The sequence below is a fragment of the Shouchella shacheensis genome, from assembly GCF_001484965.1.
Lineage (GTDB): Bacteria > Bacillota > Bacilli > Bacillales > Bacillaceae_D > Shouchella > Shouchella shacheensis.
Genome location: NZ_LLYY01000009.1, coordinates 1 through 115,343, shown reverse-complemented (window position 1 = coordinate 115,343; position 115,343 = coordinate 1). Strand labels below are relative to the sequence as shown.

115 protein-coding genes and 1 other annotated feature are annotated in these 115,343 nt (G+C 48.0%); of the genes, 109 read left to right on the top strand and 6 right to left on the bottom strand.

All coding sequences use genetic code 11. The annotated features are described in order from the left end of the window. The first annotated feature begins 37 nt into the window (after positions 1 to 37). The 22 genes from sigG to AVZ68_RS11365 all read left to right on the top strand — a co-directional run bounded on the left by sigG (position 38) and on the right by AVZ68_RS11365 (position 23,027). Positions 38 to 823 carry an RNA polymerase sporulation sigma factor SigG gene (gene sigG / locus AVZ68_RS11470; RefSeq protein ID WP_059104754.1) on the top strand — a complete coding sequence of 262 codons (786 nt, stop codon included), beginning with the start codon at positions 38 to 40 and terminating at the stop codon, positions 821 to 823. Between the two features lie 281 nt (positions 824 to 1,104). Next, entirely contained in the window at positions 1,105 to 1,386 is a 282-nt protein-coding gene (locus AVZ68_RS11465; RefSeq protein ID WP_059104693.1) for a YlmC/YmxH family sporulation protein, read from the top strand. Positions 1,387 to 1,465: 79 nt separating this feature from the next. Beyond that, on the top strand, positions 1,466 to 2,305 hold the full coding sequence (gene pgeF, locus AVZ68_RS11460; protein ID WP_059104692.1) for a peptidoglycan editing factor PgeF: 840 nt from the start codon (positions 1,466 to 1,468) through the stop codon (positions 2,303 to 2,305). After that, on the top strand, positions 2,302 to 2,982 hold the full coding sequence (locus AVZ68_RS11455) for a YggS family pyridoxal phosphate-dependent enzyme (RefSeq protein ID WP_059104691.1): 681 nt from the start codon (positions 2,302 to 2,304) through the stop codon (positions 2,980 to 2,982). The genes pgeF and AVZ68_RS11455 overlap by 4 nt, the downstream gene beginning before the upstream one ends. 21 nt (positions 2,983 to 3,003) lie before the next feature. Next, on the top strand, positions 3,004 to 3,477 hold the full coding sequence (locus AVZ68_RS11450; RefSeq protein WP_059104690.1) for a cell division protein SepF: 474 nt from the start codon (positions 3,004 to 3,006) through the stop codon (positions 3,475 to 3,477). A gap of 17 nt (positions 3,478 to 3,494) precedes the next feature. Next, positions 3,495 to 3,797, top strand: coding sequence for a YggT family protein (locus tag AVZ68_RS11445; RefSeq protein WP_059104689.1), 303 nt, complete (start codon positions 3,495 to 3,497; stop codon positions 3,795 to 3,797). Beyond that, positions 3,797 to 4,573 carry a YlmH family RNA-binding protein gene (locus AVZ68_RS11440; protein WP_059104688.1) on the top strand — a complete coding sequence of 259 codons (777 nt, stop codon included), beginning with the start codon at positions 3,797 to 3,799 and terminating at the stop codon, positions 4,571 to 4,573. Before AVZ68_RS11445 ends, AVZ68_RS11440 begins: the two co-directional genes overlap by 1 nt. A gap of 113 nt (positions 4,574 to 4,686) precedes the next feature. Next, on the top strand, positions 4,687 to 5,196 hold the full coding sequence (locus tag AVZ68_RS11435) for a DivIVA domain-containing protein (RefSeq protein ID WP_059104753.1): 510 nt from the start codon (positions 4,687 to 4,689) through the stop codon (positions 5,194 to 5,196). Positions 5,197 to 5,244: 48 nt separating this feature from the next. Further along, positions 5,245 to 5,473 (top strand) — a binding site (T-box leader). Positions 5,474 to 5,544: 71 nt separating this feature from the next. Next, positions 5,545 to 8,319, top strand: a complete 2,775-nt coding sequence (ileS, locus tag AVZ68_RS11430) for an isoleucine--tRNA ligase (RefSeq protein ID WP_059104752.1) — start codon at positions 5,545 to 5,547, stop codon at positions 8,317 to 8,319. A 178-nt stretch (positions 8,320 to 8,497) separates the two neighbouring features. Beyond that, positions 8,498 to 8,953, top strand: a complete 456-nt coding sequence (gene lspA / locus AVZ68_RS11425; RefSeq protein ID WP_059104687.1) for a signal peptidase II — start codon at positions 8,498 to 8,500, stop codon at positions 8,951 to 8,953. A gap of 1 nt (position 8,954) precedes the next feature. Continuing rightward, positions 8,955 to 9,869: an RluA family pseudouridine synthase gene (locus AVZ68_RS11420; RefSeq protein ID WP_059104686.1), complete on the top strand. Its 915-nt coding sequence runs from the start codon at positions 8,955 to 8,957 to the stop codon at positions 9,867 to 9,869. Between the two features lie 211 nt (positions 9,870 to 10,080). After that, positions 10,081 to 10,614: a bifunctional pyr operon transcriptional regulator/uracil phosphoribosyltransferase PyrR gene (pyrR, locus tag AVZ68_RS11415; protein ID WP_059104685.1), complete on the top strand. Its 534-nt coding sequence runs from the start codon at positions 10,081 to 10,083 to the stop codon at positions 10,612 to 10,614. Between the two features lie 165 nt (positions 10,615 to 10,779). Continuing rightward, complete coding sequence (locus AVZ68_RS11410) at positions 10,780 to 12,075, top strand: solute carrier family 23 protein (protein ID WP_059104684.1); 1,296 nt, start codon at positions 10,780 to 10,782, stop codon at positions 12,073 to 12,075. Between the two features lie 186 nt (positions 12,076 to 12,261). Further along, positions 12,262 to 13,170, top strand: coding sequence for an aspartate carbamoyltransferase catalytic subunit (locus tag AVZ68_RS11405; protein ID WP_082676529.1), 909 nt, complete (start codon positions 12,262 to 12,264; stop codon positions 13,168 to 13,170). A 19-nt stretch (positions 13,171 to 13,189) separates the two neighbouring features. Next, complete coding sequence (gene pyrC, locus AVZ68_RS11400; protein WP_059104683.1) at positions 13,190 to 14,470, top strand: dihydroorotase; 1,281 nt, start codon at positions 13,190 to 13,192, stop codon at positions 14,468 to 14,470. Further along, positions 14,467 to 15,558: a glutamine-hydrolyzing carbamoyl-phosphate synthase small subunit gene (gene carA / locus AVZ68_RS11395; RefSeq protein ID WP_059104682.1), complete on the top strand. Its 1,092-nt coding sequence runs from the start codon at positions 14,467 to 14,469 to the stop codon at positions 15,556 to 15,558. Before pyrC ends, carA begins: the two co-directional genes overlap by 4 nt. 21 nt (positions 15,559 to 15,579) lie before the next feature. After that, positions 15,580 to 18,762 carry a carbamoyl-phosphate synthase large subunit gene (carB, locus tag AVZ68_RS11390; protein WP_059104681.1) on the top strand — a complete coding sequence of 1,061 codons (3,183 nt, stop codon included), beginning with the start codon at positions 15,580 to 15,582 and terminating at the stop codon, positions 18,760 to 18,762. A 401-nt stretch (positions 18,763 to 19,163) separates the two neighbouring features. Continuing rightward, positions 19,164 to 19,943: a dihydroorotate dehydrogenase electron transfer subunit gene (locus AVZ68_RS11385; RefSeq protein WP_059104680.1), complete on the top strand. Its 780-nt coding sequence runs from the start codon at positions 19,164 to 19,166 to the stop codon at positions 19,941 to 19,943. Next, positions 19,940 to 20,881 carry a dihydroorotate dehydrogenase gene (locus AVZ68_RS11380; RefSeq protein WP_059104679.1) on the top strand — a complete coding sequence of 314 codons (942 nt, stop codon included), beginning with the start codon at positions 19,940 to 19,942 and terminating at the stop codon, positions 20,879 to 20,881. Before AVZ68_RS11385 ends, AVZ68_RS11380 begins: the two co-directional genes overlap by 4 nt. Next, a complete protein-coding gene (gene pyrF, locus AVZ68_RS11375) occupies positions 20,854 to 21,573 on the top strand; it encodes an orotidine-5'-phosphate decarboxylase (RefSeq protein ID WP_059104678.1) in 720 nt (239 codons plus the stop codon). Before AVZ68_RS11380 ends, pyrF begins: the two co-directional genes overlap by 28 nt. Then, a complete protein-coding gene (gene pyrE, locus AVZ68_RS11370) occupies positions 21,570 to 22,202 on the top strand; it encodes an orotate phosphoribosyltransferase (protein WP_059104677.1) in 633 nt (210 codons plus the stop codon). Before pyrF ends, pyrE begins: the two co-directional genes overlap by 4 nt. Before the next feature lie 162 nt (positions 22,203 to 22,364). Then, positions 22,365 to 23,027 carry a class I SAM-dependent methyltransferase gene (locus AVZ68_RS11365; RefSeq protein WP_245628118.1) on the top strand — a complete coding sequence of 221 codons (663 nt, stop codon included), beginning with the start codon at positions 22,365 to 22,367 and terminating at the stop codon, positions 23,025 to 23,027. 372 nt (positions 23,028 to 23,399) lie between these two features. Here the strand turns inward: AVZ68_RS11365 and AVZ68_RS11355 are convergent, their stop codons facing one another. Beyond that, complete coding sequence (locus AVZ68_RS11355; protein WP_180316700.1) at positions 23,400 to 25,112, bottom strand: Rqc2 family fibronectin-binding protein; 1,713 nt, start codon at positions 25,110 to 25,112, stop codon at positions 23,400 to 23,402. Between the two features lie 142 nt (positions 25,113 to 25,254). Here AVZ68_RS11355 and AVZ68_RS11350 point away from each other — a divergent pair, with 142 nt between their 5' ends. The 14 genes from AVZ68_RS11350 to spoVM all read left to right on the top strand — a co-directional run bounded on the left by AVZ68_RS11350 (position 25,255) and on the right by spoVM (position 41,879). Next, on the top strand, positions 25,255 to 27,975 hold the full coding sequence (locus AVZ68_RS11350) for a calcium-translocating P-type ATPase, SERCA-type (RefSeq protein WP_059104673.1): 2,721 nt from the start codon (positions 25,255 to 25,257) through the stop codon (positions 27,973 to 27,975). A gap of 297 nt (positions 27,976 to 28,272) precedes the next feature. After that, positions 28,273 to 28,536, top strand: coding sequence for an extracellular matrix/biofilm regulator RemA (gene remA, locus AVZ68_RS11345; RefSeq protein ID WP_059104672.1), 264 nt, complete (start codon positions 28,273 to 28,275; stop codon positions 28,534 to 28,536). A 34-nt stretch (positions 28,537 to 28,570) separates the two neighbouring features. Beyond that, positions 28,571 to 29,194, top strand: a complete 624-nt coding sequence (gene gmk / locus AVZ68_RS11340; protein ID WP_059104671.1) for a guanylate kinase — start codon at positions 28,571 to 28,573, stop codon at positions 29,192 to 29,194. Then, the gene (gene rpoZ / locus AVZ68_RS11335; protein ID WP_059104670.1) at positions 29,188 to 29,403 is read left to right on the top strand and encodes a DNA-directed RNA polymerase subunit omega; all 216 of its coding nucleotides are present in this window, start codon (positions 29,188 to 29,190) and stop codon (positions 29,401 to 29,403) included. The genes gmk and rpoZ overlap by 7 nt, the downstream gene beginning before the upstream one ends. Before the next feature lie 134 nt (positions 29,404 to 29,537). Next, on the top strand, positions 29,538 to 30,746 hold the full coding sequence (gene coaBC / locus AVZ68_RS11330; protein WP_059104750.1) for a bifunctional phosphopantothenoylcysteine decarboxylase/phosphopantothenate--cysteine ligase CoaBC: 1,209 nt from the start codon (positions 29,538 to 29,540) through the stop codon (positions 30,744 to 30,746). Beyond that, positions 30,743 to 33,148 carry a primosomal protein N' gene (priA, locus tag AVZ68_RS11325; RefSeq protein WP_059104669.1) on the top strand — a complete coding sequence of 802 codons (2,406 nt, stop codon included), beginning with the start codon at positions 30,743 to 30,745 and terminating at the stop codon, positions 33,146 to 33,148. The genes coaBC and priA overlap by 4 nt, the downstream gene beginning before the upstream one ends. Before the next feature lie 13 nt (positions 33,149 to 33,161). Next, positions 33,162 to 34,106 carry a methionyl-tRNA formyltransferase gene (gene fmt / locus AVZ68_RS11320; protein WP_281176618.1) on the top strand — a complete coding sequence of 315 codons (945 nt, stop codon included), beginning with the start codon at positions 33,162 to 33,164 and terminating at the stop codon, positions 34,104 to 34,106. Further along, the gene (gene rsmB, locus AVZ68_RS11315) at positions 34,099 to 35,517 is read left to right on the top strand and encodes a 16S rRNA (cytosine(967)-C(5))-methyltransferase RsmB (protein WP_082676527.1); all 1,419 of its coding nucleotides are present in this window, start codon (positions 34,099 to 34,101) and stop codon (positions 35,515 to 35,517) included. Before fmt ends, rsmB begins: the two co-directional genes overlap by 8 nt. A gap of 256 nt (positions 35,518 to 35,773) precedes the next feature. After that, the gene (gene rlmN, locus AVZ68_RS11310) at positions 35,774 to 36,865 is read left to right on the top strand and encodes a dual-specificity RNA methyltransferase RlmN (protein WP_059104667.1); all 1,092 of its coding nucleotides are present in this window, start codon (positions 35,774 to 35,776) and stop codon (positions 36,863 to 36,865) included. A 16-nt stretch (positions 36,866 to 36,881) separates the two neighbouring features. Then, positions 36,882 to 37,646, top strand: a complete 765-nt coding sequence (locus tag AVZ68_RS11305; RefSeq protein ID WP_059104666.1) for a Stp1/IreP family PP2C-type Ser/Thr phosphatase — start codon at positions 36,882 to 36,884, stop codon at positions 37,644 to 37,646. Continuing rightward, positions 37,643 to 39,709 (top strand): Stk1 family PASTA domain-containing Ser/Thr kinase, encoded by a 2,067-nt coding sequence (gene pknB, locus AVZ68_RS11300; protein ID WP_059104665.1) that lies wholly within the window; start codon positions 37,643 to 37,645, stop codon positions 39,707 to 39,709. The genes AVZ68_RS11305 and pknB overlap by 4 nt, the downstream gene beginning before the upstream one ends. A gap of 329 nt (positions 39,710 to 40,038) precedes the next feature. Beyond that, complete coding sequence (rsgA, locus tag AVZ68_RS11295; RefSeq protein ID WP_059104664.1) at positions 40,039 to 40,920, top strand: ribosome small subunit-dependent GTPase A; 882 nt, start codon at positions 40,039 to 40,041, stop codon at positions 40,918 to 40,920. Between the two features lies 1 nt (position 40,921). Further along, positions 40,922 to 41,566 carry a ribulose-phosphate 3-epimerase gene (rpe, locus tag AVZ68_RS11290; RefSeq protein WP_059104663.1) on the top strand — a complete coding sequence of 215 codons (645 nt, stop codon included), beginning with the start codon at positions 40,922 to 40,924 and terminating at the stop codon, positions 41,564 to 41,566. A gap of 232 nt (positions 41,567 to 41,798) precedes the next feature. Further along, positions 41,799 to 41,879 (top strand): stage V sporulation protein SpoVM, encoded by an 81-nt coding sequence (gene spoVM / locus AVZ68_RS11285; protein WP_059104662.1) that lies wholly within the window; start codon positions 41,799 to 41,801, stop codon positions 41,877 to 41,879. Between the two features lie 270 nt (positions 41,880 to 42,149). Here spoVM and rpmB read toward each other — a convergent pair whose 3' ends face one another. Next, complete coding sequence (gene rpmB / locus AVZ68_RS11280) at positions 42,150 to 42,338, bottom strand: 50S ribosomal protein L28 (RefSeq protein ID WP_059104661.1); 189 nt, start codon at positions 42,336 to 42,338, stop codon at positions 42,150 to 42,152. Positions 42,339 to 42,543: 205 nt separating this feature from the next. Here rpmB and AVZ68_RS11275 point away from each other — a divergent pair, with 205 nt between their 5' ends. The 12 genes from AVZ68_RS11275 to rnc all read left to right on the top strand — a co-directional run bounded on the left by AVZ68_RS11275 (position 42,544) and on the right by rnc (position 54,194). Continuing rightward, entirely contained in the window at positions 42,544 to 42,906 is a 363-nt protein-coding gene (locus AVZ68_RS11275; RefSeq protein ID WP_059104660.1) for an Asp23/Gls24 family envelope stress response protein, read from the top strand. Between the two features lie 3 nt (positions 42,907 to 42,909). After that, on the top strand, positions 42,910 to 44,598 hold the full coding sequence (locus tag AVZ68_RS11270; protein WP_059104749.1) for a DAK2 domain-containing protein: 1,689 nt from the start codon (positions 42,910 to 42,912) through the stop codon (positions 44,596 to 44,598). A 29-nt stretch (positions 44,599 to 44,627) separates the two neighbouring features. Continuing rightward, the gene (locus tag AVZ68_RS11265; RefSeq protein ID WP_059104659.1) at positions 44,628 to 45,485 is read left to right on the top strand and encodes a DegV family protein; all 858 of its coding nucleotides are present in this window, start codon (positions 44,628 to 44,630) and stop codon (positions 45,483 to 45,485) included. A 199-nt stretch (positions 45,486 to 45,684) separates the two neighbouring features. Further along, positions 45,685 to 46,347, top strand: coding sequence for an L-serine ammonia-lyase, iron-sulfur-dependent subunit beta (sdaAB, locus tag AVZ68_RS11260; RefSeq protein WP_059104658.1), 663 nt, complete (start codon positions 45,685 to 45,687; stop codon positions 46,345 to 46,347). Between the two features lie 68 nt (positions 46,348 to 46,415). Beyond that, positions 46,416 to 47,306, top strand: a complete 891-nt coding sequence (gene sdaAA / locus AVZ68_RS11255) for an L-serine ammonia-lyase, iron-sulfur-dependent, subunit alpha (RefSeq protein ID WP_059104657.1) — start codon at positions 46,416 to 46,418, stop codon at positions 47,304 to 47,306. Continuing rightward, positions 47,303 to 49,348: an ATP-dependent DNA helicase RecG gene (gene recG, locus AVZ68_RS11250; protein WP_059104656.1), complete on the top strand. Its 2,046-nt coding sequence runs from the start codon at positions 47,303 to 47,305 to the stop codon at positions 49,346 to 49,348. Before sdaAA ends, recG begins: the two co-directional genes overlap by 4 nt. 79 nt (positions 49,349 to 49,427) lie before the next feature. Then, positions 49,428 to 50,012, top strand: coding sequence for a transcription factor FapR (gene fapR, locus AVZ68_RS11245; RefSeq protein WP_059104655.1), 585 nt, complete (start codon positions 49,428 to 49,430; stop codon positions 50,010 to 50,012). Next, a complete protein-coding gene (gene plsX / locus AVZ68_RS11240) occupies positions 50,009 to 50,995 on the top strand; it encodes a phosphate acyltransferase PlsX (protein WP_059104654.1) in 987 nt (328 codons plus the stop codon). The genes fapR and plsX overlap by 4 nt, the downstream gene beginning before the upstream one ends. Positions 50,996 to 51,034: 39 nt before the next feature. Further along, positions 51,035 to 51,979 carry an ACP S-malonyltransferase gene (fabD, locus tag AVZ68_RS11235; protein ID WP_059104653.1) on the top strand — a complete coding sequence of 315 codons (945 nt, stop codon included), beginning with the start codon at positions 51,035 to 51,037 and terminating at the stop codon, positions 51,977 to 51,979. Position 51,980: 1 nt separating this feature from the next. Beyond that, positions 51,981 to 52,724, top strand: a complete 744-nt coding sequence (fabG, locus tag AVZ68_RS11230) for a 3-oxoacyl-[acyl-carrier-protein] reductase (RefSeq protein WP_059104652.1) — start codon at positions 51,981 to 51,983, stop codon at positions 52,722 to 52,724. Between the two features lie 260 nt (positions 52,725 to 52,984). Then, a complete protein-coding gene (acpP, locus tag AVZ68_RS11225) occupies positions 52,985 to 53,218 on the top strand; it encodes an acyl carrier protein (RefSeq protein WP_059104651.1) in 234 nt (77 codons plus the stop codon). A gap of 190 nt (positions 53,219 to 53,408) precedes the next feature. Continuing rightward, positions 53,409 to 54,194 (top strand): ribonuclease III, encoded by a 786-nt coding sequence (gene rnc / locus AVZ68_RS11220; protein WP_059104650.1) that lies wholly within the window; start codon positions 53,409 to 53,411, stop codon positions 54,192 to 54,194. Positions 54,195 to 54,237: 43 nt separating this feature from the next. Here the strand turns inward: rnc and AVZ68_RS11215 are convergent, their stop codons facing one another. Next, entirely contained in the window at positions 54,238 to 54,459 is a 222-nt protein-coding gene (locus tag AVZ68_RS11215; protein ID WP_059104649.1) for a DUF1128 domain-containing protein, read from the bottom strand. A gap of 335 nt (positions 54,460 to 54,794) precedes the next feature. On the opposite strand from AVZ68_RS11215, the gene smc reads away from it, so the two are divergent. From smc to uxaC, 14 genes are all read left to right on the top strand, one after another. Then, positions 54,795 to 58,391, top strand: coding sequence for a chromosome segregation protein SMC (gene smc / locus AVZ68_RS11210; RefSeq protein ID WP_059104648.1), 3,597 nt, complete (start codon positions 54,795 to 54,797; stop codon positions 58,389 to 58,391). Next, the gene (gene ftsY / locus AVZ68_RS11205; protein ID WP_059104647.1) at positions 58,378 to 59,373 is read left to right on the top strand and encodes a signal recognition particle-docking protein FtsY; all 996 of its coding nucleotides are present in this window, start codon (positions 58,378 to 58,380) and stop codon (positions 59,371 to 59,373) included. Before smc ends, ftsY begins: the two co-directional genes overlap by 14 nt. 116 nt (positions 59,374 to 59,489) lie before the next feature. Next, on the top strand, positions 59,490 to 59,819 hold the full coding sequence (locus AVZ68_RS11200) for a putative DNA-binding protein (protein WP_059104646.1): 330 nt from the start codon (positions 59,490 to 59,492) through the stop codon (positions 59,817 to 59,819). Positions 59,820 to 59,830: 11 nt separating this feature from the next. Continuing rightward, positions 59,831 to 61,186 carry a signal recognition particle protein gene (ffh, locus tag AVZ68_RS11195; protein ID WP_059104645.1) on the top strand — a complete coding sequence of 452 codons (1,356 nt, stop codon included), beginning with the start codon at positions 59,831 to 59,833 and terminating at the stop codon, positions 61,184 to 61,186. A 93-nt stretch (positions 61,187 to 61,279) separates the two neighbouring features. Beyond that, positions 61,280 to 61,552, top strand: a complete 273-nt coding sequence (gene rpsP / locus AVZ68_RS11190; protein WP_059104644.1) for a 30S ribosomal protein S16 — start codon at positions 61,280 to 61,282, stop codon at positions 61,550 to 61,552. 21 nt (positions 61,553 to 61,573) lie between these two features. Continuing rightward, on the top strand, positions 61,574 to 61,804 hold the full coding sequence (locus AVZ68_RS11185; RefSeq protein WP_059104643.1) for a KH domain-containing protein: 231 nt from the start codon (positions 61,574 to 61,576) through the stop codon (positions 61,802 to 61,804). A gap of 64 nt (positions 61,805 to 61,868) precedes the next feature. Then, positions 61,869 to 62,291, top strand: coding sequence for a YlqD family protein (locus AVZ68_RS11180; RefSeq protein WP_059104642.1), 423 nt, complete (start codon positions 61,869 to 61,871; stop codon positions 62,289 to 62,291). Beyond that, complete coding sequence (gene rimM, locus AVZ68_RS11175; RefSeq protein ID WP_059104641.1) at positions 62,275 to 62,793, top strand: ribosome maturation factor RimM; 519 nt, start codon at positions 62,275 to 62,277, stop codon at positions 62,791 to 62,793. The genes AVZ68_RS11180 and rimM overlap by 17 nt, the downstream gene beginning before the upstream one ends. Further along, positions 62,790 to 63,530, top strand: a complete 741-nt coding sequence (gene trmD / locus AVZ68_RS11170) for a tRNA (guanosine(37)-N1)-methyltransferase TrmD (RefSeq protein ID WP_059104640.1) — start codon at positions 62,790 to 62,792, stop codon at positions 63,528 to 63,530. Before rimM ends, trmD begins: the two co-directional genes overlap by 4 nt. 139 nt (positions 63,531 to 63,669) lie before the next feature. Continuing rightward, the gene (locus AVZ68_RS11165) at positions 63,670 to 65,520 is read left to right on the top strand and encodes an arginine--tRNA ligase (RefSeq protein ID WP_059104639.1); all 1,851 of its coding nucleotides are present in this window, start codon (positions 63,670 to 63,672) and stop codon (positions 65,518 to 65,520) included. A gap of 131 nt (positions 65,521 to 65,651) precedes the next feature. Next, positions 65,652 to 65,999, top strand: a complete 348-nt coding sequence (gene rplS / locus AVZ68_RS11160) for a 50S ribosomal protein L19 (RefSeq protein ID WP_059104638.1) — start codon at positions 65,652 to 65,654, stop codon at positions 65,997 to 65,999. Positions 66,000 to 66,107: 108 nt separating this feature from the next. Continuing rightward, the gene (lepB, locus tag AVZ68_RS11155; protein ID WP_245628113.1) at positions 66,108 to 66,665 is read left to right on the top strand and encodes a signal peptidase I; all 558 of its coding nucleotides are present in this window, start codon (positions 66,108 to 66,110) and stop codon (positions 66,663 to 66,665) included. A gap of 10 nt (positions 66,666 to 66,675) precedes the next feature. Beyond that, positions 66,676 to 67,539: a ribosome biogenesis GTPase YlqF gene (ylqF, locus tag AVZ68_RS11150; protein ID WP_082676525.1), complete on the top strand. Its 864-nt coding sequence runs from the start codon at positions 66,676 to 66,678 to the stop codon at positions 67,537 to 67,539. 302 nt (positions 67,540 to 67,841) lie between these two features. After that, entirely contained in the window at positions 67,842 to 69,239 is a 1,398-nt protein-coding gene (gene uxaC / locus AVZ68_RS11145; protein ID WP_059104637.1) for a glucuronate isomerase, read from the top strand. Between the two features lie 117 nt (positions 69,240 to 69,356). Here the strand turns inward: uxaC and AVZ68_RS11140 are convergent, their stop codons facing one another. Next, positions 69,357 to 70,535, bottom strand: a complete 1,179-nt coding sequence (locus AVZ68_RS11140; protein WP_059104636.1) for an ROK family transcriptional regulator — start codon at positions 70,533 to 70,535, stop codon at positions 69,357 to 69,359. 572 nt (positions 70,536 to 71,107) lie between these two features. Here AVZ68_RS11140 and AVZ68_RS11135 point away from each other — a divergent pair. From AVZ68_RS11135 to AVZ68_RS11110, 6 genes are all read left to right on the top strand, one after another. Then, the gene (locus AVZ68_RS11135) at positions 71,108 to 72,124 is read left to right on the top strand and encodes a TRAP transporter substrate-binding protein (RefSeq protein ID WP_059104635.1); all 1,017 of its coding nucleotides are present in this window, start codon (positions 71,108 to 71,110) and stop codon (positions 72,122 to 72,124) included. A gap of 65 nt (positions 72,125 to 72,189) precedes the next feature. Then, the gene (locus AVZ68_RS11130; RefSeq protein ID WP_059104634.1) at positions 72,190 to 72,687 is read left to right on the top strand and encodes a TRAP transporter small permease; all 498 of its coding nucleotides are present in this window, start codon (positions 72,190 to 72,192) and stop codon (positions 72,685 to 72,687) included. Positions 72,688 to 72,691: 4 nt separating this feature from the next. Beyond that, on the top strand, positions 72,692 to 73,972 hold the full coding sequence (locus AVZ68_RS11125) for a TRAP transporter large permease (protein WP_059104633.1): 1,281 nt from the start codon (positions 72,692 to 72,694) through the stop codon (positions 73,970 to 73,972). A gap of 589 nt (positions 73,973 to 74,561) precedes the next feature. After that, positions 74,562 to 75,512 carry an ABC transporter substrate-binding protein gene (locus AVZ68_RS11120; RefSeq protein WP_059104632.1) on the top strand — a complete coding sequence of 317 codons (951 nt, stop codon included), beginning with the start codon at positions 74,562 to 74,564 and terminating at the stop codon, positions 75,510 to 75,512. Between the two features lie 181 nt (positions 75,513 to 75,693). Then, positions 75,694 to 76,734: a FecCD family ABC transporter permease gene (locus tag AVZ68_RS11115; RefSeq protein ID WP_059104631.1), complete on the top strand. Its 1,041-nt coding sequence runs from the start codon at positions 75,694 to 75,696 to the stop codon at positions 76,732 to 76,734. 1 nt (position 76,735) lies between these two features. Further along, on the top strand, positions 76,736 to 77,731 hold the full coding sequence (locus tag AVZ68_RS11110) for a FecCD family ABC transporter permease (protein WP_059104630.1): 996 nt from the start codon (positions 76,736 to 76,738) through the stop codon (positions 77,729 to 77,731). Positions 77,732 to 78,058: 327 nt separating this feature from the next. Here AVZ68_RS11110 and AVZ68_RS20510 read toward each other — a convergent pair whose 3' ends face one another. After that, the gene (locus AVZ68_RS20510) at positions 78,059 to 78,208 is read right to left on the bottom strand and encodes a hypothetical protein (protein WP_180316699.1); all 150 of its coding nucleotides are present in this window, start codon (positions 78,206 to 78,208) and stop codon (positions 78,059 to 78,061) included. Positions 78,209 to 78,282: 74 nt separating this feature from the next. Then, on the bottom strand, positions 78,283 to 79,035 hold the full coding sequence (locus tag AVZ68_RS11105; RefSeq protein WP_059104629.1) for a sulfite exporter TauE/SafE family protein: 753 nt from the start codon (positions 79,033 to 79,035) through the stop codon (positions 78,283 to 78,285). A gap of 70 nt (positions 79,036 to 79,105) precedes the next feature. Between AVZ68_RS11105 and rnhB the strand changes: the two genes are divergently transcribed. The 41 genes from rnhB (at position 79,106) to AVZ68_RS10900 (ending at position 115,212) form a co-directional block, all read left to right on the top strand. Next, on the top strand, positions 79,106 to 79,888 hold the full coding sequence (gene rnhB / locus AVZ68_RS11100) for a ribonuclease HII (protein ID WP_059104628.1): 783 nt from the start codon (positions 79,106 to 79,108) through the stop codon (positions 79,886 to 79,888). A 128-nt stretch (positions 79,889 to 80,016) separates the two neighbouring features. After that, positions 80,017 to 80,196 (top strand): hypothetical protein, encoded by a 180-nt coding sequence (locus AVZ68_RS11095; protein WP_059104627.1) that lies wholly within the window; start codon positions 80,017 to 80,019, stop codon positions 80,194 to 80,196. Positions 80,197 to 80,332: 136 nt separating this feature from the next. Next, the gene (sucC, locus tag AVZ68_RS11090) at positions 80,333 to 81,493 is read left to right on the top strand and encodes an ADP-forming succinate--CoA ligase subunit beta (protein ID WP_059104626.1); all 1,161 of its coding nucleotides are present in this window, start codon (positions 80,333 to 80,335) and stop codon (positions 81,491 to 81,493) included. A 21-nt stretch (positions 81,494 to 81,514) separates the two neighbouring features. Continuing rightward, a complete protein-coding gene (sucD, locus tag AVZ68_RS11085; RefSeq protein WP_059104625.1) occupies positions 81,515 to 82,429 on the top strand; it encodes a succinate--CoA ligase subunit alpha in 915 nt (304 codons plus the stop codon). A 93-nt stretch (positions 82,430 to 82,522) separates the two neighbouring features. After that, positions 82,523 to 83,398, top strand: coding sequence for a DNA-processing protein DprA (gene dprA / locus AVZ68_RS11080; RefSeq protein ID WP_059104624.1), 876 nt, complete (start codon positions 82,523 to 82,525; stop codon positions 83,396 to 83,398). A gap of 118 nt (positions 83,399 to 83,516) precedes the next feature. Continuing rightward, positions 83,517 to 85,589 (top strand): type I DNA topoisomerase, encoded by a 2,073-nt coding sequence (topA, locus tag AVZ68_RS11075; RefSeq protein ID WP_059104623.1) that lies wholly within the window; start codon positions 83,517 to 83,519, stop codon positions 85,587 to 85,589. Between the two features lie 157 nt (positions 85,590 to 85,746). Continuing rightward, positions 85,747 to 87,057 (top strand): FADH(2)-oxidizing methylenetetrahydrofolate--tRNA-(uracil(54)-C(5))-methyltransferase TrmFO, encoded by a 1,311-nt coding sequence (gene trmFO, locus AVZ68_RS11070; RefSeq protein ID WP_059104622.1) that lies wholly within the window; start codon positions 85,747 to 85,749, stop codon positions 87,055 to 87,057. Between the two features lie 59 nt (positions 87,058 to 87,116). After that, the gene (gene xerC / locus AVZ68_RS11065; protein WP_059104621.1) at positions 87,117 to 88,028 is read left to right on the top strand and encodes a tyrosine recombinase XerC; all 912 of its coding nucleotides are present in this window, start codon (positions 87,117 to 87,119) and stop codon (positions 88,026 to 88,028) included. 29 nt (positions 88,029 to 88,057) lie between these two features. Continuing rightward, positions 88,058 to 88,597 carry an ATP-dependent protease subunit HslV gene (gene hslV, locus AVZ68_RS11060; protein ID WP_059104620.1) on the top strand — a complete coding sequence of 180 codons (540 nt, stop codon included), beginning with the start codon at positions 88,058 to 88,060 and terminating at the stop codon, positions 88,595 to 88,597. 39 nt (positions 88,598 to 88,636) lie between these two features. After that, entirely contained in the window at positions 88,637 to 90,037 is a 1,401-nt protein-coding gene (gene hslU / locus AVZ68_RS11055; protein WP_059104619.1) for an ATP-dependent protease ATPase subunit HslU, read from the top strand. A 20-nt stretch (positions 90,038 to 90,057) separates the two neighbouring features. Continuing rightward, positions 90,058 to 90,837: a GTP-sensing pleiotropic transcriptional regulator CodY gene (gene codY / locus AVZ68_RS11050; protein ID WP_059104618.1), complete on the top strand. Its 780-nt coding sequence runs from the start codon at positions 90,058 to 90,060 to the stop codon at positions 90,835 to 90,837. A 634-nt stretch (positions 90,838 to 91,471) separates the two neighbouring features. Beyond that, positions 91,472 to 91,867, top strand: coding sequence for a flagellar basal body rod protein FlgB (flgB, locus tag AVZ68_RS11045; RefSeq protein WP_059104617.1), 396 nt, complete (start codon positions 91,472 to 91,474; stop codon positions 91,865 to 91,867). 18 nt (positions 91,868 to 91,885) lie between these two features. Then, the gene (gene flgC, locus AVZ68_RS11040) at positions 91,886 to 92,332 is read left to right on the top strand and encodes a flagellar basal body rod protein FlgC (RefSeq protein ID WP_059104616.1); all 447 of its coding nucleotides are present in this window, start codon (positions 91,886 to 91,888) and stop codon (positions 92,330 to 92,332) included. A 12-nt stretch (positions 92,333 to 92,344) separates the two neighbouring features. Then, entirely contained in the window at positions 92,345 to 92,647 is a 303-nt protein-coding gene (fliE, locus tag AVZ68_RS11035) for a flagellar hook-basal body complex protein FliE (protein ID WP_059104615.1), read from the top strand. Positions 92,648 to 92,685: 38 nt separating this feature from the next. Next, positions 92,686 to 94,257 carry a flagellar basal-body MS-ring/collar protein FliF gene (gene fliF, locus AVZ68_RS11030; RefSeq protein WP_059104614.1) on the top strand — a complete coding sequence of 524 codons (1,572 nt, stop codon included), beginning with the start codon at positions 92,686 to 92,688 and terminating at the stop codon, positions 94,255 to 94,257. Between the two features lie 40 nt (positions 94,258 to 94,297). Continuing rightward, the gene (fliG, locus tag AVZ68_RS11025; RefSeq protein WP_157404637.1) at positions 94,298 to 95,305 is read left to right on the top strand and encodes a flagellar motor switch protein FliG; all 1,008 of its coding nucleotides are present in this window, start codon (positions 94,298 to 94,300) and stop codon (positions 95,303 to 95,305) included. Continuing rightward, positions 95,298 to 96,083, top strand: coding sequence for a flagellar assembly protein FliH (gene fliH / locus AVZ68_RS11020; RefSeq protein ID WP_059104613.1), 786 nt, complete (start codon positions 95,298 to 95,300; stop codon positions 96,081 to 96,083). The genes fliG and fliH overlap by 8 nt, the downstream gene beginning before the upstream one ends. Then, positions 96,070 to 97,374 carry a flagellar protein export ATPase FliI gene (gene fliI / locus AVZ68_RS11015; RefSeq protein ID WP_059104612.1) on the top strand — a complete coding sequence of 435 codons (1,305 nt, stop codon included), beginning with the start codon at positions 96,070 to 96,072 and terminating at the stop codon, positions 97,372 to 97,374. Before fliH ends, fliI begins: the two co-directional genes overlap by 14 nt. An 8-nt stretch (positions 97,375 to 97,382) precedes the next feature. Further along, positions 97,383 to 97,832: a flagellar export protein FliJ gene (gene fliJ, locus AVZ68_RS11010; protein ID WP_180316698.1), complete on the top strand. Its 450-nt coding sequence runs from the start codon at positions 97,383 to 97,385 to the stop codon at positions 97,830 to 97,832. Beyond that, positions 97,829 to 98,383 (top strand): MotE family protein, encoded by a 555-nt coding sequence (locus AVZ68_RS11005; RefSeq protein WP_059104610.1) that lies wholly within the window; start codon positions 97,829 to 97,831, stop codon positions 98,381 to 98,383. Before fliJ ends, AVZ68_RS11005 begins: the two co-directional genes overlap by 4 nt. Before the next feature lie 14 nt (positions 98,384 to 98,397). Beyond that, positions 98,398 to 100,167, top strand: coding sequence for a flagellar hook-length control protein FliK (locus AVZ68_RS11000; protein WP_059104609.1), 1,770 nt, complete (start codon positions 98,398 to 98,400; stop codon positions 100,165 to 100,167). A gap of 10 nt (positions 100,168 to 100,177) precedes the next feature. Continuing rightward, complete coding sequence (gene flgD, locus AVZ68_RS10995) at positions 100,178 to 100,642, top strand: flagellar hook assembly protein FlgD (protein ID WP_059104608.1); 465 nt, start codon at positions 100,178 to 100,180, stop codon at positions 100,640 to 100,642. Further along, positions 100,639 to 101,451, top strand: coding sequence for a flagellar basal body rod protein FlgG (flgG, locus tag AVZ68_RS10990; RefSeq protein WP_059104607.1), 813 nt, complete (start codon positions 100,639 to 100,641; stop codon positions 101,449 to 101,451). Before flgD ends, flgG begins: the two co-directional genes overlap by 4 nt. A gap of 28 nt (positions 101,452 to 101,479) precedes the next feature. Further along, entirely contained in the window at positions 101,480 to 101,701 is a 222-nt protein-coding gene (locus AVZ68_RS10985) for a flagellar FlbD family protein (protein WP_059104606.1), read from the top strand. Beyond that, complete coding sequence (gene fliL / locus AVZ68_RS10980) at positions 101,698 to 102,129, top strand: flagellar basal body-associated protein FliL (protein ID WP_059104605.1); 432 nt, start codon at positions 101,698 to 101,700, stop codon at positions 102,127 to 102,129. The genes AVZ68_RS10985 and fliL overlap by 4 nt, the downstream gene beginning before the upstream one ends. Before the next feature lie 23 nt (positions 102,130 to 102,152). Beyond that, entirely contained in the window at positions 102,153 to 103,145 is a 993-nt protein-coding gene (fliM, locus tag AVZ68_RS10975; protein WP_059104604.1) for a flagellar motor switch protein FliM, read from the top strand. Further along, entirely contained in the window at positions 103,135 to 104,307 is a 1,173-nt protein-coding gene (gene fliY, locus AVZ68_RS10970) for a flagellar motor switch phosphatase FliY (protein WP_059104603.1), read from the top strand. Before fliM ends, fliY begins: the two co-directional genes overlap by 11 nt. Positions 104,308 to 104,347: 40 nt before the next feature. After that, a complete protein-coding gene (locus tag AVZ68_RS10965; RefSeq protein WP_059104602.1) occupies positions 104,348 to 104,710 on the top strand; it encodes a response regulator in 363 nt (120 codons plus the stop codon). Further along, complete coding sequence (locus tag AVZ68_RS10960) at positions 104,685 to 105,314, top strand: flagellar biosynthetic protein FliO (protein WP_082676517.1); 630 nt, start codon at positions 104,685 to 104,687, stop codon at positions 105,312 to 105,314. The genes AVZ68_RS10965 and AVZ68_RS10960 overlap by 26 nt, the downstream gene beginning before the upstream one ends. After that, on the top strand, positions 105,311 to 106,015 hold the full coding sequence (gene fliP, locus AVZ68_RS10955; RefSeq protein WP_059104600.1) for a flagellar type III secretion system pore protein FliP: 705 nt from the start codon (positions 105,311 to 105,313) through the stop codon (positions 106,013 to 106,015). The genes AVZ68_RS10960 and fliP overlap by 4 nt, the downstream gene beginning before the upstream one ends. A 16-nt stretch (positions 106,016 to 106,031) precedes the next feature. Further along, entirely contained in the window at positions 106,032 to 106,301 is a 270-nt protein-coding gene (gene fliQ / locus AVZ68_RS10950; protein ID WP_059104599.1) for a flagellar biosynthesis protein FliQ, read from the top strand. Next, the gene (gene fliR, locus AVZ68_RS10945) at positions 106,301 to 107,083 is read left to right on the top strand and encodes a flagellar biosynthetic protein FliR (RefSeq protein WP_059104598.1); all 783 of its coding nucleotides are present in this window, start codon (positions 106,301 to 106,303) and stop codon (positions 107,081 to 107,083) included. Before fliQ ends, fliR begins: the two co-directional genes overlap by 1 nt. After that, the gene (flhB, locus tag AVZ68_RS10940) at positions 107,080 to 108,180 is read left to right on the top strand and encodes a flagellar biosynthesis protein FlhB (protein ID WP_059104597.1); all 1,101 of its coding nucleotides are present in this window, start codon (positions 107,080 to 107,082) and stop codon (positions 108,178 to 108,180) included. Before fliR ends, flhB begins: the two co-directional genes overlap by 4 nt. A gap of 60 nt (positions 108,181 to 108,240) precedes the next feature. After that, positions 108,241 to 110,274: a flagellar biosynthesis protein FlhA gene (gene flhA, locus AVZ68_RS10935; protein WP_059104596.1), complete on the top strand. Its 2,034-nt coding sequence runs from the start codon at positions 108,241 to 108,243 to the stop codon at positions 110,272 to 110,274. Next, positions 110,271 to 111,272, top strand: a complete 1,002-nt coding sequence (locus AVZ68_RS10930) for a flagellar biosynthesis protein FlhF (RefSeq protein ID WP_059104595.1) — start codon at positions 110,271 to 110,273, stop codon at positions 111,270 to 111,272. The genes flhA and AVZ68_RS10930 overlap by 4 nt, the downstream gene beginning before the upstream one ends. Then, the gene (locus AVZ68_RS10925) at positions 111,259 to 111,837 is read left to right on the top strand and encodes a hypothetical protein (protein WP_059104594.1); all 579 of its coding nucleotides are present in this window, start codon (positions 111,259 to 111,261) and stop codon (positions 111,835 to 111,837) included. Before AVZ68_RS10930 ends, AVZ68_RS10925 begins: the two co-directional genes overlap by 14 nt. Continuing rightward, positions 111,834 to 112,874, top strand: coding sequence for a protein-glutamate methylesterase/protein-glutamine glutaminase (locus tag AVZ68_RS10920; RefSeq protein WP_059104593.1), 1,041 nt, complete (start codon positions 111,834 to 111,836; stop codon positions 112,872 to 112,874). Before AVZ68_RS10925 ends, AVZ68_RS10920 begins: the two co-directional genes overlap by 4 nt. Then, on the top strand, positions 112,864 to 113,490 hold the full coding sequence (locus AVZ68_RS10915) for a chemotaxis protein CheC (protein WP_059104592.1): 627 nt from the start codon (positions 112,864 to 112,866) through the stop codon (positions 113,488 to 113,490). Before AVZ68_RS10920 ends, AVZ68_RS10915 begins: the two co-directional genes overlap by 11 nt. Then, complete coding sequence (locus AVZ68_RS10910) at positions 113,483 to 113,971, top strand: chemotaxis protein CheD (RefSeq protein WP_059104591.1); 489 nt, start codon at positions 113,483 to 113,485, stop codon at positions 113,969 to 113,971. Before AVZ68_RS10915 ends, AVZ68_RS10910 begins: the two co-directional genes overlap by 8 nt. A gap of 10 nt (positions 113,972 to 113,981) precedes the next feature. After that, positions 113,982 to 114,752 carry a FliA/WhiG family RNA polymerase sigma factor gene (locus AVZ68_RS10905; protein ID WP_059104590.1) on the top strand — a complete coding sequence of 257 codons (771 nt, stop codon included), beginning with the start codon at positions 113,982 to 113,984 and terminating at the stop codon, positions 114,750 to 114,752. Between the two features lie 13 nt (positions 114,753 to 114,765). Next, entirely contained in the window at positions 114,766 to 115,212 is a 447-nt protein-coding gene (locus tag AVZ68_RS10900; protein WP_059104589.1) for a DUF6115 domain-containing protein, read from the top strand. The last annotated feature ends 131 nt before the right edge of the window (positions 115,213 to 115,343 follow it).

The following is a 115,343-nucleotide window of genomic DNA, read 5'->3' as shown; positions in this document are numbered from 1 at the left end:
TTTTTTTGACATCATCTTCCTTGTAGGGGGTATAGAATTGACTCGAAATAAAGTTGAAATATGTGGCGTTGATACATCAAAGCTCCCTGTTCTAAAAAATGCGGAAATGCGTGAGTTGTTCGCAGAATTGCAGGGTGGTTATGAACCAGCAAGAGAAACACTTGTAAACGGCAATTTACGACTAGTTTTGAGTGTCATTCAGCGTTTTAACAACCGAGGTGAAAATGTTGACGACCTTTTTCAAGTGGGCTGTATCGGCTTGATGAAATCCATTGATAATTTTGACCTTGGACAAAATGTAAAATTCTCTACCTATGCGGTTCCGATGATCATTGGGGAAATCAGGCGCTATCTGCGTGACAATAACCCAATCCGCGTTTCTCGCTCACTCCGAGACATCGCCTATAAAGCATTGCAAGTACGTGATCAAATGATGGCTGAGAAGAAACGGGAAAAAGAACCGACTGTTCAGGAAATCGCAAATGTTTTAGAGGTCCCAAAAGAAGATGTCGTGTTTGCCCTCGATGCCATCCAAGATCCGGTCTCATTGTTCGAGCCGATCTACAACGATGGGGGCGATCCGATATTTGTTATGGATCAAATTAGCGATGAGCGCAACAAAGATGTGAACTGGGTAGAAGAAATTGCCCTTAAGGAAGCAATGGTTCGCTTAAATGACCGTGAAAAAGTCATTCTAAATATGCGATTTTTTGAAGGGAAAACACAAATGGAAGTAGCCGATGAAATTGGCATCTCCCAGGCCCAGGTGTCTCGTCTCGAAAAGGGCGCCATTCAGCAAATGAACAAGCATATTGAAACGTAAATAAAAAGCCGCTCGCTTCATTCACTTGAAGACGGGCGGCTTTTCGGATGGTCTAGCTCCGTCGGGTAGAAAGCGTCGGGATGTTTCAGCCCTGCCCGGAAATCCAAGACGAGGATTTCTCGCGCAGACCTTCCAAAGTTCCCGCTTCTGAGCAACCTGCCTCCGCTTTTGGGTAATCCAGAGCTTGCTATGTGAAGGAGCCTGTGCTTTTTCTTGCACATAAACAAGGGATGCCCGCGCATATAGTAGACTACAGAACAAAGCGAAAAGAGGTGAGGCTCATGATGAAAATTTCAGAGCTGTCGGCAAAGGATATCGTAAACATGGAAAATGGCAAGCGGCTCGGTCAACTAAATGATTTAGAAATCAATTTAGATACAGGGAAAATTGAGGCTCTTATTATTGGTCATGGTGGAAAGGTAATGAGTTTCTTTCAACAAAAAGACGGGGAAGTCGTGATTCCCTGGAAAAATATTATTAAAATAGGCTCAGATGTTATATTGGTCGAAGTTCCGGCACGTTATCAAGCAGAGGTAGCCATGCGCGAAAACACTCTTAAATAAGGAGAAAGAATCGTTTCTTGCCACACGGGAGTTGTGGTAGAATGAAACATAAGAGTATGCCTTGGAGAGGAGACGTTTGATGGGCTCAAATGAATATAGGCACGCGACGGATCGCTTTTTACAGGCAACGACTTTTTCCTCCCTTTCTCCTCATCTTCTAGCAGGGTTTACGACACGAAATGGCGGAGTGAGCAAAGGGCCTTTTCATTCGCTGAATCTCGGTTTTCATGTGGGAGATGACCCATGTAGCGTCGTTGAAAATCGCACGCGTGTCGCAGAAGATATCGGATTACCGCTGGACCGTTGGATTGGGAGTGAGCAAGTACATGGAGCACGGATCGTGTATGTGACAAGGGAGGATGCAGGCAGAGGAGCCACCTCCCTTGACACGGCCCTTTTAGGAACAGACGGGCTTTACACAAGCGACGAGGGTCTCGTTCTCACAAGTCTCTATGCGGACTGTACGCCTCTTTCTTTCTATGCCCCCACACACGGCTTCATCGGCTTGGCGCATGCTGGATGGAAAGGCACGGTAGCGAAAATTGGACCAACCATGGTTCACACGTGGAAAAAGGAGCATGACATTCCAACTGAAAACGTGTTTGTCTTAGTTGGTCCTTGCATCTCCGCTGATCACTATGAGGTGGACGAGCGTGTGATGCAAGAAGTGCGAAAGGTATGTCCGGAAGCTGACACGATGCCCTTCGAAGAAACACGCCCTGGGCATTATTCTCTTAATTTGTCCCTCTTAAACAAGCAGCTGCTCATTCGGGCAGGTGTCAAAGAAGATCATATCTATATGTCTTCATATTGTACGTTTAAAGAACATCAGTTTTTCTCACATCGAGGAGATCAGGGGCGTTCGGGCCGAATGATGAGCGTGATTGCGCTTAGGTCGAAAGGTGAGCTGGATACATGACGATAGAAGAAAAGTTCGCAACGATAAAAGCCGACATCGTGGCTAGCTGTAAAAAGGTAGGCCGTGACCCAGACCGTGTTCATTTGGTGGCTGTTACTAAATATGTCAGCATTGAAACCGCAAGAGAAGCGCTTGATTGCGGTGTCGATCATATTGGGGAAAACCGTGTCGATAGCGCCGTCGAAAAGATGGAGGCGCTCGGTGACCGGGGAAGCTGGCACTTTATCGGTTCGCTGCAATCAAGAAAGGTAAAGGGTGTGGTGGGGCGCTTTCACTATCTGCATTCCCTTGATCGAATGAGCCTGGCAAAAGAGCTTCATAAGCGAATGCCAGAAGGAGAGACGATGAATTGTTTTGTTCAAGTGAATGTCTCTGGTGAAGAAAGCAAAAGTGGACTAGCTCCTCGAGACGTTCAGGCGTTTATCAAGGAGGTACGCTCGTATCCAGCCGTTCGTGTTATTGGACTGATGACGATGGCTCCTTTTGTCAACGATCCCGAAGAAACAAGGCCGAGCTTTCGAAAGCTTCGCGAACTGCGCGATGAAATCGCTGCTCAGCAGCTTGAGCACGCCCCTTGTACCGAACTTTCTATGGGCATGTCCAATGATTATCGCATCGCTTTAGAGGAAGGCGCCACATTTATCCGCGTTGGTTCCGCTCTTGTCGGAGGTGAATAACCGTAAGAAGGAGGAAGTACGATGAGTATGAAATCGAAGTTTAAGCGCTATTTTACCCTAGATGATGATGTTGAAGAGACGCACGAATATGTAGACTACCCAGAGGAAGAGGAGAAGGGCATGCGACAAACTCGTTCCTTTAATCGAATTGAGGAGCGGGGTGAAGGGACGAACGAGTCTTCAAAAAACGTGCTCAGCTTGCAAAGTGTGCAAAAATCAGCGAAAATGATATTGCTTGAACCGCGCACGTACGAGGAAGCGCAGGAAATCGCCGATCATTTAAAAAAACGCAAGGCTGTTGTGATTAATTTGCAACGAATCGCCAAAGAACAGGCACTGCGCATCGTTGATTTTCTTAGTGGTACGGTTTATGCGATTGGCGGGGACATTCAAAAGCTTGGGCCAAGCATTTTTCTGTGTACGCCCGACAATGTAGAAATCACAGGTTCGATTTCGGACTTACTTCAAAATGAGTCAAACTACGAGCGTATGTAGTTCGACGAGGCAAGAGGATGGTGAAGAGGGAAGTGGAAAGCACAATTACGGCGATATTTAGCCTATTGGCAACGGCCATGCGAGCCTATTGGTTTTTGCTGATTATCTATATTTTTATGTCATGGTTACCAAATGCGAGGGAATCGCAATTTGGTCAAATGCTAGGAAAAATTTGCGAACCTTATCTTGAAATCTTTAGGGAGTTTATTCCCCCTATCGGTATGCTTGATTTGTCTGCGCTAGTCGGCATCATTCTTCTTAGTTTCGCTGCTTCTGCGGGGGTACCTGCTTTGCATGACATGGTTCTTTCCCTATTCTGATGTCGATTTATGAACATTTTCGCGCAGAGGAGAAACCATTTATTGACCAGGTCTTCGCCTGGCGCGAAGAAGCGGGCACGTACCATCAAGAGCGAATGACTGATTTTCTTGATCCTCGTCAGCAGGACATTCTGCGTTCGGTCATTGGTCATAGCGAAGAGGTGGTTCTCGCCTTTGATGGCGGCTCGCGAGGGAGCGAACGAAAGCGCTCATCGATTCGTCCCGCTTACTTGCAATACGAGGTGGTGGATTGGCCAATCAGCGTGTTAAAAGCGACGTTCTCAAGCAAGTTTCTAACGCTTGATCATCGAGACGTGTTAGGCGCGCTGATGAACAGTGGGATGAAGCGTGAGAAGTTTGGCGACATTATCGTGAAAGAAGACGCGTTCTTGTTTGCCTGTGCCAAAGAAATGGAAAGCTACTTGCTAGCGACCTTCACCCAAGTAGGAAAGGCGAAAATCGAACTCCAAAGCGCTGATGAAGGAGAGTTCGCGATTCCGGAAGAAACGTGGGCTGAACGCTCTACAACGATCTCCTCTATGCGGCTCGACACGGTCGTCGCAGCGGTTTCGGGTCTTTCGCGTACGAAGGCAAGCGATGCGATTGGCAAAGGTCTCGTCAAAGTCAACTGGAAACAAATCGAAGACCCCTCTTTTAAACTGGACGAAGGGGACTATCTTTCCGTTCGAGGAATTGGCCGCAGCAAGCTGCTCGCGATCGAAGGAAGAACAAAAAAAGACAAATACCGCGTAGTGCTCGGCAAAAAGCAAGGGTAGGCCGGGCAGACGTGTCTACGTACTGCGAAATTTGGCGATACATAAAATTTTAAGCAGGAACGTGAATGTATATGTCGAAATACTTATTGAGTATGTACATGGAGGTGGCTGCGTTGCCTTTAACGCCCTTAGATATTCACAATAAAGAATTCACTCGTTCATTTCGAGGATACGATGAAGACGAAGTGAACGAATTCCTAGATCAAGTCATCAAAGATTATGAAGCCGTGTTGCGGGAGAAGAAAGACTTGTTTGAACAAGTGAGTGCCTTGGATGAAAAGCTTGAGCACTTCACCAATATTGAAGAGACGCTGAACAAGTCGATTCTTGTGGCTCAGGAATCTGCGGACGAGGTCCGCCGCAATGCGCAAAAAGAATCACAGCTAATTGTCAAAGAAGCGGAGAAAAACGCAAACCGCATCGTTAACGAAGCGCTTTCCAAGTCTCGAAAAGTAATGATGGAAATGGAAGAGTTGAAGAAACAGGCGTCCGTTTATAAAATGCGCTTCAAGATGCTGATTGAGGCGCAAATGGAAATGCTGCAAACCGATGATTGGGAAGAGCTAGCCGAAGAGGGCGAAGTGGATGAACAAGCACTCTTCAGCGAACAGGGGCAGTCATAAGCAGTTGCAATCTCGCTAGGCGTGCCATATAATAAGCAAATAAATCCTACGACAACGTTGACGAGGGACAGTAGCGACCAAATTCGTGCAGCAAGCGAGCCAGGGACGGTGAAAGCCTGGCATGCATTTTGGATGTGAAGATCACCCTCTAGTTTAGCCTGCGAAAGCCGAACCGGCGAGTAGAGGGCAGCGTCTCATTCGCGTTATGAATGCCAGAGTGGAAGAGTGCTTCTCTTTCATAAGGGTGGTACCACGGGAAAACCTTCTCGTCCCTTTTTAGGGATGAGGAGGTTTTTTGTCGTTTTTACCGTTTTTTTTTCAATCATTAAACTTGAAGGAGTGAAGGAAATGGAATACAAAAAGACCCTGCTCATGCCCAAGACGGCGTTTCCGATGCGCGGAAACTTGCCGAACAATGAGCCAAAGCGTCAAGAAAAATGGGAAGAAATGAACGTGTATGCCAAAGTTCAGGAGCGGACGAAAGGCCGACCATTTTTTATCTTGCATGATGGTCCTCCGTACGCTAACGGAGACATTCACATGGGGCATGCGCTCAATAAAATCATCAAGGACTTTATCGTGCGCTATAAATCAATGAGCGGCTACCACGCCCCGTACGTGCCTGGCTGGGATACCCACGGCCTGCCGATTGAAACCGCACTGTCGAAAAAGAAAAAAGTCAATCGCAAAAAAATGACGGTGGCGGAGTTTCGTGAGCTGTGTGAAAAATACGCGCGTGAGCAAATCAATTCTCAGCGACAGCAATTCATGCGACTTGGCGTTCGCGGGGATTGGTGGAATCCGTACATTACGCTCAATAAGAGTTACGAAGCCGAACAAATCAAAGTTTTCGGCGAAATGGCGAAGAAAGGGTATATTTACAAAGGCAAAAAGCCCGTCTACTGGTCTCCATCATCGGAGTCCGCGCTGGCTGAAGCGGAAATTGAATACCATGATAAGCGCTCTGGCTCCATTTATGCAGCGTTCAAGGTGGTGGACGGCAAAGGGGTTCTTTCCAACAGTGATGAGTTGGTGATCTGGACAACAACCCCATGGACGATCCCGGCTAATTTAGCAATTGCCGTTCATCCAGAGCTTGACTATAACGTTGTAGCCGTGGGTGGGAGATCATTCGTTGTGGCAAGTGGCTTGTTGGAGACGTTGAAATCAGAGCTTGAGTGGAGCGAGGCAAAGCTCACCAAAACGGTAAAAGGTTCTGAACTCGAAAACATTGTTTGCCGGCACCCTTTTTACGATCGTAACTCCCTTGTCATTACTGGCGAGCATGTGACGCTGGATGCGGGGACAGGGTGTGTTCACACCGCTCCAGGACACGGGGAAGACGATTTTCTCGTCGCTAAGAAATACGGACTTGACGTTCTTTGTCCAGTGGATGACAAAGGGGTGATGACCGAGGAAGCGCCAGGGTTTGAGGGCGAGTTCTACGACAACATCAATAAGACCGTCAGTGAGAAGCTTGAAGCAGCGGGCTCGCTCTTGAAGCTATCGTTTATCACTCACTCTTACCCGCATGACTGGCGAACGAAAAAGCCGGTAATCTTCCGAGCAACTTCCCAGTGGTTTGCTTCGATCGCTGATTTTCGCGACGACTTGCTCAAGGCTGTCGGCGAGACGGAGTGGATTCCGGCCTGGGGGGAGACGCGAATTCACAATATGGTGCGTGATCGCGGCGACTGGTGCATTTCTCGTCAACGAGTCTGGGGAGTACCGATCCCGGTGTTTTACGGAGAAGACGGGCAAGAGATCATTACCGAAGAAACGATTCAGCATGTCTCCGATCTGTTTCGTGAACACGGTTCGAATGTATGGTTCGAGCGGGAAGCGAAGGATCTTCTTCCGGAAGGCTTTACCTCCGAGCATAGTCCGAATGGGCGCTTTACAAAGGAAACGGACATCATGGATGTTTGGTTTGACTCCGGTTCTTCGCATCAGGCGGTGCTTAAAGAGAGAGATGATCTCTCGTTCCCCGCCGATCTCTATTTCGAAGGGAGTGATCAGTACCGTGGCTGGTTCAACTCTTCTCTTTCGACATCCGTTGCCATCAACGGCGAGGCGCCTTATAAAGGCGTCCTAAGTCACGGCTTTGTGATGGATGGAGAGGGCAAAAAGATGAGCAAATCTCTTGGAAACGTCATCGTTCCGAACGATGTCATGAAGCAGCTAGGAGGGGATATCCTCCGTCTATGGGTCGCTTCTTCCGATTATCAAGGAGATACACGCGTCTCCGATGCCATTTTGAAGCAAGTGGCGGAAACGTACCGGAAGATCCGCAACACTTTCCGCTTTCTGCTCGGCAACTTGCATGACTTTAGCCCAACCCGTGATGCCGTGAATCGTGAAGAAATCACAGGGGTTCATAAGTTTATGCTCGTGAAGCTCAATGAACTCATCGACAAGGCCCATAAAGGATACAACAGCTATGATTTTTCGAGTGTCTACAATGGCGTGCGTAATTTCTGCACAGTGGAGCTGAGCGCGTTCTACATGGATCTGGCCAAAGACACGCTCTATATTGAGCACGCGGATCATCCAGAGCGCCGCATGATTCAAACTGTGATGTATGATGTCGTTGTGGCTTTAGCGAAGCTCATTTCGCCAATGCTTCCGCATACCGCTGATGAAGTATGGGAGAACATCCCCGGCGTTGAAGAAGAGAGTGTGCAGTTGACTGACATGCCTGATGCGCTTGAGCAAGGGAACGTGGATGGATTGCGCGCGCATTGGAGTGCCTTTATGGACTTGCGCGATGATGTGCTCAAGGCACTTGAAGTAGCCCGAAATGAAAAAGTCATTGGCAAGTCGTTACAGTCGGCGATCACACTTTACCCAAATGCGGAAAAACGAGCGCTTCTTGAAGCGACCGATGGCTTGAAGAAACTCTTTATCGTTTCCAAAGCAACGGTAGCGAAAGAAGGAGAAACAGCTCCTGCGAATGCCCAAGTTTTTGAAGGGCTTGCGGTCGTCGTTGAAAAAGCAGAAGGGGAAACATGCGAACGCTGTTGGCAGGTTAAGAAATCTGTTGGCGAGCACACCGAACACCCAACCCTTTGTGCGGAATGTGTGGAAACGGTAAGCAAGCATTATGCAAGCGTAGAACTGTAAGAACGTTGAAAGAGGGGCGCTTCGTCGTGGCTATAACAAACCACGATCGGGGTGCTCTTTTTTGGTTGAAGGGTTAGCGGGTGGCCTTCTTTCTCCTTTTTTTAACGAGGAGCAAACAGACAAGGGACCCTTTTTATGCTAAACTAACGGTATTGCTTAAAAGAGTGGAGGAAGACACTTGTTTTACTTACTGGCCCTTATCGTTGTTGCGATTGATCAGCTAACCAAATGGCTTGTCGTTGAAAATATGGAGCTGGGAGAGCGCATTACTGTCATTGAAAATGTCTTTTACATATTCTCACATCGCAATCAAGGCGCAGCCTTTGGTATTCTGCAAGGACAAATGTGGTTTTTTTACATTGTGACTATTTTTGTGATCGGAGTGATCATCTATTTAATGCAAACCGATGCCAAAGGAAATCGGCTCTTGCAAACAGCCTTAGCCTTGATCCTTGGGGGAGCGATTGGCAACTTCATTGACCGTGTTCGGAATGGAGAAGTCGTTGATTTTATTGATACATTCGGCACTTTTCCGATCTTTAACATCGCCGATACGGCTCTAACCATTGGCGTGGGGCTATTTATTATCGGCCTTTTCTTAGACGGGCGAAAAGAGAAAAAGGGGAACGCGTAAAATGACCATCGAATGGACAGTGAATGAAGAACAGCACATGCAACGGCTTGATAAACTGGTGGTCGTCCTGCATGAAGGAGCCTCAAGAACGAACGTGCAGCGCTGGATTGAAGAAGGTGTAATTCTTGTGAATGAGGGACGTGTGAAGCGAAATTACAAAGTCGCTACCGGGGATGTGGTTGCTCTTGATGAGCCCGAACCGGAGGAAGTGGAACTCAAACCAGAGCCTTTGCCTCTTGACGTGGTGTACGAAGACAAAGACGTGATTGTGATTAACAAGGCACGAGGCATGGTCGTGCACCCCGCACCGGGACACCGAAGCGGCACGCTCGTCAATGCGATTTTGTATCACTGCAAAAACGACCTCTCTGGGATTAACGGGGAGATCCGTCCAGGCATTGTCCACCGGATTGATAAGGACACGTCCGGGCTTCTCGTGGTTGCTAAAAATGATACAGCTCATGTCAGCCTGGCTGATCAGCTGAAGGCAAAAACAACGGAACGACATTATGAAGCCATCGTGCACGGGGTGATCGCTCACTTAAAAGGAACGGTCGACGCACCGATCGGACGTGACCCGAAGGACCGGCAGAAAATGACGGTCACGCACCACAATAGTCGGGACGCAGTGACTCACTTCACATTGGCGGAAACGTTTGAGCGCTACAGCCGCGTGACCTGTGAGCTGGAGACAGGGCGAACGCACCAAATCCGTGTGCATATGAACTATATAGACCATCCGATTGCCGGCGATCCGAAATACGGGCCGAAAAAGACATTGCCGATCGCTGGGCAGGCACTTCACGCTTCTGTGCTTGGGTTTCTGCACCCGACGACGAAGGAAAGTCTCCGCTTTCACGCACCGCTTCCAGAAGATATGCAAGCACTTTTGGAGGACTTGCGGAATTCGTATTGACAAGTCACGCGCGATTTGCGATACTAAGAGCAACTTAATCAGTCCTTTAAACACAGTCCAGAGAGGCTAGCAAGGAATCGGATCAAGCAAACTGTAATACTTTGCTTATCTCCCCCCCTGTCCTCTGTCGGACAGGGGGTTTTTCGTGTCTAAGCGAAGCAACACTGGCCTCCTTCTGTTTTGGACTAGATGAACGATTGGGGGGATCCTCGTGTCGCGAAGCATTTTGGACGGTGATGCGATTCGCAGAGCGATTACGCGCATGTCTCATGAGGTGATTGAACGCAACAAGGGAGTCAAGAACTGCGTGCTCGTCGGTATTAAAACACGCGGTATTTATCTCGCGAACCGGCTGGCGGAGCGAATCATGGAGATTGAAGGAGAAGCGATCGCTGTAGGGGAAGTGGACATCACCCTTTACCGCGATGACTTAACGCCAAAGACAACCAATCAAGAGCCTGTGCTCCAGGGAACCGATATTCCTGTGGCCATTAACGGCAAAACCGTAATTCTCGTCGATGACGTGCTTTATACCGGGCGCACGGTTCGAGCTGCTCTGGATGCCTTGATGGATTTGGGTCGTCCGGCGCAAATTCAACTGGCTGTGCTGATTGACCGGGGCCACCGAGAGTTGCCGATTCGACCAGATTATATTGGGAAAAATGTCCCAACATCAAAAATGGAACGCATTGCCGCACGACTTGTTGAAGTTGATGCGGAGGATGCGGTTACAATTGAAAGCTAAGTACCTCTTTAATACAGTCCCGTGAGACTGACAAGAGGACGTTACCGAGAATGCGACAACGTTCGTATGTTCTTCGCTAACGCCTGCCTCCTGTCTTCTTACGACTGGGAGGCGTTTTTTATGTCTAGCTCTGGTGGGTAGCTAGGCAAGAGAGGAGCAGAAGCAGTGGAAGAGAGAAGAATGAGACTTGGAATCAAGGAAATACCGAGAGCGGATCAATGGCTCCTGTTTAGTTTGCAGCACTTATGCGCCATGTTTGGGGCCACGGTGCTTGTGCCGTTTTTAGTAGATATGAATCCGGCGACAGCGCTGTTGTCAAGCGGGCTAGGGACACTGGCGTTCATTCTGATAACAAAAGGACAGGTGCCCGCCTATCTCGGCTCTTCCTTTGCGTTTATCGGCCCGATTGTCGCAGCCCAAGGGATGGGCGGTACGGAGGCAGCGATGGTCGGGGCGTTCTTCGCAGGGATCGTGTACGGAATCGTGGCACTAATCATCAAGGCCGCGGGAACGAAATGGATTTTTAAAGTGCTGCCTCCAATTGTCATTGGCCCTGTGATCATGGTGATCGGACTCAGCCTCGCGGGTACAGCGATTGGCAATGCAATGTATGTTCCCGGAGTAGAAGAGACTGTTTACAGCGCACCTCACATATTAACAGCGCTTGTAACGCTTCTCGTAGCGGTGGTTGCGACGATGTATTTTAAAGGTTTCCTGAACTTGATTCCGATCTTGCTCGGACTTGTCGTTGGCTATGTGTTTGCCTACTTTCAAGGATTGGTTGACTTTCAACCGGTCAGAGAGGCCGCCTGGTTTGCAGCGCCAGATTTAATCGTTCCGTTTGTCACGTACACGCCTTCGCTTTCCTTAGCGGTGATTGTGATTATGGCTCCTGTCGCCCTCGTGACAATCGCTGAACACACTGGGCAGCTCACGGTGCTTGGCAAACTGGCAGGGAAGAACTTTCTTGAGAAACCAGGAATGCACCGAACGCTCATGGGGGATGGTCTTGCCACCATTATTGCCTCGCTTCTTGGCGGACCACCCAATACAACATACGGAGAAAACGTAGGGGTTGTGGCAATCACACGAGTGTTCAGCGTATTCGTCGTCGGTGGGGCTGCCGTCCTCGCCGTTGTTTTCGCCTTTGTTGGAAAGGTCGCTGCGCTTATCTCATCCATTCCAGAGGCTGTCATGGGCGGTGTGTCGATTCTATTGTTTGGCATCATTGCTTCGGCTGGTATTCGAATGCTAATTGACAGCAGAGTCGATATGGGAGAGAAACGAAACATGGTCGTCGCTTCAGTGATCCTGATCCTAGGCATTGGCGGCGCGTATATTGAACTTGGTGAGAATGTCGAGATTCCATCGATGGCACTGGCGACGATGGCAGGCTTACTTCTTCACGGCATTCTCCCAAATCGGAAGGTTAGTTACGGCACATCGGATTCAACCACATAAATGATTGTATCTTTAAACGAGTACAGAGAGACTCAAAGGTATGGTACTGGAGCTTAGGCTCTCCCCCTGCCTTGAGTGTGTCTCAAGGCCATTTTTCTAGCTCCGGTGGATAGAAATTAATCGACCCGCCTACGCTTTTTCGGATTATGGTCTTAAAGACACACCATTCCAAAGGAGGCTAAAACGATGATTGTCCAAATGAAGCCAAAAATGAGAACAGGCCTGCATACAATGAACGAGCTTAGCACCACGGAAATTTATGAGCTTCTGCACACGGCTGAAGCGTTCACGCGTGGAGAAAAATGGTGTCCGCAGGAGCAAACCTTCATTGCCAACCTTTTCTTTGAACCAAGTACACGGACTCGTTTTAGCTTTGAAGTGGCAGAAAAGCGATTGGGACTTGAAGCCCTTAATTTTGACGGAGACACTTCGAGCACTCAAAAGGGAGAATCCTTATATGACACCGCTAGAACGCTTGAGTCGCTCGGAGCGGAGGCGCTCGTCATCCGCCATAAGCAGGACAGCTACTTTAATGATTTGCAAGGTCTCGGGATTCCTGTCATTAACGCAGGAGACGGCTGCGGGCACCACCCGACACAATCGCTCTTAGACCTTTTGACGATCAAGCAAGAGTTCTCTCGCTTTGAAGGCCTTCACGTTGTCATCGCTGGAGACCTACGCCATAGCCGCGTTGCTCGCTCCAATGCCGATGTTTTAACCCGGCTTGGTGCTCGTGTCTCGATTAGTGGACCCAAAGAGTGGATGAGCGGCTTTTCTCACCTCTATCCGTATCTAACGATGGATGAGGCGGCGAAGCAAGCCGATGTGCTGATGCTGCTTCGGATTCAGCATGAGCGGCACGGAGCAGAGGGGGACTTGCCCAAAGCCATGTATCACGCTCAGCACGGGCTAACGCTTGAACGCGAGGCGGAAATGAAGACTCATAGCATTGTCATGCATCCAGCACCTGTCAATCGCGGCGTCGAAATTGCTGATGAGCTCGTGGAGGGCAGGCGGTCACGCATCTTCAAGCAAAGCGCCAATGGGGTTGCGACACGCATGGCGGTCTTAAAACGAGCACTTTCAGACAACTAACGATAAGGGGATGAGAGAGATGGCAGTGAAAATCGAAGGTGGGTTCGTCTTAGATGAAAACGGGGAACACCGACAGCAGGATGTGTTTATAAAAGAAGGAAAAATTGCGTTTGATCTCACCGGGGAGGATGTGACATCAACCGTAGATGCGAACAGCAAGCTGGTTACTCCAGGGTTTGTGGATGTCCATATCCACTTGAGAGAGCCAGGCGGCGAAAAGAAGGAAACGTTTGAAACGGGGACGCTTGCGGCGGCTAAGGGTGGGTTCACCACGGTAGCAGCCATGCCAAACACTCGCCCCGTGCCGGATACGGCGGAAACGCTTAGGACTCTTACTGAAAAAATGGCAAAGAGGGGCCATGTGCGTGTGCTCCCTTATGCGTCGATTACAACCAGACAGCTTGGAAAAGAACTGACCGATTTTGCTGCCTTGAAAGCCGCGGGGGCGTTTGCCTTTACCGATGACGGCGTTGGCGTGCAATCGGCAGGAATGATGCTGGAAGCGATGAAGCAAGCGGCGGCGCTTGACATGGCGATTGTCGCTCACTGTGAAGACAACACGTTGATCAACGGCGGAGCGGTGCACGAGGGCAGATATTCTAAAGAGCAAGGGCTCAACGGCATTCCTTCCGTATGTGAAGCAGTCCATATTGCCCGTGACGTCCTGCTTGCAGAAGCCGCCGGGGCTCACTACCATGTTTGCCATGTAAGCACGAAGGAATCGGTGCGCACGATTCGCGACGCTAAAGCGGCCGGGATTCGAGTCACAGCAGAGGTCACACCGCATCATTTGCTGCTTTCAGAAGATGACATTGAAGGGCAAGACACCAACTATAAAATGAACCCGCCCCTACGCTCAAGCGCTGATAGAGAAGCGTTGATCGAAGGCCTTCTCGATGGCACGATCGATTTTATCGCTACCGATCACGCCCCGCATACGGCCGAAGAAAAACAAACGAGCATGGAGCGCGCCCCATTCGGCATTGTCGGTCTTGAAACAGCGTTCCCACTTCTCTATACCCATTTTGTGAAAAAAGGGATTTTCACGCTTGCTCAGCTCGTTGACTTTTTAACAGCCAAGCCTGCGACGACGTTTGGTATTCAAGGCGGGGAGTTAAAAGCAGGGGCAGCCGCAGACATCACGATCCTAGATCTTGAGGCAGAGGAAACGATTAAACCACAGATGTTTGCTTCCAAAGGACGCAACACACCGTTTGCCGAATGGAGGGTCAATGGCTGGCCTATCTATACATTTGTGGACGGCAAGATGGTGTTTGAGAAGGAGGCGGTCAAACAATGAACAAGCAGCTTGTACTAGAAGATGGAACTGTGCTAAAAGGGGAAGGGTTTGGCGCCGATGTCCCGATGAGCGGAGAAGTCGTATTCAATACGGGCATGACCGGCTACCAAGAAATCCTCTCTGATCCGTCGTATTGCGGACAAATTGTCATGCTTACGTATCCGTTAATTGGCAACTATGGCATCAACCGTGATGACTTTGAATCGCTCTTGCCAGCGATTGCTGGTCTGATCGTTCGCGAAGTGGAGTTTGAGCCAAGTCACTGGCGCGAGCAGGAATCTTTGCATGAGTTGCTCCTCGCGAAAAACATTCCTGGGATTGCCGGCGTCGATACACGCATGCTCACACGGAAAATTCGCGCCCACGGGACGCTACGCGGACGTATTTGTGAGGCTCCGCTCGATTCGGAAGCGATCGCGGCGGAACTACGGGCGGGTGCGCCTCTGACGGATCAGGTCAGTCGTGTGTCCGTCAAAGCTCCGTACCATGTGCCGGGCAAAGGCAAACGCGTCGCTCTCGTGGACTGTGGCATGAAGCACGGCATCTTGCAATCATTGATTGAACGAGAGTGTGACGTTGTCGTCGTTCCTTATAATACGTCAGCTGAAGAGATATTTCGCTTGGGCGTTGACGGTGTACTCGTCTCCAATGGTCCTGGAAATCCAGTGGATGTGCCAGAGACGGTGGAAACCGTGCGAGCGCTCATCGGCGAGGTTCCCCTTTTCGGCATTTGCCTCGGACACCAGCTATTAGCTCTCGCAAGCGGCGCGACAACGAGCAAGCTCAAGTTCGGTCACCGTGGCTCCAACCATCCCGTGCGTGAGCTTGATACAGGAAGGATTGACATTACCGCGCAAAACCATGGCTACACGGTCGATCGTGATTCACTTAAGAGTACTCAGCTTGAGTTGACGCATGAAGCGGTCAATGACGGAACGGTGGAAGGACTCCGTCATAAAGAGGAACAAGCCTTCAGCGTGCAGTACCATCCGGAGGCATCGCCTGGACCGCATGATGCGAGCCGCTTATTTGATCTATTCATAGAAATGATGGATGAGACAAGCAAAAAACAACGTGTCCTCGTATAGGACCATAGGGGAGTGAGGAGAATGGCAAAGCGCACAGATATAAACAAAATCCTTGTCATTGGCTCGGGACCGATTGTGATCGGCCAGGCAGCGGAGTTTGATTATGCTGGAACACAGGCCTGTCAGGCACTGAAAGAAGAGGGCTATGAAGTGATTCTGATCAACTCGAACCCTGCGACAATTATGACCGATACCACTATGGCTGACCGTGTCTATATCGAGCCACTGACACTTGAGTTCGTGAGCCGCATCATTCGCAAGGAACAACCAGACGGGCTTTTGCCAACGCTTGGTGGGCAAACAGGGCTGAACATGGCGCTTGAGCTGAAGAACGCAGGCATTCTTGAACAGTACAACATCGAACTGCTAGGTACAAAGCTTGATGCGATTGAGCAGGCAGAAGACCGCGAACAGTTTCGTGCCCTCATGAACTTGCTAGGGGAGCCTGTCCCCGAAAGTGACATCATTCACAATTTGGAAGAAGCATATCGCTTTGTTGGGCGCATCGACTATCCAGTTATTATTCGCCCGGCCTACACGCTTGGCGGCACAGGTGGCGGCATTGCTTACAATAGTGATGACCTCGCTGAAATCGTGACAAGTGGCCTGAAATACAGCCCAGTGACCCAGTGCTTAATCGAGAAGAGCATTGCCGGCTTTAAAGAGGTAGAGTATGAAGTCATGCGCGATGCTAAAGATGAAGCGATCGTCGTCTGCAACATGGAGAACTTTGATCCAGTCGGGGTGCACACAGGGGACTCGATCGTTTTTGCCCCAAGCCAAACGCTCTCAGATCGAGACTATCAAATGCTACGAAATTCGTCGCTATCCATTATTCGCGCACTAGGCATCGAAGGTGGATGTAACGTCCAATTTGCACTGGACGGAGAAAGCGACCAATACTATATTATCGAAGTCAACCCCCGCGTAAGCCGTTCTTCAGCACTTGCGTCGAAAGCGACGGGCTACCCAATTGCAAAGCTAGCAGCAAAAATTGCTGTCGGCTATAGCTTGGATGAACTGAAAAACCCAGTCACCGGCACAACGTATGCAAGCTTTGAGCCGGCGCTAGACTATGTCGTTTCCAAGATTCCACGCTGGCCTTTTGACAAATTTGAGTCGGCCAACCGCAAGCTTGGGACACAAATGAAGGCGACTGGAGAAGTAATGGCGATCGGCCGCACGCTGGAAGAATCACTTCTTAAGGCTGTGCGCTCCCTCGAAGCAGGTTATGATCACGTGGAGGATGCGAACCTTGAAGCAAAAAGCGCGGACGATTTGCTGAAGAAGATTGCCAAAGCCGACGACGAGCGTTTGTTTGCGCTCGCCGCTCTCCTGCGCAAAGGCGTCGCCGTCGATCAACTCCACGAAACGACAGCAATCGACCGTTTCTTCCTGCAAAAGCTCGAGCGCATTGTCGCTCTTGAAGCAAAAATCGTCGAAGCAAGAACGAATGAAAATATTCTCCATAAATTAAAGCGTGCAGGTTTTGCAGATTCGTATATTGGACGTAAGTGGGAAACGGATGAAAAAGCGGTATACGAGCTACGTCAAGCGGCAGGCGTTAATCCCGTATACAAAATGGTGGACACCTGCGCTGCTGAATTTGAGTCAACAACGCCGTATTACTACGGGACGTATGAACAGGAAAACGAGTCATTCAAAACAGACAAGGAAAGCATTCTTGTGCTAGGGTCCGGTCCGATTCGCATCGGTCAAGGGATTGAATTTGATTATGCAACGGTTCACACCGTATGGGCAATCAAAGAAGCTGGCTACGAAGCGATCATTATGAATAACAATCCAGAGACGGTTTCTACAGACTTTTCGACGTCCGACAAGCTCTATTTTGAGCCGCTGACGGTGGAAGATGTGATGAACGTCGTGAGCATAGAGCAGCCCAAAGGCGTCATCGTACAATTCGGCGGGCAAACGGCGATTAACTTAGCAGCAGAGCTAGCCGAGCGTGGCGTTCACATAATCGGTACCAGCCTCGAGGCCATGGATCGTGCTGAGGACCGTGATAAATTTGAACAAGCGCTAATGAAGCTGGAGATCCCGCAACCGCTTGGAAAAACAGCGACCTCTGTAGACGGGGCGGTCACCATTGCCCGGGAAATCGGCTACCCTGTGCTTGTTCGCCCTTCCTATGTCTTAGGCGGACGTGCGATGGAAATTGTTTATCATGAAGAAGAGCTGCTTCACTATATGCAAACAGCGGTAAAAGTGAATCCGAAACATCCCGTGCTGATTGATCGCTACTTAATCGGGAAAGAGCTTGAAGTCGATGCGATTTGCGACGGAGAGGATGTTTATATTCCCGGCATCATGGAGCATATCGAACGCGCGGGCGTTCACTCCGGTGATTCAATCGCTGTTTATCCACCGCAAACGGTGCCAGATGAAATCAAGGAACGCTTAATTGAGCGCACGATTAAGCTTGCAAGAGGGCTGAACATCGTCGGACTGTTGAACATCCAGTTTGTCTGGCACAAGGACGAGGTTTACGTGCTCGAAGTCAATCCGCGCTCAAGCCGGACCGTTCCGTTCCTCAGCAAAATTACGGGGGTGCCCATGGCCAATCTCGCTACGAAAGTCATGCTCGGTGAAACGTTGAAAGGGCTTGGCTACGGAAGTGGCTATCACCCAGAGAGCGAGGATGTTTCTGTTAAAGTACCGGTGTTCTCTTTTGCCAAACTGCGGCGCGTCGACATCTCCCTCGGACCAGAAATGAAGTCGACCGGGGAAGTAATGGGGCGAGACAAGACGTTAGAAAAAGCTTTGTACAAAGGGCTGGTTGCTTCCGGCATGAATATTCCAACGCATGGGACGGCGCTTTTTACCGTTGCCAACAAGGACAAGGAGGAAGCGGTCGACATTGCCCGTCGCTTCCATCAGATTGGCTACAGCATCATGGCCACATCAGGGACAGCGACCGCACTCATAAAAGCAGGCATTCCTGTCACGATCGTCAATAAAATCAACGAAGGGCAGCCGCACCTCCTCGACACGATTCGTCAGGGAGACGCGCATTTTGTCATCAATACGCTTACCCGCGGCAAGCAGCCCGCCCGCGATGGCTTCCGCATCCGTCGCGAATCTGTGGAAAACGGCGTCGTTTGCCTCACGTCGATTGATACCGCAGATGCTTTGCTACGGGTGATGGAGTCGATCACCTTTGCGGCGGACAGCATGCCAACATGAAAAGCGGAGGTGCCCTGCTTACGAGCGACAAGTTCTGGAAGAACGGTAGTATCAAGCCCGAACTTGGCTTGATCTAGCGGTCTGAAGAAACCTCGAGCGAGTGGGGACCGGAGCTAGATCGGATGAAAAGCGGAGGCGGGATGGCCAGACGCGAGGATTTTGGCCGACCAAAACGCCCGTCACGAGAGGAGCGCCAATCCCGTCCGAAGGGGGTTAACTCCCCAGGATTCTGTCCTATTAACAAGTAACTGGAGCACCCATCTAACTAGTGGGGAACGGACGGATAGCCATAGAAGTTAAAGTGGAGCTCATTCTTCAATGGAAGAATCGATTCTCCGAGATTTCAACGGTGATTTTAACTCCGAGAGTTGAGTGAACAACGAAAAAGAGGAGGCGCTTAGGTGAATAAAAAACAAGCACAGCTGATCGTTGTACACCAAAACGAGATTGCTAATGCAAGCTACGAGCTGACGCTTGCCGGGGATCTTGTCGAGCAGATGACGTCTCCCGGGCAGTTTCTCCATGTTCGTGTCGATCACAGAGAAGATTTGTTGCTAAGACGTCCAATTAGTATTGCGGATGTTAACATAGAGAAAAACGAAGTGACTATGATCTATCGCGCAGGGGGAGCAGGCACGAATCGTCTCGCACAGCGAACGGAGGGAGACCCTGTTGATGTGTTAGGCCCACTCGGTCAAGGGTTTCCGTTAGAAGAAGCGAGAGCTGGCGAGACGGCACTCCTTGTTGGGGGAGGGATTGGTGTGCCCCCGCTTTACTACGCGGCAAAGGAGCTTGCTAAGCGAGGCGTGCATGTGATTGCCGTTCTTGGGTTTGCCTCAAGCGCTGACGTTTTTTATGAGGAGAAGTTCCGGGAGTTAGGAGAGGTCTATGTTACGACGGTGGACGGGACGCGCGGCACGCACGGTTTTGTCACGAATGCGATCGATGAGCAAGTGTTGGACTTCGACGTGCTCTACTCCTGTGGGCCAACGCCGATGCTAAAAGTGATGACGGAGCGTTACCGTGGCCGCCGAGCGTTTATCTCGCTTGAGGAGCGAATGGGTTGCGGCATCGGTGCCTGTTTCGCCTGCGTCTGCCATTTGGAAGGCGGGGCGGAGCACGAATACCGGAAAATCTGCACAGATGGGCCCGTGTTTCCAGTTGGAGAGGTGGTCTTATGAGTATGTTACACGTTAGCCTTCCAGGATTAGATATGAAAAATCCGGTGATGCCCGCCTCCGGCTGTTTTGGTTTTGGAAAAGAATATGCGGGCTTTTATGACCTCGATCTTCTAGGGGCGATTGCCATCAAAGCAACAACACCTGTACCGCGTTATGGAAACTCGACGCCGCGCGTGGCGGAAACAAAGGCAGGGATGCTCAATGCGATTGGGCTGCAAAATCCCGGTTTGGCAGGTGTTATCACCAATGAACTGCCGCGCTTTGATGTCTATCAGGTGCCGATTCTCGCCAATATTGCAGGTTCAACAATGGAAGACTATATCGAAGTCGCTGACCGTTTATCAAAGGAGGAGAATGTCTCGGCGCTTGAGCTAAACATCTCTTGCCCGAATGTGAAGCAGGGCGGGATCGCCTTTGGCACGATTCCTGAAATCGCCGCCGAGCTTACACAAGAGGTAAAGGCGGTTTCAAACGTGCCTGTCTATGTCAAATTATCGCCAAATGTCGCGGACATTGTGGCCATGGCTAAGGCCGTGGAAGGTGCGGGGGCGGATGGGCTGTCGATGATCAACACGCTTCTAGGGATGCGCATTGATACGAAAACACGCCAGCCTGTGCTTTCCAATCAGTACGGAGGTCTTTCGGGGCCAGCGATTAAACCGGTGGCGCTGCGAATGATTCACCAGGTAAGCCAGCAAGTGGAGATTCCAATTATCGGCATGGGCGGTGTGCAAACGGCCGAGGACGTAATGGAGTTTGTGCTAGCTGGAGCGAGCGCAGTGGCTGTAGGTACGGCTAATTTCGTTGATCCCTACGTCTGCCCGACGATTGTCGAGGAATTGCCAGACTGCCTTGCGTACATGGAAGTAGATGCCATTTCGAAACTTATCGGAGGGAGCTGGAAGTCATCATGCGACACCCATTCTTTATTGCGTTAGATTTTGATAGCCGTAAAAAGCGCCGACTTTTTCTTGAATCATTTACAGGCGAGAAAATCGATATCAAAGTGGGCATGGAGCTTTTTTACCGGGAAGGTCTCTCGGTGATTGAAGAGTTGAAAACGGCAGGGCACGGGATTTTTCTCGACTTGAAGCTCCATGATATCCCGAACACCGTAAAGCGAACGATGCGAGCTCTTGCTGAGCTTGAAGTGGATATTATAAACGTTCATGCGGCTGGAGGGCAGGCAATGCTTGAAGCAGCTGTAGAAGGACTGAGCGCCGGCACTCGTCCAGGAATAGCTCGTCCGCATGCGATCGCTGTAACGCAGTTGACGAGTACGAGCCAGACGGTGCTAGAAGAAGAACTCTTGATCAAGCGTCCGCTGGAAGAAGTGGTGGTCGATTACGCGAGCCTTGCGAAGCGGAGCGGGTTGGACGGTGTCGTCTGCGCGGCGGGGGAGGTACCGGTGATCCACAAAGCGTGCGGCCCCGATTTTCTCACCGTAACGCCAGGAATTCGTAGAAAAGAAGACGACACCGGCGATCAGCATCGAGTCGTTACACCAGGTAGAGCAAGAGAATTAGGCAGCTGGGGGATTGTCGTAGGCCGAAGCGTGACAAACGCCGATGATCCATTTGGCGTCTATAAAGAAATGAACGACGAATGGGAAGGGGTCTTAAGCCGATGAGTGAAAACATAGCCAATCATTTGCTTGAAATTGGAGCTGTCAGCCTTTCGCCAAGTAACCCATATACATGGAGCTCGGGCATGAAGTCACCCATTTACTGTGACAATCGCCTCACCCTTTCTTACCCGCATGTACGAAAGGAAATTGCCGCAGGATTAGTAGCGCTCATTCGAGAGCATGCCCCTGAAGCAGAAGTAATTGCTGGTACGGCGACGGCAGGAATCCCGCATGCAGCTCTAGTCGCTGAGGAGCTAGAGTTGCCGATGATCTATGTGCGCGGAAGTGCAAAAGGTCACGGGAAGCAGAATTTGATAGAAGGGAAAATTGAAGAAGGCCAAAAAGTGGTCGTGATGGAGGACCTGATTTCTACAGGCGGCAGTTCAATTGCCTGTGCGAAGGCGTTGCGTGAAGCGAGAGCTGTGCCTTTGCTTGTAGCGGCGATCTTTTCTTATGAGCTCGAGAAAGGAAAGGAAAATTTCAAGAACGCTGAACTTCCGTTGCAGGTGCTAACCACCTATCAGGCGCTTGTAACTGTCGCAAAAGAACGTGGAACGATTAGCGAGAAGGAGCAAGCGAAACTCACAGCTTGGCGGGAGCACCCTGAAAGCGAAGCGTGGATGGCGGTTTAAAAAAGGGGCAGATAGATTGGTCAGAAGGCTGTCTGCGATATGGATGACTTTGGCACGTTCTCGTTTTCACGGGGAGGGTATCAGAAGAACACAAATTTAGATTCGGGGGCTCGACCTACCGCAGTTAAATGAACGGAGAGGAGGCATTGTGCATTGCGAAAAATGACTGGAGAAGAGTTTGATGACATGGTGCTTTTCTTTGATGCGATGGCGCAAACGAAATGGCTTAGTTCTATCCATGAGCAGTTGAAAAAGCTTTCCGGTAGCTGGCATGAGAAGAATGTGCTCGATGTCGGCTGTGGGACGGGGCGATTGCTTACGCGAGGGACAGCAGAAGCCGCGACGCTTACCGGGGTGGATTTATCGAGTGAGATGATTCGCTTTGCGACGAGGCTGTTTTCCGAGAGCGTCGGTGGGGCAGAGGTACATATCGAGGTCGGAGACGCCACAGCGCTGCCCTTTGCTGAGCAATCTTTTGACGTGGCGCTTTCCACCTGTGTTCTCTTTCTGTTGCCAAAGCCGGAGGAGGGCATTCGTGAGATAAGCCGTGTTCTTCGCAATGGGGGAACGCTAGCGCTCTTGAATCCAGGGGAGAGAATGGAGGCGGAACGTGCGCGTTCCTATGCAGATGCCCATGGGATGAAGGGTTTTGAACGAGAGTCGCTGCTCAAATGGGCCAATGTCTCCACTAGACGGCATCGCTACGATGTAACAGCCCTTAATTCTCTTCTCGCAGAGGAAGGTCTTACGCCCGTCTCCCACGAGACTGTTCTTGACGGACTAGGCTACATAACCATGGCAACGAAACAAGCATCGCCAGTGTAGCTGGAGGTGCTTGTTGTCTAACTGCGGCGGCTAGAAGTGTCGAGATTTTTCGCCCTGACAACGAAATCCAAGGGCGGGATTTCGGGTATAGACCTTCCAAAATCCTCGCTTCTGTTCGACGCGCCTGCGCTTTTCGGTTCAGTCCGTCGTTGAAGTTTAAAGGCGGTGTTTCACCCCGAACTTATTGACGAGGTGAGGTACGGCGCAAGAGGATAGCCATACGGCTAACAAGAACAGAAATACGACTCTCGTCGCCTGCCCTCTGATGCTCGTGGTCTCCACGCTCACAGGTCTTCTCTTTGTTCGCCCTACCTTCATTTTCGCATAGGAAAAAGCTCCGCCTTCACTAAAAAGGCGGAGCTTTTTCATCGTCTACTTCTGAGCCCGAAGTGCAAGCACAGTATCTTCTTTCGGCGTCACAAACAGCGTGGTTTGTTGATCGTAGGTGACATAGCCAGGCTTGGCGCCGTTTGGCTTCTTGACGTGACGGATTTTCGTATAGTCCACGGGCACCGACTGGGACTGACGGGCTTTGGAGAAGTAGGCGGCGACTAGGGCCGCCTCTGCAAGCGTCGTTTCATCCGGGTTTGTGTCTCGAATGACCACATGGGAGCCAGGGATGTCTTTGGTATGAAGCCAAATCTCGTCCTGGCGTGCCAGGCGATTGGTGACATATTCGTTCTGGCGATTGTTTTTGCCGACGAGGAAACTAGTGCCTGTGCTCGATGTGTAAGCCTCAAGCTGGGGCTTATCTGGTTGCTTTTTCTTTTTCTTGCCTGTTTGCTGCCGGCGACGGATGTACCCTTCTTCTACCAGTTCCTCGCGAATGCCCTCAATATCGCGGGATGAGGCGGATTCCATTTGTTGAAGGAGGGATTCTAAATACTGAAGTTCGACTTCTGTCTTTTCAAGCTGTCGCTGAACCTCAACGCGGGCGGTTTTCGCTTTTTGGTATTGTTTGAAATACGCTTGAGCGTTTTCCGCCGCGGTTTTTTGTGGGTCGAGCTTGATCGTGAGAGTTCCTCCCTCTTCCTCATAGTAATCATACACCTCAACAGATTCGTCGCCACGCCCAACCAGGTGCATGTGTGCCGTCAACAGCTCCCCAAGCTTTTGATAGGCTCCTGCTTCGTCTGCACTGGAGAGCGTCGCTTCAAGCTTTTTGCGCTTGCGCTTGTTTTTCTGGTATTCGCTTTTTAGAAGCCGTTCCAAATCAAAGGCTTGCTGTTTTACTCGATCGCGCTCGGCTTTCCCGTAGTAAAAACGATCAAGCATCGGGCTTGGTGTTTCGTATGTGTGCCTCTCGCCATCTTTATACGAGAGATGGATCACGGAAAAGAATTCTTTCTTCCCAAGAACAAGCTCGGGCGTGTACTGATGCTCGGCGACTTGGCGTGCCACTTCGAGGAAGGCTTCTGGCAAGGTATCTTTATTTGCCATTCCCGCGCGATGGACGACTTCGCTGGCTACGAGCGGAGAAAGACCTGAAAATGTTGCAACAAGCTGGCGGTCTAGTTTCCCAGCATTAAAGTCGACGGCCCTCAAGACGTCCTCTTTCGTCGCTGTGAGCAGATCACGCTTATGCTGCTCCGGCGGTCTTTTGTAAGGCTGACCGGGGCCAACTGTGCGGTAGCTGCTTTGATCGAAGCGGACATGCTTGATGCTATCGATGACAACGCCTGTCTTTGAATCCATGAGAATGATATTGCTGTGTCGCCCCATGATCTCAATAATGAGCTGCTTTTCCGTTGTATCACCGAGCTCATCTTTGTTTCGGACTCTAACAGTGATGATACGGTCCATGTCGCTCTGTTCGATGCTGTGGACAAATCCCCCTTCGAGGTGTTTCCGTAGCAGCATGCAAAACATGGGAGGCTCCGCAGGATTCTGGTATTTTTCAGAGGTCAAATGAGCTCTGGCAAAAGTAGCATTGGCGGAGAGAAGGAGGGGGTGGTTGGTTCCTTTTGCTCGAACGGTGAGCACCAGTTCGGTCTTAAAGGGCTGGTAAATTTTGTTGACGCGTCCCCCAACGAGTGTCTGAAGCTCGCGGGTGACCGCTCTTGTCATGATTCCGTCATAAGACATGTTTGTCACCTCTAACTGATTTCCTCGCGTGTACTTTCACGAGTATAGCATGTTTTTGGGACTAGCTGAATAAGATGGCTTGTATAACGAGTACGTTTCCTACTAGGAGGCCAAGCAAAGACGTGAAAAATGGGGTGGCAGGATGAACTGGTACAGTATGAAGCCAGAAGAAGTGGAATACAAAACAAACTCGAGTGTAGGGAATGGGCTCAATGACAAGAACGTCCAGAAGCGCCTGAAAACGTACGGGTCCAACAAGCTGAAGGAACCGCCTCGGGCTTCTGCGCTCCTCACTTTTCTGGGGCAGTTTAAAGACTTCATGGTTCTTGTTCTGCTTGCAGCGACACTGATTTCTGGGCTTATCGGGGAATTTCTTGACGCGATTACGATCATGTGTATCGTCGTACTGAACGGGGTGCTCGGGTTTTTCCAGGAACGGAAAGCCGAGAAGTCGCTGGATGCGTTAAAAGAACTCTCAGCCCCTCAAATGAACGTGTTAAGAAACGGAGAATGGGTGCGTGTTCCCTCTATAGACGTTGTTCCGGGCGATGTCGTGAAAATTTCTGCCGGGGACAGGGTTGGAGCGGACCTGCGACTGATGCAAGCGTCTGGGCTTCGCATTGATGAAGCATCGCTCACAGGCGAGTCGGTTCCAGTGCATAAGCATGACCAGGCCATTGCAGCGACGGACATTCAGCTCGGAGACCAAGAGAATATGGCCTTTATGGGGACGATGGTCACGCAAGGTAGTGGGATCGGACTTGTGATTGGGACGGGCATGAAAACGGAGATGGGAAAGATTGCCCATCTCCTGCAAGAAACGGAGACGCTCGTGACTCCGCTGCAACGGAGACTTGAGCAGTTAGGAAAAACGCTGATCACGGTGGCTTTGCTCCTAACCGCGCTCGTCGTCGTGATTGGGCTTTTGCAGGGCCACGATTTGCATACGATGTTTATTTCAGGGGTATCGCTCGCCGTAGCAGCCATTCCAGAAGGGCTTCCGGCTATTGTGACCGTCGCTCTTGCCTTGGGCGTTCAGCGAATGATCAAACGAAAAGGGATTGTCCGTAAGCTTCCAGCTGTAGAGACACTCGGCTGCGCTTCCGTCATTTGTTCAGATAAAACAGGGACATTGACCGAAAACAAAATGACCGTTACGACTCTCTGGACAGAAGGACAAACGTGGAATGTGAGTGGCTCGGGCTATGAGATGGAAGGGAGCTTCACCCATGAAGGCAAGGACGTGTCCCCAGCAAAACATCGTGGGATGAGCCGATTGCTAAGCTACGGAGCTCTTTGCAGCAATGCGACCTTACGAGAAGCGCCCGAGAAAAAAGGGTTGCTCAAGAAAAAAGAAACGGCGTACATCCTAGACGGCGACCCAACGGAAGGGGCGTTAGTGGTTGCGGCTACAAAAGCAGGGTTTAGCCGGGAAGGCTTGGAAGAAACCTATCGCCGCGTGGAAGAGTTCCCGTTTGATTCCACTCGGAAAATGATGAGCGTTGTTGTTTGTGACGATGCGGGGCGAAGCTATGTGATTACAAAGGGAGCGCCTGATGTCATTGTTGCCCGCTGTCAAACGGTGGCGACAGAGGGACGGCATGAAGCACTCACTCCAAAAAAACGGGAGGGGATTCATCAAGCAGTGGAGGGAATGGCAGGCAAAGCACTGCGGACGCTAGCCATTGCGTATCGACCGCTTGCAAAGGGAGAGACGTGCACGACAGCGTCGGAGGCTGAGCGCGGGCTAACGTTTGTAGGAATTCATGGCATGATCGATCCGCCAAGGGAAGAAGCGCGTACGGCCATTGCTGAATGCCGAGAGGCCGGGATTAAGACGATCATGATTACAGGAGACCACCAAGTAACAGCAGCAGCGATTGCGCGTGACCTCTCCATTTTACCAGAAGGTGGAAAGGTGATTGATGGGGGGGCACTCAGCCGGATGAGTGTGACCGACTTAGAGGAAGACGTCGACAACATCTATGTCTATGCACGTGTTTCACCGGAGCACAAGCTTAAAATTGTGCAAGCTTTGCAACGGAAGGACCATATTGTCGCTATGACTGGCGATGGGGTCAATGATGCACCAGCAATTAAGGCGGCCAATATCGGCGTTGCTATGGGAATGACGGGGACTGATGTCGCAAAAGAAGCCTCCTCGCTTGTGCTTGCGGACGACAATTTTCTCACGATTAAGGAAGCAATTAAAGAAGGGCGGAACATTTACGAGAATATCCGTAAATTCATTCGCTACATGATGGCTTCCAACGTCGGTGAAATTCTCGTAATGCTTTTCGCGATGATTCTAGGTATGCCGCTCCCGCTTGTAGCAATTCAGATCCTATGGATCAATCTCGTTACGGACGGTCTTCCTGCAGTGGCGCTTGGTATGGACCGAGCCGAGGGGGATGTGATGAAACGCAAGCCTCGTAGTCCAGATGAAGGGGTTTTTGCTAGGGGGCTTGCCTGGAAGATCATAAGTCGAGGCTTCATGATTGGTGTAGTCACCATCGTAGCTTTTGCCCTGACCTATCAAAATCATCCACCAAACTTAGCACTTGCTCAGACCGTTGCTTTTCTTACGCTAGTCATGGCTCAATTGATACACGTATTCGATTGCCGGAGCGAGTACTCCATCTACCATCGGAACTTATTTGGAAATCTTTACTTAGTTGGGGCCGTGGTCATTTCTATTCTGCTCATGCTAGCCGTAATCTACTTGCCGCAGCTGCAGCCAGTGTTCCATACAGTTCCACTCAATGTGCGTGAATGGCTTCTTGTTCTTGGTATGGCGGCAATCCCAACCGTTGTGCTTGGTGGGTTTCAGCTTTTCCGTCCTACGGCAACGAACCGTTCCTAACGACAAAGATCAATTCGGTCCTTCAGCCGGGTTGGTCTTTTTGTCTAGCTGCGGCGGGTAAGAGCTCGAGATTTTGGGCGACCCCCCTGCGCCTCTCGGATTTAGCAGAAGCGAGATCATTTTTGATTCGCTACTTGTTGCAAAAGCGAAATTCCGGTACAATTAAATACTGGATGAGTGTTTTCCTTGCCATTCTGATCATGAGTGACGCAAGTTCGTATAGAGAACGAAAGATCTGGTATAATGGGTATTACGAGAGGAACGAGGAGCGACCGACCTTAGACTGGGGGAACAATTATGAGCATTAAATTAATTAATATTGGGTTCGGAAACATCGTATCAGCCAATCGGATTATCTCGATTGTTAGTCCAGAATCTGCGCCAATTAAACGGATTATGCAAGAGGCGCGTGATCGAAACATGCTTGTTGATGCTACATATGGTAGACGAACGCGTGCAGTGATTGTCACAGACAGCGATCATGTCATCTTGAGCGCTGTTCAGCCAGAAACCGTGGCACAGCGCTTGTCAACAAAAGATGAAAATGGGGAAGAGGATTAAATAAGGTCAGCATTAAGTGGAGGTTGAAAGGTTAATGAAAAAAGAGAAAGGCTTGCTTATCGTTTTATCTGGGCCGGCTGGCGTAGGTAAGGGCACGGTTTGTGGGGCGCTCAGGAAGCAAGATACCGACATTCAGTATTCGGTTTCGGCGACGACGCGAAAACCGCGCGAAGGCGAAAAGCACGGAGTGAACTATTTTTTTAAAACGCGCGATGAATTTGAAGCCATGATTGCCACAAATGGCCTGCTAGAATGGGCGGAGTACGTGGGCAACTATTACGGAACGCCGATGGACTACGTGCAGGAGACGATGGAAGCAGGCAGGGACATCATACTTGAAATTGAAGTGCAGGGCGCGCAAAAGGTGCGCAAAGCCTTTCCAGATGGAGTTTTCATTTTCCTTGCTCCTCCAAGTTTACAAGAGTTACGCGAGAGAATCGTTGGCCGTGGAACGGAGACCGAGGACGTGATTAATGAGCGGATGACGGTCGCCAGAGAAGAAATTGAGTTGATGAAAATGTATGATTATGTGGTCGAAAACGATCAAGTGGAGCACGCCGTTGAGCGGATTAAATCCATTGTAACGGCAGAACACTGTAAGCGTGAACGGTTAATCGAAAAATATAAAGAGCTAGCGGAGGTTGAAAAGGAATGTTAAACCCTTCTATTGATAATTTGCTTGAAAAACTGGATTCCAAGTATTCGCTTGTAATGATTTCGGCAAGGCGGGCCCGTGAGATGCGCGACGAACCAACCCGTGAGCCTCTTGTTGAGAATTCAAACTCTAGCAAGTTCGTTGGCAAAGCCTTAGAAGAAATTTTAAGTGATCAGCTAACGTACGCAGGTAATAAGGACAAAGAAGAATAAGTCATGGTCGGCTGTCTCCTTAAACAGATAGCACTTGGACGAGCTTGCTCTCCTCAAGTGCGCGAGGGAAGGCAGCCTTTTTTGCGGTTTATAAAAGGAGAAGAAGGTAGAGACACATGGGAGGAGAGAAACTCATGCTTTCTAATAAAACCATCGTGGTTGGAGTGAGTGGAGGAATTGCAGCGTTTAAAGCAGCGGCTCTTGTCAGCAAACTCACGCAGGCCGGAGCAAACGTGCATGTGGTCATGACGGAAGCGGCAACGAAATTTGTTACGCCACTTACCTTTCAAGCGCTTGCCCGCAACCCTGTTTACACGGACACATTCACAGAGCCTGATCCAACGAAGATCGCTCACATCGATACAGCTGATCAAGCGGATCTCGTTTTGATTGCCCCGGCAAGTGCCAATTCGCTTGCCAAACTCGCGCATGGCATTGCTGATAATATGCTGACGACGCTTGTGCTTGCCACGCAGGCGCCAGTGATCCTTGCGCCGACAATGAATGTGAACATGTATGAACATCCTTCTGTACAGAAAAACCTTAAGACGCTCGAGGAGTATGGCTACCGTCTGGTCGAACCAGGTGCCGGATTTCTTGCCTGCGGGTGGATAGGCAAAGGACGCATGGCCGAGCCGGAGGAACTGGTGGAAGCGGCGGAGGCGACTCTTGCGGAGAAGACGAGCCTTGTCGGAAAGCGCGTGCTTGTGACGGCCGGGCCGACAAGAGAGCCAATCGACCCTGTGCGTTATTTTACAAACTATTCATCGGGAAAAATGGGCTACGCACTGGCACGGGAAGCGATGCTGCGCGGAGCGAATGTGACGCTTGTAACAGGACCGACAGCGCTAAGCGTTCCACCAGGGGTAGACGTTATCGATGTGGTCACGAGTCAGGAAATGTACGAGGCTGTGACGACTCTTTATGAGCATGTTGACGTTGTCGTTAAAGCGGCGGCTGTCGCAGACTATCGGCCCGTCAAGACCTATGAGCAAAAACGGAAAAAAAATCAGGAGAGCTGGTCCGTAGAGCTTGAGGCTACTACAGACATTTTGCAGATGCTTGGACGCACAAAGCAAAAGCAGGTTCTTGTAGGCTTTGCTGCTGAATCTGAGGATCTTAAGCGTTATGCACTGGACAAAATGGAACGCAAATCTCTTGATCTCATTGTGGCCAATGACATCACCGCAGCAGGGGCTGGATTCGATGGAGATACAAACATCGTCTCGATTTTCACCCGAGACGGCAGGCACGAGGAGCACTCAGAAAAATCGAAAACAGAGGTGGCGAGCCATGTTCTTGATGCGATTGAGGCGTATGGAAAGCGGAGTGGGCATTTGTGATCGCCCAAGTGGTCGTGGATGTTCCTTCGGCTCAGACCGACCGCCTGTTTGATTACGAAGTGCCGAGCCGATGGCAAGCATTCGCCAAGCCAGGTGTGCGTGTGATTGTTCCATTTGGTCCTCGTCACATTCAGGGCTTTGTTCTCAGCATGGCGACGAACACCGACCTAAAAAAGCTTAAGCCATTAACTGAAGTGCTCGACCCAGTGCCAGTCTTAACCGAAGAGCTTCTTCGTTTAGGAAAGTGGATGGCTGACTCAACCGTGTGCTTTCAGATTACAGCTTTTCAAGCAATGCTCCCCGCTGCTTTGAAAGCAAAGGTAACAAAGGAGCTTCATCTGCTCGTGGATAAACGCAAGCTCCCTTTGCCTTTGCAGACGCTTTTTGCAGACAAAACGTTTTGTACATGGGAGTTGGCTAAAGAACATTTAGGAAGAGATTTGCCACTTGTAGGGGAAGCGCTTGATGCCCATCTCCTTTCTGTTACACATAAAGTGAAAGAACAGGGATCAAAGAAAACAGAGAAGCGCGTGCGTCTAGCAAAGAATGACCTGGGCGATTTGTTGAGGCAGCTCCCTGCCCGAGCGGCTAAGCAAAAGGAGGTTCTGGCCTACATTGCCAAACAAGGCGAAGCTGTGCCGACAAAGCGGGTTGTTGAAGTGCTCGGTACTACGCGAGCGACTATCAAACCGCTCCTTGATAAGGGACTTGTGGTTGAAACGAAGGAAGAAGTCTACCGCGACCCTATGGCAGGGCAAACGATTGAGCGAACAGAGGAGCTGCTGTTGACAGATAAGCAGTCGGAAGTCATGACTCCGATTCTACAGGCGGTAGGCGAAAGTCGACATGAGGCCATGCTCCTTCACGGCGTGACGGGGAGCGGAAAAACAGAGATCTACTTGCAGGCGATTGCTGCCGTTCTTGCGAAGAATCAAGAAGCCATTGTTCTTGTACCCGAGATCTCCCTGACTCCGCAAATGGTCACACGGTTTAAAGCTCGCTTCGGTGCCCTTGTCGCCGTGATGCACTCCGGTCTTTCCGCCGGGGAGAAATACGACGAGTGGCGCAAAATTCATCGAAAAGAAGTTAAGGTGGTGGTCGGTGCTCGCTCAGCGGTTTTTGCTCCTTTCACAAATGTCGGCCTTATCATCATTGACGAAGAGCATGAGACGACCTATAAGCAGGAGGAAGCACCGCGCTACCACACGCGGGATGTGGCCCTTTTTCGTGGAGAGCACCATCAGGCGCCGGTCATCCTTGGAAGTGCCACTCCGTCAATTGAATCGTACGCTCGGGCCAAAAAAGGGGTCTATACCCTGCTGTCCCTGACCGAACGTGTGAATGCAAGACCCCTACCAGACGTAGAGGTTGTTGATATGCGAGAGGAATTACGTTACGGGAACCGCTCGATGTTCTCATCTTCTCTTCTCGAAAAATTAAAGGGACGCATAGAAAACGGCGAGCAAAGTGTTCTTTTCTTAAATCGCAGAGGGTATTCCACGTTTGTGATGTGTCGTGATTGTGGGTATGTTGCCAGTTGCCCGCACTGCGACATCTCCTATACGTATCATCGTGCCGGACATTCGTTGAAATGTCATTACTGCGGCGATGAACAGCCAATGCCAAACGTATGCGCAGAATGCGGGAGCGAACATATTCGCTTTTTTGGTTCAGGGACGCAGAAGGTAGAGGAAGAGCTGGCGAAGGTGCTGCCGGAAGCACGAGTGATTCGTATGGATGTGGACACAACGCGAAAAAAAGGCGCGCATCAGCGTCTGCTTGATACGTTTGGGGCCGGAGGAGCGGACATCCTCTTAGGGACGCAAATGATTGCCAAAGGGCTAGACTTCCCCAATATTACGCTTGTCGGCGTGCTTGCGGCAGACACGATGCTTCACATTCCAGATTTTCGTTCGGCAGAGCGCACCTTTCAGCTTCTGGAGCAAGTGGCTGGTCGTGCGGGACGAGATGAGCGCAGTGGGGAAGTGGTTGTGCAAACGTACACGCCCGAACATTACAGCATTCAGCTTGTGAAAGATCATAATTATGAACAATTTTTTGCAACAGAAATGCAGACAAGAAAGCAGGGGGGGTATCCTCCTTATTACTTCATGGCTCTTGTGACCATTTCTGATACAGAACTGCCAAAAGTGATTCAAGCCGCTGGCAAAATTGCCGATTTCTTTAAGACCACTTTCTCAGAAGGAACGATTGTGCTTGGTCCCGTCGTCTCGCCGATCGCTCGCATCAAAGATAGATATCGCTATCAATGCGTGATAAAATACAGGCATGAACCGAGACTTCATGAAGCCTTAACGACGATTATGCAGCATTATTTGCGAGATTCACGCAACAAACAGCTGCAAATAAGTATGGATGTACATCCGTACTTTTTTATGTAAGGAGTGGAAGTTTTTGAAGATCGTATTTATGGGAACACCTGATTTCTCTGTCCCGATTTTACAGACGTTGATCAATACGTATGAAGTGCTGGCCGTTGTGACGCAGCCGGACAAGCCCATTGGGCGAAAGAAAGTGTTAACGGCGCCGCCTGTGAAACAGGAAGCCGAAAAGCACGGTATTGACGTGCTTCAGCCAGATAAAATTCGTCATCAGTATGAAGAGATTCTTTCTTATCAGCCGGACGTGATTGTTACAGCAGCTTACGGGCAAATTTTGCCTAAGGAAATTCTGGAGACGCCCCGCTATGGCTGCCTCAACGTGCATGCTTCGCTCTTGCCAAAATACCGTGGCGGTGCACCGATTCATCAAGCCATTATGGATGGAGAGCAAGAGACGGGGATTACGATTATGTACATGGCCGAGAAGCTGGATGCAGGCGACATTTTGACACAGGAAGCGACGCCAATTGCAGAAGAGGATGACGTTGGCACGATGCATGACAAGCTCAGTGCGATTGGAGCAAAACTGATCATCGCTACGCTTGAGGGAGTAGCGAGTGGCGACATTCAGGGCAAACCTCAGGACGAACGTGAGGCGATCTTTGCCTCCAACATCACTCGTGAAAGAGAGAAGCTTGACTGGACGAAATCAGCGAAGGCCCTCTTTAATCAGGTGCGCGGCTTGAGACCTTGGCCCGTGGCCTACACAGAGCTTCATGGCAAACGCCTTAAAGTCTGGGAGGCAGTCGCTTTCAATCAACAGGCCCCCACTTCTGCAAGTCCGGGGGAAGTCATACGGGTGGACGGCAAAGGGGTGGTTGTCGCCTGTGGTGAGAACACGGCGCTCGTATTAACGCTGGTTCAACCTGCCGGGAAAAAGAAGATGCCTGTCTCTCAGTTTGTTCAAGGATCGCAAAGACTGGCCGTTGGTACGAGGTTAGGAGCTGCCAATGAGTAAACCTACCGTTCGTGAAGTCGCTCTTGATGCACTACTGAAAGTGGAGAAGAATCAGGCGTACAGTCATTTATTGCTTAATGATACCTTGAAAAAATCAGGCCTTGATCGTCGAGATGCCGGTTTGCTCACAGAGCTTGTCTATGGTACGATTGCGCGCAGACTCACGCTTGATTTTTACTTGCAACCTTTTCTAAAAAAACCTAGGAAGCTAGATGCGTGGGTGCGTGTGCTTCTTCACCTCTCCGTTTATCAAATGGTGTACTTGGACCGCGTCCCAGATCGGGCAGTTGTTCATGAGGCAGTAACGATCGCAAAAAAGAGAGGCCACCAAGGCATTAGCGGCTTTGTCAACGGTGTGCTGCGGCAAGTCCAAAGGAAAGGCTTGCCGAACATCGAGGAGATTGCCGATCCGCTGGAGGCCGCTTCTATTCAAACGAGCCATCCGCGCTGGCTGCTTGCTTCTTGGAAGGAGCAATACGGGCTTGAGACGGCGATCGCCATGGCGTCTGCCAATAACGTTCCTCCAGATGTTACTTTGCGTGTGAACACCAGCAAAGCAGATGTGAGGGAAGTCATCGAGGGGCTGGGAAATGAAGGAATAGAGGTCAGGCGCGGGTCAGTCGCAAAAGAAGCGCTTGTGGTGGAGAAAGGCAATGTTTTTAAAACGAATGCTTTTGCCGAAGGGTTGTTCACGGCTCAAGACGAAAGCTCCATGCTTGTTGCCGGAGTGCTTGCCCCCCAGCCTGGAATGCGTGTGCTTGATGCCTGTGCAGCACCAGGGGGGAAAACTACGCATCTCGCAGAATTGATGAACGGCGAGGGAAACGTACAAGCCTATGATTTGCATAAACACAAAGTGAAGCTGATTAATGAACAGGTAGAACGTCTTGGACTTGCGAATGTGACCGCACAGGCCCTAGATGCACGCAAGCTGTCCGAAGAGGAGATCTCGCCTGCTGATCGAGTGCTTGTAGACGCGCCTTGCTCAGGCTTCGGCGTTATTCGCCGTAAACCCGACATGAAGTGGACAAAATCCGAAGCCGATGTCCGGGCCATTGCCAGCATTCAGCTAGAGATCCTGAAATCTGCTAGCACAACGGTAAAAAGTGGAGGTCTTCTCGTATACAGCACATGCACAGTGGACAAGACTGAAAATGAACAGATCGTGCGCACGTTTTTAGGAAACCATCCTGAATTCCAGGTCGACCCCACGATGAAACAACGACTGCCAGAAACGGTGCAAGAAAAAGGTCGATTCAACGACTATGGCCTAACGATTCTTCCACACGATTTCGCAACAGACGGCTTCTTCATCACTTGTATGAGAAAAGCGGAGGCGGGTCGCCCAGAAGCGAGAATTTTGGAAGGCCTGCCCCAGAAATCCCGATTTTGGATTTCGGGGCAGGACTGAAAAATCTCGAGCTTTTACCCGCCGCAGCTGGATCGAGAAAAGCGGAGGCGGGTCGCCCAGAAGCGAGAATTTTGGAAGGCCTGCCCCAGAAATCCCGATTTTGGATTTCGGGGCAGGACTGAAAAATCTCGAGCTTTTACCCGCCGCAGCTGGATCGAGAAAAGCGGAGGCGGGTTAGCCAGAACTGGGTTAAGTTGAAACAATAAATGTTATGATGAAAGAATGCTATAGATGGAACTCACAAGGGGAGGAAGTAATGACACAAACCGCACGAGTCAGAAAAACGAAGACGGAGGAAAACGTCCCGACGTCAATTCAGTCGCTAGAGTTTGAAGACTTGCAAAAGTGGCTGAAGGAACAAAAAGAGCCGAGCTTCCGAGCAGGACAAATCTTTCATTGGCTCTATGAAAAGCGCGTGCAATCTTTTGAAGAAATGACGAATCTCTCAAAGGGATTGCGTGAGAAACTAGCGAATCATTTTATAATGACAACGCTCAAAACAGTGGCGAAGCAAACTTCTCAAGATGGAACGGTGAAATTTTTATTCGAGCTTCACGATGGCTATTCGATTGAGACGGTGGTTATGGCTCATGATTATGGCTACAGCGTCTGTGTGACCACCCAGGTTGGTTGTCGCTTAGGCTGCACGTTCTGTGCCTCCACGCTTGGCGGACTGAAACGTCACCTACAGGCAGGAGAAATCGTCGCCCAGGTTACAGAAGCGCAGCGCGAACTGGACCAAGAGGGAAAACGCGTCTCCTCTGTGGTCGTCATGGGGATCGGGGAACCGTTTGATAACTACGATGGACTGATGCCGTTTCTTAGAACCATTAATCACAACAAAGGACTCAACATCGGTGCTCGTCACATCACGGTTTCCACAAGCGGGATGGTGCCTAAGATCATGAAATTCGCTGATGAAAAAACGCAAATTAACTTTGCCATTTCCCTTCACGCCCCGAATAATGAAATTCGCTCTCGTCTCATGCCAATCAACCGGGCATGGCCTGTGGAGAAGCTGATCGATTCCATTAAATATTATGTGAAAAAGACGGGAAGGCGTGTGTCGTTTGAATATGGTCTCTTTGGCGGAGTAAACGACCAAGAGGAGCACGCGCTTGAGCTGGCCGAACTGATTAAAGACATTAAATGCCATGTCAATTTAATTCCCGTGAACGACGTACTTGAGCGTAACTACGTGCGTACCCCACGTGACCAGATTTTTGCCTTTGAAAAAACCTTAAAGGAAAACGGCATTAACGTGACGATTCGTCGCGAACAAGGTCATGATATTGACGCGGCCTGTGGGCAGCTTCGGGCGAAAGAACGACAAGAAGAAACAACCTAAATGAGGTGAGGAGATCTTGATAGAGAGTTCGACGTTTGTAACGGATGTTGGGCGTGTCAGGTCCCATAATGAGGATAGTGGCGGTGTGTTCCCTACGGGTATGGGCGTGCTAGCCGTTATTGCTGATGGAATGGGCGGTCATTCGGCCGGGGATGTGGCAAGCAAAATGACAACCGATGCGCTTTTTGAGTCTTGGAAAAAAGTGAGTGAGCCACTGACAGCAAGCGAGGCGGAGCAGTGGCTGAAGACCGAGTTAGAAGCCATTAATGAATCTGTATTTAGCTATGCGGCTGAACACAAAGAGTGTGAAGGGATGGGGACAACAGCACTTGCATCGATTTGTACCGATGACTATACGGTCATTGCCCATATTGGCGATAGCCGAGCCTATATTTGGGGAGAGGATGGCTTCGTACAACGAACAGAGGACCACTCCCTTGTTGGAGAGCTCGTAAGAAGCGGTCAAATTTCCGAAGAAGAGGCGGACCAACATCCTCGTAAAAACGTCGTTCTCCGAGCGCTAGGGACTGAGCAGACGGTAAAAGTGGACAGTGTTACGTTGCAGGCAGAGCCAAATCAGCTTTTGCTTCTTTGTTCGGATGGGCTTTCGAATAAGCTTACGCTAGAGGAGCTTAAAAATGAACTTGATCGCAAAGATGAACTTGAAAAAATCGCTGAAGCGCTTGTGAAACGAGCCAATGACCGTGGAGGCGAAGATAATATTTCCCTTGCCATCGTCCGCTATCAAGTGCAAGAAGATGGAGACGAGATTGTGACATGATTGGTAAACGAATAGGTGGACGATATGAAGTTCTAGAAAACATTGGCGGCGGCGGTATGGCGAATGTCTACTTAGCGCTTGATGTCATTTTAGATCGTCACGTCGCCGTGAAAGTCCTGCAACCGCAATTTTCTGAAGACGATCAGTTCATTCGCAGGTTTCGTCGCGAAGCGCAGGCGGCGACTAGCCTCACGAATCCAAATATTGTAAATATCTATGATGTGGGTGAGGAAGAGAACGTCTATTATATTGTTATGGAGTATGTGAAGGGGCGGACGCTGAAGCAGGTGATTCAAGAGGAAGGTCCGTTACCTGTAGGTACGGCTCTTAATTACTTTAACCAGATTCTTTCTGGGGTTGGGCATGCCCATGCCAATCATATTGTCCATAGGGACATGAAACCACAGAACATTCTCATCAGCGAAACAGGCGAAGCGAAAGTGACGGATTTCGGGATAGCGAGAGCGATGTCCTCAGCAACAATTACTCACACTAATTCGGTCATGGGCTCTGTTCACTATCTTTCCCCAGAGCAGGCTAGAGGGGGCCATGTGACGTATCGTTCTGATCTTTATTCTTTGGGAATTGTGCTATTTGAAATGCTTACCGGACAAATTCCATTCTCCGGGGATACAGCGGTCTCCATTGCCATCAAGCATCTTCAAAACGATCTTCCATCAGCGCGTTTACTTGTTCCGGAGATCCCTCAAAGCGTCGAGAACATTATTAACAAAGCAACAATGAAAGACCCCCTTAATCGTTTTGAATCCACGGAGGAGATGGCTCATGCTTCTGAGGTAGCCCTTTTGCCAGAGTCAGCGGATGTGGAACCTTTTAACGCTGCAAACGACGACGAGGAAGCTACAAAAGCGATTCCGATTTTAGGAAATCCGTCCGATGGAGCCAACTCGGATGCAACAACTTCTGAGGTAGAGGATGAAGATACGAAAGAAACACAGCCTGCCCCGGAGAACACGGCTCTAGAACCAAAAAAGCCAAAAAAGAAAAAGAAGTGGTTTGCTATTATTCTCATCACACTTTTTCTTTTAGTAGGAGGCGGCGTTCTCGCTTTTACAGTGCTTTTCGAGTGGTTAGCAGTTGATGATGTGGACGTCCCGGACGTGGTTGGAAGTGAGTATGCAGAAGCGGAGGAAATGCTTGCAGCGGAAGGTCTCTCTGTGGTGCGTGTTGACGAAGCGAACGAGAATGTCGAAAGTGGCCATGTTATTAGTCAGGACCCGAGTGCCAACCGCTCGGTGAAAGAGGGAACAGAGGTTACCCTGTACGTGAGCGAGGTTGAAGAGGAAATTGAAATGGACGATTACTCAGGTTTGGACATTAATCAAGCGGAAACGATCCTTGAAGAACAAGGGATGACCGTGAATCGCTCTGCTCGAGGGACGAATGAATATGAGGTCAACACGGTTATTGACCAGTACCCGGAAGCTGGCGAAAATGTGGTGCCAACGGAAACGTCAGTGACACTGACGTATGCAGAGCCGCAGCAAATCACACTGGACAACTTAGTCTCCCTTCCTGAGGAAGAGGCTAGGGAATACCTAGGAAATGAAGGTTTACGCGTACGTGTGAACCAAGAGCATAGCGACTCGGTACCAGAGGGAATGGTGATCCGTCAATCCCCTGAGCCTTATTCAAGTGTCGAAAGTGGGGCAAACGTCAACCTTGTGATATCTCTAGGCCCAGAGGAGAGCGAAGACCCTACGTCTGAACCGGAGATCCCGGGGGAGACCGTAGATGAAGAAGACCCTCCAGAGGAGAACGGTGAGGACGAGGAAGAACCTTCGAGAGTTTTTGAAGTGACCCAACCCATCCAAGTGTCGGAGCAGGACACGGAAGCGGGAAGAGAATTTGAGATTCGCATCATGCGCAGGGACGCCCAAACAGAAGGTGAGGACGAGCTTTACCTCGAAGAAACCATTACGGAATCGACGGAGTTCACGATTAACCTAACGGTGACTCCAACGTATAGTGGGTCATTTGACCTTTACGTTGACGACGAACTTATGAACGAATCTGAAGTGCTAACATATGAAGAGGAATAACAGGGAGTGCAAAATGGACACTCAGTCCTTTTGCACTTCGTTTTAGTGATAAGATGTGAGAAGAATATAAAGCGTTGGCTAGAGGAATTGGTGGATGGAGCAGAACGTGTCCTCGAAAACGTGAACCTCTTCTGACAAAATACTTTCCCTCTCTCCTCCATTCGGCAGCGACAAAGTCACAAGCAAAGATTACAAGATAGAGGGAGAAAGTAACGCACGAGCGCTGAATTCATCACGCGTTGGGAAGGATTTCTGTCGCCTACGCTTTACGATTAGATCTAGCTGAGGCGGGTCTACCCGCCTCAGCTTTACACAGAAAGAGGGGTTATATGGCAAAAGGAATGATCGTAAAAGCACTGGCCGGTTTCTATTATGTCCAGGATGGGGATGAAGTCGTGCAGTGCCGGGCTCGCGGGGTTTTTCGAAAACGTAAAATTACCCCACTGGTAGGGGATCATGTCACATATGAGGCTGAAAACTCTACGGATGGCTATATCATGGAGCTGGAGGAGCGGAAAAATCAGCTTGTGCGTCCTCCTGTGGCAAATGTTGATCAGGCCATTCTCGTCTTTTCTGCCCGAGAGCCTCTGTTTAGCGGGCTTTTACTTGATCGATTCCTTGTTCATATTGAAGCAAATGAAATAGAGCCGCTTATCATTATCAGTAAAACAGACTTGCTCACCTCTACGGAACGGGAAGCGTTAAAGCTTGAGGCCGAGACGTACGAAAAGATTGGGTATCAAGTGCTTTATACATCGACAGAGCAGATGGATGACCCGCTGGCGCTTCTTCCTAACCTTAAAAACAAAGTTTCAGTTGTAGCTGGTCAGTCGGGCGTAGGGAAGTCCTCGCTGCTCAATGCGATTGCCCCTAGCTTAACCATTGAAACGAATGAAATTTCCAATTCCCTTGGTCGTGGAAAGCATACGACGCGGCATGTAGAACTACTGCAGATCCATAACGGTCTTATTGCCGATACACCTGGGTTTAGCTCGCTTGAGTTCATGGACATGGAAGCGATCGAACTGCGAGACTGCTTCCCGGAATTTTTAAGCCGCGTGAATGAATGTAAATTCCGAGGGTGTTTGCATGTTGTAGAGCCAGGGTGCGCTGTGATAGAGGCTCTCGACGCAGGTGAAATCGCGGAGGGCCGCTATCAGCATTATAAGCAGTTTTTAAGCGAAATCCAAAGTCAGAAAAGGAGATATTAGCATGATCAAAGTAGCTCCCTCCATTTTAGCCGGAGATTTTGCCAATATGGGTGACTGTGTGGCTAGGCTCGAGAAAGCAGGGGCCGATTATATCCATGTCGATGTCATGGACGGGCATTTTGTTCCGTCAATTACGTTTGGTCCGCAAATGGTGAAAGCCATTCGCCCTTATACAAATCTCCCATTAGATGTTCATTTGATGATTGAGAAACCAGATGAACAAATCGCTGCTTTTAAAGAAGCAGGAGCAGATTTACTCAGTGTTCATGTGGAAACTTGTACCCATTTGCATCGAACGATTTCTGCCATTAAGGAGGTGGGGATGAAAGCTGGGGTTGTACTCAACCCTGCAACACCTGCTTCCTTCGTTGAACCCGTTCTTGGCGAGGTTGATCTTGTTTTGCAGATGACGGTCAATCCGGGCTTCGGCGGACAAGCGTTTATTCCATCGACGCTACAGAACATCAAGAAACTGCGTGCGATCATCTTGGCAAACCATCTCGATGTTGAGATTGAAGTAGACGGCGGGGTGAATCAAAAAAGCGCTAAGCTCTGTCGGGAAGCCGGCGCCAATGTTCTTGTTGCGGGCTCAGCTGTGCTTGGTGCAAACGACATTGCCGAAGCAATTAAAGAAATCCGGGGATGAAAAAATAGGTCTCTTTCCAAGCCTTCTTGCATAGCCTAGTTAATAAATACGGCTGGACACTTGAATGTGCGTATTGTCTTCCTGACACTCAGCTTGCAACGATTTCAGGCATAGTTTTCGAGTTCGAACGATAGGCTAGAACATGGGGGCTTTGTCACGGTGCATCTGAAATGTGAGCCATATTTCTATAAGGTATTTATTTGTAGCAAGTTTTGCTTGAGGAGGAGGAGCTATGAAATTTTACACGATCAAGCTGCCCAAGTTTTTAGGGGGGGTCGTGAGGGCCATGCTGGGTTCGTTCAAAAAGGGATAAACAAAAAATCACCGTGATTCGCACGGTGATTTTTTGTTTGAGAAGTGAGAAGCAGCAAAAAAGCCATCCGCAAACCTATGCTGAAGGCTTTTCTTTGTCCGCCTATGTTTCCTGATCCAGCTTCGGCGCCCACTCGCTCGAGGTTTCTTCAAGCTGCCAGTTCAAGTCAAATTCGGACTTGATCTGCCGTCGCTCTAGAACTAGTCGCTCGTGAGCAGGGCGCCTACGCTTTTCTTGTCTAGCTCCTGAGCAACCCGCCTACGCTTTTTACTATACGCGTTGGACTTTTCCAGATTTAAGTGCACGAGCAGAGACGTATACACGCTTTGGTTTGCCGTCAACCAAGATACGAACTTTTTGTACGTTTGCACCCCAACGACGCTTCGTTTTATTTAACGCGTGAGAGCGCTTGTTTCCAGAACGGGATTTTCTACCTGTGATATAACATTCGCGGGCCATCGTGTGCCACCTCCTTCAATAAGTCTCGAATAAACCGATGACGAAGTCACTCAAATATCTTAGCACAGGCACTCCTAGAAAGCAATAAGGAAAGACAAGTATAAGTCCTTGACGGCAAAAGCGGGAAAATCACTTTTAAAATGAAAGTCCTTATAGTAAAATGATAGTACGTATGTTCACAGTTTACGATTCGAGGAGGCAGAACATGACCATAGAAATGAAAACTCAGCTCGGTGCCGTAGATGTTTCTCAAGATGTTGTCGCAATCATTGCCGGAGGAGCAGCGATTGACTGCTACGGGATTGTCGGGATGGCCTCGCAGAAACAATTGAAAGATGGATTAAGCGAATTATTGGGTCGAGATAATTTTCAGCGAGGGGTTATCACTCGAGAAGAAGGCGAAGACCTCCACATTGATATGTACATCATCGTCAGCTACGGGACAAAAATTTCAGAAGTAGCTCACAATGTGCAAACGAAAGTCAAATACAGCTTGGAGCAAATGCTCGGTCTCGATGTAGACTCTGTGAATATTTTTGTGCAAGGGGTTCGAGTGGCGAACCCGTAGGTGATGAAGGAGGTAAGGAATGTGATTAAAAAACTAAACGGCCACAAACTCGGTGAACTGTTTATCGAAGGAGCGATGGAGCTCTCAAAGCAGGCCGAGGTGGTTGATGCCTTAAACGTGTTCCCGGTGCCTGATGGTGATACAGGGACGAATATGAACTTAACGATGACCTCAGGGGTAAAGGAAGTAAAAAAAGGCTCTAGTGAGCAAGCATCAGCTGTCGCTTCGACTTTCGCGAAGGGGCTGCTTATGGGGGCCAGGGGCAATTCAGGCGTCATTTTATCCCAGCTTTTTCGTGGGTTTTCAAAAGCTGTAGAAGGAAAAAAAGAGCTGACAACGGAGCAGTTTGCCGAGGCATTAGAGTCGGGGGTGCAGACGGCCTATAAAGCAGTGATGAAACCTGTCGAAGGAACGATTCTAACTGTCGCTAAAGACGCAGCCAAACACGCTGTTAAAGCCTCGAAGAAGGAAGAGGATTTCGCTCGTTTCATCAAAACTGTCATCAAAGAGGCGGAGAAGTCTCTTAAGCGTACGCCTGAGTTGCTGCCGGTGCTAAAGGAAGTGGGCGTTGTTGATTCGGGCGGACAAGGGCTTGTTTATATTTACGATGGCTTCCTGATGGCCCTCACTGGCGAGAAATCACAGCGTGCCGCGCAGCCGGATATGAAGGATCTAATTAATATTGAGCATCACCATAACGCGCAAAGTCATACTATGACAAGTGACATTGAGTTCGGCTATTGTACAGAAGTGATGGTGAAGTTTGATGAGAATAAACTGGCGCAGAAGACTTACGATGAGCAAGCATTTCGCGCAAAACTTAGTGAGTACGGAGACTCACTACTCGTCGTTTCAGACGAAGACTTAGTGAAAGTACATATCCACGCAGAGTATCCAGGGAATGTGCTGACAGAAGCACAAACCTACGGCAACTTACTACAAGTCAAGATTGAAAACATGAGAGAGCAGCATTCCAATTTATTGAGAGAAGAAAACGGTCCTCATCAATCAACGGCTCCTTCACAAAAAGAGAAAACGGACTTTGCGATTGTTACGGTGTCCATGGGTGAAGGTATTGAGAAGCTGTTCAAAGGTCTTGGAGCGAGCGTTGTGATCTCTGGGGGACAGACGATGAACCCAAGTACAGAGGATATTGTGGCGGCGATTGAAGAGGCACATGCAGAGAACGTCCTCGTTTTACCGAACAACGGAAACATTGTTCTGGCTGCTGAACAAGCCGCTTCCGTCGCAGACAATAAGGTTTCCGTTGTGCCGACGAAAACGGTGCCCCAAGGACTTGCCGCACTGCTCGCTTTCAATCCGACGAAGAATTTGGCGGAGAACGCTGAGCACATGAAAGAAGCGATGGGTGAAGTCAGAACGGGTGAAGTCACCTACGCGGTTCGCGATACGCAAATGGACGGGAAGACCATTGAAAAAGGAGATTTCATGGGGATTTCTGAAAAGAACATTGTTTCCACAGGACGGGAGCGCACGGCGGTGGCCAAAGAGCTACTTGCTTCAATGATTGATGAACAGAGCGAGATGGTCACGTTGATCGCTGGAGAAGATTCAGAGGAAGCGGAAACGAAAGCCATTATTGACTATGTGGAAAAAACGTTTACGGACGTCGAGATTGACACGGTAGAGGGCGGACAGCCTCTTTATTCGTACATTTTTTCTGTGGAATAGCGCTTTTTCCATTCGGGAGGGGAATTGAAATGGCCAATATAAAAATTGTAACGGACAGTACAGCAGATCTGCCAAAAGAGGTGGTTGATCGACTTGGGATCACCGTCATTCCACTGAATGTCCATTTTTCAAATAATGAACAGTACGAGGACGGGGTGACGCTCTCACCGGAAGAATTCTACACGAAGCTAAAAACGGCAAAGGAGATGCCGCGTACGTCACAGCCTTCTCCTTTGCAATTCGAAAACTTGTATAAAAAGTTAAAGCAAGAAGGGGCGGAGCAGATCCTCTCGATTCACCTTTCTTCTGCGCTCAGCGGCACGCTTCAGGCAGCTACGATTGCAAAAGAGGCAGTGGCAGAGCAGATTGACGTTCATGTTTGCGATTCAAAGCGGGCCTCCTATGCGATTGGGGTCATTGTGGCTGAAATCGCCGAAGTCGCGGCAAATGGAGCTAGCTACGCGGCGTGTGTGGAACGTCTAGAGCAAATGCTTGAAGAGACACAGGTCTATTTTTTAGTGGACACGCTTGAGTACTTGCAAAAAAATGGCCGTATCGGCAAAGCGTCCGCTCTTTTTGGTTCTCTGTTAAAAGTAAAACCGATCTTGTCGCTAAACAAGGAGGGGGAGGTTTATCCTCATGAAAGGGTGCGTGGACAAAAGAAAGCGATCGAACGCTTGATCTCTTTGCTTGAAGAAGAGTATGGCCAAGCAGCTGTGCACGTTGGTGCTTTTCATGCGGAAAACGAAAGTCTTGCCAAGGAGCTAATGGCTCAGGTGGAAGAGCGATTTAATGTATCAAGCCGTATTATAACCACAATCGGGGCAGTCATAGGTGCACATGTAGGTCCTGGAACTGTCGCACTTACGATGTCACCTGCTAAATAGTGAACGAGAAAGGTTGCCTCGGGAATAAGATACAGGCAACCTTTTGTCTAGCTCCGGCGGGTAGAAGTTCGGGATTTTCAGTGCTGACAAGCGTTAGCTAAGGTCGGATTTCTTTTGTCAAGGCCTTCCAAAGTTCGCGATTCTGTTCGACCCGCCTGCGCTTTTTAGTTTCGGGAGATAAAGAGGAGGAAGAGTTTCGATGAAGTATCGCACGGTTTTTGATATTATTGGGCCAGTGATGATTGGGCCATCGAGTTCTCACACAGCTGGAGCTGCCCGTATCGGTCAAGTGGCACGAACCTTATTTGCGGAAGAGCCTGCAAAGGCCGATGTCCATTTTTACGGTTCGTTTGCGAAAACGTACCGTGGTCACGGTACGGATGTCGCTGTCATAGGCGGGCTTCTAGGGTATGAAACGAATGACGAACGGATTCGTGATGCCTTTTCTCAAGCCAAAAACGCAGGGTTGACCGTTCAACTACATGAGGAAGAAGCGTTAACGAATCATCCAAACACTGTTCGAATTCAGCTAAGAAACCGAGGCAAGGAGTTGGAGCTTGTCGGTATTTCCATCGGCGGGGGCAAAATCGAAATTATTGAGCTTAATCGATTTGCCTTAAGGCTCTCGGGAAACAACCCCGCCATTCTTGTTGTCCATCAGGACCGTTATGGTGTGATTGCCGCTGTGAGCAATCTGCTCGCAAAACATGAGTTAAACATAGGGCACATGGAGGTTTCTCGGAAGGAGAAAGGCGAGGAGGCGCTTATGGTCATGGAAGTAGATCAAAACGTAGAGGAGTCATTGCTAAAAGAGCTCCGCTCGCTTCCTCATATTACACAAGTTTCAAAAATACACGACTAGTTCCACGAGCGGGTTGGACCAAAGTAGCTTAGAGATAGGGCACAAACTGAAAGAAAGGGAGAAAACTGATGTTTAAAAATGTTGCGGAGTTAGTTGAACGTGCCGAAATGTCAATGAAACCGATTTCTGAAGTGATGATTGAGCAAGAAATGGACGTAACTGGAAAAACGCGTGAACAAATTGTCGATCAGATGCGCCAAAACTTACAAACGATGGAGGATGCCGTCAAACGGGGCATAGAGGAAGATGTCGTTTCAGTCTCCGGTCTGACTGGCGGAGACGGCAAGAAGTTACAAGCGTATATCGCGGAAGGAAAGTCGATTGGAGGAGGCGTGACGCTCGATGCTGTTTCTAAAGCAATGGCGACCAATGAAGTCAACGCGGCGATGGGCACAATTTGTGCAACGCCGACGGCTGGCTCAGCGGGTGTTGTTCCAGGCGTGTTATTTGGGGTAGAAGGGAAACTGAAGCCAAGCGAAAAACAGAAACTCGCTTTTTTATTTACAAGCGGAGCCTTCGGATTTGTGGTCGCCAACAACGCTTCCATTTCCGGGGCAGCGGGGGGCTGTCAGGCTGAAGTGGGATCAGCCACAGGCATGGCGGCAGCGGCCCTTGTTGAGCTGGCTGGTGGAACACCAAGCCAGTCTGCCGAGGCAATGGCGATTGCTCTAAAGAATATGCTCGGTCTTGTCTGTGATCCGGTTGCTGGGCTCGTGGAAGTTCCATGTGTGAAGCGTAACGCTGCTGGTGCTTCCCTTGCGATTACGGCAGCCGATATGGCCCTTGCTGGCATTGAAAGCCGCATTCCGTGTGATGAAGTAATTGATGCGATGTACCGCATCGGGGAAACGATGCCCGAAGCGCTCAGAGAAACGGCAAAAGGAGGGCTTGCGGCAACGCCGACGGGCCGCGAGCTAGAAGCGAAAGTATTTGGCTTATCGCTAAATGCGTCAAAATGAGTCTAGAGGAGCTACAGATTACAGCCGTCAACGGAGTTGGTGAAGAGAGTGCGAAGCTGCTAGCCGGGCTTGGCTTGCACACGGTCACCGACTTGCTTGAGCACTTTCCTTTTCGCTACGAAGATTATAAGCTAAGGAACATTGTTGAAGCGGCACATGAAGAACGTGTGACCATCTCAGGGTCTGTTCAAAGCGAAGCGTCTCTTCGCTACTATGGAAAGAAAAAAAACCGTTTAACGTTTCGACTGCTGTCGGAGGGTGTTTTGCTCACGGTGACTTTTTTCAATCGTGCTTTTTTGAAAAGCAAGCTGGGGCCTGGAAGCGAAGTGACCGTGACGGGCAAATGGGATGCCCACAGGCTTACACTTACGGGTTCAGAGCTCAAATTTGGGGTGGTAGAGCGCGAAGGGGACGTGGAGCCGGTGTACCATGGCTCCGGAAAATTAACGAGCAAAGCGCTGCAAAAGATGATTCGCAGCGCTTTGAAGCAGTTTGCATCTGAAATCGATGAGCCGTTGCCAGAAGGAATCCGGAGGCGTTATAAATTGATGAGCAAGCAAGAGACGATTCAGCATTTGCATCACCCAACCGATCCTGAAAGCGTAAAACAAGCGCGCAGGCGCTATGTTTATGAAGAACTACTCCTGTTTCAGTTGCGGATGCAAGCCTTTAAGCAGGCCAATCGCAACCAGCAGGGAGGCGACTCATTGCCTGTCTCAAACGAAGAAATGGCGACATTTACGCAGACGCTCCCGTTTGAGTTAACCACTGCTCAAAAACGTTCGATTGCCGATATTGCAAACGACATTCGCTCTCCCTTGCGGATGAACCGGTTGTTACAGGGGGATGTAGGGTCTGGAAAAACAGCTGTGGCTGCTGCGTGTATGTACGGCGTCGTGAGGGCAGGGGCTCAGGCTGCACTGATGGCGCCAACCGAGATATTGGCGGAACAGCATGCCCGCTCGCTTGAGGAGTGGTTTGCGCCGCTCGGGTTAACGGTTGAGCTTCTTGCTGGTTCGGTAAAAGGAAAGAAGCGTGAAGAACGACTTTCCAGACTCGTTCAAGGAAAGATTGACATTGTTGTGGGTACACACGCGCTAATCCAAGACGATGTGGAATTCAGGCGTCTCGGTCTTGTAATTACGGATGAGCAACACCGCTTCGGGGTGGAGCAGCGCCGCGTGCTTCGTAACAAAGGAGAGCACCCGGATGTCTTATTCATGACGGCAACGCCGATCCCACGCACACTTGCGATCAGCGTCTTTGGCGATATGGATGTTTCGGTACTGGATGAGCTTCCAGCGGGGCGTAAGCCGATTGAGACGTATTGGGCCCGTCCTGACATGTTGGAGCGTGTTCTTGATTTTGTGGAAAACGAGCTAAGAGGGGGGCGGCAAGCGTATGTGATTTGCCCGCTCATTGAGGAATCAGACAAGCTCGATGTGCAAAATGCCATTGACTTTCACGAGATGCTTGCCTCTCACTATGAGCCGGATTTCCATGTCGGCTTGATGCATGGTCGTCTCCATCCTACGGAAAAAGACGTGGTCATGAGTAAGTTTGCTACGAATGAGTTTCAGGTTCTCGTTTCCACGACCGTCGTGGAAGTTGGCGTGAACGTTCCCAACGCAACAGTGATGATGATCTATGACGCTGACCGTTTTGGCCTCGCTCAGTTGCATCAGCTACGCGGGCGCGTTGGACGGGGAGAGGCTCAGTCCTATTGTATTCTCCTCGCTCACCCAAGATCAGAAGTGGGCAAGGAACGCATGCGCATCATGACGGAAACAACGGATGGGTTTGTTCTATCTGAGCGAGATCTAGAGCTACGGGGGCCTGGCGATTTTTTTGGAGCGAAACAAAGTGGTCTTCCTGATTTTAAGCTCGCTGATGTGGTTCATGACTATCGCACGCTTGAGGTGGCAAGAAACGATGCTGAGGCGCTTATCCACTCACCTGCTTTATACGAAGAGCGAGAGTATGCGCTATTGCGCCGACATCTGGAGAGGGCAGGAGCTTTCGAGGGAACGAAACTGGATTAACTATTGTACAGGCACGCGCAAAAGTTATATACTACTCTTAGTACCTAGTCATATAATTTAAGCGTGGGCGGTGTGAAAGATGAAGCGGAAAAAGAAGGAGCGTCAGCGACTGCTACAGGAAACGCTCGAAGAAAATCCATTTATGACCGATGAGCAGCTCGCTGATCGTTTTTCTGTTAGCATTCAGACCATACGGCTCGATCGCATGGAGCAAGGGATCCCAGAACTTCGAGAGCGGATTAAAGATGTGGCGACACAGCAGCGCGATTCCGTTATTTCCCTTTCGCCTGATGAAGTTTTTGGTGAAATGGTAGATTTGCAGTTGGACAAGCGGGCGATTTCGATTTTTGATGTGCGTGAGGATCAGGTGTTTGCCCGTTCAGGTATCGCTAGAGGGCATCACCTTTTTGCGCAGGCCAATTCTTTAGCAGTTGCGCTTATTAACGATGAACTTGCCTTAACCTCAAAAGCAGGGATTCAATTCACGAGACAAGTGAGAGCTGGGGAGAGAGTCATTGCCAAGGCAGAGGCCAAAAAGACAGAAAGAGAGCGCACGGTTGTTTCTGTAATGAGCTATGTTGGAGAAGAGCTCGTTTTTGCTGGTGAGTTTGTCATGTTCCGTTCGAATGACATAGAGGCCCCAGAGAAGGAGAGAGAACATTGAAAATTTCACTGGACGCCATGGGCGGCGACAACGCCCCGCACGCACAGGTGAACGCGGCCATACGTGCGGCAAACGAATATGAGGACCTCTCAATTACTCTTGTCGGAGATCAAAAGAAAATCGCTGAACACTTAACGGAACACAAGCGCGTGTCCGTTCTACATACAGAAGAAAAAATTGACGATACCGATAAGCCTACAACGGCTGTTCGCCGCAAAAAAGACGCCTCGATGGTCTTGGCAGTCAGAGAGGTAAAGGAAGGGCGGGCAGACGCAGCGATTTCTTCGGGAAATACAGGTGCATTAATGACGGCCGGGTTGCTTCACCTCGGGCGGATTCCGAGCGTTGACCGCCCTGCTCTTTCACCGATGCTGCCTACCAGAGAGGGTTCAGGCTTTTTGCTTTTGGATGTCGGGGCCAATATGGAGGCCCGTCCCGAGCACTTGCTTCAATACGCGGTGATCGGCAACGCTTATATGCAGCAAGTTCGCAGGGTTGCGAAACCAAGGATTGGATTATTGAATGTGGGAACCGAAGGCGGCAAAGGGACGGAGCTAACGAAGGGAGCCTTTGCCTTGCTAGAGGAAGCAGATGTGCATTTCATCGGCAATGTGGAAGCGAGAGATTTGCTTGACGGCGTTTGTGATGTTGCGGTATGTGACGGGTTTTCTGGCAATCTCGTTTTGAAAACCGTCGAGGGCACGGCCAAAATGATGTTTTCGATGCTCAAGGAGGAGCTGATGTCCTCTTGGTCTTCTAAACTTGCGGCCGCTACGCTGAAACCCCGCTTTAAGTCGCTTCAAGCTAAGCTTGATTATTCCGAGTACGGAGGTGCCGGCTTGTATGGTCTTAAGGCTCCGCTGATCAAAGCTCACGGATCTTCGGATGCGAACGCTGTTTTCCACGCCATACGCCAGGCAAAAGAAATGGTGGAAAATAACGTAACTGCAGTGATTGAATCCAATTTAGGCAAACGTAATTGAGAGACGTACCTTTATTAAAGAACGGACGGTGAGGAAGAAATGGGGAAAATAGCATTTTTGTTTCCAGGACAAGGTTCGCAAAAGGTGGGCATGGGAAGGGAGCTCATGGAGAATGAACCCCTCGCAAAACACGTGTTTGAGCTGGCGGATGAGGCCCTTGATTTCAGCCTAAGCAACGTCATGTTCAATGGGCCGGAAGAGGAACTTCGGCAGACTTCAAACGCACAGCCTGCACTTGTCACCATGAGTGCTGCGCTGCTTGCACTCGTACACGAGGCGGGCATCCGTGCCGATTACGTGGCTGGTCATAGCCTTGGGGAATACAGCGCTCTTGTAGCAAGCGAATCGATGGCGCTTAAAGATGCTGTACAGATCGTGCACCAGAGAGGGACATTTATGGAAGAAGCTGTTCCTACGGGCCAGGGCGCGATGGCCGCTGTACTTGGTCTCGACGCTCCTGTTCTAACTGGCATTACAGAAGAAATCTCTGCCGGAGGGGAGGTTGTCGACCTAGCCAACCTGAATTGTCCTGGTCAAGTTGTAATCTCCGGAAGCGCAGAAGGTGTCGAACAAGCTTCAGCAAAAGCGAAAGAAGCGGGTGCCAGACGCGTGATGCCGCTTGCGGTTAGCGGACCGTTTCATTCCTCTTTGATGGAACCGGCGGCAGAGAAGCTTGAAGAGGTGCTTCATCGTGCAACGATTGATATGCCGATGGTCCCTCTCGTAGCGAACGTCACTGCGGATGTTGTTCATGCGCCGGAGACTATTCGCGCCCTGTTAGCGGAACAAGTTTCTTCCCCCGTGCGCTGGCAGGAGAGCATTGAGCGCATGATCGACCTAGGCGTGGATACATTTGTTGAAATTGGGACAGGAAGCGTACTCACTGGCTTAGTACGAAAAATCGATCGCTCCGCGAAAGCTCATGCGGTCAACGACCGAAGTTCGCTTGAGACATTGATCCAGGCACGAAAGGAAGAGGGATAATATGCTAACGGGAAAAACAGCCATCGTCACAGGAGCCTCGCGTGGCATTGGCCGGGCGATTGCGATGGAACTTGCGAGCCACGGAGCAAAAGTGGTCGTCAACTATGCAGGAAATCAGTCACTTGCTGAAGAAGTGGTACAAGAAATTAAAGAAGCGGGTTCAGATGCCTTTGCCTATCAGGCAGACGTGGCAAACGCGGAACAAGTTGGGGCTATGATGAAAGAGACGACGAAAGCATTCGGCGCTCTTGACATTCTGGTCAATAACGCCGGCATTACACGTGACAATTTACTAATGCGCATGAAAGAGGATGAATGGGATCAAGTAATTGATACGAATTTAAAAGGCGTGTTCAACTGTGCGAAGGCCGCTAGCCGCCCGATGATGAAGCAGCGTTCTGGACGCATCATCAACGTCTCATCGGTGGTAGGGGTTATGGGCAACCCAGGACAAGCCAATTATGTGGCCGCAAAGGCTGGTGTCATTGGCTTAACCAAATCCCTTGCTCGTGAACTGGCAGGTCGCAATATTCTAGTCAATGCCATTGCACCGGGATTTATCACTACAGAAATGACGGATGAGCTTGGGGAAGATATAAAGGAAGGGCTGCTTTCACAAATTCCTTTAGCCAAACTTGGCGAACCTGAACAAATTGCGCGAGTGGTCCGCTTTCTTGCGAGTGAGGATTCTGCTTACATGACAGGCCAGACCTTGCATGTAGATGGTGGAATAGTGATGCCTTAGGAGGTAACGTAGTATCGGGTTTCCAGCTGAGCGACCCGCCTCCGCCTTTCGTCCGATCTAGCTCCGGCGGGTAGAAGCTCGAGATTTTTCGTCCTGGCAAGCGTTAGCCAAAACCGGGATTTCTTTTGTCAGGCCTCCAAAATTCTCACTTCTGAGCAACCCGCCTCCGCCTTTCGTAGTTGACACGGGTGGGGGTTGTCTGTACAATTTTTTAGAGTTAGACTTTGTGGGCAGTTTACTCTGGAGGGGAGGTGAAACACGTGGCAGATGTGATGGAGAAAGTAACGAAAATTATCGTTGATCGTCTTGGTGTTGAAGAATCAGAGGTCAAGCTTGAGGCTTCTTTTAAAGAAGACCTAAAAGCAGATTCTCTTGATGTGGTTGAACTTGTCATGGAACTTGAGGACGAGTTTGATATGGAAATCGCTGACGAGGACGCTGAAAAAATCGCAACAGTTCAAGATGTTGTTGATTACATAAACAACAATCAATAATACATTAGCTCGCCCTGATTGAAGGGCGGGTTTTTCTCATCTTTAGCTAGGCTTTACGTACCATATCTTCTCACAATTGCGCTCGCACAACCGAGGCTGAATCTGGTACAATCAACAGAGATCATTTTTTAAGAAAGTTGGATGATTACGAATGAGTCATGCCTTAATCATCTATAGTTGGAGGTTGCCTATGGCACAATCATCAAAGAATCATCGTAAGGCAAAGCCGCATTCTGAGCGCAGAAAAAAACAGCGGCGAATCGAGCTTAGTGAAGCGCAAAAGCGAGAATTTGACGACCTCCTTGTGCGAACGGGGCTGACGTTTGAAAACCGGAAGCTGTTGATTCAAGCTTTTACTCACTCCTCCTACGTAAACGAACAGCGTATTCTTTCATCTTCAGATAATGAGCGTCTTGAGTTTCTTGGAGACGCGGTTTTAGAGCTCGCCGTTTCCCAATACCTTTTTAAAGCGTACAAAGGCATGAGCGAAGGGGATATGACAAAGCTGCGCGCCTCCATCGTTTGTGAGCCTTCACTTGCACGTTTTGCAGAGGAATTGGATTTCGGGCGCCTTGTGTTGCTTGGAAAAGGCGAGGAAGTCACCGGAGGAAGAACACGACCAGCGCTTTTAGCAGATGTATTTGAGGCCTTTATAGGTGCGTTGTATCTTGATCAAGGGTTGGAGGCTGTCTATGTTTTTCTTTCGCAGGTGATGTATCCGAAGATTAAAGAAGGTGCTTTCACCTACAAGATGGATTTCAAAAGTCAGCTTCAGGAGTTTGTTCAACGGGACAATCGCGGGCAACTGAAATATATCATTGCTCAGGAACGAGGACCGGCGCACGACCGAGAGTTTGTTTCTGAGGTTCAGCTCAATGGCAAGACGATTGGAACAGGTTCGGGACGCTCTAAAAAAGAAGCCGAACAGCTTGCTGCCCAGCAAGCGCTACTTAGACTAAACCGTAAAGGAAACTAGAAAAAGGGGAGCGAGCTCGCTCCCCTTTTTCTGGTTTGTCCTTCTACGCTTTCCGCAAGTTGCCAAGCTCTTGCACAATTTCGTCCATTTCTCCTATGGAAAATGACGGCTGTCGCATCACGTGCGTATGTAAGGCTTTGAAATCATCATGTTTCGATGAGTCCATATCTTTCGTCGTCAGCACGCTTGTATTAACAATATTAAGCTTTTTTTTCATTTCATCAAGCATTCGATCCAGTTCTTCTTTTGATAATGAATCACTCATCCCCGACCCCTCCTTTTTCTAAGAAACATAGTCATACTTTATCATGAAATGGGCGAGACACCAACTGAATTGATGAAATACATCAGAGGCTGAGGAAGAAAAGGATCAAAGGAAGGTTTTGGACGGCCGCCTAGCTTTTTAGTGGAATCCAGCTCCGGCGGGTAGAAGCTCGAGATTTTTCAGTCCTGACAACGAAATCAAAGGTTGGTTTTCTTTTGTCAGGCCTTCCAAAGTGCGTGCTTTTGATCAACCCGCCTGCGCTTTTTAATCTACCTATTAGGTTTTGGCTTATGGTAAAATAATAGGGTTAGCGAAGGAAAGTGAGGAGATGTGCGATGTTCCTCAAGCGACTTGAAGTCAAAGGATTTAAGTCTTTTGCAGAACCAATACATATCGATTTTGTCCAGGGGGTCACGGCGGTTGTCGGGCCAAATGGAAGTGGAAAAAGCAATATCTCAGACAGCGTTCGCTGGGTGCTCGGGGAGCAAAGCGCACGTTCTTTGCGTGGGGCAAAGATGGAGGACATTATTTTTGCCGGGAGTGATTCGAGACGGGCTGTAAACGTTGCCGAGGTGACGCTCGTTCTCGACAATGAAGATGAGCATCTAGCTGTTGAATATAGTGAAGTAAACGTGACTCGCCGCGTCTATCGTTCGGGTGAGAGTGAGTACTTGATCAATCGCCAGCCTTGCCGATTAAAAGATATTGTTGATTTATTTCTTGACTCGGGCCTTGGACGTGAAGCCTATTCGATTATCGGACAAGGGAAAATTGAAGAGATTTTAAGCAGCAAAGCCGAGGACCGCAGGGTCATTTTTGAAGAGGCGGCGGGCGTTCTCAAATACAAGACACGTAAAATCAAGGCAGAAAAGCGTCTGGCCCAAACCGAGGAGAACTTGCAGCGGGTGGCCGATGTTTTAAACGAGCTTAACGAACAAGTCGAGCCCCTGAAGGAGCAGGCCTCGATTGCCAAGGAGTTTCTCGAAAAGCAGGACCAAGAAAAAAGGCTTGATATTCAAGTGATTACAAGCGAAATTCAAGACTTGCACGGCCGTTGGTCTGTAGAATCGGAAAAGCTTCGTAGTTTAAAAAGCCGGCTTGAAACTCGTTCCAAGACACTTGAGGAGGCAGAAACAACACTACGTGAGTACCGAGAGCGCTCTTCCAAGCTGCAAGTGGACGTCACAACTGCCCAGAATGAGCGTCTTCGTATTAGCGAAGAGCTGGAGAAAAATGAAGGCAAGCGTGGAATTTTAGCGGAACGTCAAAAAAACGCTCAGCACACCGAAAACCAGCTCTCACGCACCATTCAAGAAAAAGAAGCACGGGAGAAAGAGTTACGGTCGAGCTATGAGCGTGAGAATGACGTCTTTCAAACACATCAAAAAGAATTGCAAGCGGTCAAGAAATCGCTAGAGGCCGTAGAGGCCGCTCTGTTTTCAACCAAAGAAAATCTTGCAAATGAGCTGGATGATGCCAAAAGTGATTATATTGAAGCGTTGAACGAACAAGCCTCAATTCGCAATGAGCGTCGCTATTTGGAAGAACAAAAAATGCAGCGCGAGAGAAGCACACGCCGGGCTGAGAATGAGGGCAAAGCACTGCTAGAGAAGCAGCAGTACCTTAATGAACGCTTACGGGAAGCAAAGCAGCAAGTTCAAGTCAATAAAGATGTTTATGAAAAAACTGTACAGACGTTACAGGAGACGACGCGACAGGAAGAAGCAACAAGGGATCGCTACTATAAGCAAGAGGCTAAGCTTTATGAAGCGTACGGCTTGCTGCAAAAAATAACGGCACGCGAAGATGTACTTGCCGAGATGGAAGCGGAGTTTTCCGGTTTCTTTCAAGGCGTAAAAGAGATTTTGAAAGAACGCGATACGTCCAAGAATGGAATTATTGGGGCGGTTGCAGAGCTTATGAAAGTACCAAAAGACTACGAAACCGCGATCGAAGTTGCTCTCGGGGCCGCCGCTCAACATGTTGTAGTGGAGGAGGAACATGCGGCACGCGAGGCCATTCAGTTTTTAAAGCAGCGACGGCTTGGGCGTGCCACGTTTTTGCCACTCTCCACAATTAAGCCACGCCATCTCCCAGATGCTGGGGAGCAAAGTCTGCAAAATGAAGAGGGTTTTATAGGTGTGGCCGCAGAGCTTATCGAAACAGATTCACGCTATCAAGCGATTGCCCAGAACCTGCTCGGTACGACGGTTGTTGCAAAGCATTTACAAGCAGCGAACCATTTAGCGAGAAAGCTGCATCATCGCTACCGTGTGGTAACGCTTGACGGGGACCTTGTGAACCCAGGGGGGGCGATGACAGGTGGAAGCGTGAAGCAGAAGCAGTCATCCCTCCTTAGTCGTAAGCGCGAGCGTGAAGAAGTCCAGCAAAAGAAAGTGAAGATGGAGGCTTCGGTTCAAAAACTTGAGAAAGCCGTCCAGCAAGGAAAAGCGCAGCTTCAAGAGCTAGCGCAGCAGTTGGAAAGAGCACGTGAAGAACAAAGCAGCAAACGTGGGCAGTTGGAGGCCACGCAAAGCGCGTTCACACAGGTCGAGGCAGAGGCTTCGGCTACGAGCCAAGAGGCTAAACGCTACGGGAGGCAGGAGGCGGAGTATGCCGAGGAAAGAACGACGCTTGAAGCTCGTCTGGAAGCGTTGACCACAGAGGAAAAAAATGCGAATGAGCGCACGGCGGAGCTGGAGGAAGCGATTGAGCAGCTCAATGAGCAGCTTGAAATTGAGCAGCAATCCAAAGAAACGTTGCGAAAAGAGCAAACCGAACTTAAGGTGAAGCAAGCAGAGGTGGCTCAACAGGCGGAGCACGCCCAGTGGCAGGTCCAGCAAAGAGCAGAAGCGTTGGAGGCAACGAGTCGGGAACTCATGAATGCCAAAGAGGAATATGCGCTCCTGCATACTGCCGGTGGTGAGCGCACAGCCTCCCGCGAATCGTTAATGGAGAAAATTGAGGAAGGACGGACTCTAAAGGAATCCATAACGCAGGAACTCACACAATTGGAGGAGGCCCAGATTGAACTCGATCGGGATTATGAGCAGCTAGAGGAGAAGACAAAGGCTGAGCAAGGGGAGTATAGCTACTTGCTTGATGAAAGCCAGCGTCTGGAAGTACGGGTAAACCGCCTTGACGTTGACCTCGAAAACCGTCTTTCGCGGTTGCGCGAAGAGTATGAGCTTTCGTATGAAGCCGCAAGCGAACAGTATCCTCTTGAAGAGGAGCTTGATGCCACCCGGACGAAGCTAAAGCTCATCAAGCTCTCCATTGAAGAGCTTGGTACCGTCAACCTGGGCGCGATTGACGAATACGAACGTGTTCGTGAACGCCACGAATTTTTAAACAATCAACGGGAAGACTTGCAGGAAGCAAGGGAGACGCTGTATCAAGTGATTGACGAAATGGATACAGAAATGACCAAGCGCTTTAGCGAAACGTTTGTCCAGGTGAGGTACCACTTCCAACATGTGTTCACGGCTCTTTTTGGTGGAGGAGAGGCCGACCTTGTGCTTACAAATGAAAAAGACTCGTTGAACACAGGAATTGACATCATCGCCAGGCCACCAGGAAAGAAACGCCAGCTGTTGGGACTCTTATCGGGCGGAGAACGCGCGTTAACGGCGATTGCACTTCTTTTTGCCATTTTGCACGTTCGTCCTGTGCCTTTCTGTGTGCTCGATGAAGTGGAGGCCGCTCTTGATGAAGCCAATGTGAGTCGCTTCGCCCAGTACTTGAAAGACTTTTCAGAGCGGACTCAGTTCATCGTTATTACCCATAGAAAAGGGACGATGGAGAAAGCGGATGTCTTGTACGGCGTCACCATGGAGGAATCGGGCGTTTCAAGACTCGTATCGGTCCGATTAGAAGAAACAAAGGATTTAATGGAACAAAAAATAGGGAGGAAAACGAATGAGCTTCTTTAAAAAGTTAAAAAACAAAATGACAGAACAAACCACGGAAGTCACGGACAAATTTAAAACCGGGCTTGAGAAAACTCGCTCATCCTTTGCAGGAAAAATGAATGATCTCGTCTATCGCTACCGGAAAGTGGATGAAGATTTTTTCGAAGAACTTGAAGAGGTACTGATTGGCGCTGACGTTGGGGTCACCACCGTTATGACACTGATTGATGAGCTCAAAGACGAAGTGCGCCAACGCAATATCAAAGATACGAAGGATATTCAGCCGGTGATTTCCGAAAAGCTCGCCGAACTGCTTGAGAAGGATGGGGAAGACACGGCTTTAAACCTGCAAGCGGACGGGCTTACCGTTATCCTCGTTGTCGGCGTAAATGGGGTTGGGAAAACAACGTCCATCGGCAAGCTTTCCCACTACTTGAAGGAGCAGGGGAAGAGTGTGATTCTGGCTGCCGGCGATACGTTTCGTGCTGGAGCGATTGAGCAGCTTGATGTGTGGGGCGAACGTGTAGACGTCCCGGTGATCAAGCAACAGGCCGGCTCCGACCCGGCTGCAGTGATGTACGACGCTATTGCCGCCGCTCGCTCCCGCAAAGCCGACGTCCTGATTTGTGATACAGCCGGGCGACTGCAAAACAAAGTGAATTTGATGAATGAGCTGGCAAAGGTGAAGCGAGTCATTGAAAAAGAAATACCGGGGGCCCCACATGAGGTGTTGCTTGTGCTCGATGCCACCACCGGGCAAAACGCAATGTCCCAAGCAAAAACGTTCGGCCAGGCGACCGATGTCAGTGGCCTCGTGTTAACGAAGCTCGATGGAACCGCCAAGGGTGGAATTGTGATGGCCATTCGTCAAGAGCTCGACTTGCCGGTTAAGTTCATTGGTCTTGGTGAGCAAAAAAATGACCTTCAGCCTTTTGATGCAGAGCAGTTTGTGTATGGATTATTTAAGGATATGATTGAAGAGGAGGATGAGAAAGCAGAGTAGGGGATGTTCTTGCAGCCATTCATCTCTCTATGTTAAGAAAAAAACTTGACACCCAATCCCGCTTAGGGTAATATGGGTATTCGTAAAGGGAATTCACTTAACAAGGGGCAAAGGACATGCTTGATAAGACGCTTCGCATGAACTATTTGTTTGATTTTTATCACGCCTTGTTAACAGAAAAGCAGCGTAATTATATGTCGCTTTATTACCTGGACGATTTTTCCTTAGGTGAGATTGCTGAGGAATTCGAGGTGAGCCGCCAGGCAGTTTATGATAATATTCGCCGCACGGAAACGATGTTGGAAGGATACGAGCAGAAGCTGAAACTGCTTGCAAAGTTTGAAGAGCGCCGCATACTCTTAAAGGAGTTGCGTCACGCACTTGAGAGTGGTTCGGATCAAAGGAAGTGCCGCGTGCTTGTTGAACGCGTAGAGAAGCTTGAGTAGGAGGCGATCAAATGGCATTTGAAGGACTCGCCGCACGCCTGCAAGATACGTTAACGAAGATCCGAGGAAAAGGGAAAGTGAGCGAGCAGGACGTCAAAGAAATGATGCGTGAAGTCCGGCTGGCCCTCCTTGAAGCAGACGTTAACTTTAAAGTCGTCAAGCAGTTTATTGCAAGTGTGAGAGAAAAAGCACTTGGTCAAGAAGTGATGAAGAGTTTAACCCCTGGTCAGCAAGTTATCAAGGTCGTCAACGAAGAGCTCACTGAATTAATGGGAGGCGAGCAAAGCAAGATTGCCGTTGCGAGCAAGTCGCCTACTGTTGTCATGATGGTTGGCCTGCAAGGGGCTGGGAAGACAACGACGACGGCAAAGGTTGCCAACCATTTGCGGAAAAAGCATAACCGCTCGCCTTTGCTTGTGGCCGCTGACGTCTACCGCCCAGCTGCGATCAATCAGCTTGAAACACTGGGTAAACAGCTGAACATGCCGGTTTTTTCCCTTGGCGATCAAGTGAGCCCCGTGGAGATTGCCAAACAGGCGATAGCGAAAGCAAAAGAAGAACATCAAGACTACGTCATCATCGATACGGCCGGACGTCTTCATGTGGACGAGGAATTGATGGAAGAGCTTGGACAAATTAAGACCGAGGTCAATCCGGATGAAATTTTGCTCGTCGTTGACGCGATGACCGGTCAAGATGCCGTAAACGTAGCGGAGAGTTTTAACGGACAGCTTGATGTGACGGGAGCCGTACTAACTAAGCTTGACGGTGACACCCGCGGTGGCGCGGCGATTTCAATCAAAGCCGTTACCGACACGCCGATTAAGTTTGCCGGTATGGGTGAAAAGATTGATGCTCTGGAGCCGTTCCATCCAGAGCGAATGGCCTCACGCATTCTGGGCATGGGCGATGTGATGTCGCTGATTGAAAAAGCACAGACGAATGTCGATGAAGAAAAGGCCCGTGAGCTTGAGAAAAAAATGCGAACTATGGATTTTACCTTCGATGACTTTCTTGAGCAGCTGGACCAAGTGAAAAGCATGGGTCCGCTTGAAGATTTGTTTGACATGATGCCTGGAATGAAAAAGAAAGGCATGAAGGACTTAAAAGTCGATGACAAGCAGCTTGTCCGGGTGGAAGCGATTGTGAAATCGATGACGCCAAAGGAAAAGCGGGAGCCGAGCGTATTGAACGGAAGTCGCCGCAGGCGCATTGCCAAAGGAAGCGGGACAACCATTCAAGACGTCAATCGTTTGCTGAAGCAGTTTGAAGATATGAAGAAAATGATGAAGCAAATGACAGGCATGCAAGCTGGAAAAGGCAAGAAACGAGGCAAAGGCCTCGGTGGCTTTAAAATGCCATTTTAGGTTGGAATCTCTTCTCCATTTTCACTTGAGCAATGGACGAATTGATGATATGATAAAAAATTGTGTGTAATTATTTTTGGAGGTGTACAGCAAATGGCTGTTAAAATTCGTTTAAAACGTATGGGTTCTAAAAAAGCCCCATTTTACCGTGTAGTTGTTGCAGATTCTCGTTCCCCGCGTGATGGTCGGTTCATTGAAGAGATCGGAACGTACAACCCGATCGCAAAACCGGCGCAAGTGAGTCTTCAAGAAGACAAAGCGCTTGAGTGGATGCTAAAAGGCGCGAAGCCTTCCGACACAGTTCGCAACTTGTTCTCAGATGCGGGCCTGATGGAAAAGCTTCACAACGAGAAAACAAGCAAATAATCACCCCCTAAGGAGGAGGCCATGAAAGCTTTAGTTGAACATCTAGCCAGATCGATTGTTGATCATCCGGATTCGGTTCACGTTGACGAAGCTCTTGAGGACAAGACGCAAGTGTTGCGCCTCTCGGTTCATCCTGAAGACATGGGCAAAGTGATTGGAAAGCAAGGCCGAACGGCAAAAGCCATCCGCGCCGTTGTTTATGCTGCAACAGGCAAAGAGAATCAGCGAGTGCGGCTTGACATTGTCGAGTGAGACATAAAAGGGCGGGGGAGACCTCTCCCTTTTTTTGCGTCTTCTTAAACGGGGAGGTGAAGCGATGAAGTTTATTCGAACAGTTAAAGTGAAGCATGTGCTGACTGAGAAGAAAAAACAAGAGATTATTTCGGACTTTGAGGAAGAAGTGACCCAGCTTAACCGTGAACTCGAGCAGCTTGAATTTCAGTTGCATAAGGCGACAAAGGATTTACAGGCAAGAGAACAGCAGAATGTGAGGGCGCGCTATAAGGCCGAAATGAGGAAGCGAAAAGACAAGCTCGAAACCGTTTCATTTCGCGTTCAGCAGCTGCAAAAGCTAGAAACTGGTTCAGAGCTTGATGCAGGCACCGCTGATATGATCCTAGACATAGACATTGGCGACCCGTGGCCGGATGACACTGACTCTGTCGAGGTGATCGTAAAAGACGGCCGTGTTCAAGAATTTAAAGAAAGTAGGACAAGTGACGATGACAACTTGGTTTAACGTCGGAAAGCTCGTAAATACGCATGGCGTACGCGGAGAGGTCCGGGTTCTTTCTACCACGGATTTCGCTGAGGAGCGTTACGCGGCCGGCTCGACGCTGAAAATTGCCCCTGATGCTAGAAGCGACGGCGTTCAGGTGGTCGTGCGTTCTCACCGGATCCATAAGAACTTTGATTTGCTGACATTTGAAGGCATGAATAACATCAACGACGTCGAGGGCTACAAAGGACAGTTTCTCTTTGTCTCAAAGAAGGACCTGAGTGAGCTTGAAGAACATGAATTCTACCACCACGAAATCGTTGGCTGTACCGTAGTAAGTGATGAAGGAGAAGAGCTCGGCAAAGTCAAAGAAATCTTTGAGACTGGCGCCAATGATGTGTGGGTCGTTCAGAGAAAGGGGAAAAAGGATCTGCTGCTGCCTTATATTGAAGAGGCCATTAAAGAGGTAGATGTGGAAGAGCGAGTCATTCAGGTTCACGTGATGGAAGGGCTTGACGAATGAGGATTGACGTTATGACGCTTTTTCCAGAGATGTTTGCAGGTGTGTTTGGGTCATCGATCTTAAAGCAGGCCCAGGAGAGAGGAGCCGTTGCCTTTCGAACCGTTGATTTTCGCGCCTACACGACGAACAAACATAAGAAGGTCGATGACTATCCGTACGGAGGTGGCGCGGGAATGGTCCTTAGCCCGCAACCGATTTTTGATGCTGTGGATGCCTTAACAAAAGGAAACGAAGCGAAGCCTCGAATTGTCATGCTCTGTCCGCAAGGTGAACGCTTCACGCAGGCAAAAGCGGAAGAGCTAGCCTCAGAAGAGCATTTAATGCTTCTTTGCGGGCATTATGAAGGCTTTGATGAGCGTGTGCGGGAACATCTCGTCACGGATGAAATCTCTCTTGGAGACTATGTCCTAACCGGAGGAGAGCTCGGAGCCATGGTGATTGCCGATAGCGTGACGCGGCTGCTTCCAGGTGTTCTTGGTAATGATGAATCTGCGGTGACAGATTCTCATTCCACAGGTCTGCTCGAACACCCTCACTACACCCGTCCAGCTGATTTTCGCGGGATGAAGGTCCCGGAGATGCTGCTTTCCGGCCATCATGCCCATATTGAAGCGTGGCGAAAAAAAGAAGCGCTGCGCAGAACGTACGAGAGACGACCGGACATGCTTGAGAGCTATGAATGGAGTGATGAAGAGAAGAAGTTGTTGGAAGAAATTAAAAGAGATCCTAGCGAGTAGAGCCTTTTTTGGGTCTCTCCTTTGTCATGCCTTTGGACAGGTCTGTTGTACCCTCATTCCTGTCACAGAAACGCATCGCACAGATTACACGCAAGTGGTATACTTGTGCAAAAGATTGAAGGTAAGGTGAGCAGGGATCATGATGCAAGAGCAGCTAGAGGCCATCGTTCAACCATTTGTGGACGAACTTACAAAAACAAAAGGCGCAGAGCATCCCGTTGTGTTTGAGCAGCCGCAGCAGCTTGCGCACGGCGACTTTGCAACAAGCATTGCCTTAAAACTCGCTCGCATCCTTAAGAAAAACCCATTTGAAATTGCAACAGAACTAAAGGAAGCCGTTGAGACGCAAAACGCTCCGCTGATTTCAACGATCGAGGCTGTTAAACCTGGGTTTTTAAATGTATTTGTGGACTGGGACGAGGTGATGGAAGCGGACGGGGAAGATTTGGGTTTCGAAGACGAAAAGCAAGAAAAGGTCTTGATTGAACATACCTCGATCAACCCGAACAAATCCGCGCATATTGGGCACTTGCGGAACGCCTGCATTGGCGATACGCTCGCGCGTCTGCTTAAAGCAACAGGGAAACATGTGGAAGTACATAATTATATAGATGACCTTGGCAATCAACTAGCAGATACGCTCGTCGGGCTGTTTCATACAGAGGCCAAGGAGAGTGAGGCGAAGCGTTTTGGTGATTATTGTTGGGATGTGTACGCACAGCTTAATGAACAATACGATCAGAAGACGGTTGCCACGGACAAGCGTGACGAGATTCTTCACAAGCTGGAGGAAGGAAACAACAGCACGTCTTGGCTTGGCTATGCGGTTGCGGACAAGATTGCGACAGAGCACGTCGAAGAGCTTGGGCAGTTTGGCATTTCCTATGATTTGCTCGTTTGGGAACGGAACATTCTTAATGAAGGTTTTTGGAAGATGGCGGTTGAGAGACTTCAAGAAACGGAGGCTTTCTTAAAAAAAGAAGACGGACCGCAGGCAGGTTGCTGGGTCATGCGTACGAACGATGCCAAAGCGAACCATACGGAAGAAGAGCACCAGGCCGATAAAGTGCTCGTGCGTTCAAATGGCGTCCTGACGTATACCGCAAAAGACATTGCCTACCATATGTGGAAGTTCGGGTTACTGGACGCGGATTTCTCCTATGCCTATAAGGCGGATGGAGTTTGGACAACCGTTGCTGAAGGAGTATCCCAACCGTTTGGACGAGGCGACCAAGTCATTAACGTGATCGATTATCGCCAGGAGTATCCGCAGCAAGTCGTTAAACAAGCTCTACATGCGGCTGGATATGAAGAATCAGCCGAACGTCTCCATCATGTCTCGTATGGCGTGGTCTCCTTGAGCAAGTCAACCGCGCAAATGCTCGGCCTGGAAACGGAGGAAGGCAAGAACGTCTACGCAATGTCTGGGCGAAAAGGCATCGGCATTAAAATCAAGGAATTGATGGCTCATATGGAGCAAGCCGTACGAAAGCAAAGCCCCGATGCGGAAGAAGAGACGGTGAAAACACTTGCACTGGCAGCGATCCGTTACAATATGCTGCGGTACAATACGACGTCTGATATAACGTTTGACCTTGAAGAAGCAACGCAAGTAACAGGAAACACAGGGATTTATTTAGAGTACACGTTTGCGCGTGCGAACAGCATCTTGAAAAAAGCGGAAGAGGCCGGTATTCATTCGACAGAGGCTCGTTTTGCCGGGGCGGAAGAAGTTGAACGGGCGCTTCTGAAGCATCTGGCTGGCTGGAATCAAACCCTCAGCAAAGCTGTTCAGGACTTGGAACCAAATCTTCTCTGTACATTTGCGTACGAACTGGCCAGCGCCTATAACCGTTTCTATGCCAAATGCCCCGTGCTGAAGGCGAGTGACGAAGAGAAAAAACGAAGACTTGCCCTAACGGAACTCGTTATCGACAAGCTTGGCGAGGTTTTGACCATCCTTGGGTTGCCTTTGCAAAAAAAGATCTAAACAATTCTTGTAACTGGGCTTTTCCTATGCTATGATAACGGTTGTGGCTAACTTCATGTTGGCAGGATTACGATGTTCCGCTGCTAGCTTTTGTGGCAAGAATGTCTGTGCGGAAGGAGGGGAATTATACGATGAGCAATATTATCCGTGAAATCACTAATGAGCAATTGCGTACGGACCACCCGGATTTCCGTCCTGGTGATACACTCACGATCCACGTAAAGGTTGTTGAGGGTACACGTGAGCGTATCCAGATCTTCGAAGGCGTTGTAATCAAGCGTCGTGGAACTGGAATTAGCGAAACGTTTATCGCGCGAAAAATCTCATACGGCGTAGGCGTTGAACGTACATTCCCATTACATTCACCGAAGATCGATAAGATTGAAGTGAAGCGTTACGGTAAAGTACGTCGTGCTAAGCTTTACTATCTTCGTAATCTTCGTGGAAAAGCAGCACGTATCAAAGAAATTCGTCGTTAAAGCTGAACTAGACAAAAAGAAGCGCGGAAACCCCGCGCTTCTTTTTTCATACATCGTAGCGTAGACTGTGGTAAAATAGTGCTAGAATTTCACGAGGAGGCTGCAGGCTTGGAAAAAGTAAGAACCACCTCATGGGAATGGTTGAAAGCCATTATGATCGCTCTTACGCTGGCTTTTATCGTTCGTATGTTTCTGTTTGCTCCTATTGTTGTAGACGGTCATTCCATGCAGCCGACGCTTGAACCGGATGACAAAATGATTGTGAATCAAATCGAGTACTCCATTAGTGAGCCGGAGCGCTTTGACATTGTCGTATTCCATGCCCCAGGGGGGAAAGACTACATTAAGCGCATTATCGGCTTGCCCGGTGAAAAAATTGAATATGTGGATGATACACTTCACGTAAACGATGAGCCGATAGAAGAGCCATTTTTGGACGATTTAAAGAAAGGCTTGTACGGGCAAGTGCTGACGGGGGATTTTTCCTTACAGGAACTAACGGGGAATGAAACAGTTCCCGAAGATCATTACTTTATGATGGGCGATAACCGTCGTCTGAGCAAAGATAGTCGGGACATTGGGGCGATCGCCAAGGAAGAAATTATCGGAAGAGCCAATGTGGTGGTTTGGCCGTTTGATAACATACAAATTGTAAACAATGAGTAGGTGAATCGGTGTGAAAACCATACAGTGGTACCCTGGGCATATGGCCAAAGCGCGCAGGGAAATTAAAGAAAAACTAAAAATGATTGATGTTGTCATTGAGCTTCTAGACGCGCGTGTGCCTCAATCCTCGCGCAACCCTATTATTGACGAATTAACAGGAGAGAAGCCGCGCCTTGTCTTGCTTAATAAGGCCGATCTTGCAGATGCGTCGCAGACAGAAAAATGGGCGCGCTATTTTCGAGGGCGTGGCGCAGAAGTGCTTGCAATTAATTCGCAAACAGGAAAAGGCGTTAAAGAGATTGCCAAAGCGGCAAGAACCCTTGCCGCGCCGTTGTTTGAGAAGTGGAAAGCAAAGGGCATGAAGCCACGAGCCATCCGCGCCGTTATTTTAGGGATACCGAACGTCGGCAAGTCGACGCTCATTAATCGTCTGGTAAACAAGCGACAAGCAAAAGTTGGCGACCGACCAGGCGTGACGAAGCAGCAGCAGTGGATCAAGGTCGGAAGCGAGCTGGAGCTCCTGGATACGCCTGGAATTCTCTGGCCAAAGTTTGATGACCGGCGAACAGGGTTTCGCCTTGCTGCCACAGGCGCGATCAAGGACGAGCTTCTTGATTTTGGCGATGTCGCTGCCTTTGTGCTGACCTTCTTTAGCGAGCATTATCCATTGAAGCTAGAAGAACGGTACAAATTAACGAGTGTTGATGTTGAAGATCTTGGTAGCACCTTTGATGAAATCGGCAAAAACCGTGGCGCTTTGCTCAAAGGCGGGATTGTCGATTACGATAAAGTCGCCGAGCTGATTTTGCGAGAACTACGGGCAGGAACGCTTGGAGCTGTAACACTTGAAAGGGTGGAGGAGATAGAGGAGTAAACAAAATTGATCGAGGGAGGCTGATTGAAGCGTTTATTCAGCCCCCTTTACGTCATTTTGGTGCACAGAGGAAAAGAGATGCGTGGTTTATGCCTTTGGGGTTCTTTCTGTGAAATGACTGATGAGTGCTTGAAAAAGGAATGCGTTACCTATAGAATAGAAGATAGTTCACTAATAGTTTGTTTATCAAACAAAATAATAAATAAAAGATCAAGGAGATGACTGTTTATAAGGCTTATTGGCAAAAGATAAACAAACTGCTGAATTTATGATTTGACAATATTGGGGAGGGTGAAGAAACAATGAAAACATTTATAACAGAAGATTTTCTGCTATATAATGAAACAGCAAAAGAGCTTTATTATAACTTCGCAAAAGATTTACCAATTATAGACTACCATAATCATTTAAATGATGCAGAGATCCTTGAGGATAAAAATTATTCGAATTTATCCGAGATTTGGCTTGCAGGAGATCATTATAAATGGAGAGCAATGCGTGCGAATGGTGTCGAGGAAGCATATATTACAGGGGAAAAAGACGATTATGAAAAATTTTTAGCGTGGGCGAAAACGGTTCCAAACACATTCGGCAATCCTTTGTACCATTGGACACATTTGGAGCTGCTAAGGTATTTCAATATTGATACGGTTTTAGATGAAGCATCAGCACCAGCAATTTGGAAAGAAACAAAGCAAAAATTAGCGACACCTGCACTATCCGTAAGATCACTATTGAAAAAGGAAAACGTTGAGTTTCTAGGCACAACTGATGATCCAACAGACGACTTAGAGAACCATCAAAAGATGATGGATGAAAATTATGAATGCAAAATTTCTCCATCTTTTCGACCGGATAATGGGTTAGCTATTGAAAAGGATGAGTTTATTTCTTGGGTGGAAAAGCTAGCTAGAGTAGGAGATAGCTCAATTGAAAAATACGATGATTTTTTAGATGCGTTAGCAAAACGAGTTGATTTTTTTGACGAGATGGGGTGTCGAAGTTCAGACCATGGCATTAATGTAATGTTCTACGAAGAGGCTACTCATGACGAGACGGCAGCTATATTCGAAAAACGATTTAAGGGTGAGAAATTAACAGAAGTAGAAATTGAGCAGTTCAAGACATATACATTGCTGACATTGGGCGAACTGTATGCCGGCAAAGGGTGGGCAATGCAACTTCATATTGGACCGTTGCGTAATAACAACACTAGAATGTTCAATAAAGTTGGACCCGACAGTGGTTTTGACTCTATTGGTGACAGAATGGTTGCTGATAAACTTGCCAAATTTCTCGATGCCTTAGAAGTGAAAGAGAAACTTCCAAAAACAATCTTGTACAGCCTGAATGCGAAAGATTTTAATGTTCTTGCAGCGATGGCAGGTAATTTTCAAAATGCAGAAGTGCCAGGGAAAATTCAATTCGGCACAGCATGGTGGTACAATGATACCATTGATGGTATGGAAGATCAAATGAAAACGCTAGCTAATATTGGGCTAATAAGCAATTTCATTGGGATGCTAACCGATTCAAGAAGCTTCTTGTCTTTTTCTAGGCATGAATATTTCAGAAGGATTTTGTGTAATCTGCTAGGATCTTGGGTAGAAGAAGGGAAAGTCCCAAATAGCAGAGCATTACTTGAAAAGTATGTAAGAGGGATCTGTTATGAAAATGCAAAACGTTACTTTTGTATTTAAGTAATTCCAAATAATATTCTTACCTCGAGCTTTGTCCAAATGCATCCCATAGGCTGGAAAACGGCTGGAACGAAAACAGAACTCCCCGATTTTATAAATATAGGGGAGTTTTGTTTTTTAGTTTACCAATTGATACTTCGGTTTGTCTAAAATTAGTTGCGGGATATCCAAAAATCTTTGAATGGCTAATGCACAGGCCCCCATAACACAAGCTTTGTTTCCAAGTTCGGATAAAACGATTTCTCGATATTGACTTACCGAAGAGACTAAGTTGCGTTTAATTTTTTCTATTGCAGTAGGGTATATTTGCAATAATTCGCTGTTTAACACTAAAGTCTCAGGGTTGTATAAGTTAATGATGTTATTAACTCCTATTGATATATCTTTGATGAAACGCTCCATCTGGTCGTTTGTGATTGATTCTTTCTCCATCAACAATAAACGAACGTCGTTAAACGTTAAACTTGGATTATTTAGTGCGGTTGACAATTGTCCAGTTAGACTGGTTTCGGAAGCATAACGTTCCCAACAACCAAAATTCCCACATTGACAAGGAGTTCCATCTGGATAAATGATCATATGGCCCATTTCGCCAGCATAGCCGTGATACCCTTTCTGAATCTCACCATCGATGATGGTTCCTGCGCCAATGCCTGAGGCTAAAATAACGGTAAGTAAATGATCACAGTTATGATGTTTAAATACTTTTTCCGCATAAGCAGATAGATTCGCGTTGTTTTCAATGGAGATTGGTATGTTTAATTGCTTCTCAAGATCAGCTCTTAAGTTTTTATGGTGCCATTGGAATTTGGGAATAAAACGAACCTCTTCACTTTTATTAACAGTACCGTGGACGCCTATCACCACACTTACTAAACCATAACGGCTATTTGAGCATTTTGTAATACAATTATTTACCTGGTTGATTAGAATCTGAACAATCTCCTCGTAGTTATCGGTTTCGAGTGGAATTTCACAGCTGTACACAGGACTGCCTAATAAATCAGAGACAGCGAATTGAATTTCTTTTTGATCAAGGTCAATTCCTAATACATGACCTGCTTCTTGGTTAATGGAAAGCATGATCGGTCGCCTTCCTACAACATGGTGTTCCTGCTGTGTCTCATAAATTAATTCTTCTTCTAATAACTGGGCGACTTGAACAGAAATCGTTGCTTTGTTCAATCCAGTTATTTTCGATAAGTCAGCTCTTGATACCATACCATTTTCATTTATTTCTCTCAGAATTAAACTTCTATTTAATTTTTTAATATAAGCACCGTCACCTGTAACCATGTAGCTCCTCCTTAGTGGTGGGTTAGTAATTTGTTAGTTAAACAAACTAAGAATAAAGTGAAATGTCCAAGTCAAATGTGTTACTTGGACAAATTAGTTTAGGATTAATAAGATTCGTACCCAATAAGTTATCAGTTGATCACGAACTCCCCTTAAGTTCTTAGTTAAGTGTTATCTGTACCGTTACATTATATCAAAAAAAGCAGCAAGTAAAATAAAATATTCTTAGCGACTTGTCATCGACGATCAAACTTCCGTAATCGTTCGAACAACCACTTTCTTCTCGGACATCTATTACTATTATCCCCTGTGGCAATTTTTAAGATCTTCACAGGGGATTTTTCTATTTGAGAAAGAAAGGTGTTCAAAAAGTTTGGGAAAGTTGTATCTCATTATTTTAGTCCTTTTACCATACGTATCACCAACCATGATATTGGTGTTAAGCTGTTTTTTTCATTAATACAACCATCTTATTTGAGAAACGCACTTGCAAAAAAGAACGCTTACATATATAATAGTCAATAACTTAGTAGTTTGTTTGGTGAACAAAATAATTAAAGGGGGACATTTTTATGAATAAAAAAGCAGTAACTATATCTTCGGTAATGTTTTTACCGGCAATGATTCTGGCAGCATGTGGAGATGAAGAAGTTACAGAATTGAACGGCAATGAAACAGGAGAAGACGTTGAAACTGTTACTTTAACATTAGCTGAAAACCACCCGGAAGACTATCCAACTACTATCGGTAACTTAGAGTTTGCTCGTTTAGTAGAGGAAAAAACAGATGGCCGTTATGAAATTGATGTGTTTGCCGGTGGTCAATTGGGTGAAGAGTCAGAGGTACTTGAGCAAGTACAATTAGGTACAATTGAGTTGGCAAGAGTGAATGCGATCCCACTAACTCAATTCTCTGATGACATCGGTGTCCTTTCAATGCCTTATTTATTTGAAGATGAAGACGAAAAATGGGAAAAGTTAACCGGGGAAGTAGGGCAAGAACTTTTAGGTACGTTAGATGGATCTAATTTAGTAGGGTTAACATTTTATGATTCTGGTGAGAGAAGTTTTTACAATACAGAGCGTCCGCTTGAGACACCCGAAGATATGGAGGGCCTTCAAATTCGAGTGCAATCGTCTGATTTAGCCATTGATATTGTGGAAGCGTTAGGTGCATCTGCTACTCCAATGGAATACGGAGAAGTATATTCTGCCATGCAAACAGGAGTAATTGACGGGGCGGAAAACAATTTCCCGAGTTATTACACCTCTAATCATTATGAAGTAGCAAATTATTTTACGGTTAATGGATATCAAGGCACACCAGAAGTACTGTTGGCATCTCAAAGTCTATGGGATGAACTAAGCGATGAGGATAAGCAGGCATTTCAAGAAGCTGCATTAGAGTCTGTAGAAGTTCAGCGTGAAGCGTGGGCTGAGTTGACTGAAGAGGCTAGGGCAGCTGTGGAGGAAAATGGAAACGAACTTATTGAAGTCGATGATATCACCCCATGGAGAGAAGCCGTGCAACCCGTTTATGACAATTATGGCGAGCAATATGCTGATTGGATTGAGGCGCTAACAGAATAATTTCCAATAGTAGGGAAGTGGGTGATTCGCTTTACTTCCCTACTTATTTTAAGGGGGGATTTAGTATGAGAACTTTAAAAATGACTAAAAAGGTGCTTGATCGGTTATTCTTGGTTATTTCCTTGGCTTTACTTACAGTAATGGTTGTTGTAATTATTTATCAGGTTTTTTCTCGTCAAATTTTAGGCACAACACCTTCTTGGACTGAAGAGTTATCTCGTTTACTATTTGTATGGGTGAGCTTTTTGGGAATAGCTTATGGTTTCAAAGAAAAACTTCACATTGGTGTGGGGCTTTTCGTTAATATGTTTCCTGAGAGGGTTCAGGATGTATTTGATTATGTAGCAAAAGTTTTGGTTATAGGTTTTGGAGTTATTATGATGTATTTTGGGTGGCAATTTACTGTATTGACAAGCGGCTCAACAATGCCGGGGTTGGGTCTTCCTTCTAGTTTGTTATATGGGATTATCCCAGTAACTGGATTTTTCGTACTACTGAATGGGATAGAATTATTTTTCAAAAAGGGGATGCATCAGAAGTATGATGATGTAATCGAGGAGTGATATAATGGGTGTTTTTATTTTAATAGGAAGTTTCTTGCTTCTGCTTATTTTTAGAGTTCCGATTGCCCTCTCATTAATATTGTCATCCTTACTCACAGGAGTGTATTTAGACATAGATCTGGCAGCCCTTATTCAACGAATGGTTGGCGGATTAAATTCATTTTCATTATTAGCTATTCCTTTTTTCGTCCTAGCGGGAGAAATAATGAATGAAGGGGGCATTTCTCGCCGATTAATCAACCTTTCTAATGTTATCATTGGCAAAGTCAGGGGCGGCCTCGCAATGGTGAATGTATTAGCGAGTGCTTTTTTTGGGGGGATTTCTGGTTCAGCAATTGCAGATACCTCCTCTGTAGGTTCTGTTATGATTCCAATGATGAAAAAACAGGGGTATGATTCTAATTACTCTGTAGCTGTTACAGTTTCCAGTTCGGCACAAGGGGTGCTGATTCCGCCAAGCCATAATATGATTATCTACTCCACAGCTGCTGGTGGTGTGTCGGTTGGTGCATTATTTATGGGAGGGCTTGTTCCTGGGCTATTGCTTGGGCTATTTTTGATGGTTCTAACGTACGTTCTTGCTGTTAAGCGAAATTACCCCAAAGGGGAGTATGTAAAAAAAGAAGACATACCCAGAATCGTCTGGGAAGGTTTGTTAGGACTTCTTACAGCTGTTATCATTCTAGGCGGTATCCTTAGTGGATTTTTTACAGTTACTGAATCCGCTGCTATCGGGACATTGTATGCATTTATTATTACGTTCTTTGTGTACAGAGATATCACCATTTCAAGTATGGGCATCATTTTACAGAGAACGTTTAAAACACTATCTATGGTTTTATTTTTAATTGGTGCTTCTTCAGCATTTGGCTGGCTGTTGGCACGTTTAAGGGTGCCAGCTATGGTATCAGATGCTTTAATAAGCATTTCCCCTAATGATGCTATAACTATCCTGTTGATCGTTATTATTTTGTTGCTTCTAGGAATGATTATGGATATGGCCCCACTTATTTTAATTGCAACACCAATTCTGTTACCTGTTGCGACAAGTGTAGGAGTGGATCCAGTTCATTTTGGTGTTATGCTAATTCTTTGTTTGGGTATTGGGTTAATAAGTCCACCAGTTGGAACAGTGCTTTTTGTTGGGTCAGCAATTGGCAGAATCTCGATTGAGAAAACAACCAAAGGTTTGTTACCTTTTTATGCTGTGATGATTACAATGTTACTATTGGTGGCTTTTATACCAGGCTTTGTAATGTTTTTACCGGAACTTTTAGGACTATAGTGATAACTACACCCATCATCTCTCGGTGCACTGGGTGTTTTTTGTATTACCCCTAAGGCTTTCACATAATATGGATGGCCATATGAGCGGTCATGGTGGTTTCTACCCCCTTTTTCCAATGCAACCAGCCAAGACGATTCCTTCGAATCAATTGACAGTATCACCCGGATCAAAACAATCGATGTGATGGAAGCAACTACAGTTGTGACCTCGTAATGACCTAGCGCAAAGGCAAGGGCAGATAAAACAATAGCCACCCAAACCGTTACGGAAGTTGGACGACTTTGCTTCCGTTGAAACCCTTCCAGATGCCCTAACAAGCAGCGTCATTTGGTTCAATTATGTAACTTCCCCTTATCCTTCCTTAAGCAGCTACCTTCCTATTCGTACTTCCATTCAATAGATTGATTCGAAGAGCGGGAGTAAAAAAAGAATCCATCGCGTTTACTGATTCCGTTTCTATGGTCTCCCGCGCTATTATAGCTGTTCAAGCATTGTACTGCTGTGTAATAAAAGTAGTTGACTTTGATAATCACTGTCAATTAAACTGTTGAAGAATCAACATCTCAAATGTGTAGGGGGAAGAAGTATGTCATCCACAAAGACATATGTTGTCGGATTATCTGTATGCATGAGCCTGCTAACTGCTTGTGCGCAAGGTGAAGCGGGTTCGAATGAAACAAATCAAGATAGCACGAAAACAATGACAGACGGTGTTGGGAATGAAGTCACCATTCCAGAAGAGCCAGAACGGATTGTGGCACCTTATTTAGAAGACCCTCTCGTAACAATCGGTGAGGAACCGGTTCGACAATGGGCAGTGCAGAATGGGAGCAGTCACCAACAATACTTAGAGGAATTTCTCGGGGATACTGAGTTTATAGATTATGAGCTTCCGCTTGAAGCGTTAATGGAGGCAGAACCAGACTTAGTCATCGTACCTGATGTAAGTTCATTGGGGAGCGGGGAATATGAACAGTACAGTCAAATTGCACCGACCTATGTACTTGGAACAGAAGCGAGTGAAGACTGGCGGACGGCTTTAACGGAAATCGGTACAATTTTAGATCGAGAAGACGCAGCTGAAGAAGCGCTTAACGAATATGATTCTTATGTAGAAGAAGTAAAAGAACAGTTAGGGGAGCATGTCGGGTCAGATAAAGTTGCAGCTATTTGGGTGACAAACGGTTCGTACTATATTGTTGCACCAGACGTTGCAAGCGGAGCGGTACTCTTTGAAGATCTGGGGCTTCATCCAGCAAATGCGATTGCAAATTTACCGGATGAGGTAGAAGCTCATTGGAATGAACTATCTTTAGAAGCATTAGCAGAGCTTGATGCTGACTACCTTTTTCTAATAAGCAGTGATGAAGGAAGCGCCGATGATTTGACCACAGAAAGCGTTTGGTCAAACATCCCTGCAGTAGAAAAAGATCAAGTCATCGAAATCTCGGAAGACAGCAGTTGGTTGTATAACGGCTATCAAGCAAATCGTCAAACGATCGAAGAAGTGTATACGGAATTAATTGAAAAAGAGTAGTTATTTTTTTGTTACGGGTGAGAATGGTTCCTACTAACAATTTCTAGCGAATGACACTACAAGATCAATGATTTTGATACATTTTACCCTTGTGACCCAATCTCGATTGTAGAACAAATCGATTTATTTGTTGAAATGGTTGTCGAAATGGAAGGCAATCACTAGAAAGAGGAATGACCTCATGAATAAATCCACCAGTTCAACACTTTCAAAATCACAACTGAGCACGAAACCAGTTGCCGTTTTTATCATTACCTTGTTCGGTATGCTCATGTTGGCAGCGTCAGTCGTTGTCTCTATCTCTCTAGGGGCAGCGTCGATTACGCCCTATACGGTTTGGCAAGCCGTTTTCGCCTTTGATGCTTCGTTAACCGAACATCAAATCATTCAAGAAATCCGGATTCCACGAGTCATGGGCGCGGTTATTGTTGGAAGTGTACTTGCTGTGTCTGGAGCACTCATGCAAGGAATGACTAGAAATGCCTTGGCGGAACCCTCCATTATTGGAATTACTGATGGGGCGGCATTAGCGATTGCCATCATGTTTGCCTTCTTTACTAGTGTTCCATATATCGGTCTGCTTGGTGCTTCGTTTGTCGGGGCAGGAGTGGGAACGGCTCTCGTATTCCTGGTCGGGACTCTTGCAAAAGGTGAGCTTACACCTGCGAAATTGGCATTGGCTGGAGTTACCATCGGAGCTTTTCTAAGCGCGATTTCTTCTGCAATTGCCATTTATTTTGACGTAGCACAAGATCTTAGCTTTTGGTTTGCTGGTGGGTTAGCAAGTATGAACTGGCAAAGTGTGCAGCTTTTGCTTCCAGCAGCGCTACTTGGCCTCTTTATGGCCATGGGGCTTGCCCGTTCAATCACAATTCTTAGTTTAGGTCATGATGTCGCACGTGGCCTTGGACAAAAAACAGCACTCGTTCGTACTTTCGGAATGATTGCTGTAATGCTAATGACTGGGGCCGCTGTTGCTGTTGCTGGAATCATTGGTTTTATAGGACTAGTAATTCCTCACATTACGCGTTCACTTGTAGGTATTGACTATCGCTATGTGATTCCTTGCTCCGCTATCTTAGGTAGTTTGTTACTGGTAATTGCGGATATCGTTGCGAGGATGATCAATGCTCCTTACGAAACCCCTGTCGGAGCGATAACGGCTCTTATTGGTGTGCCGTTCTTCCTTTATCTAGCAAGGCGTGAAGGGAGGGGAGTGTAGAATGAAAAGACCAATGATGACTGTCGTCAGCCTAAGTTTACTGATCATCGTCATTTTCCTTATGAGCCTGCAATTGGGGACATTTCAAATGGCACCGGGAGACGTGGTGCGTACGTTAGTTGGTTTTGGTACGGAACAGCAAGAACTCGTATTGTTTGAGTTTCGACTGCCTAGAATGGTGATAGCGCTTCTGATCGGAGCAGGTCTTGCCACCTCAGGTGCCATTTTGCAAAGCCTTTCTCGTAACGAATTGGCTGATCCGGGAATTCTCGGGATTAATGCCGGAGCAGGTCTCGCGGTTGTTCTCTTTATTTATTTTTTTCAAGGCTCTTATGCTTCATTAGGAAATTCAGTTTTCCTACTGCCGATGTTTGCTTTTGGAGGAGCGCTTACGGCTGCTTTTCTAATATATACAATTGCTTGGAAAAAAGGCGTGACTCCCGTTCGATTAATCTTAGTAGGAATCGGCCTTAATGCAGGATTTATGGCCATTCTAATCGTTTTTCAGTTGCGAATGAACCCTAATGATTTCATGCAAGCGACGATCTGGCTAACGGGAAGTATTTGGGGGGCGAGTTGGAACTATGTTTTCGCTGTTCTACCGTGGGTGACCATGTTGATTCCACTCGTTATGATACAAGCGAATAGGTTAAATGTCATGCGTTTGGGTGATGAATCTGCAGTGTCTTTAGGGATTCATGTTGAACGCTCGAGAAGGTGGCTGCTCGTACTTGCAGTTGCACTTGCTGGGGCGTCGGTTGCAGCAGGAGGAGCGATTTCTTTTCTTGGACTCGTGGCACCGCATATCGCACGTAGGCTCGTCGGTCCGAGGCATCAAACGATGATTCCCGTGGCTGCATTGATCGGAGCACTCATTTTATTATTTGCGGATATGATAGGCCGAAACATCCTCTCGCCTTCGGAAGTGCCTGTAGGTATTATCGTTGCCATCCTTGGTGCCCCTTACTTCTTATATTTATTAATGAAAACTCCTTAAAAGAGGTGAAATTGAAAAGCAGCTGAACCAATGAAAGACATTGCCGCTCATTGCTTTTCGCTTATCTATTATTAAAATAAGCCATTGTTGCACATGTGTCAGATTAAGGAGGCACAATTCCTGTCACTCACTTGTTCCATGTGGCCTTAAAACGCAGAATTTGATAAAACCCTGGGACCAATTTTGATCCCTATTCCCAAGTATTTCAGGATTATGTTTTTCTATTCTTGCGCGAGTATGGAAGAAATGGAAAGCACTAACCAATGTGTTAGTGCTCTTTTCCATCAAGCGACGTCCTGTAAACCTTAAGTTTAAGAAAAAGAAGTGTTATTTCTCTTCTTTGCTAAGGTACTCGTTCGGGACATCTCCACCTTGTGAATTGTGGTTCTTAAATTGGTTCAAGCGACCGTTTCTATGCTCTCCGTGGTTACTGTTTTCTTTAAATTGGTTATTGGGATTCTTTTTCTTGCCAGTCATTGATGTATGCCCCTTTCCATCGCTAAGATTAATGTTAGCCTTTGGATACAAGCCTTGGTTTATTCATCCCGTGACTATAACGCATCATACACAAGCCGCCCCGCCATAAGAAGGACCGTGCCAAGAAGCACCCATTTGATTACTCTCGTCTTGCTCGACATAATGATGTTGCTGCCAATCCAAGCTCCTGTTGCATTCCCCGCAGCAAGAAGCAGCCCGAGCCACCAGTTGACCTCTCCATTTAGGCCGAAAACAATCAGCGAGACAAATACATAGAGACCCCCAACCACAACTTTCACACTGTTCGCCCGAATGAACGAGAGCTGGAAAACAAAGATGGACGTCAAAACGATGTAGAAACCAGCACCCACTTGAATGAAGCCGCCATAAAATCCGATTGCAAAGAAGACAATGACGCCAAAAAGTTTGCGGAGGTTTGAAAATTGAATATCAACGCCCGGCCGTTTCGTCGGGTCCCAGATAATGAAAACGATGGTCACCACCATGGTGATCGCAAGAATGATTTGAAAAAGCGCATCGCTCATTGACACGGCGACAGCTGCCCCTAAAACCGAGCCAATGACCGCGGGGAGAAAGACGATGGCGCTTACTTTTTTCTCAAGTTCTCCTTTTCGCAGGAAGGCGTAGGCGGCTGTAAAGCTTTGAATGACAATGGCAACGCGATTGGTCCCGTTTGCTTCTGCGGAAGGCAATCCAAGAAAAATAAGCATCGGCAATGTTAAAAGCGATCCCCCTGCGGATACGGTATTAATAATCCCAGCAGCGAGACCGACAAAAAAGATAATCGGGTACACCCAAATCTCCAATTTCCATCCCTCTTTTTATTCTGTATACTAATCACTATAGCATAGCGGCCAAGCAGGAAGGTTGGAAAAAGTGAAAAAACAGTCGATCCAAGAGATCCGTACATATTTTGAAAGTGAACCATTGAGTGAAGATATCGTCGCTCTCTACCGCGACGATGGGCGTAAGGGGGTACAGGCTCTAGTGAATCGCTACGACCGTATACAGGAACGACAGAAGAAGCTCGAGTCGATGCACGAAGAGATGACAACGTACGAGCGTCAGCTGCACGAAAAAGGGTACCAGCTGATTGCCGGTGTTGACGAAGTGGGGCGTGGGCCATTGGCTGGACCGGTTGTTGCAGCAGCCTGCGTGTTGCCGCGCGATTTTAAGCTCCTTGGATTAACCGATTCTAAGAAACTAACCAAAGCCCAGCGGGAAGATTTTGCCGCCTACATTCAAGACCACGCCGTTTGTTGGCAAGTAGCGAGCGTCGATGCGGAGGACATTGATGACCTAAACATTCTTCAGGCTACGAAAAAAGCAATGATTAACGCGATCACTTCTCTACAAGATGAGGTGGATTACTTGTTGCTTGATGCGATTGAGTTGTCCCATCCCGCTCCACAAACGTCGCTTATTAAAGGCGACGCTAAAAGTGTGTCCATCGCGGCAAGTTCCGTTCTTGCCAAAGTTTGGCGGGATCACTATATGGAAAAGCTTGCGGCAAAGCATCCCGAATACGGATTTGAGCGAAACGTTGGATACGGGACGAAGGACCATCTTGAGGCGATTCGCAGATATGGGGCAACAAGCGAGCACAGACGCTCCTTTCAACCAGTAGCTACGCTGGAGCGTGAAGCACACGGAGCGTGAGAGGCGCATAAAGCTGTAGTAGTTGGACATACACCTTGCACTAGCTCTCCCCTTGTCCAGCTCGATCAGCGCCTGCTCATGAAACCCCTCCCTTTCGCTCATACTAAGCGGAAAAGGGAGGTTTTTTCATGTCCAAGAAAAAGTACAAACTCAAACACCAAGAAGAGTATTCCCATGAATTTGGCATATATGCCCCAGCAAGTGAGACAGATAAACTAGGTAAGGGATTACCTAAATGGCTCTCTAAGAAAAAAGACAAGAAAAAGGAAAAAGACAGCAAGGAAGAAGAGCAAAAACGAAAAAAATGAGAGAAATTGTCGGAATGATAGCGTTTCCCCCTCCTCAAGCCACGGAAAAGGTGATAGAATAGAGATGAATTTCGCGTAAAGACGAAAATTCCCGTGCATACGCATATGCATTTGACTACAGGAGGCTGGAGAGAGAATGAATATCCATGAGTATCAGGGTAAAGAAATTCTTCGAAAGTACGGAGTCGCCGTTCCTAACGGCAAAGTAGCATTCTCTGTTGACGAAGCAGTGAAAGCAGCGAAAGAGCTTGGCTCACAAGTGAGCGTTGTGAAAGCACAAATTCATGCAGGTGGCCGAGGGAAAGCGGGCGGCGTAAAAGTGGCCAAAAACCTTGACGAGGTTCGTACATACGCAGATGAGATCCTCGGAAAAACGCTTGTTACACACCAAACAGGGCCAGAAGGTAAGGAAGTTAAGCGCTTGCTTATTGAAGAAGGCTGTGACATTCAGAGTGAATATTACATTGGTCTTGTCGTAGACCGTGCTACATCGAGCGTTGTCTTGATGGCATCTGAAGAAGGCGGTACGGAGATTGAAGAAGTCGCAGAAGCCACGCCGGAGAAAATTTTCAAAGAAGTGATCGATCCGGCAGTCGGGCTTCAAGGCTTCCAAGCACGTCGTATCGCCTTTAATATAAATATCCCGAAGGAGCTTGTTGGCCAAGCCGTCAAGTTCATGCTCGGCTTATACAAAGTCTTTGTGGAGAAAGACGCGTCGATCGCTGAAATTAACCCGCTTGTTACCACGGGAGATGGAAAGGTAATGGCGCTTGACGCGAAGTTCAACTTTGACTCTAATGCCCTTTATCGTCAAAAGGATGTTAAAGAACTTCGTGATCTTGAAGAAGAAGATGTAAAAGAGATTGAAGCCTCCAAGCATGATTTGAACTACATTGCCCTTGATGGCAATATTGGCTGCATGGTCAACGGGGCAGGGCTTGCGATGGCAACCATGGATATTATTAAGCATTATAGCGGAGATCCCGCAAACTTCCTTGACGTTGGGGGCGGTGCGACAGCTGAGAAAGTCACAGAGGCGTTCAAGCTGATCCTTTCGGACGAACAAGTAAAAGGAATTTTTGTCAACATTTTTGGTGGAATTATGAAGTGTGACATCATTGCCGATGGTGTGGTCGCAGCAACAAAAGAAGTTGGCCTTGAAATTCCACTTGTTGTTCGTCTTGAAGGCACAAACGTTGAGCTTGGCAAGAAAATTTTGAAAGAATCAGGCCTCAACATTACAGCTGCAGACTCCATGTCTGACGGCGCACAAAAAATCGTATCTCTAGTACAATAGGAAGGGCGGGTTCAACGAGTTATGAGTATCCTGATCAATCAAGACACGAAAGTCATTGTGCAAGGAATCACAGGCGCGACAGGCTTATTCCATACAAAGCAAGCACTTGAATACGGAACAAAGATTGTAGGCGGTGTAACGCCAGGAAAAGGCGGCACAGAAATCGAAGGTGTCCCTGTGTTCAATACCGTTGAAGATGCAGTGAAGGCGACAGGTGCCAATGCTTCTGTCATCTATGTTCCACCAGCATTCGCAGCGGATGCCATTATGGAAGCGGCAGACGCAGAACTTGACCTAGCGATTTGCATTACGGAAGGCATCCCGGTCGTTGATATGGTCAATGTCAAACGCTACCTCGAAGGCAAGAAAACACGCCTTGTCGGGCCGAACTGCCCAGGAGTCATTACACCTGAAGAGTGCAAAATCGGAATTATGCCCGGTTATATTCATAAAAAAGGCCATATCGGTGTTGTTTCCCGCTCTGGGACGCTCACATACGAAGCGGTGCACCAACTATCCACGGCCGGACTTGGTCAGTCATCAGCGGTCGGTATTGGCGGAGATCCTGTGAACGGGACGGACTTTATTGATGTTCTTTCCCTGTTCAACGAGGACCCCGATACGTATGCTGTTATCATGATTGGTGAGATTGGCGGTACAGCTGAAGAAGAGGCAGCTGAATGGGTCAAAGCCAATATGAATAAGCCCGTTGTTGGATTTATTGGTGGCCAAACGGCGCCTCCTGGAAAACGCATGGGTCATGCTGGGGCGATTATCTCTGGTGGCAAAGGAACAGCCGATGAGAAAATTAAGACTCTAGAAGCCTGTGGCGTCCGCGTTGCCGAAACACCGTCCGTGATGGGTGAAACACTCATCAAAGCGCTCAAAGCGAACGACATTTATGAAAAAAGCGTCACACACGAAGCAGCAAAATAATGAAGAAACCCTCCGGTACGTCTCGTACGGAGGGTTTTCTCCCAATCTACGACTCCGCAAGAAAATGCCTCCATATCGAAAGGAATGAAACCGTTGTCCTATTATGAACGCTTTGTCCATGTCCATGGCAGCTTATCGACGAGATGGAAAGCGATGAAACGTTTGCTTGAGCTGGACCCGACCTTAGAAAACGTCTACAGATGGTCTCCTTCAACGCTAAGCAAACATCTCCATTTACCTGTCACTCACGCTCACCTCCTCTCTACAGCACTTAACAAAAACTCTCCTTCTGCCTATGCGGACGCTCTCAAAAAAGCAAACATCCACGTTATCCCTCTCTATGATCCGGCCTATCCCCAGCTTCTTAAGCAAATCTACGATCCTCCGTGGCTTCTGTACGCCAAGGGGAAGCTAGAGCTACTGCAAACCATGAAACTAGCTGTTGTCGGTACGCGCAAGCCAAGTTCACTTGCGAAACAGAGTCTAGTTCACCTCCTTCCGCCTTTAATAACTAAGAAACTAACCATAGTAAGTGGGCTTGCAAAGGGTGTTGATGGAATGGCTCACAAAATCGCCTTACACTATGGCGGAAATTCCATTGCCGTTCTCGGTTCAGGGCTTTTGCATGTGTATCCGAAAGAACATACAACCCTTTTTCATTCAATGGCAGAAACCGACCTGCTTGTCACGGAATATGCCCCGAATGTGCGGCCGCAGAAGTGGCAATTTCCTGCAAGAAATCGGGTCATTAGCGGACTTTCTATCGGTGTTATGGTCGTGGAAGCAGCGCCAAAGAGTGGTTCTTTAATTACGGCTGACCAGGCACTTGAACAGGGGCGTGAAGTCTTTGCGGTCCCGGGGCCAGTTGGACTTGAACAAGCGGCCGGAACGAATAAGTTGATTCAACAGGGAGCATGCTTGCTTCAATCCGCTGAGGACGTACTACAAGCCTTCCCTCATCTCTTTTAGAAAGCAAGCAAAAATGCGCTTAGTTCCTTGATGTCGCTTTTCTCGCGTTTGACAAATGGTGAACGTCTGTTTAATAATGAGGAAGATTTACATTATCAGATGAGAGGGAGCTGCATGTATGTCCGATTATTTAGTAATCGTGGAATCTCCCGCTAAAGCCAAAACCATTGGTAAATACTTAGGAAAAAAATATGTGGTCAAAGCATCAATGGGACATGTGAGAGATTTACCAAAAAGCCAAATGGGCGTTAGTGTAGAAGATAACTTTGAACCGAGATACATCACCATTCGCGGGAAAGGTCCCGTTTTAAAAGAATTAAAAACGGCTGCAAAGAAAGCGAAACGCATTTATTTGGCAGCGGACCCCGATCGAGAAGGAGAAGCGATTGCGTGGCATCTTGCTCATAGCCTGAACGTAGATGAGACGTCTAATTGCCGCGTGGTCTTTAATGAAATAACCAAACAAGCGATTAAAGATGCCTTTAAACATCCACGTCCCATCAATATGGATCTTGTGGATGCTCAACAAGCTCGCCGAATTTTAGACAGGCTCGTTGGCTATAACATTTCACCCCTTCTTTGGAAAAAGGTGAAAAAAGGATTGAGTGCCGGTCGTGTTCAATCGGTTGCGGTAAAACTGATCACCGACCGAGAAAAGGAAATCCAAAATTTTGTTCCTGAAGAATACTGGAGTATTTTAGGCCAGTTCATTCAGGAGAAAGAACAATTTGAAGCGAAATTTCACGGTATGGATGGGAAAAAGAAGGATCTTAAAAGCGAGCAGGACGTCAATGAAATCCTAAAACGTATGAAGGGAGAACATTTTGACGTTGCGAGTGTAACGAGGAAAGAGCGTCGTCGAAACCCTGTTTCGCCCTTCACAACGTCTTCTTTGCAACAGGAAGCCGCTCGAAAGCTTAATTTCCGGGCAAAGAAAACGATGATGATCGCCCAGCAGTTATATGAAGGGATTGACCTAGGCAAAGAAGGAACCGTTGGGTTGATCACTTACATGCGTACGGATTCTACGCGAATTTCTGAGACCGCTCAGAAGGAAGCAGAGGCCTATGTTACCGAGCAGTACGGCAAGGAATATACGAAGAAATTTGCCCGCAAGCAAAAGCAGGACAATAAGGCTCAGGACGCCCACGAAGCGATTCGTCCGACCTCTGTGTTTTATCACCCGAAAGCGATGAAAGAACATCTCTCTCGTGATCAGAATCGCCTGTACAAATTGATTTGGGAGCGCATGGTCGCTAGTGAAATGGCACCTGCTGTTATGGACACAATGACTGTGGATCTCGACAATAACGGCGTCATCTTCCGTGCCACAGGGTCGAAAGTGAAATTTGCCGGGTTCATGAAGGTGTATATTGAAGGCAACGATGACAACAAGAAAGAAGAAGATCGCCTCCTCCCGAATTTACAGGAAGGGCAAAAGGTAAAAAAAGACGAAATTACGCCAAATCAGCACTTTACGCAACCGCCTCCGCGTTACACGGAAGCTCGCCTGGTGAAAACATTGGAGGAGCTTGGCATTGGACGTCCTTCTACTTACGCACCAACGCTTGATACGATTCAGCGGAGAGGGTATGTTGCTTTAGATGAAAAGCGCTTTATTCCAACGGAGCTCGGGGAAATCGTTCTTGAATTGATTGTGGAGTTCTTTCCGGAAATTTTGAATGTAGAATTCACTGCCAAAATGGAGGAGGATTTGGATAGCATCGAGGATGGACGCGACAATTGGATTGCCATTATTGATCAGTTCTATCATGGCTTTGAAAAGCGCTTGAAGGTCGCCGAGGAGGAAATGGAAGAAGTAGAGATCAAGGATGAACCGGCGGGAGAAGACTGTGAGAAGTGTGGGCATGAGATGGTCTACAAAATGGGCCGTTACGGAAAATTTATGGCGTGCTCCAACTTCCCGGAATGCCGGAACACGAAAGCGATCGTCAAAGAGATCGGTGTGAAGTGTCCGAATTGTAAAGAGGGCAACATTGTCGAACGTAAAAGCAAGAAGCGCCGCATCTTCTATGGCTGTGACCGCTACCCTGATTGTGAATTCGTCTCCTGGGATAAGCCAATTGCTAGGCCTTGTCCAAAATGTGAAAGCTTGCTTATAGAGAAAAAATCGAAAAAAGGTGTATTTGTGACGTGCACAGCATGTGATTATGAGGAAGAACAACAGTAAATTGTCGAAATGAACCGATTTAGAAGTCTTTAGAGTTGAATTACAGAAAAAAACGTATTAAAATGTAGGTACTTGATGACAGGAGCCTTCACCCACCAAGGGTGAAGGCGTTTGTGCGGATGATTATGTTTTACGCAAGTAAAGGAGATTTAAACGGATGGTAGATTCTCATGTCATCAATGTGATTGGAGCAGGTCTCGCTGGCAGTGAGGCGGCATGGCAAATTGCGAAACGTGGCGGCAAAGTTAAGCTTTACGAAATGCGCCCGGTAAAGCAGACTCCGGCGCACCATACAGATAAATTTGCGGAACTGGTCTGCAGCAACTCGCTGCGGGGAAATTCACTCACGAATGCTGTCGGCGTTTTAAAGGAAGAAATGCGTACGCTTGACTCTGTGATCATTCGTGCTGCGGATGAAGCGGCCGTACCAGCAGGGGGAGCACTTGCGGTCGACCGGCATGACTTTGCGGCGCGGGTGACGAATGATGTGAAAGAGCACCCGAATGTTACGGTGGTGAATGAAGAAATCACGGACATCCCCACAGGGCCGACGATTATTGCCACAGGGCCGTTAACATCTCCTGCACTTTCACAGAAACTTAAAGAATTGTCGGGTGAGGAGTATCTATACTTCTATGATGCAGCCGCGCCGATCATTGACGCGGAGACCATTGATCGGGAGAAAGTATACTTGAAAAGCCGGTACGATAAAGGTGAAGCCGCCTACTTAAACTGTCCGATGAACGAGGAAGAGTTTGATCGTTTTTATGAAGCGCTGATTGCTGCGGAGACGGTGCCCTTGCGCGAGTTTGAAAAGGAGATTTTCTTTGAGGGATGTATGCCGATTGAGGTTATGGCTGCAAGGGGCAAGAAGACGATGCTTTTTGGTCCAATGAAGCCAGTAGGTTTGGAAGATCCAAAGACAGGGAAACGTCCTTATGCAGTCGTCCAGCTTCGGCAAGACAATTTGTCAGGCACCCTTTACAATATTGTTGGCTTCCAAACGCATTTGAAATGGGGCCCTCAGAAAGAAGTGCTTCGCCATATTCCAGGTCTGGAACAAGCGGACATTGTTCGTTACGGGGTGATGCATCGCAACACGTTCTTGAACTCACCCAACCTACTCAAGCAGACCTACCAATCAAACAAGCGAGAGGATCTTTTCTTTGCAGGGCAAATGACTGGCGTTGAAGGGTATGTGGAATCAGCGGCATCTGGACTGCTTGCGGGGATAAACGCGCATAAACTGACTCAAGGGCAAGAGCTCTTGGTTCTCCCTGAAGAAACAATGATGGGAAGCATGGCCCACTACATCACAACAGCCAATGCGAAGAACTTTCAACCGATGAACGCGAACTTTGGACTTGTGCCTCCACTTGAGAAGCGCATTAAAGTGAAGAAGGATCGCTACGAGGCACTAGCCAATCGAGCCTTAAGTGCCATTCAAAATGTTGTGAAAGAATTGTGACTTTTGTTGCCTCTCCTCTCGAACTGTGGTAAGATTGATTAGTTCTGAGGGGGGAGTCTATGAGTGCGAATGCTAGAATTGAGTGGTTACAGCAATTTAGGCGTTACCTTCAAGTGGAGAAGGCGAGTTCGGAATGGACGTTGACTCATTATACGAAAGATGTTGAGCAATTCTTTCAGTTTATGGATCGACAAGGGATTAAGGCTTTGCCTGATGTGCAAAATGAAGATGTGCGCGCTTTTGCAAGCGAGCTTATTTCGATGAACTACTCCAAACGAAGCGTAGCGCGTAAGCTGTCAGCACTCAGAAGCTTCGGAAGATTTTTGCTCAGGGAAGAGCACTGGGAGAAGAACTTGTTCTTGAATGTTTATTTACCAAAGCAATCGAAACGTTTGCCGACGTTCTTATATGAAGAAGAAATGAGTCATTTTCTCACAGCTTTGCCTCGAAAGACAGCATTCGATAAGCGCGATGCGGCAATTTTAGAGTTGCTGTATGCAACCGGGATGCGCGTGTCGGAATGCAGTGCTCTAGCCCTTGCAGATATGGACGCAAAAACAGAAATGATTCGAGTGTTTGGGAAAGGCAGAAAAGAACGTTATCTTCCTGTCGGCAAACCAGCCTGTAAGGCAGTGGATGCGTACATAACAAAGTCAAGGCCCGTTTTTCTTGAACGTCTCCCGGAGAAGAGCAGCAAGCATCTTTTTTTAAACTATCGCGGAGGCCCTTTGACTGATCGGAGCATTCGAAAGATTATGGAAAAACGTCTAAAAGAAGTGGCTGTTTACCAAGACGTTAGTCCACACACGATCAGACATTCATTTGCTACACATCTTCTGAATAGTGGGGCTGACCTTCGTGTGGTTCAGGAGCTTTTAGGCCATGAGTCCTTAAGCGCCACTCAAGTGTATACCCATGTGTCGAAAGAGCGATTAAAAACCGTGTACGATCGTTTTCACCCTCGTGCTTGAATGTTCGTTACACAAAAGGAGCGATTGACGTGCAGTCCTTTCACGCCACGACGATATTTGCGATTGCCCATAACGACGCCTTTGCGATGGCTGGCGACGGTCAAGTTACGCTTGGCAACGCTGTGGTTATGAAGCATACAGCTAGAAAAGTACGCAGGCTTTATAAAGACCAAGTGCTTGCCGGATTTGCGGGTAGTGTTGCCGATGCCTTTACGCTCTTTGAGAAATTTGAAGCGAAACTGGAAGAATTCAACGGAAGCTTGCAAAGAGCGGCGGTTGAGCTTGCCAAAGAGTGGCGTAGCGACCGCGTTTTGAGAAAACTTGAAGCGATGTTAATTGTAATGAACAAACAAAATTTGCTTCTAATTTCAGGAACAGGGGAAGTCATCCAGCCGGATGATGGCATTCTCGCGATTGGCTCTGGTGGGAATTATGCCCTAAGTGCCGGAAGAGCCTTAAAAAGACATGCGAGCGATTTAACAGCGCGGGAAATTGCAACAGCTGCTCTAGAAACAGCCGGAGAAATCTGTGTCTTCACCAATGACCAACTCGTTATTGAAGAGCTATAGTTAGTGATTAAAATTGTGCGTATCGGAGAGTGGTAAAGAGTGAACAGCTCGTTAACACCTAAACAAATTGTCGAACGCTTGAACCAGTACATTGTTGGCCAGGAAAGCGCAAAAAAATCCGTGGCCATCGCCCTTCGCAACCGCTATCGCCGCACATTGCTCGATGAGAGCATACGTGAGGAGATCACACCTAAAAATATTCTTATGATAGGACCCACCGGCGTTGGGAAAACAGAAATTGCGAGACGGCTGGCAAAGTTAGTGGGAGCGCCTTTTATTAAGGTCGAAGCGACAAAATTTACGGAAGTCGGCTACGTCGGCCGTGATGTTGAATCGATGGTACGCGATTTGGTGGAGTCGAGTGTACGAATCGTTAAAGAAGAGCGAATGGCAAGTGTTCGCGAACAGGCGAAGGAACAAGCAGAAAAACGCATTGTGGATCTTTTAGTTCCGAGTGCAAAAAAAGAAAGTTCCTTCAAAAACCCGTTTGAAATGCTGTTCTCTCAAGGGGAGAGTGAGAAGGAAGAGACAGAAAAAGAAACGGAAGAGGAAGAAAGTCGTAACAACTTAAAGCAAAAAATGGCTCAAAAGCTTGAGCAAGGGGAGCTGGAGGAGCGCATTGTCACAGTAGAAGTTTCCGAACAAAACCAGAGCTTTATGGACATGTTTCAAGGCGGGCAAGGCATGGAGCAGATGGGTATGAACATGCAAGAGATGCTCGGCAATATGATGCCGAAAAAAAAGAAAAAACGCCGAATGAGCGTAGCCGACGCGCGTAAAGTCCTCGCCGAAGAGGAAGCCCAGAAGCTTATTGATATGGACGATGTTAGCCAGGAAGCGGTAAATCGCACTGAGCAGCTTGGGATAATTTTTATTGATGAAATTGATAAAGTCGCTGGAAAAAGTGAGCAAAGTGCCGATGTATCAAGAGAAGGGGTTCAGCGAGACATTCTTCCAATTGTCGAGGGGTCAACGGTTGTCACGAAATACGGACCTGTGAAAACCGACCATGTTCTTTTTATGGCTGCAGGTGCCTTTCATATTGCCAAACCCTCGGATCTTATTCCCGAGCTTCAAGGGAGATTTCCAATCCGGGTGGAGCTTTCCAATTTGTCGGTTGATGACTTTGTCCGCATTTTGGTTGAGCCCGACAACGCCTTAATCAAGCAATATGCAGCACTTTTGAAAACAGAAGGTATAAATATTTCCTTTTCGGACGAAGCTGTTCGTAAGATTGCGACGATTGCTACTGAAGTCAATCAGGAAACAGAGAATATTGGCGCCCGTCGTCTTCACACATTGCTTGAAAAACTGTTGGAAGAATTGTCATATGAAGCGCCAGACATTACGTTGAATAAAGTTGACATCACCCCAGAATATGTAGATGAAAAACTTGGCACAATTGCGAAGAATCGCGATATGAGCCAGTACATTTTGTAATTGAAAAAGGAGATGTAGAAATGGATTTACTTACAAGAACAAGAAAAATTAATGAGATGTTGCAAAAAACGAGTGGGCAGCACGTGAACTTCCGAGACATGGCGCAAACATTGCAAACCGCGATCGGGTCGAACGTCTTCGTTGTCAGTCGCCGTGGAAAGCTGTTAGGATATTCGATTGAAGAAGAAATTGAGAATGATCGCATGAAAAGGATGCTTGAGGAGCGTCAATTTCCTGAAGAGTATACGGAAGCTCTCTTTAAGATCGATGATACGTCTTCAAACATTGATATTAACAGCGAGTATACGGCATTTCCGGTAGAAAATCGCGATATCTTTAAAACAGGTTTGACGACGATTGTGCCCATTAAGGGTGGAGGGCAGCGTCTTGGAACATTGATTCTTTCTCGCATGAATGATTCGTTCAGTGATGATGATCTGATTCTCGCCGAATATGGAGCAACAGTGGTAGGGATGGAAATCCTTCACGAAAAAACACAGGAGATTGAAGGGGAAGCGCGTAGCAAAGCCGTTGTGCAAATGGCGATTAGCTCACTCTCTTATAGTGAACTTGAAGCGGTGGAGCACATCTTTGAAGAGCTTGACGGGCGGGAAGGACTGCTTGTGGCTAGTAAGATCGCAGACCGTGTAGGAATTACGCGTTCAGTCATCGTGAACGCGCTTCGCAAACTTGAAAGTGCTGGCGTCATCGAGTCCCGCTCCCTTGGGATGAAAGGAACGTATATCAAAGTGTTGAACGACAAGTTCCTTCATGAACTTGATCGTATGAAAGAAGATTAGTATCTTGCAAAAGGCAGCCTACGGGCTGTTTTTTTTTGTGTGAGGATGTAGAAAAGCAAAAACGGGTTGATCAGAAGTGAGAATTTTGAAAAGCAAGTAGCTATTTGAGTGTCCAAAAAGCCACGTCGCCTAGCATTATCGGAAGGACTTTCTCTCGCCTGAGACCTGCCAAAGGAATCCTAACCCTTAAGAACGCTAAGAATCTCGGGCTTCTACTCGTCATTACGAGTGATTGCCCGCTTGTCAAGGAAGACGTTTTAGTCGCACATGAGTCACAATTGCACTATTGAAACCTGCACAGTATTGCTTTGTGCTCATGCGAGTGAGCACGAGGGGAGTAAATGCCTTTCTTGAGGGATAGTTAGCTCTGTTTTCTTCATTTACCAACGAATTAACAATTTTAGAGAAGGGAGATAAAGACTATATACCTATTTGAGGGGGGTTAGATAAATTTTTAGGGTCTTATTTACTACCTATAAATAGGTTTTTAGAATCAAAATTATTTTTTACCCAATCTCCCTTAGACAAATAGAGGGGAAACTAGTACAATTTTATCATGACAGACTATGGAAAAATATGCTGGAATCTGTGAAGTTTTGAGAATAAAGATGTGGTTGGAAAGAGGTGGCTTACTATGATTGTGACAAGTTCCATGAATGTACTTGAAAAAGGTCTTGCTTACGCTGCAAATAAACAGGAAGCAATATCGTCAAATATTGCTAATATTGACACACCTAATTATAAGGCAAAGACGATCGACTTTCAATCAGTCCTGCAAGCCGTGCAAGAGGAGGGGGAGCATCTTCAAGCTAAGCGAACCAATGAGAGTCATCTGCCATTTCCGGGTACTTCTTTCCCTGAATCTTCTCATCATAGCAGGCAAAGAGCGTATGCCCATAATGGGAACAGTGTGGATATTGACAAGGAAATGACGGAAATGGCGGAAAACCAGCTCTATTATCAGGCTTTGACAGATCGAATGAGCTCAAGCGTGCAGTCGCTTGAGATGGTGATTCGTGGCAGTAAGTAATCAGAGGAGGTTCGAAGGATGACGCTATTTAACAGTGTTGGTGTCAGTGGCTCGGCCCTCACTACACAGCGCTTGCGAATGGATGTGGCGGCTAGCAATATAGCAAATGCTGATACCACAAGGGCTCGCCAAGTAGAAGGTGAGTGGGAGCCGTATCGCAGACAGATGGTGGTGCAAAGAACGGAAGGGACCGTGCCCTTCCAGTCACATCTGCAAAAAGCCAGTGGAGCACTGAGTGAAGGAACAACTGTTGCTGCCATCGTGGAAGATTCGAAACCTTTCACCCAGGTGTTTGACCCGACACATCCCGATGCTCAGGAAGAAGGCTATGTGTTAAAGCCGAACGTTGACATGGCGAGAGAAATGGTGGATGTGACAAGTGCCACTCGTTCCTACGAAGCAAATGTGAGTGCCTTGCAGGCAACAAAAGGAATGATGATGAAAGCGCTAGAAATTGGAAAGTAGAGGAGGTCAAAAATGGAACGTCTATCTATTCAACCTTTTACACAACCCATGGTCCAGCCGCAAATGCAGAATACTGCGCAGGCCAAGTCAGGCCAGACGTCCTTTCAAGAGGTTTTAAGTGGAGCACTTCAATCTTTGAATGAAGCCCAAAACGAATCGAGTGAGGCGACCAAAGCCCTGGCAACAAAGGAGTCGACAGACATACATGAAGTCATGATCACTGCAAGCAAAGCGTCACTCTCTTTACAGACCGCCCTAGAAGTTCGCAATAAAGCGGTTGAGGCCTATCAAGAGATGATGAGAATGCAAGTCTAAGTGCATGGAGGAATAAGCATGCCTGAGGTGGAGGCGTCATGAAAGAGAACCTAGCGATATACGGAGATCGAATGAAACAGTTTTGGCTCGCTCGTTCCGCCTGGCAGAAAGGAGCGTTAATAACGACCATTGTTATGCTCCTTATAAGCATAGCGATCATCGTGGCACTCTCAATGAGAGCAAACTATGCGCCGCTTTATAGCAATCTGACCCTCGCGGAAGCTGGGCAAATTCAGGAGGCCTTAGAGACGAGAGGGATCGTAGCTGAAATATCCAACAACGGGACGACGATTCATGTCCCCGAAGAACAGGTGGACGGGTTAAAAGTAGATTTAGCGGCAGAGGGCTTACCGCAAAGCGGAAGTATTGATTATTCCTTCTTTCAAGAACAAATGGGTTTTGGAATGACGGACAATGAATTTTCCGTTATAGAGCGATCCCTTATGCAAACAGAACTTGCGGAACTCGTCCGTGGTGTATCAGGAGTAACGAATGCAAACGTTATGATTACGTTACCTGAAGAAAGCGTCTGGCTTAATGCAGAGGAAGAATCCGCGACGGCGGCAGTCGTTCTTGATTTAGCGCCTGGTCATCAGTTGGAAGAAGTGCAAGTGAAGGCGCTGTATCATTTAATTTCTAAAAGTGTACCGAACCTATCAATTGAAAATATTGTTGTATCAGATTCGCAATTTAATGACTATACCTATACGGAAGACGCTTCGAGCCCGTCTACTTCTTTTGAATCGCAGCGAGAAGTGAAGAAAGAAATTGAAGAAGATTTACGAAGAAATGTACAGCAGCTTCTTGGGGCAGTGGTCGGCCCACAAAATGCCATCGTCTCGATAACGACCGATATTGACTTTACCCAGGAACAGCGTACAGAGGAATTAGTTGAGCCAGTCAATGAAGAAGAGATGTCCGGCATTGCCATAAGCGCCGAAAGAATCATAGACATGTATGAAGGCACAGGAGCGGAAGACGGAGGCATTGTAGGCGCCGGAGATGAAATACCTAATTTTGCTGGAGCGGGTGGAGCGGGCGACGCAGAGTCAGAGCGAACAGAGGAACGTATTAACTATGAAGTCAACCGAATCAACCGCGAAATTATCGAAAGTCCTTATCAAATTCGAGATGTAGGTATTCAAGTGATGATTAATCCTCCTGATGGAATGCAGGCATTGCCACAGCAGCAGGTTGGTGAAATTGAAGAGATGCTTGGGACAATCATTTCAACGACGCTTCCAACAGAAGAGGGAGAAGAGTTAAACATAGGTGAAAAGGTCATGGTGGCCTCCTCTTCATTTGTGACGCAACCTTTAGAAGGAGAAGAGGAGCCAGCACAAATTCCAGTTTGGCTCTACGTGCTCGGCGGGTTGCTGCTCTTAGCCATTGCGGTTATTTCAATGCTCTTATTCAAAGCAAGGAACAGGGAAGAGCCATACCTTGAACAGAGCGAGTTCCCTTCTAGTGTGGAAGAGAGCGTAATCGAGGAGCTACCTCTTAACGAAGAATCCGAGGAGACCCAGCGCATTCGTCAAATAGACAAGCTGGCACGTGACAACCCAGAGGATTTCTCAAAACTTCTACGAACATGGCTTTCAGATGAGTAGGTCGTATTCGTTAAGAAGAGAACAGTAGGAGATGATGACTATGGCAGTGGGGAAGCTGAAAGGGAGGCAGAAGGCGGCCATTCTTTTGATCTCACTGGGGCCTGATACGGCCGCGCAGGTCTACAAACATTTAAGCGGAGAGGAGATTGAACTTCTGTCACTAGAAATTTCAACCGTTCGAAAAGTGGAAAAAGAAACTCAAGAGCTTGTGACAAAAGAATTCCACTCCATTGCGATGGCTCAGGAATATATGATGCAAGGTGGAATCGGCTATGCCCGAAACATCTTAGAAAAAGCAGTCGGTACGGAAGCGGCCGAACAAATGATGCATCGCTTAACATCCACGCTCCAAGTTCGCCCGTTTGACTTTGCACGAAAGACCGATGCCGCGCAGATTTTAAATTTCATTCAACATGAGCACCCGCAGACGATTGCGCTTATTCTTGCCTATCTTGGTACGAAGCAGGCGGGACAAATCCTTTCGGCCCTGCCCGAGGGAATTCAGACGGATGTCGCTCGTCGAATGGCGCTAATGGATCGTTCCTCTCCAGAAGTCATCGCTCAAGTGGAAGCTGTTTTGGAAGAAAAGCTTTCACAAACACTATCCCAAGATTTTACAGAGGCCGGCGGAGTAGAAGCTGTGGTAGAAGTATTGAACGGTGTCGATCGTACAACAGAGCGAACGATATTAGACGGGCTCCATGTACAAGATCCTGATTTAGCCGATGAGATCAAAAAGCGGATGTTTGTGTTCGAGGACATTGTGACTCTTGAAAGACGAGCGATTCAACAAGTTATTCGAGAAGTGGAAAATGATGACTTGAAACTTTCATTAAAGGTGGCAAGCGATGAAGTGAAAAACATCATTTTCGAAAATATGTCGCAGCGTATGGCGGAAGCGTTTCGAGATGAAATGGAGTTTCTTGGGCCGGTGAGGCTTCGTGACGTGGAAGATGCTCAGTCACGCATCGTGGCGACAATTCGTAATCTTGAGGATGCAGGCGAAATTGTGATTGCACGAAACGAGGGAGAGGACATTGTTGTCTAATATCATCAAGGCAAGGAATGAAAGAGATCAATCATTCTCAGAACGAAAGATCGCTGTCCAGCCGTTTGAGGTGGAATTATTCTCTGCTCCTCCTATAAATAATGCGAAAAGTCACGTTGAGGTCGTGAAGGAACTTGATGAAATGAAGAGCGAAGCGCATGAAGAGGCCAACGAGCTGCTGGCATCGGCTAACGAGAAAGCGAGACAAGTACTGGAGAAAATTGAGCAAGAACAAAAGGAGCATGTTGTTCAATGTGAACAGGTACTTGATGAAGCGAGGAGGAAGGGATATGAAGAGGGGTACGAGGAGGCGAGGAAGGAAGTAGAGAGGCGTTTCTCTGAACAGCTTAAACTGGCAGCAGCTATTGTCGACCGTGCCTCAAAGGAGAGAGAGGAAGCCCTAGATAGGCATGAAGGGTTGATCATTGAGCTGGCTCACGAGCTTTCCTACCGCGTTCTTAGCAGTGCTTTAGAGGAGGAGGAGATGCTGCAAGCAATGCTCAAGCAAATCGTGACAGAGGTTAGAGAGCATCGACAGGTGAAGCTATATGTGCCTCCTGAATGGTATGAGCGAATTTCTGATCGCAAGCAGGAGCTAAACCAGTTACTTGTGGCAAGCACGGAACTTGCTATCGTACCGGACGGCAGGCTTTCGCCTGAGGGTTGCATTGTGCAAACAAGTGGGGGGCGGATGGATGCTTCCCTTGATGTACAGCTTATTCAGCTTAAAGAGCAGTTGCTCACGTTGAAAAGGGGCGGGTCGCTTGTCCTTACATAGAGAAATTCAGAGGCTTTCTCCTTACAAATGGTACGGGCATGTACGTCAGGTCACGGGGCTCATGATTGAATCCGTAGGACCACAAGCGGCGATTGGAGATCTATGTTTGATCTACACAGGTGTGAGCAACAGTCGAGAGATTAAAGCAGAAGTCGTAGGGTTTCGCGATGACAATGTGCTTTTAATGCCTCTTGAGGATACCATTCAGATCGCCCCTGGTAGTCTTGTTGAGGCGACAGGGAAGCCACTTGATGTCCGTGTTGGTCTTGGGCTCATTGGTCAGATTGTCAATGGCGCAGGGGAATGTTTAACAGCAGAGGGTTTGCTTCCGCCACTCGACGCATATTCGACTGAAAGAAAGCCCCCCAATCCGTTGGATCGACCGCGCATTTCAGAAGTAATGGGGCTCGGCATCAAGGCAATTGACGGTTTATTTACGGTAGGAAGAGGCCAACGTATCGGCATCTTCGCTGGAAGTGGGGTGGGCAAGAGCACCTTGCTTTCAATGATTGCCTCTCATGCGGAGGCGGATATCAACGTCATTGCTCTAATAGGAGAACGAGGTCGCGAAGTGAAGGAATTTATTGAACGAGATTTAGGGCCAGCTGGCTTAAAGAAATCGGTACTGGTCGTCGTCACTTCTGACCAACCAGCTCTTATGCGGGTAAAAGGAGCCCAGACGGCGACCGCGATTGCGGAATACTTTCGAGACTTGGGCATGGTCGTTAACTTATTGATGGATTCGATCACCCGTTTTGCGATGGCGCAGCGTGAAATTGGACTTGCTGTAGGAGAACCCCCAACAACAAAAGGGTACCCTCCCTCGGTTTTTGCGATGCTGCCCAAATTGTTGGAGCGCTCCGGCACGAATGAAAGAGGAAGCATTACCGCTTTTTATACCGTTCTCGTTGACGGGGACGACATGAATGAACCAATTGCTGATGCGGTGAGAGGGATTTTGGATGGACATCTGGTTCTTGACCGTAAGCTGGCGAACAAAGGGCAGTTTCCGGCAATCAATGTGTTAAAAAGCGTAAGCCGAGTGATGGGGGATTTGGTGACAAAAGAACATCAAAAAGCTGCCCGCCAGGTTCGAGAGCGATTGGCGGACTTTGAAGAGGCAGAGGATCTTATTCAAATTGGAGCTTATAAAAAAGGGACCTCTTCAGCGATTGACCAAGCTGTTAACGTGTATCCCGATATTATCACCTTGTTAAAGCAAGAAAAAGATGAGCATTTGCCTTTTTCACATACCGTTAAGGAGCTTATAGAGCTTTCAGAGAAGGGATGAGTTCTTGCGTGAGTTTTAGCTATTCGTTGCAGCATGTGATGAACGTATGCAAACAGCAGAAGGATATTGCAGAGCAAGCTTATAGAGAGGCCTCTGGTGATTTTGAAGAAGTAGCAACTACACTTTACCACTTACTGAAACGGAAAGAGGATCTTGAGTCGAGCTTAGAGGAGACACTTGACCAACGAGCAACGGTTTTGCGGGTCATGGGTGAGGAAAAGCATTTGGAGTGGATCCGCCAGCGAATTGTTAGACAAGAAAAAGAGACTGAACAGGCGAGGCGATTGATGCAGCATAAGAAAAACAAGCGTGATGAACTCGCTCTTGCTTACAAGCAATACGAAAGAATACGAGAGCAAAAACAAGCGTTGTACGAAGAAGAACAGAAGAAGCTTGAGGCGCAAACGCTGGACGAGCTCGCTTCTTCACGATTTATCCGCAGGCGCCAGTTGTTATGAGTAGCAAAAAAGAAAAACGTAGCTTCAGTAGTCTCTCTCTGTTCTTATTTATCGGTATTCCCGCTCTGTTTCTTATGATTGTGTTTTTTGTAGTGCTTGGTCCGCTTCTTGGTTTTAACGTAGGAGAATCGGCAAAAAATATGGTTTCTTCCGTTGTCTCGGTTGATGGAAAGGAGGAAGCATTTCAAGCCAGAATTGAGGAATTAGAGGAAGAGCTTTTGAGGGTAGAAGAGCAGTTGGTAAGCCTGGAAAGTGAATGGAGTGATAGGGTAAGCGAAATGCAGGAATTAGAGCAGGAGGACGCAGGTGAAGTGGAGCAAGGGGACACGGAGGAGGCTACTCAAACAAATGCCTCCATGAGTGAGGTGATTAAGACCTATGAAGGAATGTCCTCGAAACGAGCCGCTGCTATTTTGAGTGAAATGGAGGATGATCAAGCCTATGAACATCTGTCCAATATGAAGCCTGCACTGCGCGCACAAATTATTGGTCGACTAGATGAGAGTAAGGCGTCAACCTTCATGCAAAGAATGGCAAACGAAGCTCCTTAGAAAGGGGGAGGATCATGATTCGGTTTACGGCATTACCTGGGGAAGTTCCTGTCCACTCAGCAACCAATTATGCAGCCGAGTCTGAAGGATCTGGAGAAGGATTTGCCCAGCTACTTCGACGAAAAGTACACATGTTGCCTCAGCCCAAAGTGGGTGACGATGAAAATCCCTTCTTGAAAGAGGGGAAGAGCAAAGAAGAGATGAAACCACCCAATTTTGAATCACTCTCCTTCTACGAAAAGGTAGAGAAGGCTTTTGACTCGGCCTCGGAAGAGATAAACGGATGGTTGGATGCTTCCGAAGATTTCCAGGAGGAGGCAAGCTCTGCTCTGACAACAAGGGGAAAAGCTCCAGTAGAACTGATGGAGAAGGATGCTTTTGATCATGCAGAATCGGAACAGAAGCATGAGGTCATTGTAAGAGCAGAGAGGACGAGTGAAACGGATCGAGATACTAGGAACCTACTACGTAACGGCCAAGTACCGGCGGTCCCCCTCTTCCAGCGCATCCACGAGATTGTCCCGAAATCAGCGCTAGCAAATGACAAACCATTAGTCGAAGAATTATCTAGAAAAATTCCAACTGTCCTGGGCGAAGACCTCCCGCAGGCAGAGGAGAATTTCGCAACGCAAAATACGAGCCGCAAACCTCACCATTCTTTGCCATTAGTGAGTGAGAGTCATGTGGACGCTCAGCAATCAAGTGAACCTCTGCTTGAGAACCTTAAAAGCGAAGAAAAAACGGCGGTCCAAGAAAGTCGCGCTGTCCCACAGACTGAGATGATTCCCTTCCGCTTTCGATCGGAGGTCGGAAACGAAGAACGTAAAGGTGTTCAGATGCTTAGCCTTCCTTTGAAAGAAAGCAAAATAGATTGGCGCAAAGATGAAACCTTAACAGCGCACAGCAAACAAATTGAGGAGAACGTTACATTCGGACTGAAGCACACCGAGCAACAATTAGACGTTATGAAGGAGGTCAAGCAGGGGAGAGTCCTGAGCGAGCAGTTGCCGAACGCTGCTTCTTTTACAGAGCTAACGGGAACCATCCCTGAGACGCATGAACGCTCTTTTGCAACAAACCAACCAAAGCCTTTGGAAGGGAGTGAGCGTCAGCCGGTAGTGCCGGTCGTTTCAGTCGTGCAAACAGATGGCTCTGCGTCTGGAGAGCTTGAAGAAACTGACGAGACGACTCCCGTCCATCCCTTGTTAAAAAGCGAGAACAATAGGAGTGAACGATCTCAACCAGTCGCTCATCCGTTTATGAAACTTGAAACAGAGCGGGATTTGGTTTCTTCATTTATGGGGGAGCGACTGGCACGTCTTGAACCGAAGGAACGCCTCGTGCAAACGCCAACTGCAAATAGTGCAGAAGAAGATGGGAAATTTCTTCGGCAGTTGGAGCGTTTGATGAAGCAAGGGCAAATGCGGCTACCAAACAATAAGACAAGTGAGTTTACAGTTAAGCTTCACCCTGAAACGCTTGGTCGCCTACAGCTTCGCTTGATTCAAACCGAGGAAGGTTTTATCGCTCGTATTTCCTCGGATCAAGCGGGGACACGAGAAATGCTTGAGCGCACGCTGCCGCAGCTGCGGCAGTTCTGGAATTCTTCGCAGCCGCTTGTCGACGTAGATATTCGCAGCTTCGAAAAAGATGAGCAGGAACGCCAATCGTCCCAGGATAAGCAAGAAAAACAGGAGAAAGAACAGCGGCGCGAACAGCACGAAGAGCAACGCGAATCGTTTCAAGAGCTGTTTGCTAGGCGATTATTCTATGAGGAAGCGTAGGTGATGCTGAGTGCCAAGCATCGATCCAACTTTAATGCTGGAAAGTACTCGAAATCAGGTAGACGCTCGTCAATCAGGCAACAATCTGGGTCAAGATGCTTTTTTAAAGCTTCTCATTACACAGCTCCAAAACCAAGATCCTACCAATCCAATTGAGGACCGAGAGTTCATTGCCCAGCTAGCGACTTTTTCTCAGCTGGAGCAGCTCACGTCTCTCAACACGGGTATGCAACACCTGTACCTTGAAAAAAAAAGCCAGGAGCTAATTTCATTTAGTGAGCTCATTGGAAAAGAAGTGGAGTGGCAGGATGAGACTGGGAGCAAACAAGTAGGAGTTGTTGAAGGCGTTAAATACAACAAAGAAGGCACGCTTGTGGTGGGTTACGGTGAAGATAAATGGGTAGAAGCAAGCAGGCTGACAAGTATCACAAACGGGCTACCAAAAACGGAAAACGAAAAGGGGAATGACGAATGATTCGCTCTATGTATTCAGGAATTTCAGGGATGAAAAACTTTCAAACAAAGTTGGACGTAACGGGGAATAACATTGCCAACGTGAACACGCACGGGTTTAAAAAAAGTCGGACCACCTTTCAAGACATGGTGAGCCAGCAGCTTCAAGGGGCGACGGCTGCTACGGCCGATCGTGGAAGCACGAACGCGAAGCAGGTCGGTTCAGGTTCTCAGGTTGGTTCGATTGATACGGTCCATGAAAGTGGTGGTACTCAGTTTACAGGACGGACCCTAGATCTCACTTTAAATGGCGATGGGTATTTCATGGTCAATAATGGAGGGGCAACTTCCTATACACGCGCGGGAAATTTCTATCTTGATAACAATGGAGATCTCGTGACGAGCTCAGGTGCTTATGTTCTCGATTCAAACGAAAACACGATTAACTTTGGCGATCTTGCTGGTGATTTTGACGCTATTGCCGATATGTCCATTGGCAAGGACGGTTCCGTTGTTCTTACCGATGAAAATGGTGACACGCTCTCTGCGGATGTCCAAATAGGCGTGGCACGCTTTACCAATCCGGAGGGGCTAGCAAGTGCAGGCGGGAGCCTATTTACGCAAACCACTGCTTCTGGTGCGCTAACGATAACAACAGCTGGAGAAGCCGGGACGGGTGAGATGGAATCCGGTTTTCTGGAAATGTCGAACGTAGATCTTTCCGACGAGTTCACAGAAATGATTGTTGCGCAGCGCGGGTTCCAGGCGAATTCCCGTGTTATTACGACGTCGGATGAAATCCTGCAAGAACTTGTCAACCTCAAGCGATAGAAAGGAAGACTTGGCGGAGGAACCAGTGATGATTACACTAAGACGTTTAAACGGACAGTCTTTCTTACTTAATATCCTGCTTGTTGAAAAAGTTGAGGCTCTCCCGGATACGACCATCACTTTACTGAATGGCAAAAAGATTGTGGTGGCAGACAACATAGGACAAGTGGGGAACGCGATGAATGAATGTATGCGGGAAATCGGCTTAATTGGCAGGCATCGCCTAAGGAAGGAGGACGAACATTTATGAAGAACAATAAGCTTCTAGGCGTTTCTCTCGTACTTGTTTTTGCTGTCATCGTCGGTGGGGCCGCGTTTTACCTGCTGCAGGATTGGTCGTTTGATCAGGCTTCTGGAAGCGAGGAGGCAAGCATTGATGAGGTCAATGCTCAGTCCTTCGACGCAGAGGAAATGACAACAAACCTGAGGTCTGGGGAATTTGTTCGAGCTACATACCGGATTCAGCTTGACAGCGAAGAGGCGGCTCAAGAAATCGAAAAAAGAAATTTTCAGCTGAATCACGCGATCTTAACGACGCTCGCAGACACGGAGGCGGATGAGGTTCAAGGGGAAGAAGGTCTGGTTGCTGTAGAGGAAGCTATACGCGAAAAGCTAAATGAAGAAATGCAAGATGGCGCTGTCGTCAACGTTTACACAACGAGTTGGGTCGTTCAATAACGGAAAGAAACGGAGGTGCTCGCATGGCTGATGTTCTGTCGCAGGGGGAGATTGATGAGCTTTTATCCGCACTTTCGACTGGTGAAATGGACGCGGACGAGCTTTTAAGAACCGAATCAGAACAAAAAGTGCGCGTCTACGACTTTAAGCGTGCCCTTCGATTTTCAAAAGATCAGATTCGAAACTTATCCCGCATTCATGAGAACTACGCAAGACTCTTAACGACTTATTTTTCAGCGAAGCTCAGGTCGCTTGTGCAAATTCAAGTGGCCTCGGTTGAACAGCTGCCGTACGAAGAGTACATTCGTTCCATTCCAACAATGACGTTCTTGAACGTTATTGAGCCGTTGCCTCTAAATGGAAGGCTCTTGCTCGAAGTGAACCCGAACATTGCGTATGCCATGTTTGATAGGGTTCTGGGCGGACATGGAATGAGCATGAATAAAATTGACAACTTAACAGAAATTGAAAATCGAATTCTCTCTGCTCTATTTGATCAAATGCTTCATAGCTTTAAAGAGGCGTGGGGATCGGTGGTAGAGCTTGAGCCGATCATGGAAACCGTTGAAGTGAACCCGCAGTTTTTGCAGCTGGTCTCGCCTAATGAGACGGTAGTGGTTATTTCGCTTTCCACTAGCATCGCGGATACATCCGGGGTCATGACGATTTGCTTGCCGTATGTGGTGCTTGAGGAAACGCTACCTAAGCTTACCAATCACCACTGGTTACAGGAGACCAAAGCCTTGCCAAGCGATGAAGACGAGGAAAGACTTAACTCTCAGGTGAAGAAAGCATCTCTGGATATCGCGGCCGAGCTTGGCCGGTCGGAAATTACGATCGAAGAGTTCTTGCAACTTGGCGAGCGTGATGTCATTGAGCTTACTCAACCCATTTCACGACCTCTTTGTGTGACAGTAGGCGGGGAGACAAAGTTTTTAGCGCAGCCGGGTCAGGAAAAAGGCCGCCTCGCTGTTCAAGTGACGGATGTCATAGGAGGGTCGAATGATGAGCGATGATAAACTTTCACAAGATGAAATTAATGAATTGTTAAAAGGAATGCAAAACCAAGAATCCAATGAGGAAGAAACGAAAGAGGCTTCAACAATCCATGCCTACTTAACGGAGATGGAAAAAGATACCGTTGGGGAAATTGGGAATATCTCTATTGGCAGCTCGGTAACGGCACTGTCAACGCTGCTTAATCAAAAGGTCGAGATTACAGCCCCAGAAGTAAGCATTGTCGGCAAAGATTCTTTGAAGGATACATTTCCTCACCCTCATGTGGTGATTCACGTCCGTTATACGGAAGGCTTTGAGGGAACCAACCTGTTTGTCATCACAACGGAAGATGCAGCGATTATTGCTGATCTTATGCTTGGTGGAGACGGTCAAAATCCGAGCAGTGAGCTTTCGGACATGTACATCAGCGCCGTTCAAGAAGCGATGAATCAAATGATGGGTTCAGCTTCAACGTCTATGTCTACTCTTTTCAACCGGCGTGTTGACATCTCACCGCCTGAAGTAGACGTTGTGAACTTCCAGAACCAAGGGGCGGAGACCTATATTCCAGAGGGAGACCTATTAATTAATATTTCTTTTAGGCTCCAGGTCGGTTCATTGATTAACTCGCGCATCATGCAGCTAGTGAGCGTTCCATTTGGCAAGAACTTCTCCAAAGCCCTTCTAGAAGGGGCTGCACCATCAGGGGAAGCTTCAGCTCAGCAAAAGGGGGAGGAGGAAGAACTTCAGAGCATGCCGTTACGTGAACTTTCTGAAGACCGACACACCGAGGAAAAAGGGGAGTCTTTTGGCGAACGGGAAGGACAGCATGTTGGTGCTCGGCTTGCTAAGCCAGATCCCGTAGTTCAAAAAGCGGTGTTTTCCAATTTTGAATCTAGCAACTTTCCAGAGGCGGAGATGCACAATCTAAACATGCTTCTTGATATACCGCTTGAAGTAAAAGTTGAACTTGGCCGGACAAGAAAGACGATTCGCGATATTTTAGCGATTGCGCAAGGATCGATTATCGAGCTGGACAAGTTGGCGGGAGAACCGGTGGATGTCTTGATTAATGACAAGCTGATTGCCAAAGGCGAAGTCGTAGTCATTGATGAGAACTTTGGTGTACGGATCACGGACATTGTTAGTCAAAAAGAGCGAATTACTCAACTAAAATAAGAAAATAGCAAATGAAAGTAGAAAGCGGGGAACTACCACAATGTCAAAGCGAGTATTAATCGTAGACGATGCAGCGTTCATGCGAATGATGATTAAGGATATTTTAACGAAGAATGGTTATGACGTCGTTGGAGAGGCTGGTGATGGCCAAGAGGCGGTTGAACAGTACAAGGAGCATACCCCTGATCTCGTTACCATGGATATTACGATGCCCGAGAAAGATGGAATCTCTGCCTTAAAAGACATTAGGCAATATGACCCTAACGCGAAAATCATCATGTGTTCAGCGATGGGACAGCAGGCGATGGTCATTGATGCCATTCAGGCCGGAGCGAAAGACTTTATTGTAAAGCCGTTTCAAGCTGATCGAGTGCTCGATGCCATTTCTAAAACGCTTAGTTAGTTTCTTCCTCGTGCTCGGGGCTCTGCACTGTTTCGCTCCGGCGCCCGTGCACGCAGAGGATTCAAACAGGAATGTGTTGGAGTCGTTTCAAGAGGCAGAGGACGGTGAGTCAAAGGAGGGAGTCGACGAGGAGATTGTTCTTTCTAGTGGAGAGAGCGGCTGGGTGTCGCTAGTAAAAGTCGTTGTCGCACTTCTGTTTGTGATCTTGCTTCTGTACGGTTTGCTTCGCTTTATTAATAAACGAGCGCAGACGTTTCAAGAAACCAAGGCGATGCAGCTCGTCTCCGGTCTTTCGCTCGGGGGAAGTCGTTCGGTTCAACTTGTGAAAGTAGGCGATAAGCTGCTGGTGGTTGGGGTCGGAGAACAAGTACAGCTCTTATCAGAAATTACGGAGCCGCAGGAAATACGTGCAATTTTAGACAAACAGCAGGGGCAGATAGGAGAGTCGCCGCTTACGGCAACATTCGATACCTTGAAGGCAAAGTGGACGACGCCTTCAAACAATACGCAGCCGTCGTTCTCTGAACTTCTGCAAACGAAGCTAGAAGAACCGAATCATTCCCTTCGCGACCGCAATGCTGTGTTTTCGGAGAAAAGGCGATGAGTGAGTGGGTGATCGCCGCCCCGTCGCTTTTTGCTGGAGTCTTTTCTTTCGATGTTTTTTCTGAAGAGCCAGAGGCCATCGCTACAACAGTGCAGCTAATGCTGCTTTTAACAGTGCTCTCCCTCGCTCCAGGAATTTTGATTCTAATGACGTGCTTCACTCGAATTGTAATCGTACTTTCATTTGTGAGGCAAGGCTTGGCGACGCAAACGACGCCACCTAACCAGGTGCTTATTGGCCTCGCTTTATTTATGACTTTTTTCATTATGGCTCCGGTCTTCTCTGAAGTGTATAGCGAAGCGTACACCCCACTTGCGAACGGAGAAATCGAAGCTCAAGAGGCTTTCGAGTCTGCCATCGTGCCCATCAAGACGTTTATGGCACAGCATACGAGAGAGAAGGATTTGGCGCTATTTATGGGCTATGCAGGACATGAGAAACCAGAGTCGCTTGAAGAGGTGCCCCTCTCTACTCTCGTTCCGGCTTTTGCCATTAGTGAGTTGAAAACCGCCTTTCAGATTGGTTTTCTTATCTTTGTTCCATTCCTAGTCATCGATATGATTGTCGCGAGTGTACTCATGTCCATGGGAATGATGATGTTGCCGCCTGTCATGATTGCTTTGCCGTTTAAAGTGCTGCTTTTTGTTCTGGTGGATGGCTGGTACCTTGTTGTTCAGAGCCTTCTCATCAGCTATAGCTAGAAAGGAACGGTTTGTTATGAGCTCAGAATTTGTTATCCGCATGGCCCAAAGCGGTGTCTGGACAGTTCTCCTCGTCGCAGGGCCCTTGCTTCTCGTTGCACTTGCTCTCGGTCTAGTTGTCAGTATTTTTCAGGCCACCACACAAATTCAGGAACAGACGCTCGCGTTTATTCCGAAAATTGTCGGTGTACTGATCGGGTTAATTCTTTTCGGGCCTTGGATGCTTTCGCAGCTGACAGAGCTCACCTACAGCATTTACAGCAATCTTCATAGGTTTATTGGCTAATGGAAAATTGGCTATCCCTCTTGCCTGCGTTTTTGCTCGTGCTTGTTCGAATAAGTGCCTTTTTTATTGTCTTGCCGATGTACAGTCATCGTTCAGTGCCCGCGCCCTTGAAGCTAGGATTTGCTGCGTTTATTTCTTATACGGTGGTTTTTACAGTGGAGATCCCGGAATTAACCGTGAATGCAACTTATTTGTTGCTTATTTTAAAAGAGCTGTTCGTTGGGTTGTCTGTTGGTCTTGTTGCGATGATGTTGCTCTACGCCATACAGGTGGCTGGGGGGCTAATGGACTTTCACATGGGCTTCATGATTGCTAATGTGGTCGATCCCCAAACGGGTGCGCAAAGTCCTTTACTCGGAGGTTACTTATATACATTCGCTCTTCTATATTTACTCTTAATTGATGGCCACCATTTGCTGTTGGATGGCGTGGTATACAGCTACATGTTCGTTCCGATGGATCAGCTTGCGCTCCCTTTTGGCACAGAGCCGGTTATCGAGCTTGTGGCAAATACGATGGGAGTGATGTTCGCTTTAGCTGTAGCGATGGCATTTCCGGTGGTCGGTTCGCTTTTTCTTGTTGACGTTGCCCTTGGAATTGTTTCCCGAACTGTACCGCAAATGAATGTGTTCGTTGTCGGGATGCCCATCAAAACCATCGTGGGTCTTCTAATCCTCACGGTTTATATCGGCGTGTTCTTTATGAGTGTGAACTATTTATTTGAAGAAGTGATCGCAACCATGCGAAAACTTCTGGAAAGACTTGGGGGAGCCGTACAATGAAGGGGCATCTCACCTTAGTAAAAATGGATTTGCAGTACTTTGCTGAAGAAAAAACGGAAAAAGCGACGCAGAAAAAGCGAGCCGACACGAGAAAGAAAGGCCAAGTTCCGAAGAGTCAAGACGTGAATACAGCGATGATGTTGTTTGCGGCTTTTATTGTTATGTGGCTTTTTGCCGGACCGTATATGTTTCGTGAGATGCTAGAAATGATGAAAAGCATGCTCGGAAGACTTCTGCTCGTTGACGTTTCTTCTCAGTCCGTTGCCGTCCTTTTTGGGGAGCTTACTTGGACCATGGGCGTCGCGATGCTTCCATTGATGGTACTAACGGTTTTAGCGGGAGGGTTTGCAAGCTTTCTGCAAGTAGGAGCGCTTATGAGCGCTGAACCAATGAAGCTTAAGCTTGAAAAATTGGATCCGATTAAAGGTGCTAAACGGATTTTCTCCGCTCGCGCGCTTGTGGAGCTTTGTAAATCTCTTGCGAAAATTGGGTTCGTTGGCACGCTTGTTGGCATGGTGATCTGGGTGAATCTTGAAGACGTGCTTAAGCTGTCCCAAAAGTCTGTGGAAGTAGGGGCCATCACCATTGGCAATTTGACCATCTTGATGGGCATTTTAGCAGCGATACTCTTACTCGTGCTAGCGATTCCCGATTATATTTATCAAAGGTACGATCATGAGAAGCAAATTCGTATGTCAAAGAAAGATGTCCGTGACGAACATAAGACGGTGGAAGGGGACCCGAAAATTAAGTCGCGCCGTAAACAAAAACAAATGGAGCTTTCAATGAACCGCATGATACAGGAAGTGCCAAAAGCAGACGTGATTATCACTAACCCGATCCATGTGGCCGTCGCGCTCCGCTATGAGAGCGAGAAAGCCGACGCTCCCTGCGTAGTCGCGAAAGGTGTGGATTTTGCTGCTGAGAGAATTAAGGCTGTGGCTCGTTCTAATGATGTTCCAATGGTAGAAAACGTTCCGCTTGCAAGAGCTCTCTATGCCCATGTTGAACTGAATCAACCAGTAAACGAAGACATGTTTCAGGCCGTTGCCGAAGTTCTCGCCTATGTATACAAACTGAAAAAGCCAATGGTGTAAATGTCTCTTAAATGAGAAGAGTAGGTTCACCGCAAAAACCATATGGAAAGGAGTGAGTGTGTGAAAGCGCGTGATTTCTCGGTATTGTTTGGCGTTATTTTAATTATTGTCATGCTCATTATTCCTCTTCCTCCTATTGTGCTTGATGTTCTCATTATCTTTAACATCTCGCTATCCTTACTGATCCTGCTTGTGGCGATTAGCACGAAGGACGCCTTGGAATTCTCCATTTTTCCGACGATGCTTCTGCTTGTTACACTTTTCCGCTTGGGGTTGGGTGTTTCCACTACTCGTTCCATTTTGGGAAATGCAGAGGCAGGGAACGTGATTGAGACGTTCGGCAATTTTGTTGTGGGTGGGAACGCTCTTGTTGGCTTCGTTGTGTTCCTCATCCTTGTTATTATTCAGTTTATCGTCATTACCAAAGGGGCTGAGAGAGTGTCCGAGGTCGGGGCGCGCTTTACACTGGATGCCATGCCTGGGAAGCAAATGAGCATCGATGCCGATTTGAATGCTGGATTGATTTCGGACAGTGAAGCCAAAGGGCGGCGTGAAAAGATTGAGGAAGAAGCTGATTTTTATGGAGCCATGGATGGTGCGAGTAAGTTTGTTAAGGGAGATGCCATCGCCAGCATCATCATTGTGTTGATCAATCTCATCTTCGGTCTGGTCATTGGCATGACGCAGATGGGGATGGATATGGGTACCGCTGTTTCCACGTACACGCTACTAACGGTCGGAGATGGGCTCGTCACACAAATCCCCGCACTGCTTATTTCAACAGCGACTGGAGTAATTGTAACGAAAGCAGCTTCGGAGGGAAGTTTAAGCAGCGATTTGTCCAAACAGCTCTTTGCTCACCCGAAGCTTCTCTATGTGACGGCTGGGACGGTTTTTCTGCTTGGATTGACGACACCCATTACGAAGACACTCACCTTCTCGATCGCAGGGGTTCTAGCCATCTTTGGGTATCAGTTATCCAAGCTGGAAAGAGGGCAACAGGAACTGGAGGAAACGTTGAATGAAGAGCCGCCACCACCGCCAGAGACACCGGAGAGCGTAGTTAGTCTCTTGCAAATGGACCCGATTGAATTTGAGTTTGGATACGGGTTAGTCCCTTTGGCAGATGCAAAGCAGGGAGGGGATTTGCTCGATCGTGTTGTGATGATTCGGAGGCAAATGGCTCTTGAACTTGGGTCCGTCGTACCCGTGATTCGCATTCGGGACAATATCGGTCTTCAGCCGAATGAGTACACGATCAAGGTCAAAGGCAACGTCGTCGCAAAAGGAGAAGTGCTGCTTGATCACTACATGGCGATGAGCCCAGGAGTTGAAAATGAAGACGTAACGGGCATTGACGCCATCGAACCAGCCTTTGGTTTGCCCGCGCAGTGGATCACAGAAGATGTGCGGGACGTCGCTGAAATGGCCGGGTACACCGTTGTGGACCCGCCTTCTGTCATCTCAACACATTTGACGGAAGTGCTGAAGCAGCATGCCCATGAACTGCTGGGGCGTCAAGAAACCAAGCAGTTGATTGACCATTTAAAAGAATCGTATCCGACACTTGTGGAGGAAGTGACCCCTTCTCCGCTTTCTGTTGGCGACGTGCAAAAAGTGCTTCAGAATTTGTTAAGAGAGCAGCTCTCCGTTCGAAATTTGCCGGTTATTTTTGAGACGCTTGCCGACTACGGGGGGCTTACAAAAGACATGAATGTGGTGACAGAATACGTGCGACAAGCGCTGTCGAGGCAAATTACACAGCAGGTGACGGAAGAGAAAGAACCACTCTACGTCATTACTCTCGCTGGCACTGTGGAGAAAAAAATAGCGGATGCCGTCGGTCAAAATGAGCGGGGAAGCTTTCTCGCTCTTTCCCCGAACGATTCCCAGACGATACTGCAAAATGCTGTTAGTGAAACGACGAAGTTTTCTGAAATGGGAAGGCAAGCTGTGATCCTTTGTTCTCCAGCCGTACGTTTATATGTGAGACAACTACTTGAACGGTATCTTCCCCATGTTCCCGTTATTTCCTATAACGAGCTAGAACCAGAAGTGGAAGTACAGAGCGCTGGGGTGGTGAAGATGGAGTGAGAATAGAAAAGTTTCAGGCACAGACCATGGATGAGGCGGTCGTGAAAATTCGTGCGGCATTAGGGCCGGATGCTGTCATATTGCATACAAAGGAACAAATGGTAGGTGGATGGTTCGGGTTCTTTGGAAGAAAGCAGCTCGAGATAACGGCAGGTGCGAACGAGGAGAGAGACGCTACGCTTAGGGGAAACGTCCCTAAAAAGACTCACCAGTCTTCCAACGTAAGGCAGTTTAAAGAATACTTGGAGAACCATGGCGTTCGCAAACAAACGAGGAATAAACTCTGCCTCCTCGCAGGGATGATTGAGCAGCAGGGAGTGATAAATGCCCGAGAGTTAGGCGTGAAGACGTTGCAAGTGGTTTTTGGACAGCAAAAAGCGATGTCTTTTGCGGAGAAACGGGTAATCACGATCGCAGGTCCTACCGGGGTTGGCAAGACAACGACAATTGCAAAGCTAGCGGCAGATGCTGTTTTTCATCAGCGCAAGCGTGTCGCGTTCATTACTGCTGACACCTACCGGATTGCGGCGGTGGAACAGCTGAAAACCTATGCAGGCATTTTAAAATGTCCGGTTCGTGTGGCTTACAATGCAAAAGAATTAATAGACCATTATCATGCTCTCTCAGACTTTGATTGTCTGTTTATTGATACAGAAGGACGCAACTATTTGCGAGAGCAAGCCATTTCCTCCACAACGGCGATTCAAGCATTTGATGAGAGGGCGGTCGTTTTTCTAGCCTTGAGTTTAACGGCAAAACCGGAAGACCTGATCCAAACCATTGATTCCTTTGGAAGGGAAGCGGTGGACGGTGTTGTTTTCACGAAAATGGATGAGACCGTCAGTCGTGGCTCAATGATTGAAGCGATGAATGCCCTTGAGGTCCCTTGCGTAAGCGTGACAATGGGGCAAAATGTCCCGCAAGACCTAATAGTTAGACCTGACCGAGACAGGCTCATTGAATGGGCGATGGAGGGAATGAAAGATGGATCAAGCTAGAGCTCTGCGCGCCCTTGCCAAGCGCCAAATCCGCAAGCCACATCGGATCGATGTATTTGTTTGGAATCCTTTGGAAGCGAGACTCTTGCTGAGCTTTGCTGCGGCGCTTGAGTCGTCCTCTTTTCGTGTCGGTGTGGTGTCTACAGAAGAGATAGGCAGTGCTTTTCAAAAGTCATGCAAAGTCGACATGCTGAATCTTCAAGCGTATAAGAGCTCCCTAGAAAACGAGTACGATTTCGTCTTTCTACTGCATGACCCCAGGAAGCAGGACCACGAAAAGATAGAGGACCTCCTTCTATTTGTGGCGGAATCCGTTCAAGAGGTGGTAGAGAGGTACACGTTGTTGAAACGCTTGCAGCCAAAAAAGGTGTACGCGGTTGGAGTGTGTGATCCCATGCAAACATGGGAAGCACGTGCGCTGACGAATGTAAGAGAAGCGGCTTCTCGCTTTTTGTCGCTTGATGTCACTCTGTTAGGGACTGTGAGTCAAAAGGAAAGCGAGACGACCGCAGGCCCATTTTTCAAATCAATACGTACGTTTACAGAAAAGGTGCAATCGTTATGATTCGAGTACTAACGGTGGATGATTCGGCTTTTATGCGTCAAGTGTTAGTGAACATGCTACAAGCAGAGGGCGACATCTCTGTCGTCGCCACGGCTCGAAATGGAATCGAAGCCTTGGACAAGCAAGCAGCGCTTCAAGCAGATGTCGTTACCCTAGATATTGAAATGCCAGGACTCAACGGTATAGACACCTTAAAAAAACTTATGAAAATTGCGCCATGCCCGGTGATCATGATCAGTGGACAGACCTTGGAAGGCGCAGCAGCAACCATTGAGGCCTTAGAGGCTGGTGCGCTTGATTTTATGGCCAAGCCTGCGAAAACGAGCTGCCAGTCTCTAGATAGGCACGGCGCATTGTTAAGAGAAAAGGTTCGTTCGGCGTCTTTGGCAAAGCTACATTCAACCACCGGTTTAAAAGAGGCAAAGTCTTTTTCTGTACGGGGAAGAGAAAGCGAACTTGTGTTAATTGGTGCGTCCACAGGGGGGCCTCGTGCGTTACAAACGATCATAACCGCCTTACCAAAGAGCTTGTCTATGCCAATAGTGATTGCCCAGCACATGCCAGCGGCCTTTACACAGTCATTGGCAAAAAGACTAGATGCTCTCTCGCGCGTTAGCGTCAAAGAGGCTGAGGATGGGGAGGTTTTGCAGCCAGGGATAATCTACATTGGACCTGGTGGAAAGCAACTACGCATTATGAAAAAAGGGGGAGCGATGGCTTTTGGCGTTTCAGAGCCTGAGCAGAACGATGTCTATCATCCTTCTGTGGACGAGCTGTTCTTCTCAGTAGCGCTTCTCCCCAGTTGTAAAGTTCTAGCGATTATCCTAACGGGCATGGGAAAGGATGGGGCGCATGCACTCGCGTCTTTAAAGCAGCGCCATCAGTGTTATGTGCTGGCGGAGGCAAAGGAAACAGCCGTTATATACGGGATGCCAAAAGCAGCTGTTCAAACAGGTTTCGTAGATGAGAACGTGCCCCTCGGTCTTCTCGCCAGTCGGATTGTTGGTCGTGTTGGGGGGGCTGGAAATGGAGTCTGAAAGACAACGCGCGTTGCTGGATTTGTTAAAGGAAGTGGCCAATATCGGCACCGGTTTTGCGGCTACAGCACTCTCTCAGTTTATCAATAGGCAAGTGAAGATGACGGTTCCCACGGCTCGAGTTCTTCTCCCCTCCGAGCTCCCCAAGCAGCTTGGAGGGGAGGATACTCACGTAGCGGCCGTCTATGCTCCACTGAATGGAGAAGTACAGGGCGGGATCTTTTTTGTGACAGCCTTGAATGAGGCGAAGGGGCTGGCGGATTTATTGCTGGACCTATACGCCCACGGAAGCGCCAAAATACCGGAGGACCCGCTTAGTGTTTCCGCTTTCCAAGAGGTGGCAAACATTGTGATCGGTGCCTACCTTTCTTCGCTGGCGGATTTAACCGCACTTATGGTCGCCCCTCAGGTAACAGCGTTAACGTTTGATATGGCTGGAGCGGTTTTAGCGGAAGGTACATTGCTGATGGCGGAGGAAGATGAAGTCATTCTTATAGAAACGGTGATGGCTCTTGAGGGGCGTAAGCAAACTGTCCAAGGTTTTTTGTTGTTGCTTCCAGATAGGGCTTCGCTCCTCCGGATTGAGGCCTCACTTAAGGGGCAGCGTGATGGGTGAGCGTTACACGATTTCTATTGCCGATTGGGGATTAGCAAGGGGAAGCGAGACCGTTCGCACCTGTGGATTGGGGTCGTGTGTCGGAGTGGTCCTTTATGATGAGGAGAGAAAGCTTGCGGCCATGGGCCACATTATGCTCCCTGACTCAACGAGCTCTCGCAACCGGCATCCTGATCCCTGGAAGTATGCCGATACCGCCATTCCCGCTTTAATGGAGAAAGCAGTGAGCGCAGGGGCAATCAGCAATCGCTTGAAGGCCAAACTGGCTGGAGGAGCGCAAATGTTTCCGTTTACGGCAAAGCTAGAATTAATGCGTATAGGACAGCGCAATGTTGAGGCGGTCAAAGCCGCCTTGCAGGCGCTCGCAATAGAGATTACAGGAAGTGAAACGGGTGGAGAAAACGGTCGGACAATTGAATTTTATCCGGCAACCTCTTGTTTGCACGTACGTACCGTTCACGTCGGTGAAACGATTCTTTAGGAAAGAGGGGATGAGAGTGATAACGGAAGCCACTTTGTGGGCGGAATGGGAGAGGACGAAAAGTGAGAGCGCTAGCGAAGCACTTATTTTGAATTACATGCCCCTCGTTCATTACCACGTACAGCGCATTTCTGTCGGACTTCCCCCTTCTGTGGACAAGGAAGAACTCTTAAGCAATGCTTTAGGAGGGTTAACCGATGCGTTGGCAAAATTTGATTCAACCCGAGAGCTGAAATTTGATACATACGCTTCTTTTCGCATTCGAGGGGCGATTATGGATGGCCTTAGAAAAGAAGACCGAGTATCGAGGTCAATGCGGGATAAGATGAAGAAAATGGATCAGACCATTGCCTATCTGGAGCAGCAGAAGGGTCGCAGCGTCAGCAGTCAGGAAGTTGCTGCTGCCTTAGAGATGGAGGAGAAAGAGGTGTGGCAAATCAACCACGAACAATTAGCCAGCCAACTGGTCTCACTAGATGAAGTGTCCAAGGGCTCAGAGCAACAGAACGTCTATACGTACAGTCTCGAGGACACCTCGGCCCTTTTGCCTGACGCACGATTAATTGAAGAAGACACCAAAAAGGAACTGGCTGAAGTCATTGCTGGGCTCGGGAAGAACGAGCAGCTTGTGATTCAACTTTGCTATTATGAAGAATTGACCTTAACAGAGATCGGTCACATATTAGACCTGTCGACCTCGCGAATTTCACAAATCCACGCTCGTGCCATTTTTAAACTTAAGCAGAAGTTACTAAGAAAAGAAACACAGGTACATTCGTGAGGAGGGCGAAGAAATGGAGGCGATAGGGACGTTGTTCGCCTTGCTAGGTTTCGCTTACTTGGGAATCACAGTGCTCCAGCTTCAAAAGCAAGTGAAGCTTTTAAGCGCACAGCAAGCGGACCGGGAAGCTCTAGAAGAGGCGCTTGATTCTTTCGTCAGTCGCACAAAAGAAAGCAATGAGCAAGTACTGCAGGGGTTGCTTTATAGAGAAGGAACAGATGATTGGAGTACGGAGGTGCTAGGGCCGCTCATGGATAATAACGAGGTTGAGGCAGTCAAAGCGTATCGGCAACCGGAACCGAGCGAGAACGAGGAGAGCGAGGAGAGCGAAATATCCTTGGCGTCACGGGTGTTTCAATTGGCCGATTCAGGGATGTCTCATGAAGAGATCGCCCGTACCCTGTCGCTCGGTGTGACAGAAGTGTCGTTAATGCTAAAGTTTTATCAGATAAGCAGTTAAGCCGTTTAAGCAGGAATGAACTCCTCTTGGGGGGCAGTTGCTTTTAATTAGGCAACTGCGCGTGTTTTTGTCCTAATATGGTCAGCGCTGAAGAGTGAATGTTTTTCGAGATAATCCACCCCGAAATTCGC

Bases quoted from the DNA above. Each gene is read 5' to 3' on its own strand.
- AVZ68_RS11465 (WP_059104693.1), top strand. From the start codon at position 1,105: ATGATGAAAATTTCAGAGCTGTCGGCAAAGGATATCGTAAACATGGAA.
- pgeF (WP_059104692.1), top strand. From the start codon at position 1,466: ATGGGCTCAAATGAATATAGGCACGCGACGGATCGCTTTTTACAGGCA.
- AVZ68_RS11455 (WP_059104691.1), top strand. From the start codon at position 2,302: ATGACGATAGAAGAAAAGTTCGCAACGATAAAAGCCGACATCGTGGCT.
- AVZ68_RS11450 (WP_059104690.1), top strand. From the start codon at position 3,004: ATGAGTATGAAATCGAAGTTTAAGCGCTATTTTACCCTAGATGATGAT.
- AVZ68_RS11445 (WP_059104689.1), top strand. From the start codon at position 3,495: ATGGTGAAGAGGGAAGTGGAAAGCACAATTACGGCGATATTTAGCCTA.
- AVZ68_RS11440 (WP_059104688.1), top strand. From the start codon at position 3,797: ATGTCGATTTATGAACATTTTCGCGCAGAGGAGAAACCATTTATTGAC.
- ileS (WP_059104752.1), top strand. From the start codon at position 5,545: ATGGAATACAAAAAGACCCTGCTCATGCCCAAGACGGCGTTTCCGATG.
- AVZ68_RS11420 (WP_059104686.1), top strand. From the start codon at position 8,955: ATGACCATCGAATGGACAGTGAATGAAGAACAGCACATGCAACGGCTT.
- AVZ68_RS11405 (WP_082676529.1), top strand. From the start codon at position 12,262: ATGATTGTCCAAATGAAGCCAAAAATGAGAACAGGCCTGCATACAATG.
- pyrC (WP_059104683.1), top strand. From the start codon at position 13,190: ATGGCAGTGAAAATCGAAGGTGGGTTCGTCTTAGATGAAAACGGGGAA.
- carA (WP_059104682.1), top strand. From the start codon at position 14,467: ATGAACAAGCAGCTTGTACTAGAAGATGGAACTGTGCTAAAAGGGGAA.
- carB (WP_059104681.1), top strand. From the start codon at position 15,580: ATGGCAAAGCGCACAGATATAAACAAAATCCTTGTCATTGGCTCGGGA.
- AVZ68_RS11380 (WP_059104679.1), top strand. From the start codon at position 19,940: ATGAGTATGTTACACGTTAGCCTTCCAGGATTAGATATGAAAAATCCG.
- pyrF (WP_059104678.1), top strand. From the start codon at position 20,854: ATGCGACACCCATTCTTTATTGCGTTAGATTTTGATAGCCGTAAAAAG.
- pyrE (WP_059104677.1), top strand. From the start codon at position 21,570: ATGAGTGAAAACATAGCCAATCATTTGCTTGAAATTGGAGCTGTCAGC.
- AVZ68_RS11365 (WP_245628118.1), top strand. From the start codon at position 22,365: ATGACTGGAGAAGAGTTTGATGACATGGTGCTTTTCTTTGATGCGATG.
- AVZ68_RS11355 (WP_180316700.1), bottom strand. From the start codon at position 25,112: ATGTCTTATGACGGAATCATGACAAGAGCGGTCACCCGCGAGCTTCAG.
- AVZ68_RS11350 (WP_059104673.1), top strand. From the start codon at position 25,255: ATGAACTGGTACAGTATGAAGCCAGAAGAAGTGGAATACAAAACAAAC.
- remA (WP_059104672.1), top strand. From the start codon at position 28,273: ATGAGCATTAAATTAATTAATATTGGGTTCGGAAACATCGTATCAGCC.
- gmk (WP_059104671.1), top strand. From the start codon at position 28,571: ATGAAAAAAGAGAAAGGCTTGCTTATCGTTTTATCTGGGCCGGCTGGC.
- rpoZ (WP_059104670.1), top strand. From the start codon at position 29,188: ATGTTAAACCCTTCTATTGATAATTTGCTTGAAAAACTGGATTCCAAG.
- coaBC (WP_059104750.1), top strand. From the start codon at position 29,538: ATGCTTTCTAATAAAACCATCGTGGTTGGAGTGAGTGGAGGAATTGCA.
- rsmB (WP_082676527.1), top strand. From the start codon at position 34,099: ATGAGTAAACCTACCGTTCGTGAAGTCGCTCTTGATGCACTACTGAAA.
- rlmN (WP_059104667.1), top strand. From the start codon at position 35,774: ATGACACAAACCGCACGAGTCAGAAAAACGAAGACGGAGGAAAACGTC.
- pknB (WP_059104665.1), top strand. From the start codon at position 37,643: ATGATTGGTAAACGAATAGGTGGACGATATGAAGTTCTAGAAAACATT.
- rsgA (WP_059104664.1), top strand. From the start codon at position 40,039: ATGGCAAAAGGAATGATCGTAAAAGCACTGGCCGGTTTCTATTATGTC.
- rpe (WP_059104663.1), top strand. From the start codon at position 40,922: ATGATCAAAGTAGCTCCCTCCATTTTAGCCGGAGATTTTGCCAATATG.
- spoVM (WP_059104662.1), top strand. From the start codon at position 41,799: ATGAAATTTTACACGATCAAGCTGCCCAAGTTTTTAGGGGGGGTCGTG.
- rpmB (WP_059104661.1), bottom strand. From the start codon at position 42,338: ATGGCCCGCGAATGTTATATCACAGGTAGAAAATCCCGTTCTGGAAAC.
- AVZ68_RS11275 (WP_059104660.1), top strand. From the start codon at position 42,544: ATGACCATAGAAATGAAAACTCAGCTCGGTGCCGTAGATGTTTCTCAA.
- AVZ68_RS11270 (WP_059104749.1), top strand. From the start codon at position 42,910: ATGAAGGAGGTAAGGAATGTGATTAAAAAACTAAACGGCCACAAACTC.
- AVZ68_RS11265 (WP_059104659.1), top strand. From the start codon at position 44,628: ATGGCCAATATAAAAATTGTAACGGACAGTACAGCAGATCTGCCAAAA.
- sdaAB (WP_059104658.1), top strand. From the start codon at position 45,685: ATGAAGTATCGCACGGTTTTTGATATTATTGGGCCAGTGATGATTGGG.
- sdaAA (WP_059104657.1), top strand. From the start codon at position 46,416: ATGTTTAAAAATGTTGCGGAGTTAGTTGAACGTGCCGAAATGTCAATG.
- recG (WP_059104656.1), top strand. From the start codon at position 47,303: ATGAGTCTAGAGGAGCTACAGATTACAGCCGTCAACGGAGTTGGTGAA.
- fapR (WP_059104655.1), top strand. From the start codon at position 49,428: ATGAAGCGGAAAAAGAAGGAGCGTCAGCGACTGCTACAGGAAACGCTC.
- fabD (WP_059104653.1), top strand. From the start codon at position 51,035: ATGGGGAAAATAGCATTTTTGTTTCCAGGACAAGGTTCGCAAAAGGTG.
- fabG (WP_059104652.1), top strand. From the start codon at position 51,981: ATGCTAACGGGAAAAACAGCCATCGTCACAGGAGCCTCGCGTGGCATT.
- rnc (WP_059104650.1), top strand. From the start codon at position 53,409: ATGGCACAATCATCAAAGAATCATCGTAAGGCAAAGCCGCATTCTGAG.
- AVZ68_RS11215 (WP_059104649.1), bottom strand. From the start codon at position 54,459: ATGAGTGATTCATTATCAAAAGAAGAACTGGATCGAATGCTTGATGAA.
- smc (WP_059104648.1), top strand. From the start codon at position 54,795: ATGTTCCTCAAGCGACTTGAAGTCAAAGGATTTAAGTCTTTTGCAGAA.
- ftsY (WP_059104647.1), top strand. From the start codon at position 58,378: ATGAGCTTCTTTAAAAAGTTAAAAAACAAAATGACAGAACAAACCACG.
- AVZ68_RS11200 (WP_059104646.1), top strand. From the start codon at position 59,490: ATGCTTGATAAGACGCTTCGCATGAACTATTTGTTTGATTTTTATCAC.
- ffh (WP_059104645.1), top strand. From the start codon at position 59,831: ATGGCATTTGAAGGACTCGCCGCACGCCTGCAAGATACGTTAACGAAG.
- rpsP (WP_059104644.1), top strand. From the start codon at position 61,280: ATGGCTGTTAAAATTCGTTTAAAACGTATGGGTTCTAAAAAAGCCCCA.
- AVZ68_RS11185 (WP_059104643.1), top strand. From the start codon at position 61,574: ATGAAAGCTTTAGTTGAACATCTAGCCAGATCGATTGTTGATCATCCG.
- AVZ68_RS11180 (WP_059104642.1), top strand. From the start codon at position 61,869: ATGAAGTTTATTCGAACAGTTAAAGTGAAGCATGTGCTGACTGAGAAG.
- rimM (WP_059104641.1), top strand. From the start codon at position 62,275: ATGACAACTTGGTTTAACGTCGGAAAGCTCGTAAATACGCATGGCGTA.
- trmD (WP_059104640.1), top strand. From the start codon at position 62,790: ATGAGGATTGACGTTATGACGCTTTTTCCAGAGATGTTTGCAGGTGTG.
- AVZ68_RS11165 (WP_059104639.1), top strand. From the start codon at position 63,670: ATGATGCAAGAGCAGCTAGAGGCCATCGTTCAACCATTTGTGGACGAA.
- rplS (WP_059104638.1), top strand. From the start codon at position 65,652: ATGAGCAATATTATCCGTGAAATCACTAATGAGCAATTGCGTACGGAC.
- uxaC (WP_059104637.1), top strand. From the start codon at position 67,842: ATGAAAACATTTATAACAGAAGATTTTCTGCTATATAATGAAACAGCA.
- AVZ68_RS11140 (WP_059104636.1), bottom strand. From the start codon at position 70,535: ATGGTTACAGGTGACGGTGCTTATATTAAAAAATTAAATAGAAGTTTA.
- AVZ68_RS11135 (WP_059104635.1), top strand. From the start codon at position 71,108: ATGAATAAAAAAGCAGTAACTATATCTTCGGTAATGTTTTTACCGGCA.
- AVZ68_RS11130 (WP_059104634.1), top strand. From the start codon at position 72,190: ATGAGAACTTTAAAAATGACTAAAAAGGTGCTTGATCGGTTATTCTTG.
- AVZ68_RS11125 (WP_059104633.1), top strand. From the start codon at position 72,692: ATGGGTGTTTTTATTTTAATAGGAAGTTTCTTGCTTCTGCTTATTTTT.
- AVZ68_RS11120 (WP_059104632.1), top strand. From the start codon at position 74,562: ATGTCATCCACAAAGACATATGTTGTCGGATTATCTGTATGCATGAGC.
- AVZ68_RS11115 (WP_059104631.1), top strand. From the start codon at position 75,694: ATGAATAAATCCACCAGTTCAACACTTTCAAAATCACAACTGAGCACG.
- AVZ68_RS11110 (WP_059104630.1), top strand. From the start codon at position 76,736: ATGAAAAGACCAATGATGACTGTCGTCAGCCTAAGTTTACTGATCATC.
- AVZ68_RS20510 (WP_180316699.1), bottom strand. From the start codon at position 78,208: ATGACTGGCAAGAAAAAGAATCCCAATAACCAATTTAAAGAAAACAGT.
- AVZ68_RS11095 (WP_059104627.1), top strand. From the start codon at position 80,017: ATGTCCAAGAAAAAGTACAAACTCAAACACCAAGAAGAGTATTCCCAT.
- sucC (WP_059104626.1), top strand. From the start codon at position 80,333: ATGAATATCCATGAGTATCAGGGTAAAGAAATTCTTCGAAAGTACGGA.
- sucD (WP_059104625.1), top strand. From the start codon at position 81,515: ATGAGTATCCTGATCAATCAAGACACGAAAGTCATTGTGCAAGGAATC.
- topA (WP_059104623.1), top strand. From the start codon at position 83,517: ATGTCCGATTATTTAGTAATCGTGGAATCTCCCGCTAAAGCCAAAACC.
- trmFO (WP_059104622.1), top strand. From the start codon at position 85,747: ATGGTAGATTCTCATGTCATCAATGTGATTGGAGCAGGTCTCGCTGGC.
- xerC (WP_059104621.1), top strand. From the start codon at position 87,117: ATGAGTGCGAATGCTAGAATTGAGTGGTTACAGCAATTTAGGCGTTAC.
- codY (WP_059104618.1), top strand. From the start codon at position 90,058: ATGGATTTACTTACAAGAACAAGAAAAATTAATGAGATGTTGCAAAAA.
- flgB (WP_059104617.1), top strand. From the start codon at position 91,472: ATGATTGTGACAAGTTCCATGAATGTACTTGAAAAAGGTCTTGCTTAC.
- flgC (WP_059104616.1), top strand. From the start codon at position 91,886: ATGACGCTATTTAACAGTGTTGGTGTCAGTGGCTCGGCCCTCACTACA.
- fliE (WP_059104615.1), top strand. From the start codon at position 92,345: ATGGAACGTCTATCTATTCAACCTTTTACACAACCCATGGTCCAGCCG.
- fliF (WP_059104614.1), top strand. From the start codon at position 92,686: ATGAAAGAGAACCTAGCGATATACGGAGATCGAATGAAACAGTTTTGG.
- fliG (WP_157404637.1), top strand. From the start codon at position 94,298: ATGGCAGTGGGGAAGCTGAAAGGGAGGCAGAAGGCGGCCATTCTTTTG.
- AVZ68_RS11005 (WP_059104610.1), top strand. From the start codon at position 97,829: ATGAGTAGCAAAAAAGAAAAACGTAGCTTCAGTAGTCTCTCTCTGTTC.
- AVZ68_RS11000 (WP_059104609.1), top strand. From the start codon at position 98,398: ATGATTCGGTTTACGGCATTACCTGGGGAAGTTCCTGTCCACTCAGCA.
- flgG (WP_059104607.1), top strand. From the start codon at position 100,639: ATGATTCGCTCTATGTATTCAGGAATTTCAGGGATGAAAAACTTTCAA.
- AVZ68_RS10985 (WP_059104606.1), top strand. From the start codon at position 101,480: ATGATTACACTAAGACGTTTAAACGGACAGTCTTTCTTACTTAATATC.
- fliL (WP_059104605.1), top strand. From the start codon at position 101,698: ATGAAGAACAATAAGCTTCTAGGCGTTTCTCTCGTACTTGTTTTTGCT.
- fliM (WP_059104604.1), top strand. From the start codon at position 102,153: ATGGCTGATGTTCTGTCGCAGGGGGAGATTGATGAGCTTTTATCCGCA.
- fliY (WP_059104603.1), top strand. From the start codon at position 103,135: ATGAGCGATGATAAACTTTCACAAGATGAAATTAATGAATTGTTAAAA.
- AVZ68_RS10965 (WP_059104602.1), top strand. From the start codon at position 104,348: ATGTCAAAGCGAGTATTAATCGTAGACGATGCAGCGTTCATGCGAATG.
- AVZ68_RS10960 (WP_082676517.1), top strand. From the start codon at position 104,685: ATGCCATTTCTAAAACGCTTAGTTAGTTTCTTCCTCGTGCTCGGGGCT.
- fliP (WP_059104600.1), top strand. From the start codon at position 105,311: ATGAGTGAGTGGGTGATCGCCGCCCCGTCGCTTTTTGCTGGAGTCTTT.
- fliQ (WP_059104599.1), top strand. From the start codon at position 106,032: ATGAGCTCAGAATTTGTTATCCGCATGGCCCAAAGCGGTGTCTGGACA.
- fliR (WP_059104598.1), top strand. From the start codon at position 106,301: ATGGAAAATTGGCTATCCCTCTTGCCTGCGTTTTTGCTCGTGCTTGTT.
- flhB (WP_059104597.1), top strand. From the start codon at position 107,080: ATGAAGGGGCATCTCACCTTAGTAAAAATGGATTTGCAGTACTTTGCT.
- AVZ68_RS10925 (WP_059104594.1), top strand. From the start codon at position 111,259: ATGGATCAAGCTAGAGCTCTGCGCGCCCTTGCCAAGCGCCAAATCCGC.
- AVZ68_RS10920 (WP_059104593.1), top strand. From the start codon at position 111,834: ATGATTCGAGTACTAACGGTGGATGATTCGGCTTTTATGCGTCAAGTG.
- AVZ68_RS10915 (WP_059104592.1), top strand. From the start codon at position 112,864: ATGGAGTCTGAAAGACAACGCGCGTTGCTGGATTTGTTAAAGGAAGTG.
- AVZ68_RS10910 (WP_059104591.1), top strand. From the start codon at position 113,483: ATGGGTGAGCGTTACACGATTTCTATTGCCGATTGGGGATTAGCAAGG.
- AVZ68_RS10905 (WP_059104590.1), top strand. From the start codon at position 113,982: ATGAGAGTGATAACGGAAGCCACTTTGTGGGCGGAATGGGAGAGGACG.
- AVZ68_RS10900 (WP_059104589.1), top strand. From the start codon at position 114,766: ATGGAGGCGATAGGGACGTTGTTCGCCTTGCTAGGTTTCGCTTACTTG.